The following is a 115,343-nucleotide window of genomic DNA, read 5'->3' as shown; positions in this document are numbered from 1 at the left end:
GTGTTCAAGCAGAATCAATTCCAATGCATTTAAACTGATCGCTGGGAGTTGTTCGCCTGTGGTTAAGAAATGATTAATTTCCTGGAAAATCCAAGGTCTTCCTTGCGCCGCGCGACCAATCAATAAGCCATCTGCGCCGGTGTGGTCCAAGACCTGTCGTGCTTTTAATGGGCTAGTAATATCGCCGTTAGCAAATACAGGAATGGACACCGCATTCTTTATCAGGGCAATAGTATCGTATTCAGCATCACCATTGTAGCGATCTGCACGAGTGCGGCCATGTACCGCAAGCGCATTGATACCCGCTTGTTCGGCAATTTTAGCAATGGTTACCCCATTTCTATTGGCTTGATCCCAGCCCGTACGAATTTTCAAGGTGACTGGCACATCAACTGCCGCACGTACCGCACGCAGAATCTCAGCGACCAGTTGTTCGTCTTTAAGGAGTGCCGAGCCCGCCGCTTTATTACAGACTTTTTTCGCTGGGCAGCCCATATTGATATCGATAATATGCGCACCCAAGGCCACACACTGCTGCGCTGCATGCGCCAGCATCTTAGGGTCTGCGCCGGCAATTTGTACTGAACGTGGTTCTGGATCGCTATCGGTTAGTAAACGTAAACTGGATTTACGACTGGACCACAAGCGCGTATCACTGGTCAGCATCTCTGACACAGTAAGACCGGCACCGAAGCGGGCACATAATTGACGTTGTGGACGATCAGTGACGCCAGCCATCGGCGCTAGAATCAGGTTGTTAGCTAATGTGTAGGAACCAATACGAACCATCGACATGGACTTTCCAGCCTGCGCGCTGCTTAAAGGGGATGAGATAAGGTTGAAGCGCCTATGATACCTGCTCTAGCGCGCTGGATAAAGCAACATGCAGTGTGGGGTGATAAATGGGCGACTAAGGCCATACAAGCAAATAGTGCGAAGGGATAGATTGCTTATGTTTCTAGCGGGTAGAGCGCCCCGATAACAGTCGTGAGGCGTGAGCGATTAACGTTTCACTTCTCCTCTAAACAGAAGTTATAGCTCATGGTTTGACTGGGGCTTTGTAAGTAGTCGCCCTGAATATAGTTCACTCGTGCTTGCCAGAGCGTGGGTAAAACGCTGGCGCTGTTGATGCCAGATACAATGCTTTGTTTGCCGTGTGTATGCAGAGTGATGAGTAGGTCTTTCAGTGTTTGTTGTGCAACTATGCTGTCGAGCTTAGCGCTGAACGAGTCGTCAATTTTGACATAATCAAGCGCTATATGTTTCAGGGTATTAAAGGGGTTGGGTGCACAGCCAAATTGCTCTAAAGCGACTTGGCAGTGCAGCTGATGTAAGCCGTTGGTGAAGTGTTTGGCTTGTTTTAAGTGGCTGATAACATCGGTTTCTCGTAGCTGCAAAATAACAGTATGGGCGGGTAGGCGTGAAGCCTTAAGCGCTGCGCGCAACCAAGGCAGTATGTTTCTATCTTCTAAGCTGGCACTGGATAATGGAATAAATAAGCGAGTGAGCAAGCCTTGCTTATGCTGTTCTGTCAGCCGCTTTATCGCGTTTAGCAGCAGCCAGCGATCGATTGTTCCTGCTACGCCTGCGGATGCTGCGGCATGTAAACATTCAGCGGCTGGAACCTGTTGGCCGTGTGGACTGAGCAGCTGCCATTGCGCTTCATAGAGCTCATCTTGCTTCGCGTGTAAGCCGACAATGGGCTGGAAGAGCAATGTTAGGCTGTTCTGTGCTAGTGCTTGATGCAGCATTGCCACAATATCACCACGCTTGGCGGCAGCAGCCAGATCATCCGCTGGGTTATGGATTTTTAAAGCATTGCCTTGCGTGAGTTGATCGGCGCAATTTTGTGCTCGTTTTAATACCACGGATGCGTTGGCGGTTTGTTCACTGAGGAGTGCCACGCCAATACTCAAAGTGGTTTGCGTGGTCCGGCCATGGATCTCAAACAGCTGTGCTTCAACTGCTTGCATTAAGTTGAGCAGCTCGGTTTGACACAACTCAGCTGTGATGTCAGGGATTATCACGCAAAAGGCATTATCAGCAAAGCGCGCGATGTGTGAGTGAGTGCTGAGTTGTTGACGCAACAGCATGGCTAGATCAATGAAGAGTAAGTCGATACCGGTAATGCCGAGATCAGCTTGCAAGCTCAGGTAGTGATCAACTTTAAGATAGGCAAGACAGGCGGGCTGAGCTAGATTGATTGCGCGTTCGGCCGCTGCATCTAAGTGCTGTAAAAAGTGCTGGCGATTATAAAGACCGGTGACAATATCTTGATTGCTGATGTCACGAAGCTTTGCTGCCATTTCAGTGCTAGCAATGACGCGCTGTCGAGTTTTTCGTAGCGCTGTTTCTGCTGCACGTCGCTGGCGACGCTCGGCAAGGTGGGACAGTTCACGTTGTGTGACGAAGAGTAAGCGCTGCTCATCATCGTGGCAGACCGCGTCTTGGACACCGTACTGCAACGCAGCCGCTAGAGAGGTGGCGGAGTTATCTGGCATCAGTTGAATACGTACGAGATTATCAGCGAGATGCTGAGTACTCTGCTGAATCATTGCTGGCGTTAGATTGTTGCTGCTGTGAGCGGTTATGCATACATCCCATGAGCATTGCAGGACTGCATTGAGTGTATCCAACGAGGTGATTTGCTGTGCCTGTACAGCATGACCGGCGGCACGGAATAGTTCAGCGATACGCTCAGTGTTATCGGCTGAGTCATCGATAAGAAGCAGGCGAATAGGTTCTTTATTAGCGATCATAGCGAATATAACAGTGCGTCCTGCTCATTATTTAAGCTGAAATCAATGAGTCAGAATCTACAACGACTTCCAGAGTGAGTCAAAGTTTTCACCGCTACTTTGGCTTTTTTGTGTCGAAGGTGTGTCGATGTTCACAGGTTGAGGGGCTGCCAAGAGACGGAATTCAAATTGACTGATACTGCCGGTGTACATTACGCGCTTAGTGAGTACGGCTTTTAACTCTTTGCCGTGCTGATTAATAATAACCTTGTTACCTTCTTGAAAAGGAATGCGGGGGACAATCACGCTGGTTGGACGAGAGAGTGCTGGGATTTCTGGAACCAGTAACGCGCGCAGGAAGTGACTGGGCAGATCACCGCTACGTAGCAACTGTAAGCCGCAGGGTTGCGCATTGGGTGTCATCAGTTCGATACCCATTTGCGTAGAGGCTGTTCCTGCTTGGCGAATCCAGCGCACCACGGCAGTGGTCCAAGACTTTGCCATGGCTTCGCGCAAGGCAATAATTTCACCTGCTTGCAGGTGTGACGGAACATCGTCATTCCACGCTAAACAGTAGCCGCCTGGGCTATGGTTGACGATAGTCAATGAGTAGGTCGGGTATAACGCTTCGGATGTATCTAAGTCCTCATAATTCATGACTGCCATTGACACGGGCGTCACTTCATACTCAATTAGATCGGTTTGTAAGGGGTCTTGTTCAACCACCAGCTTAGCATCTGAAGCTTGGTTCCAAATGTCTGGTGTTCGGTTATCGGTGTTGTATTCGACCATTGACGCGGTTTGCAACTTTAGGTTTTTCTCAAAAGACTCTTGTCCCGCTAAATAGTAATGAACGGCACTCATGCCTAAGCACAACTGCAAGGCCCCTTGACTCGTGGTGCGCTGAAAATCACGTTTGGCAATATTTCCCCAAGCACTGCACAGCTGAGCAATTAATGTGCTGGACATGTTTTTAGGGACACGAATAAGATTCTTGCCTGTGAGAGTGTCAGGCGCTTGCTGGTAAGCAATCAGAGCCTCAGCCAGAGCTTGTGTATTAAAGCCTAAGCGCGTTGGGCTGTGGTCTTCGGCAATCAGCTCTTTATAGCGAGGCGGCGCATCACTGTTGAGGTCGACCACAAATAGACTGCTGGGTAGCGCGGCATTTTGTAGTGCTGACAGGTGACACCAGCTGGGTAGCGCTTGCGCTAAAGTCGCAATATCACTTTGTCGCATTTGATTGCTGCGTGAACAACTGATCAGCAAAGCACAGCTGTAAGCTGCTTCAATGCTTTGTTCTGCAATATTGGTTAGTAATGTCTCGCGAATCGGTTGTGTGTGTAGGTTATTTTGACGCGCCAGCCAATACACTTGATGCAACTCTAACCAAAAGAGCGGCGGCGCAGGATGATACAGCTGGTAAGTGCGCACCAAAGAAACAAACATACTGTGCATTGTGCGCTGTAAGGCTAAAGCTAAAACGAGACTGCGCTGCTGCAGACTGTCAGCAATAACTAATTTATAACCAATGGTTAAATGGTTTTGCAACGCTTGGCATAAGTTGGCTACTTTTTTTGGTCGCTCATCCAATATGATTGAGTTATTTAAAAAGTGCTTTTCCAGTTGCGAATTGATAAATATGACTTCTGGGCGCAATAGATCAAGCAGTTGAACGCGGTTTTCAGCGGATGTTTTGAAATTGTTAAGCTCAGTCAGCGCTTGATACAACAGTCGTGCAGTTTCACCAATATTGGCTTTGGGTAAGTCTTGGATCCACAGCTTTAGATCACGTACGGTTGGCTTACAAAAGGCCACATAGGTGCCTTCTGGTGTCGGTACTCGTAAACGTAATGTGGGGCTGTGTGTATCCATTAAACTGTCCTACTCAAGTTGTTTTTATAACTTAAGTTGTGTCGATATCAAGTGATGGCGGAATGCCATTAACTGTTCATTGTACATTGCTAAGCTATACTTCTACAGCAAGACATTGACCTACTTTTACAGCACTGGCTGCCTGTAAGCTACTGTCCCACACCACGTGATTGGCTCCAAATAAAACGATTGCAGTAGAACCCAGTTTAAAACGACCCAGTTCAGCACCTTTTCTAAGGGTGATAGGCTGTCTAGCTGCTTGGCTGTAGTCGTAGCTGCGCATATTGCGTAGTGGTGGGGTGATTAAGCCGGCCCATACTGTTTCAATGCTGGCGACAATCATCGCCCCGACTAAGACGACTGCCATCGGACCCTGCTCGGTATCAAAGATACAAGCAACTCGCTCATTGCGTGCAAACAGCTCTGGGACATGCTCGGCAGTAGTGGTGTTAACTGAAAATAAACGTCCAGGAATGTAGACCATTTCACGTAAAATTCCGGTCAGTGGCATATGCACACGGTGGTAATCTTTCGGTGATAAATAGACGGTTGAGAAACTACCTCCCATAAAAGGTGCGGCACGATCAGCATCACCTCCCAGTAATTCTAATAAACTGAAACTGTGTCCTTTGGCTTGGAAAATACGGCCATGTTCAATCGTACCCAGCTGGCTAATAGCACCATCGGCTGGACTAACGACCACTTTTGCATTGTCATCAATAGGGCGCGCGTCTGCTTTAAGTGCGCGGGTAAAAAAGTCATTAAAGTGACGATAAGCGCTGGGGTCTTCAAGCTGTGCTTCGCTCATATCAACATGGTAACGTTTGATAAACCATGCAATCAGGCGGTTTTTAAACCAAGGTGTTTGGCATTCAGCGAGGCAGCCAATCAGTCGTGACAGCGTATGGTGAGGCAATACATATTGCATGAAAATAAATAGACGCTGTTTGATGTCCATGTAGCGGGCCCTTTAGCTTTTGTTGGCAGAATAGTGCGAGGTACGATAAGTGTAGCGAAGATTACACCATAACTGATACATACTAGTCAGTTATGCGGATGATTGCACGATACACATACGCTCAGCGGTTATTCGCGATGGTCGTGTCAATGTTTCGGCGCACTGAAAATTAGCAGGGCACGCTCAATGCATTCTAGCGTTTTTTTAAAACTCTGAATGGCCAATGGATGTAATTGCGTGGCAGATTGATCGGCAGCGATCAGCATCACTACTCTGTGGCTGTTCGACACAGAGGCAATAATCCACTCTGTGTTATGAAAGATTCGCGTCAGTTCGATAGGTAAGTGAGGTTTGATTCGCGTGGTATTGGCGTCGCTGAGAACCAGGTGTGTGGGCTGCTTCAGCAAATGCTCGATGATTGGATTAGCAGTGAGAGTAAAAGACTGCGGTAGGGCATCAGCTTGAATACCTTGGAGAAGACTCACTTGTGCATGTTCGGCCTGTTTATCGAGCATTATTAGACAGATTCTTTGCATGCCGCAGGCCTGTAAAGCAAGACTGATGCGTTGTGTGAGCTGCAGGGTGTTGCTAAAAGGCGAAGGTGAGCGCAGTAGTTCTGCGCAATGTAAACGCCATTGGCTTAGGTTGTCACTGTTTGGCGCAGGCGCACTAGATTTGATCTGAAGAGGGCGTAAACGCTGAGTTTCCCATGGCCAGAGTAAGGCTTGTGCAGGGTGCCATAGGTCACGTTGAGTCTGCAAATGAGCATGCTTAACTGCAAGTTGATGGATGTTTTGCTGTACCTCGCTCAGCTCTTGCTTTAAATACAGACTAATCAGACGTTGCCAGCGTAAACATTGCTCACTGCCCCATGAGTTATGCGCCGCCATGACTAAACCGCAAGTGAAAACGAGAGTGTTGGCCGGGCGGTTGAGCCAGTTACTGAGCATGGGCAGTTGATCGAGTTTTTGTTGCTGCAGCAAAGGCTGATCGGTTTGCCGTGCAATATATAGCGCTGAGACCAGCTGTTGAGGATTGTCATTGAGTAAGCGGTAGCCTTCAATAATCCACTGCGGCAGTTTCCAGTGCTCAGCTAAGCCGAGGCAAAGCGCCGTTAGAGGCATGCCGATCAGCTCGCGTTCAACGGCAGCGGCAGGTTCATTCTCACCTAAAACACGACGCTCCCACTCGGTAAAAAGCTCAGGGTAGCGGGTCAGTAAAGGCCAAGCCGGTGATAAAAATAACAGGCTGCCCCAATGTATTTCTTGCCATAAGCGCGCCATTCGCGTGCTAAATAAACCGGTGGCTTGAATATTTAAGTGTTGGCCAATCAGCCATATTTGTCGCAGCGCAAAAGGGATATCTATCTCTTGATCGTCAATCAAACTTTTGAGCAGTGTGCCGCAGCGTTGTAAACCTAGACGCGATAGTGCGTTTTCAAGTGTTTGTACGGGTTCAGCAATAGAGCTGTGTCCGCGATTGGCTTCGCGCAGAATAATAAATGCGATGGTGGGGGCTTGACTGATCACTTGGGCAATATCGCGCAACGAATGACTCGGGCTTTGCAATGCCTGCAAAGCCCGTTCGCGTTGTTCTCGATAGACCGGCAGCCGGGTGTTATCCAGTAGCTTGATCCATTCAGCTAATGTTTTACTTTGAGGTAGTATATTTGACATATATTCAGTCTCTAGACTGTGCCCCAGCAGCGATTGATGGCAACATAGTAACCAATATTTAGCAAGGCTGTTATCCTTTACGCGATTCGGAGTTGGTGCGACTTATTTTATGGTAAAGATCATTGGAATTATCGTCGTTTTGGCGAGTGTGCTAGGTGGGTTTCTCTTATCTGGCGGTAAAATAGCGGCCATTATTCAGCCTTTTGAATTATTAATTATTGGTGGTGCGGCATTGGGTGCTTTTTTACAAGCCAACCCAGGCAGCACATTTGTCCAAGTGTTGAAAAAATCACTGAGCATGTTCGGTACGCGCTTTACTAAGACGCTGTACCTTGATGTGTTGAAAATGTTGTATGAAGTGCTGAATAAAAGTCGACGTGAAGGGATGATGGCGATTGAAGCTGATATTGAAGACCCTGCGGCCAGTCCCATCTTCAGTAAATATCCGGCTTTATTAAAAGATGCACGTATGACCGAGTTTGTGTGCGACTACTTGCGCATTATGACCACCGGTAATATGGCCCCGCATGAGTTTGAGGGCCTGTTTGATATGGAACTGACCAGTTTAAAAGAAGACCTTGATCATCCAGGGCACGCCGTGACCAGTGTTGCAGACGGTTTGCCAGGTTTTGGTATTGTTGCTGCAGTACTGGGTATTGTAGTGACCATGGCGATGCTTGGTGAAGCTGAACAAGCAGCACTCGGTCAACACGTGGGAGCCGCTCTGGTAGGAACCTTCTTAGGTATTTTAGCGGCGTATGGTTTTTTTGGTCCGTTAGCCACGAGTTTGAGCCATGATGCTAAAGAAGAACTGAATTTGTATGAAGCGATCAAGGCGACTTTGGTGGCCTCTGCGTCGGGTATGCCGCCAAGTTTAGCGGTTGAATTTGGCCGTAAGGTTTTATATAGCGCGCATCGACCAACATTTGTTGAGTTGGAGCAAGCTGTGCGAGGCGGCTAACCCAGCATGGATACCAATCAGCCGATTATCGTTAAACGCGTTAAAAAAATTGCTGCGGGCCATCACGGTGGCGCGTGGAAAATTGCTTTTGCTGATTTTGCCGTGGCGATGATGGCGTTTTTCTTGGTGATGTGGCTGATGTCATCGACCACACCTGAGCAGAAAAAAGCTATTTCTGGTTATTTTCAAGATCCGATAGGCTTTTCGGAAAGTGCCAGTCCCTACGTGATTGATTTGGGCGGCACGCCAACACCCGCGCCAGATAAAACCTTGAATCCAGACATTGCTGAGCCAGCGCTGATTGAGCCGCAGGAGTTGAGCGAGCAGCAGGCTGAACAACTGTATGAGCAATTAGAGCGTGAGCGCTTAGATATTCTGTTGCTTGAGTTGCAGCGCAAAATTAATGAAAATATAGAGCTACAGCCTTATAAAGAGCAGATTTTAATGGATGTCTCACGGGATGGTTTGCGCATCCAAATTACTGATGCAGCGAATCGGCCGATGTTTGATTTAGGCAGCCCACGTTTGCAGCCTTATTTTGAAGATATCCTGTATTTAATGGCTGATACCATCCGTGCTGTGCCGAATAAAATCAGCATTGGCGGACATACTGATGCCAAACCTTATGCTGGTGATAGCGGTTTTGGCAACTGGGATCTGTCTGCCAGTCGCGCCAATGCTGCGCGCCGTGCGTTACGCTCAGGCGGGTTAGCCGATGATAAAGTGGCGCGGGTCGCAGGTTACGCCTCGTCGGCACTCTTCGATCGTGCTGATCCATACAGTCCCAGTAATCGCCGGATCGATATTTTAGTGCTGACTAAGCGCGCCCAGCAGGCCATTGCCGGTGAGAAAGATGAGGCGCCGTCAACGCCTGCTCAGCAGGGCTCTGCCAACCCAGAAACGCATCGCGCAGACAAGCCGCTGCGTGAGCAGATTAATGTGTTTGAAAAGGGTGTTCTACAGTTTGATGATGTCAAAAACTAATCTGTATGCGCTGCTCTGGTTCTGATTGTTGAGCAAGAGCAGCGTGTTTGTTAGTACTGCTCTGTACTGATTCCGCTAATAATATGTTTAAAACTGGCTAAACGTTGCTGGCTAATCTTACCGGCTTCAACTGCGGCTAATAACGCACAACCTGGTTCGTGTTCATGGCTACAGTTACGAAAGCGACACTGGCCCAAGTGTTCTTGAAACTCAATAAAACCTGCTTCGACATCGGTCACGCTAACATGGCCTAAGCCGAACTCACGAATACCGGGTGAGTCAATCAGTTCGCCGCCAGCGGGGAAGTGAAATAAGCGTGCCGTGGTTGTAGTGTGTGTCCCTTTACCGGTCAGTGCTGAGAGCGGACCTACGCGCGTGTCAGTATCAGGCAGTAAGCGGTTTACCAGTGATGATTTACCCACTCCTGATTGACCAACAAAGACGCTAACCTGATTATTTAGTTGTGCTTGTAACTGCTCTAAACCATCACCTGAATAGGCTGATACTTCAAGCAGTGGGTAGCCAAGAGTGTGATAGGTGCTAAGTAGACTGTGTGCTCTAGAGCTACCGCTGGGATCGAGTAAGTCTGACTTATTCAACAGCAGTAGCGGTTTAATCCCGGCATGTTCTGCGGCAATAATATAACGGTCAATTAAATTGGCATGCGGCTCTGGCAAGGGTGCGAAAACAATCACAATCAGGTCAACGTTGGCTGCCACCGGCTTGAGTTGCCCGCGTGAGTCAGGACGGCGTAATTCACTGTGGCGCGGCAATTGCGCAACAATTACGCCTAACCCTTGGTTGCCCGGACGCCACACGACGCGATCACCGGTCACTAGAGCGGGTAAGTTAGCACGCAGATAACAGCGGTAGGTTTGTCCGGCCAATTCGGCTGACTCGGCTTCCACTTCAACTTGCACGCCAAAGTGGGCAATCACTAGGCCGTGCTGCTCGGTACCTAAGTCGCCACCTTCCAGCTCCTCAAGGGTGCGCTCTTCACGCTTGGCAGCGCGGGCAAGGCGTTCGTCTTGAATCTTATTGATGCGCCAGCCTTGGCGGCGATTTAATGTACGTTTGGCCATATAGAACTCATTGTGTAAAGGCGCTTAATAAAGCGCACTGAATGCTCAGTAGCGCTCTGGATTTATTTTTCTAGAGGTGAACCACGCTGAATACGCCAAGCGCGTGCGGCAATCACAAACAACGTAATAGCGGTTAACGGTACCACATAGCCGATGATTGCATCGGCAAAAGTGTTGGCAAACGACTCGCCATTACTTTGCATAATGAGGTAGGCGGTATAGGCAATGTAATAGCCTAAAAATAACGCACCTTCCCAGCGGTTGATGCTATAGCCAGCAAAGAAAATGGGTAAACAGGCAATCAGTACAGCCATCATCACCGGAAAATCAAAGTGTATAGCGTTTTGGGCGACAGCAATATTTTCTGGTGAGACTAAGCCTGCCAAGCCCAATACTGCCAATAAATTAAATAAGTTACTGCCGATAATATTACCAACCGCAATATCACGCTCACCTTTCCATGCAGCAATCAGTGAGGTGGCCAATTCAGGTAGAGAGGTGCCGACTGCAATAATAGTCAGACCGATCACTAACTCGGATAAGCCGAGGGCTTGCGCTAAGCTGACGGCACCGCTGACCAGTAGGTTGGAGCCCACGACCAGCAGTACTAATCCAGCCAAGATATAGCCAGCATTAATCCATGGGGCTAAACGGTGCGGGTTAATCTCTGCGCTGTACTCATCATCTCCTGCAGTGACTTGACCGGGTTTCCAAGCTTTTAAGCTGCTGATAATTAAGTAACTGGTGTAGGCGATAATACAGGCAAATAAAATCAAACCATCGAGACGGCTGTAACTACCATCCATGGCTAAAAACCACGCTAAAAAACCCGCCGCAATCATTAATGGTACATCGAGGCGCACCAGTTGGCGCGACACCAGTAACGGTGTAATCAAGGCGGATAAACCTAAAATAAACAGCACATTAAAAATATTACTGCCGATGACATTACCGATCGCAATATCACCTTGACCTGCAAAGGCGGACTGAGTGCTGACCGCCATTTCTGGCGCGCTGGTACCGAAGGCAACAACGGTTAGGCCAATAATTAACGGTGAAATACCAAAGCGCGCGGCTAAACGTGCTGCGCCGCGCACCAGCACTTCTGCGCCGATGACCAGCAGAATAAAACCGCCAATAAGATAAATAAACATTTCGATCGACATTAGAATGGCTCCGGCTCTGTGCGTAATGCGCGCTAGATTAGCAGGTTGTGCTACGACGGTGATGCTCTTTTCAGGGAAATTATTAACGCAGTATTTGCAGGCGTACAGGGGCCACGCCACTGCTGATCATATCGATCTTTTGTGCGGCGGCGCGAGATAAGTCAATGCTACGACCTTTACTGTAAGGGCCGCGGTCATTGATGCGTACCGTGACACTTTTGTTGTTGAGGGTGTTGGTGACTTTGACTTGGGTGCCAAAGGCTAAGGTGCGGTGCGCGCCAGTCAATGCGTTCTGGTTAAAATACTCGCCACTGGCGGTTTTTTTGCCGTGGTGTTTTGCGCCATACCATGACGCTTTACCGCTGATCGCAGCATCTTGATGAGTGCCTTGTGATGAGCAAGCGCTTAATAATAGTAGCGCGGAAAATAGTAGATAGGCTCGCATAAATACACTCCTTGAACAGTGCACGGTGGGTGCAATCTACAGCTGGCGGTTGAAGGCCAGCTGTAATGCAGTCACAGGTTACTGATCAAGTTTTTGCTTGAGTAACTCGTTAACTTGTTGCGGGTTAGCTTTGCCTTTTGACGCGCGCATCGCTTGACCAACAAAGAAGCCAAACATTTTGCCACGCTTGTTTTCATCGCTGACGCGGTACTGTTCAACTTGCTCAGCGTTGGCTGCCAGTACTTCATCGAGCATCGCTTCAATCGCGCCGCTGTCTGTGACTTGCTTAAGGCCGCGTTGTTCAATAATTTGATCCGCATCGCCTTCGCCAGCTGCCATTGCTTCAAAGACCATCTTCGCGATTTTGCCGGAAATGGTGTTGTCTTTAATGCGCAGTAGCATGCCACCTAGGTGTTCAGCGCTAACTGGCGATTGGCTGATATCGAGATTTTCTTTATTAAGTAAGCTCGAGAGCTCGCCCATGACCCAGTTGGTCGCTAATTTAGCGTCCTGACAGATCTTCTCTACCACTTCAAAGTAGTCGGCCATTTCACGACTGGCGGATAACACGCTGGCATCGTAGGTCGACAAGCCAAAGGCTGCCTCAAAACGCTCACGCTTTTGCGTGGGCAGCTCAGGCAGCTGAGTGCGCAGGTTTTCCAGCATGTCGCGAGGGATATGCACGGGTAATAAATCTGGGCAAGGGAAGTAACGGTAATCGTTGGCTTCTTCTTTACTGCGCATCGAGCGCGTTTCGTCTTTGTTGGGATCGTAGAGACGGGTTTCTTGAGTGACTTTGCCGCCGTCTTCAATCAATTCAATTTGACGTTGAATTTCATGATTGATCGAACGCTCAATAAAGCGAAATGAGTTAACGTTTTTAATTTCAGTACGGGTGCCCAGTGTGGTTTGACCTTTAGGGCGTACCGACACGTTACAGTCGCAGCGGAATGAGCCTTCAGCCATGTTGCCGTCACAGATATTTAAGTAACGCACTAAGGTGTGAATGGCTTTAGCGTAAGCCACTGCTTCTTTAGCGTTGCTTAACTCTGGCTCAGAGACGATTTCCAGTAGCGGTGTGCCAGCACGGTTTAAGTCAATCCCAGTCATGCCGCTAAAGTCTTCGTGCAAGCTTTTTCCTGCATCTTCTTCAAGGTGCGCACGAGTAATGCCAACACGTTTGATGCTGCCATCTTCGAGCGCGATATCCAGGTGGCCAAGGCCAACAATTGGATCATCCATTTGGCTGGTTTGGTAGCCTTTTGGCAAGTCAGGGTAGAAGTAGTTTTTACGGGCGAAGATGTTGTGTTCAGCGATATGAGCATCGACCGCTAAACCAAACATGCAGGCCATGCGCACGGCTTCTTCGTTGAGCACTGGTAAAGTGCCAGGCATCGCCAAGTCAATTAAGCTGGCCTGAGTATTGGGTTCGGCACCGAAAGTGGTGGAGCTACCCGAGAAAATCTTAGTGTTAGTTGCGAGCTGTGCGTGGATTTCCAGCCCGATCACGGTTTCCCATTGCATGTGAGTCGTCCTCAGAATCCGGCTGGCGTACGAGCGTGCCAATCAGTATGTTGTTGAAATTGATGTGCAACTTGCAGTAAACGTGCTTCTTGGAAGTACGGAGCGAGCAGTTGTACGCCGACTGGTAGACCATCGATCATGCCCGCGGGCATTGATAGGCCAGGAATGCCAGCAAGGTTAGCTGGCACGGTATAAATATCTTCTAAATACGCCGCGACAGGGTCGTTGACCTTACTGCCCAGCTGCCAAGGCAGGTTGGGCGTGGTTGGGCCGAGAATCAGGTCGACATTTTTAAAGGCACTGTCAAAATCATTTTTGATTAAGCGACGAATTTTTTGTGCTTTTAAATAGTAAGCATCGTAGTAACCGGTCGATAGCGCATAGGTACCAATCATAATGCGACGCTTGACTTCTTCGCCAAAGGCTTCATTGCGCGAACGCAAGTACAGGTCTTCAAGATCCTTTGGATCTTCGCAGCGATAGCCGTAACGTACGCCATCAAAGCGCGCTAAGTTGGTCGAGGCTTCAGCTGAAGCAATGACATAGTAGGCCGGTACTGCATGTGGCAAGCTAGGGAGGCTGATATCAACAAAAGTGGCGCCGAGCTGCTTGAGCTGGTCGATCGCGGTGTGGACCACGTCACCAATGCGACTGTCGAGACGGCTGTCGAAATATTCTTGCGGGAGGCCGACGCGTAAGCCTTTAAGAGGTTGGCTTAAAGCTTCGACGTAATTGTCAACGGGCTGTTGTGCGCTGGTTGAGTCGCGCTCATCAAAGCCTGCGGTCGCTTGTAGCAACATCGCACAGTCTTCAGCGGTGTGCGCTAAAAACCCAGCTTGGTCAAAACTTGAGGCATAAGCGGTCATGCCCCAGCGTGAGATACGGCCGTAGGTTGGCTTAATTCCGGTCAGGCCAGTAAAGGCTGCTGGCTGACGAATCGAGCCGCCACTGTCACTGCCGGTGCTCGCCGGCACTAAACGTGCAGCCACAGCAACGGCGCTACCGCTGGACGAGCCGCCGGGCACACGTGAGGTGTCCCAAGGGTTCTTGCTGGCGCCATAGAAACTGGTTTCGCCAGATGAACCCATGGCAAACTCGTCCATATTGAGTTTACCTAAACTGATACAGCCCGCTTTGTTGAGATTATCAACCACTGCTGCAGTGTAAGGTGCAACAAAATTATCCAACATTTTTGAGGCGCAGCTGGTACGAACCCCTTCAGTACAAAATAAATCTTTGTGAGCGAGCGGCACACCGAGTAATGGCGCACTGATGCCGGTACTGCGTAATTCATCAGCCGCTTCAGCTTGCTGTAAAGCAGAGTCTTTGCTTAGAGTAATAAAACTATTGAGTTGCGGATCGAGTTGCTCGATGCGTGTCAATAAATGACTGGTCAGCTCGCGTACGGAAAACTGCTTAGCAGCCAGCGCTTTCGAGATATTAGCTAAGGTAAGTTGATGCATGACAAATGAGTCCTTAATCGATGACTTTGGGTACCAGGTATAAGCCGTTTTCTACCGCAGGAGCGAGGGCTTGGTAGTCATCGCGGTGATTGCTTTCAGTGACTGTGTCTGGACGTAAGCGTTGGCTGGCTTCGAGTGGATTGGCCAGTGGCGCAATGCCGTCAGTATTAACCGCTTGCATGGCATTGATCATGTCGAGGACGGCATTTAAGGATGCAGTGCTGCTGCCTATTTGTGCATCATTCAAGCCCAGTCGCGCCAGGTGAGCCAGTTTTTCCACGTCGCAGCGTTCAAGTGCCATGTGAGGATCTCCTACTTAAAAAAGTGTAACGGTCATTTATCCCGCAAAGATTGAACAATCAATTGATCGCGTAATCTATAGGTTTGTAAAAAAACATATTAAAGCTAAGAAAGTGCTAATCTATCACAGTGCGTACCTTGCTCAAAAGGACGATGGTTGTTAGAGTTTCCTAATATTTTTTAATCAGCGTTTCAAATGCGCGTTACCTAGGGTTATTCATCCCATGTTCAAGAAATTACGCGGCATGTTTTCCAGTGACTTATCCATCGACTTGGGGACTGCCAATACCCTTATTTATGTACGCGATCGCGGTATTGTATTAGATGAGCCATCAGTTGTTGCGATCCGTACACGAGGCAACCAAAAAAGTGTGGTTGCTGTTGGTACTGATGCGAAACGTATGCTTGGTCGTACGCCTGGGAATATTTGTGCAATTCGTCCGATGAAAGACGGCGTGATTGCCGACTTTAGTGTCTGTGAAAAAATGCTGCAGTACTTTATTAATAAAGTACATGAGAACAGTTTTTTGCAACCCAGCCCACGGGTACTTATTTGCGTACCATGTAAATCCACCCAGGTCGAGCGTCGTGCTATTCGAGAGTCGGCGTTGGGTGCTGGCGCCCGTGAAGTCTTTTTAATTGAAGAGCCAATGGCTGCTGCGATCGGTGCCGGTTTACCGGTTGATGAAGCACGTGGTTCAATGGTGGTCGATATTGGTGGTGGTACCACTGAAATTGCTTTGATCTCACTCAATGGAGTGGTCTACGCCGAGTCGGTTCGTGTGGGCGGTGACCGTTTTGATGAAGCGATTATTACCTATGTACGCCGCAACTATGGCAGCTTGATTGGTGAGTCAACGGCGGAACGCATTAAGCAAGAAATTGGTGCAGCCTTCCCAGGTGGCGAGCTGTTAGAGTTTGATGTGCGCGGTCGTAACTTAGCTGAAGGTATTCCACGCAGCTTTACCTTAAACTCTGATGAAGTGTTAGAGGCATTGCAGGAATCTTTAGCGGCGATTGTACAAGCGGTTAAAAGTGCGTTGGAGCAGTCTCCTCCTGAGTTGGCATCAGATATTGCTGAGCGCGGTTTAGTGTTAACCGGTGGTGGCGCTTTGCTGCGTGATATGGATAAATTGCTGGCGCAAGAAACGGGCTTGCCAGTGATTGTTGCTGAGAATCCAAAGAACTGTGTCGCGCTGGGTGGTGGTCGTGCTTTAGAAATGATGGATAGCAACTCAATGGATTTGCTGTCGACTGAATAAGCGCCAAAAATCCTCTAAGAATTTTGCTCTGTGCTTATCGTTCATCTTAACTGTGGATAGCTTTATACTGCTCCACAGTTAAGTCGCCGAGGATGCGTCATTAAGCCATTATTTGCTAAAAGTACTTTGCTAAGTACGCAATTTCTAATACTCACGTGTTTTTCTGTTGCCTTGATGCTAGTAGATGCGCGACTGGAGATGCTTAAACCTGTGCGCAGTAGTTTAGGTATGGTCCTTACCCCGCTGTACTGGTTAGGTGACATGCCGGTGCGTGCCTGGTCTGACACCCTGCAAATGTTTAGTAGTCGCACTGATCTGCTCGCTGAGAATGAAGAGCTGCGTGCAGATATTTTACTGATGCAGCGTCGTTTGCAAAAGCTCGCGACTTTAACCGAGCAAAATGTTCGTTTACGTGAACTGCTTAATTCCTCTGCATTGATTGATGACCGAGTTTTAGTGGCGGAGTTGATCGGTATTGATCCGAATCCGCACACGCACCGCGTGTTGATTAATAAAGGCAGCAGCAGTGGTGTCTTTTTAGGTCAGCCCGTTTTGGATGCGCGTGGGGTGATGGGGCAAGTGATTGAAGTGATGCCTTACAGTTCGCGGGTCTTATTAATTACCGACAGTAATCATAGTATTCCGGTGCAAGTGAATCGCAACGGCTTGCGGGCTATCGCCAGTGGTACCGGTGATCTTGATGCCATTGAGTTACGTTACGTCACCGATACCGCCGATATTCGCGAAGGTGACTTGCTGGTGACTTCGGGGATGGGGCAGCGTTTTCCTGTGGGTTATCCGGTTGCCGTGGTCAGTGACGTGCAGCGCAATACCGGACAGCCATTTAGCCAGATTCAAGCCTTACCGGCTGCTAACCTCAATCGCAGTCGTTACCTCTTGCTGGTATTCAGTGATAGCAAAGGCTCAACCCAAGCCTTGGATGAAGAAGTGCAAAATGCTTTAGAAGATGCCAAGCAGTTGCTCAAAGCCACTGAAAGCACTGCCGTGGAGGCACAATAAATGAGTGGCTCATGGGGTAAAATGACAGCAGTGATGTGGGCTACTTTAGTGATCGCTTTATTGCTATCAGTCGCGCCCATGCCAGAGCATTTAGAGATTGGTCGGCCTTTGTGGCTGGCGTTGGTATTGACGTTTTGGGCAATCAATTATCCGCATCAAGTCGGCTTGCTGACGGCTTGGGGCTTGGGCCTTGCCCAAGATATTCTATACGGCACATTATTTGGCCAGCATGCTCTAGCACTCGTGCTGGTGGTGTTTTTAGTGGTCACCTTGCAACAACGCCTGAAACTTTTCCCCTTATGGCAACAGTCGTGCGCACTGTTGGTTATTTATGGTTTAGCGCAACTGGTGCTGTTGTGGTTGAGCACCTTGTCGGGGATGCGCCCAGAAATTGGTTATTATGCAGTACCGGTCTTGGTCAGTTGTTTGCTCTGGCCTTGGCTGTATTTATTGCTGAGTAATGTGAAACGTTTGTGACACTTGCATGGAGCCGTGTTCTGTTAGAGCCGCTTGCGTGGTTTGACAACGGCAAGCTTGGTAGTGTGTGAGCTTATGTTGCAGTCGGCGTGAGCTTTGCTAGCTGTATTGTTTAGATCGATGTTACCTTCTTAAGTGTCGTATATTGGTTTGACCCAGTGACAGGCGATGCCTTCGCACTGTAGCGCTGAGTGTGATACTGCAATGTTGTGGGTTAGGGTGTTGTTGTAAGCATGATCAGCTTCTACAGAAGGGGTGATGTTGACAGATTGAATGTTGTGAAGATGCTTGGTGTTTTTGCACAGCCTACATCTTGTTGTTTGCATCGAGTTGGCCGTGCACATCTATGCCTTAGACTGAGAGCGCCATGAGTGAAGAAATTTTAATCAATATAACGCCAATGGAATCGCGCGTCGCCGTGGTTGAGAATGGTGTCTTGCAAGAAGTGCATGTTGAGCGCACTCAGCGTCGCGGTATTGTCGGTAATATTTACAAAGGCAAAGTGGTACGCGTGCTACCTGGGATGCAGGCTGCTTTTATTGATATTGGCTTATCGCGTGCCGCCTTTATTCATGCGGCAGATATCAGTGCTCGCGAAGGAAATAGTGCTGACAGTATCAGTGGCTTAGTCCATGAAGGACAGGCCATCGTCGTCCAAGTCACTAAAGATCCGATTGGCAGTAAAGGTGCGCGTCTGACCACTAACTTGTCGATCCCGTCACGCTATCTCGTGTATATGCCCAGCAGCAGCCATATTGGCGTATCGCTAAAGATTGAAGAAGAAGCTGAACGTGATCGTTTAAAGCAGGCGGTCACTGAGTGCTTAGCTGCCGAGGGGCTTGAGGAAAAGGGTGGCTTTATTATTCGCACAGCGACTGAAGGTGCGGATATTTCGGCAATTTTATTGGACATCCGCTATTTGCATCGACTGTGGGAGCAAGTGCGTGAGCAAATGAAAGTGTGTGGCGCGCCGACAGTTATCTATGAAGAACTCTCCTTGCCGCTACGTACTCTGCGCGACTTAGCCGCTGAGCATACAGAAAAAGTGCGGATTGATTCGCGCGAAACGCTGCAGAAAGCGCTGCAGTTTGTTGGTGAACTGATGCCGGAAATTGCTGATCGGGTTGAGCACTACCCAGGCGAGCGGCCAATCTTTGATCTGTATGGCATTGAGGATGAAATTCAGAAAGCCTTAGAGCGTAAAGTACCGCTTAAATCAGGTGGGCACTTGGTGATTGATCCGACTGAGGCGATGACCACTATTGATGTCAATACCGGTGCCTTTGTCGGACATCGCAACCTTGAAGAAACTGTCTTTAAAACCAATCTTGAGGCCGCTTTAACCATCGCCCGTCAACTGCGATTACGTAATGTTGGCGGCATTATCATTATTGACTTTATTGATATGGAAGATGAGGAGCATCGCCGTCAAGTGTTGCGCACCTTAGAGCGACAGTTGGAGCGCGATTATGCAAAAACCAATATTATCGGTATCACTGAGCTCGGCTTGGTACAAATGACCCGTAAGCGTACACGGGAGAGTTTGACTCAAGTGCTCTGTGAACCCTGTGCAACCTGTCAGGGTCGCGGACAGATGCGGACTGCAGAAACTATTTGTTATGAGATCTTTCGTGAGATTTTGCGCGAGGCACGAGCCTTTCAAGCGGACGGTTATATGGTGTTAGCGAGTCAGAGTGTGGTCGATCGATTGTTGGATGAAGAGTCAGGCAACGTGGCTGACTTAGAGTCGTTTATCGGTCATCCAGTACGCTTCCAAGTGGAGAGTATGTACTCGCAGGAGCAGTATGATGTGGTCCTACTCTGACTGGGTCACTGATTAGGATATCGGTATGAGTGTTGTTCTTCGGGTACTAAATAACCTGCTGCGTTTGGGTGTGTGGTCGCTGGCTGGATTGCTCATGATTGCGGCGCTGTATGTGAGCTTGGGTCGCCAGCTGGCGCCGCTGATGGCCGAGTACCGCGAAGATATTGAGCAGCAATTGCAGCAACGTTTGCAGCAGAAAATTCAGATTGAACAGCTAGAGGGGGGCTGGCGTGGTTTTTCACCGCTGTTAGCGGCGCGTTATGTGACTCTCGGTGAGGGTGATGATGCGGTGCAGGTTGAAGAGTTGCATATCCAGCCTGATGTTATTGCGAGTGTATTGGCCGGTGAGTTGCGCTTAGCTGCTGTGACCTTGCATGGCCTGCAAATACATCTGCAAGAAAACTCAGAAGGGCAATGGTCGCTGCAAGGCTTGCAGTTACAAGATACTGAACAAACGGCTTTTCAACTGAATGATTGGCTGCATAAGCTCGACCAAGTGGCTCGCCTTAGCGTGTTAAACAGCCGAATTATTATTCAAGCATTTGCTCATCAGCCGCTAGCGTTAACCTATGCCGGTTTTACTTTAAGCCATAGCGCTCAGCAGCATCGTTTAGATCTGCGGGCGTTACTTCCTGATGGCGAAACCTTAGAGTTGAGTGCACAAGGCCAGTTGGTTGAGGATGATTGGCGTAAGAGTGCATTAGCGGTGTACCTCAAAACACCCAGCAGTGATCTTGCTCAGTGGATCCCTAAAACCTATTTGCAAAACTGGCAGCTCGCAAAATTAGAATTCGGTGCTGAGCTTTGGTTGCACGCCGCGCAAGGACAAATGCGCAGTGCGGCGCTACGTCTCAATCAGTTGGATATAGAAGGGCAGGCTGCAGATGCAGAGCCGCTGCATCTGCAGAGTCAGAATGCCTTGGCTTTTTATCAGAATGTGGCTGGTGTACAGCGTGTTTGGTTTGAGCGTTTGGCGCTGCGAATTGATGACTTAGCGCCGCGCGATTTACGTATCCTGGCCAGTTATGAGAACCCTGATGCTGCACTTTGGCAGTTGGCAATACAGCAGCTTAATTTAACGGATGTGCAGCATCTGGTTACGCGCCTCGTGCCGTTGCCTGAAGTGGCTGCAGATGTTTTAAACAGCATGCAGCCTCACGGCGTATTACACAACTTGCAAGCACAATGGCGCCCCGATGCACCAATATCTGAGCGTTTAGCCTTTGTCAGCAACGTGCAGGATGTTGAGTTTTCTGCTTGGCATGACGTACCTGCCGCGAGTGGTATCAATGGCCAAATTTCTGGTAGCTTGCTGCAAGGTGAGTTGCGCTTGGCCAGTGATAACGGGTTTAGTCTGCACTTGGCTAAATTGTTTGCCAAACCATGGTTGTATCAGCGCGCCCATGCCCAGTTATTATGGCGTTTTGATGATGAGGGCTTTACTTTAGAAAGTCCGTATTTGCAGGTACAGGGTGAAGAAGGTGAGATTGCTGGCGATTTTTTAATTCGTTTGCTTAAAGATCCTGCTGCAGAAGATTATATGGATTTACGAGTGGGCCTGCGCGATGGTGATGCGCGCTTTACCAGTAAATATTTGCCGTCCCTCGTGCCAGGGTTCAGTGATGAGTTAGAGCACTGGCTGAGCACTGCCATTCAAGCCGGTCATATTGATCAAGGTTATTTTCAATACCAAGGCTCGTTAAATAAAGGCTCGACAGCCGAATCACGTTCGTTAAGTTTGTATTTTGCAGTGCGCGATGCGCAGCTTGAATATCAACCAGGTTGGCCGGCTTTAACTGAAGCAGTCGGTGAGGTGTTGATTGAAGACAGCGGCGTACGTATCAGTATTGATAAGGGCAAGATTTTAAATTCACCGGTAACCGGCGCTTATGGTGAAGTAGTGTATGGCGCGCATGGGCAAGTGCCGATTTTACAATTGCATACTGAGTTGCAAAGTAGCATTGCCGACGGGCTCTACTTTCTACAAAAAACACCTATAGCGCAGACCGCAGCAGAGTTTTCCAGCTGGCGAGGCAAAGGCAAGTTACCCATTGTTTTGGACCTGACAGTGCCTTTAGCAGCGCAGCAACCTGTACATATTCAATTGGCCTTAGATGCCCAGCGCGTAGAATTGGATATGCCTGATATCAATGTACAGTTACGTCAATTAAACGGGCAGTTTGAGTTTGATAATCAGCGTGGCTTAAGTGCTAAAAAAGTATCTGGAACGTTTTTAGGGCAACAATTTTCCGGAGATATTGAAGCAGGGGGACGTGATGGGCAGTTACGTACTCATATTGATGTGCAAGGGCTGATGCCGCTTGAGCAGTTAATTAAGTGGGGCGAGGTGACTCAACCGCTGCCGGTATCGGGTAACTTGCCCTACCGTTTACGGCTATTATTAGAAGGTGCTGACAGCCAATTAAGAATTGACTCCAGTTTGCTCGGCGTTAATGTGGACTTGCCTGCGCCTTTTGGTAAAACCGCCAGTCAGCAGAGTTATGCTGACTGGCGGATGACCTTAGCGGGCGCAGAGCGACGTTATTGGTTTGATTATGCCGATCAAATAAGTCTTAACTTAGCGGCGGCCGCAGATAATATTCTCGGTGGACGAGCCCAGTTGCAGGTTGGCGGAGGGCTGGCTCGACTGCCCACACAGGCCGGTCTGCAAGTGCGTGGGCGGATCAATGATTTTGATCTCGGCGCTTGGCAGCACATCATGCAGCGTTACACTCTGCCCGAGCAAGGAGGGCCGCAGTTGTTGACCAGTGCCACGCTCGATATCCGTCGTTTTACTGGCTTTGGTCTGCTGGCGGATAATGTCAGTGTTGATTTTCGGCCCCAAGCAAAGGGTTGGCAATTAGCACTGGATAGCGAGAACGTCAAAGGGCAAATTGTAGAGATAGATGCTGACCAACCTTTGCAAGTGCACTTTGCTCATTTGCAGTTACCTAAAGCTAAAGTTGTCGATTCCGAACAGCCAGAAGAGGATGTATTGGCTGACTTTGATATGCGCAGTATTCCAGCGCTTAATATAAAGATTGATGCGCTGTATCGGGGGGCTGATCATTTAGGAGCTTGGTCGTTAAATACGCGGCCACAGGCGCAAGGGGTGCTCTTTGATACGCTTAATCTAGACCTCAAAGGTCTTAATGTGACAGGGCAAGCCGGCTGGGAAAAAGTGAATGGACAGGTACGCAGTTGGTATAAAGGCCAGCTGGAAGGTAATAATCTCAGTGAGGTTTTGTTGGCCTGGGGTTTTGCGCCCACAGTGACCAGCAAGACCTTCCGTGTCGATGCTGATATGCGCTGGAGTGGTTCGCCTGCGGGCTTAAGTTTGGCTAAGCTCAGTGGCGACCTAGGGATTAAATTGAATCATGGGCAGTTAGTCACGGTCGATGGCAGTGCTCAAGCACTGCGTGTTTTTGGCTTGTTTAACTTTGATTCGATTGGTCGACGTTTACGTTTGGACTTTTCTGACTTGCTGGGTAAAGGCATGGCCTATGACCGCATTAAAGGTGAGATCAAAGTGACTAACGGCGTTTACCGTACGCAAACACCGTTAGTGCTTGAAGGTCCATCCAGTGACTTTGAGTTGCAAGGGCAGCTCGATTTAGCCAATGAGCAAATTAAAGCCACCTTATTGGTGACCTTGCCGCTGACCAATAATCTACCCCTCGCTGCCATTGTTGTCGGAGCGCCTGCGATAGGCGGTGCACTGTTTATCGTTGATCGTCTCATTGGCGATCGTCTCTCTCGGTTTGCTAGCGTGACCTACCATATCTCCGGTGACTGGCAGCAGCCGAATATCTCACTGATCAAGAAAGGTAAGCAGTAACCCTTGCGGTGCATGAGGTTAAGCGCGCTGCGCTATGGCGCTGGGTTGTGCATTATCGAGGATCTTACGCGCATGCAACAGAGACTCATGGGTGAGATCAATGCCGCCAAGCATACGTGCTACTTCCTCAATGCGTTGTTCGTGAGTCAGTAATTTAACCGCAGTATGGGTGGATTTTTGTTTGCGCTCTTTATACACAAATAAGTGCTGGTGGCCTTGCGCGGCAACTTGCGGTAAGTGAGTGACAGTCAGTACTTGACCTGTTTCACCGAGTTGACGCAGTAACTGACCAACGATCTCCGCGGTAGGGCCGCCAATGCCGACGTCTACTTCGTCAAACACCAAGGTTGGTACGCGTGAGGTTTGCGCAGTGATCACCTGAATAGCTAAGCTGATCCGTGATAACTCACCACCTGAAGCGACTTTGGCTAAGCCACGCAAAGGTTGGCCTGGGTTGGCGCTGACTAAAAACTCAATATGTTCTAAGCCGTGCGCTGAAGGTGTCGTGGCTTCTGACGTCTGCAACGTCACGCTAAACTGACCGTCAGGCATGCCCAGCATATGCAATTGTTGCATCACGGCGCTGGCTAGTTTTTTTGCTGCCTTATTGCGTAGCTTGCTGAGCGCTTGCGCTTTTTCTGTGTATTCATTAGCCAGTAGTGCCGCGGCCTGTTGTAAGTGCTCAAGGCTGGCGTCGCCTGCATCTAAGCCTTCGAGCTCTGTTTGTAACTGCGCTTGTAGTTCATGCAGTTGTTCAGGTAGCACGCGGTGCTTGCGTGCCAAGGTGTAAATGCTATCTAAGCGTTCTTCGATCCATTGCTGGCGTTGTGGATCAGCATCAAAATGATCGACAAAATCATTAAACTCACTCACCGCTTCTTCGATTTGAATCTGCGCGCTAGCGAGTAACTCAGTGGCTTGTCTAAACGCTTGCGGTGCTGCAGAGATGGCATTAGCGCGTTGCAGTAACGAGGCTAAAATCCCAAGAATATTACTGTTGTCATTGTCGCTGCAGGTATCAATAATCTGCCGACAGTTGTCCAATAAGGCTTCTGAGTTGCTTAAACTTTTATGCTCTTGCTCCAGTTGTTCAACTTCGTCTGAGTGAACGGCTAAGGTGTCGAGCTCTTCCAATTGATAGGTTAAAAGTTGACGACGAGCGCGTTGTTCTTCTTCGTTGGCGCTGAGTTGTTGCAACTGCTGTTGGGTGTTACGCCAGCGCTGAGCCAAGCTCTGTACTGCGCGAGCATGCTCAGTGGCTCCGGCAAACTCATCCAGTAGACGGCGATGAGTATCGGTTTTGAGCAGGGATTGGTGCTCATGCTGACTGTGGATATCAATCAATAGCTCGCCCAATGCTTTTAAATCAGCTAAGGGGCAGGGCGTGCCATTGATATAGGCACGGGAGCGGCCTTCGCGAGTAATGACGCGACGCAAAATGCACTGCTGCTCGTTGCTCAGGTCACGCTCTTTTAGCCAATGTTGTGCCTCAGGGATCAGGGCAACATCAAAACTGCTAAGAATATCGGCTTTATCGGCACCAGGGCGTACCACGCTGCTGTCAGTGCGCGCGCCTAGGGTCAGGCTTAAGGCGTCCAGCATAATGGACTTACCCGCACCCGTTTCTCCAGTGATGACGCTCATGCCTTCGTGTAGTTCAAGGTCAAGGTGATCAACGATGGCATAATTTTGTACTGAGATATGTAACAACATGGCAACGGCTCCCGTTCTTGTGCTGTTCATTTATACAGTGAAATAAACAGTGCTTTCAAGAGCGCGGAGCTATTTTTTTGCTTTATTGGCGGTAAAACCGACAGTCGGTCAGCGTGTTGGTTAAATTATAACCGCTATGCTCGCCGCTTAATCAGAAAAAACACTGAGCAAATTAATAAAATTCTGCTTTAACGCTTGAAGTTAAAGCAGTCAGCCCCATATAGCAGACATAGCGCAGGTAACTCGCCTGCATCATTTTGTTGAGGAGGGTGCCATGACTGACGAGCAAACCTTGGACGAGCAATCGTCTGACTTACACGCTGCAGAGCGTAACGCAGAAACTGGCTCAGCAGATACAGCCGAGCAGCGTATTGCTGAGTTGGAAGATCAGTTGGCGGGAGCGCAAGAGAATAGCTTGCGTGCAGCGGCTGAAGCACAAAATATTCGTCGTCGTGCCGAGCAAGATATTGAAAAAGCGCATAAGTTCGCCTTAGAAAAGTTTGCTACCGATTTGTTAGCTGTCGCCGACAGTCTTGAGCGTGGTCTTGAAGTGTCTGACCCTACGGATGAAAGCATTCGTCCGATGCGTGAAGGTATGGAACTGACTTATAAGCTTTTTTTAGACACCCTGAAGCGCTTTCAGGTAGAACGTGTTGATCCGCAAGGTGAGCCGTTTAATCCAGAACAACATCAAGCGATGGCGATGGAAGAGAGCACCCATGCTGAGCCTAACAGTGTTCTTAAGGTTTTTCAGTGTGGATACGTGATGAATGGCCGTTTACTGCGCCCAGCAATGGTAGTCGTCAGTAAAGCGCCGAGTGAGCCGCCAGTAAAAATTGATGAGCAGGCTTGAAATTTTTACTTGCAGCCCCATCTATTAGTTAAATAAGTTATTAAGTGTTTAGTCAGTCCAGCGTATTGCTGTGAATGATCCAGAATTTAGGAGATTTAAAATGGGTAGAATTATCGGCATTGACTTGGGTACCACCAACTCATGTGTATCTGTTATGGAAAACGGCGTTGCTAAGATCCTTGAGAACGCTGAAGGTGGACGTACCACGCCATCCATCATTGCTTACACCAATGATGGTGAAATTCTCGTCGGTCAAGCGGCTAAGCGTCAGGCTGTTACCAATCCGCATAACACGCTCTATGCAGTTAAGCGTCTGATTGGTCGTCGTTTTGATGAAGACGTTGTGCAAAAAGACATTCAGATGGTGCCTTATAAAATTGCCAAAGCAGACAATGGTGATGCTTGGGTTGAAGTCAAAGGCGAGAAAATGGCGCCACCGCAAATTTCTGCGGAAGTGTTGAAAAAAATGAAAAAGACGGCCGAAGATTACCTCGGTGAGCCCGTCACAGAAGCAGTCGTAACTGTTCCTGCGTACTTTAACGACAGTCAGCGTCAAGCCACTAAAGATGCGGGTCGTATTGCTGGTCTTGATGTTAAGCGCATCATTAACGAGCCAACTGCGGCAGCATTGGCCTACGGTATGGATAAAGCCAAAGGCGATCACACTGTTATCGTTTATGACTTGGGTGGCGGTACTTTTGACGTGTCAGTGATTGAAATTGCTGAAGTCGATGGCGAGCATCAGTTTGAAGTGTTGGCGACCAATGGTGATACCTTCCTCGGTGGTGAAGACTTCGATAACCTACTGATCAATGATTTAGTTGCGCAGTTCAAAAAAGACAGTGGTATGGATCTTAAAGGTGATCCATTGGCCATGCAGCGTCTAAAAGAAGCGGCTGAAAAAGCAAAAATTGAGTTATCTTCAGCGCAACAAACTGACGTTAACTTGCCGTACATCACGGCTGATGCGAGCGGTCCTAAGCACCTTAATATTGTAATTACTCGTGCCAAGCTTGAAGGTCTGGTGGGTGAGTTAGTTGAGCGTACCCTTGAGCCATGCCGTATTGCCTTGAAAGATGCGGGTATTGATGTCAGCGCAATCAATGATGTGATCTTGGTCGGTGGCCAGACGCGTATGCCATTGGTACAGAAAGCGGTCACTGAGTTCTTTAAGAAAGAGCCACGTAAAGACGTTAACCCTGATGAAGCAGTGGCCATGGGTGCTGCGATTCAAGGTGCGGTATTGTCAGGTGATGTCAAAGATGTTCTGCTGCTTGACGTGAGTCCGCTGACCCTTGGTATTGAAACCATGGGCGGTATTATGACGGCGCTGATTGAGAAAAACACCACGATTCCTACCAAGAAATCACAAGTGTTCTCAACCGCCGATGACAACCAGAATGCTGTGACCATTCACGTGCTGCAAGGTGAGCGTAAGCAAGCTGCGACGAATAAATCACTCGGTCGTTTTGACTTGTCCGACATTCCGCCAGCACAACGCGGTGTGCCACAAATTGAAGTGACCTTTGATATTGATGCCAATGGTATCCTTAACGTGTCGGCGAAAGATAAAGCCACAGGTAAAGAGCAGTCGATCGTTATTAAAGCCAACTCCGGTTTAAGTGATGAAGAAGTTGATCAAATGGTTCGTGACGCTGAAGCGCATGCTGATGAAGATCGTAAATTTGAAGAGCTGGCAACGGCGCGCAACCAAGGTGATCAGTTGGTGCACTCGACTCGCAAAATGATTGTTGAAGCGGGTGATAAAGTCACTGAAGAAGAAAAAACGGCTATTGAAGCGGCCTTAGCTGAGCTTGAAGTGGCGATTAAAGGTGACGATAAAGCTGAGATTGACGCGAAAGTTGAAGCGCTTTCACAGGCCAGCGCCCCCGTTGCACAGAAAATGTACGCTGAACAGGCCGAGCAGGCTCAGCCTTCTGCAGACGCAGGACAAGATAACGATGCTGACGATGTCGTTGATGCTGAGTTTGAAGAGGTTAAGGATACTGATAACAAGTAATCCTATAAATCTAAGCCCTGCAGATGACCCTCGGGTGATGCAGTAACGATTCGCCACGCGGGACTTGCTCCCGCGTTGGTGTGTCTGGCAGGTCAGAATCCGGAGTTAAAAGAGTTATGGCAAAGCGTGATTATTACGAAGTGCTTGGTGCTGAGCGCGATGCAAGTGCGGCAGAGCTGAAAAAAGCCTATCGTCGACTAGCGATGAAGTTTCACCCGGATCGTAATCCGGATGATAAAGATGCAGAAGATAAATTTAAAGAAGCCAACGAAGCCTACGAAATCTTATCTGATGAAGATAAGCGTGCAGCCTATGATCGTCATGGTCACGCTGGCGTTGACCCACAAATGGGTGGCGGTGGTTTCGGTGGTGGTGGCAATTTCTCCGATGTCTTCGGTGATGTATTCAGCGACTTCTTTGGCGGCGGTGGTGGTCGTGGCGGCCCGCAGCGTGGCAGTGACTTACGCTACACCATGGAGCTGGACTTAGAAGAAGCGGTACGTGGCACCACGGTCAGTATCCGTGTGCCAACCTTGGCGGATTGTAAAACCTGTAAAGGCTCTGGCGCGAAAAAAGGCACCAGTCCTGTCACCTGTACCACCTGTAATGGCGTGGGCCAAGTGCGCATGCAGCAAGGTTTCTTTGCCGTACAGCAAACCTGTCCGCGTTGCCATGGCTCAGGCAAAATGGTCACTGACCCCTGTGGTGATTGTCATGGGCAAGGCCGCGTTGAAGAAGAAAAAACCCTCTCCGTTAAAGTGCCCGCCGGTGTTGATACCGGAGACCGTATTCGTTTAACAGGCGAAGGTGAAGCTGGTGCTATGGGCGGTCCAGCCGGTGATTTGTATGTGGTGGTCAATGTCCGTCCGCATGCCATTTTCCAGCGTGATGGTCGCGATCTGTATTGTGAAGTACCGATAAGTTTTGCTGATGCGGCTTTAGGTGGTGAGTTGGAAGTGCCAACCTTAGGTGGGCGCGTTAAACTGAAGATTCCTGAAGGGACGCAAACCAATAAATTATTCCGTTTGCGTGGCAAGGGCGTAACCCCAGTGCGTGGCGGCGGTGTTGGTGATTTAATGTGCCGTGTCGCGGTAGAAACGCCAGTTAAACTCGATAAGCGTCAGCGCGAATTGTTGGAAGAGTTTCGCGTCAGTTTACAGGGCAACGATTCACATTCGCCAAAAAAAAGTAGTTGGTTCGAAGGCGTAAAACGTTTTTTTGGTGACCTGTAACTGTGCTGTAACTGTGCTGTAATAAGCGTGCAGAGCTGCGCTGCTGATCCAGCGCAGCATGATTCACTTTAACTAGCTTGGAAGAATGACGATGCTTCGAGTTGCAGTGGTAGGTGCCGCAGGGCGCATGGGTAAAACATTAATTGAAGCGGTGCGCATGGTGCCTGCCTTGCAGTTGACTGCAGCGATTGATCGTGCCGACAGCAGCTTGATTGGTGCCGATGTCGGTGAGTTAGCCGGATTGGGTCGAATCGGGGTGAACTTGGTCGGCGACTTATCCAGCGTGTTGGAGCAATTTGATGTACTGATTGACTTCACGCACCCGTCGGTGACTTTGCATAACCTGGATGTCTGCCGTAAAGCTGGCAAAGCCATGGTGATTGGTACCACAGGTTTTACTGAGGCTGAGCGTCAATTGTTGCAAGACGCTGGGCAAGAGATTGCTATTGTGTTTGCCGCTAACTTTAGTGTCGGAGTTAACCTGTGCTTAAAATTGCTGGATACCGCGGCGCGGGTGTTGGGCGATGATGCGGATATCGAGATTATTGAAGCCCATCACCGTCATAAAGTGGATGCGCCGTCAGGTACCGCGTTGCGCATGGGTGAGGTGGTTGCGTCTGCCTTAGGTCGTAATCTGGCTGATGTCGCCGTTTATGGTCGCGAAGGCCAAACTGGTGCACGTCAACGTGAAACCATTGGTTTTGCTACCGTGCGAGCCGGTGATGTGGTCGGTGATCATACGGTGTTGTTTGCTGCTGATGGTGAGCGGGTGGAAATCACTCATAAAGCCTCTAGCCGCATGACTTTTGCTAAGGGTGCAGTACGTTCTGTGCAGTGGCTGGAAGGTCGGTCAGTAGGCTTGTATGACATGCAAGATGTGCTCGACTTACATTGATCGGTTTGTTTGCTTTCGGTTTTTAAAAAAAACCAGTACAATCCTTCTCTAGTGTATCCACTCGAAGTGCGCCCAGATGAATTCATAAAAAGCGGAATGATGTCAACTCACGTCATTCCGCTTTTTTGCGAAAAAAATGTGTGCATACTAAGTCTTAATTACGGGAGGTCTTCTTGACTAAGCCAGCCATACTCGCCCTTGCTGACGGCAGCATTTTTCGCGGCGAAGCCATTGGAATTGACGGTCAAACCGTTGGTGAGGTGGTCTTTAACACTGCCATGACCGGCTATCAGGAAATTCTTACAGACCCATCCTATGCTCGTCAGTTGGTAGCGTTAACTTACCCACATATCGGTAATACCGGCACCACACCTGAAGATGCAGAATCGAACCGGGTCTGGGCAGCAGGATTAATTATTCGTGACCTGCCTTTGCTATCGAGCAGTTGGCGCGATAAGCAGCCTTTAGGTGAATACTTAAAGGACAATAAAATTGTCGCGATTGCCGGCATTGATACTCGACGCTTAACGCGTATTTTGCGTGAAACAGGTGCGCAAAGCGGTTGTGTTCTCGCCGGTGACGATGCGACTGAAGAGCGCGCGCTAGAATTGGCTCGCGGTTTTTCTGGCTTGCAAGGCTTAGATTTAGCCCAAGAAGTTAGCACTGAGAAAATGTACGAGTGGCGTTCAGCCCCTTGGCAGCTGATTACTGACAGTCATCCTGAGATTCAAGCCGGTCAATTGCCCTACCACGTGGTGGTGTATGACTACGGGGTGAAGCGTAATATTCTACAGGTCTTGGTTGCGCGCGGTTGCCGTTTAACCGTGGTGCCTGCGCAAACGCCTGCTAGCGAAGTGTTAGCGATGAATCCTGATGGTGTGTTCTTATCCAATGGCCCAGGCGATCCAGAGCCTTGTGATTATGCGATCAGCGCGATTAAAGAGATTCTACAAACAGACATTCCTGTCTTCGGTATCTGTTTAGGACATCAGTTGCTCGCTTTAGCTTCTGGCGCGCGCACGATGAAAATGGTTAACGGTCATCACGGTGCTAACCACCCGGTGCACGATCTAAAAACTGGTATGGTGATGATTACCAGTCAGAACCATGGCTTTGCGGTGGATAAAGACAGTTTGCCCGATAACTTAGTGGCAACTCATGTGTCATTATTTGACCAGACCTTACAAGGTATTGAGCGCACGGATAAAGAGGCCTTTGGTTTCCAAGGCCACCCCGAGGCGAGCCCTGGTCCCAATGATGTCAGCTCTTTGTTTGATCGCTTTGTTGCCAGTATGGCAGCGCGTAGTTAAGGGTCGTTTGCTATGTTGCCGAGCTTGGGAATCACTGATCTGTGGACTTATGTTCTAGGCACAGTGTTTATTGTGTTGTTGCCGGGGCCAAACTCTTTGTTTGTGCTGGCAACAGCCGCCCAGCGTGGCATTGCTGCAGGCTATCAAGCGGCCGGTGGTGTGTTCTTAGGTGATACGGTGTTGATGCTGTTATCGGCAATTGGCATTGCTTCACTGTTGCGGACTGAACCGATGTTCTTTATCGCGCTAAAGTACCTCGGCGCCGCTTACTTGTGCTGGTTGGGCGTTAATATGCTAGTTTCGGCATGGCGCTCAACACAGCGTACAGCGGCGACTGTTGAGGCCATACAGCAGATAAAACCAGCTCAGAACCCCCTGCGTAAAGCTTTTTTGCTGAGCATCACCAACCCGAAAGCGATTTTGTTTTTTGTCTCATTCTTTATCCAGTTCGTTGACCCAGGTTACGCCCATCCTGGTGTATCGTTTTTAGTACTGGGATTGATTCTGCAGTTGATTAGCGGAATTTATCTGAGTCTATTGATTTTTACCGGCGCTCGCTTAGCGCAATGGTTTCGCCAGCGACAACGCTTGGCAACCGGCGCATTAAGTGGAGTGGGCGCCATGTTTGTCGGCTTTGGCGTGAAGCTGGCCACCGCAACCTTGTCCTAATATTACGAGAATCCCATGCCAAAACGCACAGATATTAAAAGCATCCTTATCATCGGCGCCGGTCCCATTGTTATTGGTCAAGCGTGTGAGTTTGACTACTCTGGCGCGCAGGCGTGTAAGGCGTTGCGCGAAGAAGGTTACCGAGTCATTTTGGTTAACTCTAACCCAGCCACCATCATGACTGACCCTGCCATGGCCGATGCCACCTATATCGAACCGATTAAGTGGGAAACCGTCGCAAAAATTATTGAAAAAGAACGCCCAGATGCATTGCTGCCCACCATGGGCGGACAAACAGCACTGAACTGCGCATTAGATTTAGAGCGTGAAGGTGTTCTCGAGAAGTTTGGCGTAGAAATGATTGGCGCCAATGCAGACACCATTGATAAAGCCGAAGACCGTTCACGTTTTGACAAAGCCATGCGCTCGATTGGTTTGGCCTGTCCGCGTTCTGGTATCGCGCACAATATGGAAGAGGCGTACAAAGTTCAAAGCGACGTTGGCTTCCCCTGCATTATCCGTCCAAGTTTCACCATGGGCGGCACCGGTGGCGGTATTGCTTACAACCGTGAAGAGTTTGAAGAGATTTGTACCCGCGGTTTAGATTTGTCGCCGACTAAAGAGCTGTTGATTGATGAGTCACTCATCGGTTGGAAAGAGTTCGAAATGGAAGTGGTACGCGACAAAAATGACAACTGCATTATTGTCTGCTCCATTGAAAACTTTGACCCTATGGGCGTGCACACTGGTGACTCCATCACCGTAGCTCCAGCGCAAACCCTGACCGACAAAGAATACCAAATCATGCGCGACGCCTCTTTGGCGGTGATGCGTGAGATTGGCGTCGAGAGCGGTGGTTCCAACGTACAGTTTGGTATTGATCCAAAAGATGGTCGTATGGTGGTGATTGAGATGAACCCACGGGTCTCACGCTCATCCGCCTTAGCGTCGAAAGCGACTGGTTTCCCGATTGCTAAAATCGCAGCAAAATTAGCTGTAGGTTACACTCTGGATGAGTTGAAAAACGATATCACTGGTGGTCGTACCCCCGCATCGTTTGAGCCATCGATTGACTATGTGGTGACCAAGATTCCACGTTTTGCTTTTGAGAAATTCCCGAAAGCCGATGCACGTTTAACCACACAGATGAAATCTGTCGGTGAAGTGATGGCAATTGGTCGTACTTTCCAAGAGTCTCTGCAAAAAGCTTTGCGTGGTCTCGAAGTGGGCGTCAATGGCCTCGACCCTATTCTTGATTTGAATAACCCCGAAGCGGCCAGCATTTTACGTCGCGAGCTGACGGTGCCAGGTGCTGAGCGTATTTGGTATGTGGCTGATGCGATGCGTTTTGGTATGACTCGTGATGAAATCTATGAGTTGACCAAAATCGACCATTGGTTCCTCGTGCAAATGGAAGACTTAGTCCTCGAGGCTGAGCGTCTAAAAACCGTTGGTTTAGCTGAAATTGATGCAGTGCAGATGTACAAACTGAAGCGTAAAGGCTTCAGTGATGCGCGTTTAGCGACACTGCTAGGCGTATCTGAGAAGAATATTCGTAGCCGTCGTCATCAGTTGAATATCTTCCCGGTGTACAAGCGTGTCGATACCTGTGCTGGTGAGTTTGCGACTGATACGGCGTATATGTATTCCACCTACGAAGAAGAGTGTGAAGCCAGACCGAGCAGCCGCGATAAGATTATGATCTTAGGTGGTGGCCCGAACCGCATTGGTCAGGGTATTGAATTTGACTATTGCTGTGTACATGCGGCGTTGGCGTTGCGTGAGGATGGCTATGAAACCATCATGATCAACTGCAACCCAGAAACAGTATCAACTGACTACGACATCTCTGATCGTCTGTACTTTGAGCCAGTGACCTTAGAAGACGTATTAGAAATCGTACGTGTCGAAAAGCCCGTCGGCGTGATCGTGCAGTACGGTGGACAAACACCACTGAAAATCTGCCGTGCGTTAGAAGAAGCGGGCGTACCTATTATTGGTACCAGCCCAGATTCAATCGACCGTGCCGAAGACCGTGAGCGCTTCCAGCAGATGGTGCAGCGTTTAGGCTTACTGCAGCCTCAAAACGCTACTGCGCGCAGTGAAGAAGAAGCGCTTGCCGCTTCGAAAGACATTGGTTATCCGTTGGTGGTGCGTCCGTCCTATGTATTGGGTGGTCGTGCGATGGAAATCGTCTATGACGAAGAAGAATTGCGTCGTTATATGCGTGAAGCAGTACAAGTATCGAATGACAGTCCTGTGTTGCTTGATCACTTCCTCAACAGCGCGATTGAAGTTGATATTGATGCGGTCTGTGATGGCGAAATCGTCGTGATTGGCGCGATTATGCAGCACATTGAGCAAGCGGGCGTGCACTCTGGTGACTCAGCCTGTTCATTGCCGCCATATTCATTGCCTGCACACATCCAAGATAAGATTCGTGATCAAGTCAGTCGTATGGCGCTTGAGCTTGGCGTGTTAGGTTTGATGAACGTGCAAATGGCAGTACAGGGTGAAGATATTTACGTGATTGAAGTCAATCCACGTGCCTCACGTACCGTACCTTTTGTGTCAAAGTGCATTGGTCAGTCGTTAGCCAAAGTAGCAGCGCGAGTGATGGCGGGTAAAACATTAACCGAACTGAACTTCACCAAAGAGATCATTCCGCCATTCTTTAGTGTTAAAGAAGCGGTGTTCCCATTTGCTAAATTCCCTGGTGTTGATACGATCCTCGGCCCAGAGATGAAATCAACGGGTGAAGTGATGGGCGTCGGCGACAGTTTTGCTGAAGCCTTTGCTAAAGCACAAATGGGCGCAGGCGAAGTGTTACCGACTAGCGGCTGTGCATTTATCAGTGTGCGTGAAGACGATAAACCTTTTGCTGCCGATCTCGCACGCGATTTGATAGATTTAGGTTTCAGTGTCGTAGCGACTGCTGGTACTGCAAAAATCATTGAAGCGGCGGGCCTAGCGGTACGTCGTGTGAATAAAGTAACTGAAGGTCGTCCGCACATTGTTGATATGATCAAGAATGATGAAGTGACTTTAGTGATTAATACCACCGAGGGGCGTCAGTCTATTGCTGACTCATTCTCGATTCGTCGAAACGCTCTGCAACGCAAAATCTACTTCACCACCACCTTAGCGGGCGGTCAGGCAGTATGCGAGGCGCTTAAATTCGGTCCAGAAAAGACCGTGCGTCGTTTGCAGGACTTGCATTCAGGAATTAATGCGTGACTAAATATCCAATGACACTCCAAGGCGCTCGCGCTTTGGAGGAAGAACTCAAACATCTGAAAACCGTAATGCGTCCAAAAATTACTGCGGATATTGCCACCGCACGTGAATTGGGCGACTTAAAAGAAAACGCTGAATACCATGCGGCGCGTGAGCAGCAAGGTATGAGCGAGGCGCGTATTCGTGATATCGAAGGGCGTCTTTCTGGTGCGCAGATTATTGATGTGACTACTATTCCATACTCTGGAAAAGTCTTTTTTGGCACAACGGTTGATATCGTTAACGTTGAAACCGATGAGACGGTAACCTATCAAATTGTTGGCGAAGATGAAGCCGATCTAAAGCAGGGTAAAATCTCTGTGACTTCGCCGATTGCCCGTGGTTTAGTGGGCAAAGAAGAAGGTGATGTGGTTGTCGTGCATACGCCTGGCGGTTTGATCGAGTATGAAATCGTTGAGGTGCGCCATATCTAGTACAACGCCACTGCGTGCGGGTGCCGTGACTTGGCAACTGGCTCAAGTATTTTGGGTGGGTGGTATTTGGATGATGCACTTTGTTCTGCTGGCGGCATTAGAAAAGCTGGGGTTCTCAAGCTTACTGGTGCAGGAGGTCGCGGACTATCTGCGGCCTTTGCTGGTGGGCTTGGCTTTGGTGTGTGTGCTGTTGCAGCTGTTAGTGCTGAAGCAAACGATGCCTGTTAAACGATTAGTTAGGGATCTGCGTGGTCAGTTGCTGCTGACTGCAATAGCGCTGTCATGCAGTTTTTTTATCAGTCAAGCGCTCTGGCCGAGTGCCCAGTATTGGTTGATTTACAGTTATTTGGCGTTGGGTTTGTGCGGATTGTTATTGGTTGTGCAGCCGGCGCCTGTGAATCATCCAGTCATAAGCCTATAAACAGTGCTTATGGCTGGATAATTATTGCTTAAATTACACGTTGTAGCGTAATACGTTGGATAGGTTTTTGTTCGGTTGCGGATTTTTGCGGTAGATAAGCGCTACTTTGCCGATGCTTTGGACCAAAATGCTACTGCTTTTTTGGCATAACTCAGTAACGATCGCTATGCGGTCGTCGCGCTCAGCAAGACGCAATTGGATTTTAATAAGTTCGTGATCATTGAGTGCGCGGTCTAACTCGGCCAGTACGCCTTCGGTTAAACCGTTGTCAGCAATCGTAACAATCGGCTTTAAGTGATGGCCGATGGATTTAAACTGTTTCTTTTGCTCTTGTGTGAGCGACATAATCGACCTCTGAGTCGTAACATGAATGAAGGCGGGTAGTTTACCTGACCTGAAGCTTAAGAGGTATTCTGTGGCTCGATCTAAAAGCAGTTCGCGTTGGTTAAAAGAACATTTTGATGATCCATTTGTAAAAATGGCGCAAAAAGACGGCTACCGTTCGCGAGCCAGTTATAAATTATTAGAAGTTCAAGAAAAGGATCGCATTTTACGTCCGGGTATGACGGTGATTGACTTAGGCAGTGCGCCAGGCGGTTGGTCACAGGTGACCAGTCGCGTGATTGGCGACCAAGGCACCTTAATCGCCTCTGATATTTTGCCGATGTCAGCGATTGCCGATGTCACCTTTATTGAAGGCGATTTCACCGAGCAGCGGGTCTTTAATGAAATCATGGATGCAGTCGGAAATCGGCCGGTAGACCTTGTTATTTCCGATATGGCCCCCAATATGAGTGGGATACGTACTGCCGATCAAGCCGCGGCAATGTATTTATGTGAACTGGCTCTGGATCTGGCGTCTAAGGTCTTGCGTCCAGGTGGTGATTTTTTAATTAAAATATTCCACGGTGACGGCTTTGATGAGTATTTACGTGATGTGCGCAGTCGTTTTGAAAAAGTACAGATGCGCAAGCCAACTTCATCACGCGACCGTTCGCGTGAGCAGTATTTGTTAGCACGGGGTATGCATGCAATTGATGAAGATGCTTAACTGACGTGTTTAAATGTATTGTTACAGGACAAACATACGCAGAGCCTCAATGTGTAGTAAGTTTGTTGTATGTAATTACGTATTTGTTGCGTTTGCTGCAGCAGAGGGTATATAGAAGTGAATGATATGACTAAAAACCTACTTATGTGGTTAGTTATCGCTGCTGTCTTAGTGACAGTAATGAACAACTTTTCCTCGCAAGGTGAAACGGGCAAATTGAACTACAGCACCTTTATTGAAGAGGTGAAGACGGGTCGCGTACAACAAGTGACAGTCGATGGTTTTATTATCAGCGGTAAACGTGCTGATGGCAGTGTCTTTGAAACTGTACGTCCAGCGATTCAAGATAATGGCTTGATGGGCGATTTGATTGATAATAACGTGAGTATTGTTGGTAAGCAGCCTGAACGTCAAAGTATGTGGATGCAGCTATTAGTAGCAAGCTTCCCCATCTTGATTATTTTAGCGGTTGTGATGTTCTTTATGCGTCAAATGCAAGGCGGCGCGGGTGGCAAAGGCGGGCCGATGAGCTTTGGTAAAAGCAAAGCGCGCTTGATGGCTGAAGATCAGATCAAAACGACCTTAGCTGATGTGGCGGGTTGTGATGAAGCTAAAGAGGAAGTGGGTGAGATCGTTGAGTTCTTGCGCGATCCAAGCCGCTTTCAGCGTTTGGGCGGTAAGATTCCGCGTGGCGTATTAATGGTAGGACAGCCCGGTACGGGTAAAACGTTGCTCGCTAAAGCAATTGCTGGTGAAGCGAAAGTGCCGTTCTTTACTATTTCTGGTTCTGACTTTGTGGAAATGTTTGTTGGTGTCGGTGCCTCACGGGTGCGCGACATGTTTGAACAAGCTAAAAAACACGCACCGTGCATTATCTTTATTGATGAAATTGATGCGGTCGGTCGTCATCGTGGCGCCGGTATGGGTGGTGGTAATGATGAGCGTGAACAAACGCTGAACCAGTTGTTGGTTGAGATGGATGGTTTTGAAGACAATGACGGCGTTATCGTGATTGCTGCCACCAACCGTCCCGATGTATTGGACCCTGCTTTGTTGCGTCCGGGTCGTTTTGACCGCCAAGTTGTGGTGGGCTTGCCGGATATTCGTGGTCGTGAGCAGATTCTGCAAGTGCATATGCGCAAAGTGCCGTTGCATGATGATGTCGATGCAGCAGTGATTGCGCGTGGTACGCCGGGTTTCTCGGGTGCTGATTTGGCTAACTTGGTTAACGAGGCAGCGTTGTTTGCCGCGCGTTCCGATAGTCGCTTAGTCACTATGCGCGAGTTTGAGTTGGCTAAAGATAAAATCATGATGGGCGCTGAGCGCAAATCGATGGTGATGTCGGAAAAAGAAAAGCTCAATACTGCTTATCACGAAGCTGGTCATGCGATTGTCGGTCGCATGGTTCCTGAGCATGATCCAGTCTACAAAGTGTCGATTATTCCTCGTGGTCGTGCTTTAGGTGTGACCATGTTCTTGCCAGAAGAAGATCGTTATAGCTTATCTAAGCGTGGCTTGATCAGTCAGATTTGCTCGCTGTATGGTGGCCGTATCGCTGAAGAAATGACCTTGGGCTTTGATGGCGTGACCACAGGCGCTTCCAACGATATTATGCGGGCCACGCAATTGGCGCGGAATATGGTGACCAAGTGGGGCTTATCCGAGAAACTCGGGCCCTTGCTCTACGCTGAAGATGAAAACGAAAGCTACTTAGGTCGTTCTGGCGGGGGTGCTAGCCATGTCTCGGGTGAAACAGCGAAACTGATTGACCAAGAAATTCGCGACATCATTGATGAGTGCTATGGCACAGCGACAAAGATTTTGCATGATAATCGCGATAAGCTTGAAGCAATGGCGCTGGCTTTAATGAAGTACGAAACCATTGATAGCGATCAGATTGATGACATTATGTCCGGTCGTGAGCCGCGTGAACCGAAAGACTGGAGTGGTGGTGGGTCGACTGGTAAGCCTGTTGAACAAGCAGAGCAAAAGCCAGAACCAGAGTCGGACACTAAGAACAGGCCAGATGCACCTATTGGTGGACCGGCTGGCGAGCATTAATACTGTAACGGGCGCTTAATAGCGCCCTTTTTAATCGATCCAAAAGGCAGATTATGCGCGCTACTGCACATCCTGTTTTACGCTGCGGTAAACATACCCTCGATCTTTCTCGTCCTCATATTATGGGGATTCTGAATGTCACTCCAGACTCATTCTCTGATGGCGGTCGTTATAACAGCCTTGATGCTGCGTTGCGCCGTGCTGTCGATATGCAGGCGGCTGGCGCCAGTATTATTGATATTGGTGGTGAGTCGACGCGCCCCGGGGCTGCGCCTGTCAGTGTTCAGCAAGAACTTGATCGAGTTGCGCCTTTAGTGGAGCGTATCGCGCGTGAGAGCGACGTGATTATTTCGGTTGATACCTCAACACCCGCAGTGATTATTGAAGCGGCACACTTAGGCGCGGGGCTGATTAATGATGTGCGTGCTTTACAGCGCGAGGGTGCCTTAGAAGCTGCGGCGACGACGCATTTGCCGGTGTGTTTGATGCATATGCGTGGTGAGCCGCAGACGATGCAAGATGAGCCGTATTACGATGATGTGGCGGCTGAAGTGGTCGCCTTTCTGCAAGAACGGATGGCTGCTTGTGCAGCGCTGGGGATTAGCGCTGAGCGAATTGTGCTTGATCCAGGCTTTGGTTTTGCAAAAAATATCCAGCATAATTACGAGCTTTTTAAGCGTCTCCCTGAGCTGCATGTCTTGCAGTGCCCGTTATTGATTGGGGTGTCGCGTAAAAGCATGGTCGGAGCTGTGCTGCAGAAAACCGTTGATCAGCGTTTATATGGCAGTTTAGCTTTGGCAGTAATGGCGCTGGAGCGTGGAGCGAAAATTTTACGTGTGCATGATGTGGCAGAAACCATGGATGTGCTGAACATATTTAATGCGGTGCAGTCCGCGGCAAAGGAATAAAGCAATGACAAGAAAGTATTTTGGTACCGATGGTATTCGCGGCCGAGTTGGTACAGATCCTATTACGCCAGAGTTTATGCTTAAGCTGGGCTGGGCTGCTGGTATGGCATTTCGCAAGCAAGGCAAGTGCCGGATTTTAGTCGGTAAAGACACACGTATTTCTGGCTACATGTTTGAATCAGCATTGCAGGCAGGTCTCTCTGCGGCTGGCGCTGATGTGATGCTGTTAGGTCCGATGCCCACGCCTGCAGTGGCGTACTTGGCGCGTACTTTTCATGCTGAGGCGGGGATTGTAATCAGTGCTTCGCATAATCCGCATCACGATAACGGCATTAAGTTCTTCTCCGGGCGTGGTACCAAATTGCCGGACGAGCTCGAGATGATGATTGAAGAGCTGATTGATATGCCGATGACGGTGGTCGAGTCCGAGCAGCTCGGTAAGGCGTCGCGGGTCAATGATGCCGCGGGTCGTTATATTGAGTTCTGCAAAAGTAGCGTGCCCACCAGTACCGATTTTTCTGGACTGAAGATTGTTCTCGATTGCGCACATGGTGCCACCTACAAAGTGGCCCCGAGTGTGTTTAGTGAGTTGGGTGCCGAAGTCATTACCACCGCTGCGCAGCCGGATGGCTTGAATATCAATGCCGGTGTCGGATCAACGTGCCTTGGTCCGTTGCAAAAAGCGGTTGTTGAACATGCTGCGGATTTAGGCATTGCTTTTGATGGTGATGGCGATCGCGTACAGATGGTCGATCATACCGGTGCAATCGTCGATGGTGATGAGCTGTTGTATATCATTGCTACCGATATTCAAGAGCGTGATCGCTTGCCTGAAGGCACTGGCGTAGTCGGTACCTTGATGAGTAATCTGGGGCTTGAGCTGGCATTAAAAGAGCGCGGCATTCCTTTTGTGCGCGCCAAAGTTGGTGACCGTTATGTGATGGCTGAGATGCAAGAACGCAAGTGGGTACTGGGTGGAGAGAACTCAGGGCATCTACTCTGTGCGCAGCACGCCACCACTGGTGACGCGATTATTGCTGCGTTGCAGGTGTTATTAGCTTTACGTCGTCGTGGGCAGAGTCTGGCTAAAGAGCGTTTGGCGTGGAAGAAGTTTCCGCAGGCGTTGATTAATGTGCGCTGCAGTGGTGATGTTGATCCTGTCAGTGACTCGCAAGTGCAAACAGCTTGTGATGATGTCACGGCGGCAATGGCTGGGCGTGGACGCGTCTTGTTGCGCAAGTCAGGGACTGAGCCATTGGTGCGAGTGATGGTCGAGGGGGATGATGAAGCCGTTGTTTTACTGCATGCACAACGCTTAGCTAAGGTTGTAGAAGCGGTATGTGGTTGATTTACCTTGCATCTTTTTTTGCGCTTGAGTAATATCTGCGCCCACTTTGAGCGAAGAGGTTATCTATGCGTCGCCCATTGGTAGCTGGTAATTGGAAAATGCATGGTACCTGTGCCAGCATTAAACAGTTGTTAAATGAGTTAGCTGAGCAAGCATTGCCTGATGATGTTGATGTGGCAGTGTTTCCGGGTTTGATTCATTTGCAAGCTGTAGGTGCTCAGGTTGCTGAAAGTCATCTTGTCGTCGGTTCGCAAGATTGTGCTGTGCAGCTCGAAGAAGGCGCAATGACTGGGGAAACCTCGGCGTTGCAGCTTAAAGATATCGGATGTTCGATGGTTCTAGTCGGACATTCTGAAAGAAGACAGTTGCAAGATGAAACTGATAGTGTAATATGCCGCAAGTTTATTGCAGCGCAAGCGGCTGGATTGACACCTATATTATGTGTGGGTGAGTCGCTTGCAGAGCGCGAAGCTGGGCAGGCTCTGGTAACAGTGCAGCGCCAGATTGATGCGGTTCTTGTAGAGTTGGGTGTTGAAGTTTTCAATAATGCAGTGATTGCTTATGAGCCAATATGGGCGATAGGCAGTGGTTTGACGGCAACACCTGAGCAAGCGCAAGAAATACATGCACAAATACGCGCACATGTGGCAAAATACAGCGCAACTGTTGCGCAAGATTTAAAGATTTTATATGGCGGTAGTGTTAAAGCCGCCAATGCTGCTGAGTTATTTGCTCAAGTAGATATCGATGGGGGGTTGGTAGGCGGAGCCTCCCTCAATGCAAAAGAATTTAGCGCGATATGTCGCGCTGCGGGAAACTAAAATGCTGGAAACAGTTATAATTATTGTTCACTTAGTTGTCGCAATTGGTGTTGTGGGTTTTGTTCTGATTCAACAGGGCAAGGGTGCAGATGCTGGTGCCTCATTTGGTTCAGGCGCTTCAGGTACTGTATTTGGCTCGCAAGGCTCAAGTAACTTTTTGAGTCGTTTTACAGCAGTTCTTGCTGCTGTGTTTTTTGCGACAAGTTTAGGTCTGGCATTTTATGCAAAAGACCGTGCTAATACTATTACGCAGTTGGGTTTACCTGATCCGGCTGTGTTAGAAGTAAAGCCTCAGGAGCAAGAAGTGCTTAGAGACATTCCTCAAGTCGAAAGCCAAGCAAGTGAAGCAAGTGAAGCAACTGAAGCTGATGTACCTGTTGTTGATGTAGAGTAATTTTGCCGAGGTGGTGGAATTGGTAGACACGCTACCTTGAGGTGGTAGTGGCCATAGGCTGTAGGGGTTCGAGTCCCCTTCTCGGTACCATATATCAAGTGACCTGCTCTATAAGCGGGTCGTCTTGTTTGTGTTCACTTGACTGTAACTGATGGGCGATGTAAGATTCCTCATCGGATTTAGACTGCATGGTTGTTTAATATGCTTTTAAATGTCAAATGTTCATATTAAGAGCCCCTAGTAAGGGGCTTTTTATTAGGTCTAATAGATAGATTTTAAACTTTTTGATGGGCGTTATGCCCATTTTTCATTTCTACAGCATGCATTGGAGGTCGGATGACGAGCAAGCTGGAACAGTTGCAGGACATATTGACGCCAGTGATTGAAGCACTGGGTTATAAGTGCTGGGGCATTGAGTATATTTCTCAAGGTCGCCACTCAGTGCTGCGCGTTTATATCGATCATGACAATGGAATCTTAATTGAAGATTGTGAAACAGTCAGTCGTCAACTTAGCGCTGTAATGGATGTTGAAGATCCGATCAGTTCTGAATATACGCTGGAGGTTTCCTCCCCTGGAATGGATCGGCCGCTCTTTACCCTTGAGCAGTTTGCTGCTTTTGTGGGTGAGCAGGTAAAAATCAGGTTGCGTTCTCCAGTTGAAGAGCGCCGCAATTTTCAAGGGCTGATTCGATCAGTTGAAGATCAAGATGTGGTTGTGCAGATGGGTGAATTTGAGTACCTGCTGCCGATCGATCTGATTGAAAAAGCGAATATACTTCCGAACTTTGAATAAGAATACGGACTCCGCAACTCTTACGGTTTGCGAAAGGCGAGGCATGCGATGAGCAAAGAAATTTTACTGGTTGTTGAATCAGTCTCTAACGAAAAAGGCGTTCCGCCAGCGGTGATTTTCGAAGCGCTGGAGTTAGCATTAGCGACTGCAACAAAGAAAAACTACGAAGATGAAGTTGACTTGCGCGTGGCAATTGACACGCAGACAGGCGATTATGAAACCTTCCGTCGCTGGACGGTGATTGAAGAAGTTGATTTCGATGATCCAGCACACCAGCTGACGATTGATATGGCTGAAAAGCGTGTTGAAAATCCAGCTGTTGGTGATGTGATTGAAGAGAAAATCGAATCCATTGCGTTTGGTCGGATTGCTGCACAAACTGCTAAGCAGGTGATCGTACAGAAAGTACGTGAAGCTGAGCGCGCGCAAATTGTTGAAGCGTACCGCAGTAAGCTTGGTGAGATTATTTTCGGTACGGTTAAGAAAGTTACCCGTGACAACATTATTGTTGATCTGGGTAACAACGCTGAAGCTATTTTAGCTCGCGAAGACATTATTCCACGCGAGACCTTCCGTGTTGGTGCGCGCGTGCGTGCATTGTTACAGGATATCCGTTCAGAAAACCGTGGTCCGCAACTGATTCTGTCGCGTACCGCCCCAGAAATGATTATGGAATTATTCAATATTGAAGTTCCAGAAATTTCTGAAGGTTTGATCGAAATTATGGCGGCTGCCCGTGATCCTGGCTCACGTGCTAAAATAGCCGTTCGTTCTAAAGATAAACGTATTGATCCACAAGGTGCCTGTATTGGTATGCGCGGTTCGCGTGTTCAAGCCGTATCGAGTGAGTTAGGTGGCGAGCGCGTTGATATAGTGCTGTGGGATGATAATCCTGCACAGTTTGTAATCAGTGCCATGTCGCCGGCTGAAGTGGTTGCCATCATCGTTGATGAAGATTCACATACGATGGATATTGCCGTTGCCCAAGAAAATCTGGCGCAAGCTATTGGCCGTGGTGGTCAAAACGTTCGCCTCGCTTCGCAGCTGACGGGCTGGACGCTTAACGTGATGAGCCAAGAAGATATTCAGGCGCGTCAGCAAGAAGAAACGGGTGATTTATTGCAGCTCTTTGTTAGAGACCTTGAAGTGGATGAGGACTTAGCACAGATTCTAGTTGATGAAGGCTTCACCAGTTTAGATGAAGTGGCTTATGTACCTATGGAAGAGATGCTCAACATCGAAGGATTCGATGAAGATATCGTCAGTGAGTTGCGTACGCGTGCCAAAAACTGTTTATTAACGCGCGCAATTGCGACGGAAGAAAAGCTGGCTGATGTTCAACCAGCGCAAGATTTGCTCGACTTAACGGGCATGAGCAAAGAGCTGGCCGTTGAGCTAGCCGTCCGCGGAGTGCTCAGCCGCGAAGACCTAGCAGAGCAATCAATTGATGATTTGCTCGACATCGAAGGCATGACTGAAGATCGTGCCGGCAAGCTGATCATGGCCGCCCGCGCCCACTGGTTTGAATAAGCACATTGCGGCTTGAGGAGAGAAGTTCATGACGCAAGTCACGGTTAAAGAACTGGCTAAAGTAGTGAATACGCCAGTAGAAAGCCTATTGCAACAAATGCATGAGGCCGGTCTGGTACACACTAGTGCAGACCAAAAAGTCAGTGAAACTGAAAAACAAACACTGTTAACTTTCTTAGAGAAAGGCAGCGGTACAAAAGCTGAAGGTTCTAAGAAAATTACCTTACAACGTAAAACCACGACAACTTTACGCGCCCCAGGCAGTAAAACCATTAGTGTTGAAGTTCGTAAGAAGAAAACCTTTGTGCAGCGTAGTGCCGAAGAAATTGAAGCTGAAAAGCAACAAGATCTGGCTAAGCTAAAAGCTGCGCAAAAAGCCAAAGAAGCTGAGCAAGAAAAAGCGAAGCCAGCACCAGTTGTTGCGCCTGTCGCTGAAAAGCCAGCCGTCGCTGCAGTAGCACCTGCTGCGGTTGAGCCAAGCTTGCCACCGGCAGATATTACTTTGCCTGTTGTGGATGCGGTTGCGCCTGCACCTGATCGCAAAAAAGACGAAGTACGTCGCCCGGTTAAACGTGCTGACGAAGATGATCGTCGCGAGCGTAAAACAGCCGCACCACGTCCAGCCGCTAAAGGCAAAACGGGCCGTGATGATGATGATCAAGCGCGTCGCGGTGGTCGTAATCGTGGCAAGGGTAAGAAGCGTTCTAATCAGCATGGTTTTCATAGCCCAGCCGGCCCAGTGGTACGTGATGTACATATTGGTGAAACCATTAGCGTTGCTGAGCTCGCCGCACAAATGTCGGTTAAAGGCGTCGAAGTGGTTAAGTTTATGTTTAAACTTGGCTCACCGGTCACCATTAACCAAGTGCTTGACCAAGATACTGCAGTCTTAATTGCAGAAGAGTTGGGTCACCGCGTCAGTCGTGTCAGCGATAACGTATTGGAAGAGCGATTCGCTGAGTCATTGAAAATTGACGGCGAAACCTTCCATCGTGCGCCAGTTGTGACCGTTATGGGTCACGTTGACCACGGTAAAACCTCGCTGCTTGACTATATTCGTCGTGCCAAAGTGGCGACCGGTGAAGCCGGTGGTATCACTCAGCATATCGGTGCTTATCACGTTAAAACCGAAGGTGGCATGATCACTTTCCTTGATACCCCAGGCCACGCTGCGTTTACTGCAATGCGTGCTCGTGGTGCCAAGGCGACTGATATCGTGATCCTAGTGGTTGCAGCTGATGATGGCGTGATGCCGCAAACGATTGAAGGTATTCAGCATGCTAAAGCAGCTGGCGTACCATTGATCATTGCTGTGAACAAAATTGATAAGCCAGACGCTGATCCAGATCGCATTAAAAATGATCTAGCTGTGCATGGTGTGACGCCAGAAGAGTGGGGCGGTGATACGCAGTTTGTCCACGTGTCTGCGAAAGTCGGTACAGGTATTGATACCTTGCTGGAATCAGTCTTGCTGCAAGCTGAAGTTCTTGAACTCAGCGCGACACCTTCGGCCTCAGGTCGCGGTGTGGTAATTGAATCACGCCTTGATAAAGGCCGTGGTCCTGTGGCGTCAGTACTGGTACAAAACGGTACCTTGCGTCAAGGCGATATGGTCTTGGTGGGTGTTAACTTTGGCCGCGTTCGCGCCATGATGGATGAGAATGGTCTGCCGATTAAAGAAGCGGGTCCATCTATCCCTGTTGAGATTTTAGGTCTTGATGGCACACCAGAAGCCGGTGACGAAGTCACAGTAGTCGTCGATGAGCGCAAAGCGCGTGAAGTCGCTCTGTTCCGCCAAGGCAAGTTCCGCGAAGTTAAATTAGCGCGTGCACATGCTGGTAAACTCGAAAATATCTTCGAGAATATGGGCCAGGAAGAGAAGAAAGTACTCAATATCGTTATTAAAGCAGACGTGCGCGGTACGCTTGAAGCGTTACGCGGTTCATTATCTGACTTAGGTAACGATGAAGTTGAAGTATGCGTAGTGGCTGGTGGTGTCGGTGGTATTAACGAAAGTGATGCCAACCTTGCTTTAGCATCACATGCGGTGATCTTTGGTTTCAACGTACGTGCCGATGCTGGTGCGCGTAAAATCGTTGAGCAAGAAGGTCTCGACATGCGTTACTACAACATCATTTACGACATTATCGAAGACGTCAAAAAAGCGCTTTCTGGTATGTTGGGCAGTGATGTTCGTGAGAACATCTTAGGTATTGCTGAAGTACGTGAAGTCTTCCGCTCACCTAAGCTGGGTGCTGTTGCAGGTTGTATGGTGACTGAAGGTCACGTCCACCGTAACCGTCCGATCCGTGTCTTGCGTGATGACGTAGTGATCTTTGAAGGCGAGCTCGAATCTCTACGCCGCTTTAAAGATGACGTCAGCGAAGTGCGCGCCGGTATGGAATGTGGTATTGGTGTGAAGAGTTACAATGATGTGAAACCAGGTGACAAAATCGAAGTGTTCGAGAAAGTCCAGGTCGCACGTACTCTGTAATTCATAGTCGTATAGGCAACGGCAAGTGCAATTGGTCAGGACTTTAATCCGGCCAATTGAGCTTGCCGTTTGCTGCTTATATGGATCAGAATAAAAGCTGCTTAACGCAGCACAAGGTGAATACCATGGCGAAACAGTACAGTCGTACCCAACGCATTGGCGATCAGATTCAGCGTGAGCTGGCGATCTTGATCCCGCAAGAAGTAAGAGATCCACGTTTAGGTTTTGTCACCATTACCGGTGTTGATGTCAGCCGTGATGTGGGTCATGCCAAAGTTTTTATCACCATCATGGGTGAAAACTCTGCTGAAGTGATTAAAGAAAACCTCGATGTGTTGAATGACACTGCTGGTTATCTAAGAATGCTATTGGGTAAAGCAATGAAGCTACGTAGCGTACCAGCATTGCACTTCCATTATGATGCCAGCATTACCCGTGGCGCGTTGTTGTCAGCCTTGATCGAACAAGCCGTGACTGAAGATCAGCGCAACATTGATCCGAGCGGAGAGTAACAGCGTGGTGCAGCAGGTTAAACGTAAGCGTCGCAGTGTTAGCGGCATTATTATTTTTGATAAGCCTTATGGTTTTAGCTCCAATGGTGCTTTGCAAAAAGTGCGCTGGCTGTTGAATGCCGATAAGGGTGGCCACACCGGCAGTCTTGATCCGTTAGCCACTGGCGTGTTGCCATTGTGTTTTGGTGAAGCGACGAAGTTTTCGCGTTATCTTTTAGACGCCGATAAAGTCTATGAGGCAACCATGCAGTTGGGTGTTACCACCAATACTGCGGATGCTGAAGGCGAAGTGCTGGAAACCAAAGAGGTGAATGTCAGCGCTGCAGATATTGAAGCGCTGTTGCCGCAGTTTCGTGGCGTGATTGAGCAAGTGCCGCCCATGTTTTCAGCGCTGAAAAAAGATGGTCAGCCACTGTATAAACTGGCCCGTGCCGGTATTACGGTAGATCGTCCGGCGCGCACGGTGACGATCAGTCGTTTAGAGTTGTTGTCCTGTGAAGGGACGCAAGCACGTATTTTAGTGGCCTGCAGTAAAGGCACCTATATTCGCAGCTTGGTTGAAGATATTGGTGCGGTGCTTGGCTGTGGCGCGCATGTGGCGCAGTTGCGGCGTACTGAAGCCGGTCCCTTTGATTTAACTCATGCGGTGACCTTAGAAGAACTTGAGCGCGTGCATGAAGAAGGCGGCGCTGAAGCTCTTGATGCCTATATGATCGCTGTCGACAGTGGTTTGCAGGATTGGCCGATTGTTTATTTGACCGAGAACAGCAGTTTCTTCTGGTTAAATGGCCAGCCGGTCCGCGCACAAAAAGCACCTTTAGAGGGTCTAGTGCGAGTTTACAACCATAATGATGAATTTATTGGTGTAGGCGAGATAGATGATGATGGAATGGTTGCACCCAAGCGCCTAATTCGGTCACAATAAGCAAGTTATTTTAGCTGCATTAATGTATGCGTCTAAAAAACATCAAGGTAGGCTGTTGGCAGGCACGGTCATACCTCTTTTTTTGCACGGGATTATCCCGGCCTGTTCACTTTAGGAGCCCAACATGGCACTTAGCATCGACGACAAAGCCCAGATTATTAATGACTACAAGCAAGCTGAAAGTGATACAGGTTCACCAGAAGTGCAAGTTGCACTCTTGACCTTTAACATTAACAAGCTGCAAGGTCACTTCAAAGCCAACAAAAAAGATCACCACTCACGTCGCGGTTTAATCCGTATGGTTAACCAGCGTCGTAAGTTGCTTGATTACCTCAAAGGTAAAGATCTTGGCCGTTACACGACTTTGATTGGTCGTCTGGGTCTACGTCGTTAAGACGTAAGCTGTAACGTGAAGCTGGGAGTCTGGGGCGCTGTGCGTAAATTTATTTACGCCGTGCTTTGGGCTTCCAGCTTTTCGCATTTCAGGAGTATGTTGGGCCGATACCCAAACTCTTGCTAGTTTCCCCAAGGTCACATTAGAGAAGGAAGATACCGTGAATCCGGTTATTAAAACGTTTCAATTTGGTGAATCCACCATTACTTTAGAAACAGGTCGCGTTGCTCGTCAAGCATGCGGTGCTGTATTAGTCAGCGTTAACAATGATGTCACTGTACTGTGTACAGTCGTCGGCGCTAAAAAAGCTGATCCAAGCAAAGACTTTTTCCCTTTGTCTGTGCATTACCAAGAAAAAACCTACGCAGCAGGTAAAATTCCAGGTGGTTTCTTCAAGCGTGAAGCACGCCCATCTGAGAAAGAAACCCTGACTTCGCGTCTGATCGACCGTCCGATCCGCCCACTGTTTCCAGCAGGTTTCAGCAACGAAGTACAAGTGATTTGTACCGTTGTTTCAACCAGCAAGAAAACTGATCCAGACATCGCGGCAATGATCGGTACTTCAGCTGCATTAGCTATTTCAGGTATTCCATTCAACGGCCCAATCGGTTGCGCACGTGTGGGTTATCACCCAGAAACGGGCTACTTGATTAACCCAACCTATGAGCAGCAAGCAGTCTCTTGCTTAGACATGGTGGTTGCCGGTACCAAAGACGCCGTGTTAATGGTTGAGTCCGAAGCACAAGAGCTGAGCGAAGACCAAATGTTGGGCGCGGTATTATTTGCCCACGAAGAGTTCCAGGTGGTTATTCAAGCGATTAAAGAGCTCGCTGCAGAAGCAGGTAAGCCGCGCTGGGATTGGCAGCCAAAAGCAGAAAACACTGAGTTGTTAGCGGCTGTGCGCAATCAGTTTGGCGCTGCTATTTCAGACGCTTACACCATCACCGTTAAACAAGACCGCTATGCGAGTCTGGGTGCAATCCGCGAGCAAGCCATTGCTGCTTTAGTCAGTGAAGTAGAAGGCGAAGGCCCAACGGCTGCTGCTGTTAAAGAAGCGTTCGGTGAAATCGAATACCGCACAGTACGTGAGAATATCGTTAACGGTAAGCCACGTATTGATGGTCGTGATACCAGCACTGTTCGTCCTTTGGCGATCGAAGTTGGCGTTCTGGACAAAACTCACGGTTCTGCCTTGTTCACCCGTGGTGAAACACAGGCGTTAGTGGTTGCAACTCTTGGTACCGCACGTGATGCGCAGTTCTTGGATACCCTAGAAGGCGAGAAACGCGATCCATTTATGCTGCACTACAACTTCCCTCCTTACTCTGTAGGTGAGTGCGGTCGTATGGGCGCAACCGGTCGTCGTGAAATCGGTCACGGTCGTTTAGCGCGTCGCAGTATTGCTGCAATGTTGCCAAGTGCTGATGATTTCCCGTACACCATCCGTGTTGTGTCTGAGATCACTGAATCGAACGGTTCAAGCTCAATGGCTTCAGTCTGTGGTGCTTCGTTAGCCCTGATGGACGCTGGTGTACCGATGAAAGCACCGGTGGCCGGTATTGCGATGGGTATGGTTAAAGAAGGCGATAAATTTGCCGTTCTAACCGATATCCTCGGTGATGAAGACCACCTTGGTGACATGGACTTTAAAGTAGCAGGTACTGCCAATGGCGTCACTGCACTGCAAATGGACATTAAAATCGAAGGTGTGACTGAAGAAATTATGGAATTGGCTTTAAGCCAAGCCCATGCTGCACGTATCACTATTCTTGAGCAGATGAATCAGGTTCTAGCTACTTCACGCACTGAACTGTCAGCCAATGCGCCGACCATGATTGCGATGAAGATTGATTCAGACAAGATCCGTGATGTGATTGGTAAAGGTGGTGCCACCATCCGCGCCATCTGTGAAGAAACAGAAGCGTCAATTGATATCGAAGATGACGGCTCAATCAAAATCTTTGGTTCAACCAAAGAAGCTGCAGAAGCTGCACGTCAGCGTGTCCTGAGCATCACTGCAGAAGCTGAAATCGGTAAAATTTACAACGGTAAAGTTGAGCGTATTGTTGATTTCGGTGCGTTCGTTAACATTCTGCCAGGTAAAGACGGCTTAGTGCACATCTCTATGTTGAGCGATGCTCGCGTTGAGAAAGTCACTGACATCTTAACTGAAGGCGAAATGGTTGACGTGCTGGTACTGGACGTGGATAGCCGTGGTCGCATCAAACTGTCGATTAAAGACGTTGCTGCTGCCAAAGCTGAGCAAGCATCACAAGCGTAAGCCTGTTGTGTTGAAAAAAGCCGCCTAGTGCGGCTTTTTTTATGCCGCTGATTCAGGCAAGTGATTCGCAGCTGTACACAGCTACTGTCGTATTGATAAGTTTTTTTGGTCGGTGAAAATCATCGTAAGATGCTCTAGCTCTACTTGGCGTCTAGAGACTGTGGATCAAATAAGGCTGCACATTAACCACCGGTAGCGTTCATAAAACGCACAATTTGTACATCGCCATCACTGCTAAAATGATGCTTTTCCGGCTTGTTGTTGAGTGCACGATGAATATTGGCCAGTACCGGCTCATCACTGAGTGGATAGCGGCGTAGCAGAGCGAGTAAATCTAGAGAGTCCTCATTACCTAGACAGAGTAAAAGTTTACCTTCCACGGTGATACGAACACGGTTACAGGTGCTGCAAAAGTTATTTGAGTGCGGTGAGATAAAGCCAATTCGTGTTGCGCTATGGTCTTTTAAACGCATATAGCGAGCGGGACCACCGCTGTTTTCGGTGCTGTCGAGTAAGGTATAACGTTCAGCGATATTGTCACGGACTTGATCACTGCTAAATAATGACGTATCGCGTGAACGACCCACATGACCCAGTGGCATTTCTTCAATAAAAGTGATGTCCAGTTGGTTCTCGATGGCGTAATCCGTCAGCGCAAGAATCTCATCATCATTGTGACCTTGAATGATCACACTGTTGATTTTTAAGCGCTTAAAGCCAGCTTGGCGCGCGGCTTGAATACCGTTAAGCACCTGCTGTAGATCACCCACACGGGTCATCGCTTTAAATTTTTCAGGGCACAGAGAATCTAAACTGATATTCAAACGTTTAACCCCAGCATCAGCAAGAGGCTGTGCATACTTGGTCAGTTGTGAGCCATTGGTGGTCATGACCAATTCGTTTAAACCAGGGATAGCGCTGATATTCTCACAGAGACCAACAATACCTTTGCGGGTTAAAGGCTCACCACCCGTCAGACGGATTTTACGCACACCATTGGCGACAAATAATTCAGCGCAGCGATGAATTTCTTCAAGGGTTAAGATGCGCTGGCGTGGCAGAAACGTCATGTCCTCAGCCATGCAATAGATGCAACGAAAATCGCACCTGTCAGTCACCGATAAGCGTAGGTAATCTATTTTTCGACCAAAGCCATCAATCAATGCTGAAGACATGAGCTTACTCCGCGTATTAATTATTATAGAAGTTGCGAGGCGGCGTGCTGCACTGTAACGACCTCGATTCTAGCTTCCCCAGTCACTATTTGCCGGTGTTGGCTGGCTTTTTAGCAAACCCTTTCGCTCAGTTCTGCGGTCAGACGTTCTCTAACTTTATGTAAAAGGAGAGTCAGTAGCTACTAAAATCGCAATATTACAAATTATATAGCGCTAAGCATTGTCTCTGCTGCAATAAGTTTGGTCAAATCTGCAAATAGAGCTGTGAATTTCTATACCTTTCAGTGAGACCTGCTTTCAGGTACAGCGGATAGCTAGCGCGTGCGAGGTGGTGACAGTGCAGCGCTAGCCTTGCTCTGAGTTTAGCGCCGCATTGTGTGTCAGTCAGTTTTGCTTAGTTCAAAAGGCTTGAGTACGCTATAAAAGCCACGCAGTCCCCTGTTTTAATCGTCTGCTGCGGCTTAATCTCAACCAAACCATCCGCCCAGCTGGCCGCACTGAGCATGGCTGAACTTTGTTTGGGGTGAATGTCGACGTGCAGTTGGCCATTCTCTTGCAAAACCAAACGCGCATGGAGGTATTGCTGGCGTGGACGGGCTTTTTTCCAGTCAAAAAGAGCCGGGATAGATAAGCATTGTGGGCTGGCCTCTGTGACACCTTGAGCCGCTAATAATGCTGGGCGAGCAATGATTAACGAAGTGATCAGAGCGGCTGAAGGGTTGCCCGGTAAACCAATCCAGGGGGTGTTGCCGATGCAACCAAATGCCAAGGGTTTACCGGGTTGGATAGCCACGCGCCATAGGTTGAGTTGTCCTAAGGAGCTGACGGCATTTTTAATATGGTCTTCTTCACCGACTGAGACGCCACCGCTGCTAATTAATAGATCTTGCTCGCCACTCGCCTTGGCTAAGCAATCACGGGTCTGCGGTAGATCATCAGGCATTCTGGGGTAATGAGTGACTGTAAAGCCTAAGCCTTGCCAGAGGGCTGCCAAGCTGTAACTGTTGATGTCGTAGATTTGTCCAGGCTGTAGGGGTTGACCCAGCTCACACAGCTCATTACCACTGCTGATCAAACCAATGCGCAGTGGTCTGTAAACCTCAATCTCGGCATAGCCTTGGCTGGCGAGTAAGCCGATTTCTTGTGCTCGCAGTCGCGTGCCTGCTGGCAGAAGAAGCTGCCCTTGTTGGATTTCTTCAGCACGACGGCGAATATTGTCACCGGCTTTGCAGTGCTTAAACTGGACATGCCCAGCACTGACGACGCACTCTTCTTGGGCAACCACACTATCGGCGCCAGAGGGGACCGGCGCGCCCGTTAAAATATGCATACACTGGCCAGCTGGCAAGCGTTGATCGGGCAGGTCGCCGGCAGCAATACGACCGGCTAAAGGCAAACTGCTGTGTGCCTGGATAAGATCGTTAGCGCGTAAGGCATAGCCATCCATCGCGCTATTATCCCATTGCGGAACATCAATTTGGGCAAAGACAGGTCGTGCCAAAACACGCTGATGAGCGGCTTGTAGCGCGAGTGTTTGCGTTGCGGTTTGTACCTTGAGCGTGTCCTTTAAAGCATTAATCGCCTGCTCAATACTGTGCATGATGCCTTGCTCGCAAACTGACATTAGACAGTATCCTTTTCTGGTGTATTCCAGCGGGCGGCTGCCTGTTGGTCACTATCACGGCCTTCGACCCAATGTGAGCCGCTGCTCGTTTGTTCTTTTTTCCAAAACGGTGCACGGGTTTTTAGGTAGTCCATAATAAACTCACAGGCGGCAAAGGCCGCCTCACGGTGCATGCTGGACGTGGCGACAAATACAATGGGTTCAGCCAATGAGAGCGGGCCGACACGATGTAAAATATGTGCATCGATAAGTGGCCAACGCTGCATGGCTTCAGCGCGGATTTTAGTGAGGGCTTTTTCAGTCACCCCTGGATAGTGTTCAAGAAAGAGTTGTTCGATGCTCGCATCTTGATTGATGTCACGCACATAACCGACAAAACTGACCACCGCGCCCACGCCTAGATCACCCGCGTGCACCGCATTGAGTTCAGCGCCTGGATCAAACGGCGCGCTTTGCACACGAATGCTCATGCTCATTAACCTCCTGTAACCATAGGAAAAAATGCCAGTTCATCACCGGCTTGCAGCGGCTCTTGTAACGAGCAGACGTCTTGGTTGCGCGCGCACATGATGCGAGGATCACTTAACACCGACCATACGCCGCCACGGGCAATTAAAAACTGACGGACATGGTCAATGTTGTGCCATTCGTTTTGCCACGCGAGTTGTTCTGACTCGCAGCCCAATTCTTCACGATAACGGGCCAGAAATTGCACGGTCAGCATCATAGGTCTCCATTGCTCAGGTTGTCTTTTTGGTAATGGCCAGATTTGCCGCCTCGTTTTTCTAAAAGCTGCACACGCTCAATCGTCATACCACGATCAACCGCTTTGCACATATCGTAGATAGTTAAAGCGGCAAGGCTCGCCGCGGTTAAAGCTTCCATCTCAACACCGGTTTGCCCTGCCAGTTTACAGGTTGCGGTGATATGCACTTGATCGGGCTCATGAGCGGTTAAATGTACTTTAATACTGGTCAGCAGTAGCGGGTGGCACAAGGGGATCAGCTCATGGGTACGCTTGGCGGCTTGAATACCAGCAATCCGTGCGACCGCAAAGACATCGCCTTTAGGGTGCTGACCGTCGGCAATCATCGCCAAAGTACTGGGCAGCATACGCACCCAAGCTTCTGCGGTGGCTTCGCGCTGGGTATTGGCTTTATCGGTGACGTCGACCATATTGGCGCGCCCCTGCTCATCAAGGTGAGTCAGCATAGTGTTTCCTTTATTAAGAGCGGTTGTTGCAAGACGCTGGGGTCATTGAAATTAGCCAAGCGTTGCTCATGATCAGGGCAGTCAATGACCACAGGGTTTAATTTTAACAAAGCGTGTTTAGGGCTACGCTCACCAGCATCCCACAAATCTTGCAAATTCTTCAGCTGTGCACAGGGAATAAGACTGAAGAGTGGCTGCCAATGGCCTTTATGTTGCAACAGTACTGGGTATTCGCCAGCGTGCTGATAGAGCTGAGTTAATAGCGCTTGATCAATACGTGGCGCATCACAAGGGAGTACCAGCAAGTAGGGATGACGTGCGACCTCTAGGGCGCTGAGGATACCGGCTAAAGGTCCGGCAAAATCAAGATTAGTATCGCTGACGATTTGGTCGGCCAAACGCTGGTAGCGCTGATGGTTACGATTGCAGGAGATAATTAAATCATCGGTCAGGGGCCGCACAACATGCTGCATGTGTTCAATCAATGCCTGACCCTGCCAATTCACCCAGCCTTTATCTTGACCGCCCATACGTTGCCCACGACCACCGGCCAGCAAGACAATTGAACAGTTGGACAATAAGGGGTATTTAGCCATACAAAACTCATTTGCTTGCGTATTTTGTGGTATATCTTGGCATAAATTTACCAACATAGGACATCGTATGAGCCACGTTAGCAGTCAATTTGTTCCTTTAAATGTCGCTGTATTAACTGTCAGTGACACACGTACAGCTGAAACCGACACGTCCGGACAATACTTATTTGATCAATTGATCAGTGCCGGTCATAGCGTTGTTGAACGTTTGATTCTCAAGGATAACCTATATCAAATCCGTGCGCAGGTGGCGAACTGGATTGCCAGTGATACTATTCAGGTTGTTTTGATTACCGGTGGCACAGGCTTTACCGAGCGCGATAGTACCCCCGAAGCTGTCAGTTGCTTGTTTGATCGGACTGTTGAAGGCTTTGGCGAGTTATTTCGACAGATTTCATACACCGAAATAGGTTCTTCGACAATTCAGTCTAGAGCCTTAGCAGGTTTATCCAATAACACCCTGATTTGCTGTATGCCGGGATCGACCAATGCCTGTCGTACGGCGTGGCAAGGCATTTTGTCAGACCAGTTGGATGCGACCCATAAGCCTTGTAACTTTGTAGCGCACTTGGGACAGAAAACGGCTTGCACAGGACGCAGTTAAATGAGCTTATTGAATGTCGATGCTGCGCTGCAGATCCTGCTGGAGCAGGCGCAGTCGGCAGCGTGCCTAGACAGCGAAGATGTGACGTTAGATGTTGCCCATAATCGCGTCTTAGCTGAGCCGTTACAGGCTCAGTTTGCGATGCCGCCATGGCCCAACAGCTCGATGGATGGTTATGCGCTACGCAGTGCTGAGGTAGAGGCGGGGCAGGTGTTGCCGGTCAGTCAGAAAATCTTTGCCGGTCATACGCCACAGCCGCTGGCGCTCGGAACCTGTGCACGTATTTTTACCGGAGCACCACTCCCTGAAGGCGCGGATGCGGTAGAAATGCAAGAAAACACGCAAGTGCTAGAGAATGGTTCTGTGCGCTTCTTGCAAGCGGTGCCTAGTGCTAAGTTTGTCCGACCTAAAGGTCAAGAAGCACTGCCTGGCGATGAAATGTTGCCAGTCGGTATTCGCTTAGGGCCGATCGAGTTAGCGATGGCGGCGTCCTTGGGTTGTGCGAAAGTGAAAGTGCGTCGACGACTGCGAGTTGCGGTGCTTTCTACCGGTGATGAACTGATTGAGCCGGGTCAGCCGCTGGCGTTGGGGCAGATTTATAACAGTAATCGCACCATGCTCTCACAGTGTTTGCAACGCTTGGGCTGCACCGTGGTGGATATGGGTATTTTGCCTGATGACGCAGAGCAAACGCGTCAGCGCTTAGAACAATTACACGACGTAGATTTATTGATCAGCAGCGGCGGTGTGTCAGTCGGCGAAGCAGACTATCTTGGCCAAATTCTTCGTGAAGAGGGCCAGCTTGAGTTTTGGAAATTGGCGCTTAAACCTGGTAAACCACTGACGTTTGGTCGTTACAAAGACACGCCTGTGATTGGCTTGCCGGGTAATCCAACCTCAAGTTTAGTGACTTTCGTGATGCTGGCGCGCCCTTATATTTTAAAGCGGATGGGCGTTGTTGATACAGCGGTGCAGAGTTTTAATGTGCCGGTTAATTTTGCCATGCCAGTCGCCGGTGTACGGCGTGAGTTTGTGCGCGTCTGGTTGGTGGATGGCCGGGCTGAAAAATATGACAATCAATGCTCAGGTATATTACGCAGCGCCGCACAAGCACATGGCTTATTAGAAATCCCTGAAAATACCACTTGCGTCGAGGGGCAATACTTACGTTACTGGCCTTTTTCGAGCCTGCTTAATTAGCATCCTCATCGCGAGTCGGGGGTTGCTGCAGACTTAAGGTTTAGCTATTAAAATCAGTTATAAAGCGCTATAGTTTTCTGTATATAACGCTATTAACTGTATAGGGTGCATTATGTTGAAAATGGCTTTGAAGAACCTAGTGACTGTGGCAGTACTTACGACCTCAATCAGCGTCTTTTCGGCTGAGGTGACCGTGTCGGCTGCCGCCAGCTTGACCAATGCTTTTAAGGATATAGCGCTAAACTTTGAGGCTGAATATCCTGAGCATAAAGTACTGCTTAACTTTGCCGGCTCGGGTGAGTTGCTCCAGCAAATTGCCAAGGGTGCTCCAGTTGATGTGTTTGCTTCAGCAGACCAAGAAACCATGGATAAAGCGCAGACTCAAGGTCTGCTCAATGAGGCCAGTCGCAAAGATTTTGTGCGTAACACTTTAGTGGTGATTACCCCAGTCGACAGTACGCTAGAGTTAAAAGCAGTAGAGGACTTACAGCAAACAGCCTTGCAGCGTCTGGCGATCAGTAATCCGGAAAGCGTGCCGGTCGGGCGATACAGCAAGCAAGCGTTGCTAGATAGCAATTTATGGGCTGTGCTGGCTGATAAAATGATTAACACGCAAAACGTCCGTCAATCATTAGATTATGTCGCGCGTGATGAGGTCGATGCCGGCTTTGTTTACGCCACTGATGCTGCGATTATGGCGGATAAAGTCAAAGTGCAGTTTACTGTTCCGTTAAACATTGTCGTCAGTTATCCGATTGCGGTCACTGCCGAAGGCAGCGCAAAAGCGGTCAGCCAACAATTTATTGATTTTGTTCTTAATCAGCAAAGCCAAGCGGTGCTTAAGGGCTATGGTTTTAGTCAGCCTTAAGAGGCACTGCCGATAATGGATGCGGTTTGGATTGCCTTGAGCCTGTCACTTAAAGTGGCAGGTTGGGCGACGGTTTTGAATATTGTGCTGGGCATTAGCGTCGGCTATTTTTTAGCGCGTACACGTTTCTTTGGTCGTGACTTACTGGATACCTTACTGACTTTGCCGATGGTGATGCCGCCAACGGTATTGGGTTACTACTTACTGGTCTTAGTCGGACGTAGAAGCGCCTTTGGTTCATGGTTGTACGAGAGCTTTGGCATCAATCTGATTTTTACCTGGCAGGGGGCCGTCATTGCCGCAACAGTTGTCGCTTTTCCATTGGTGTTTAAGCCGGCGCGTGCTGCTTTTGAATCGGTCGATGCCGAGTTAGAGCAAGCTGCACGTGTGCTGGGAGTGTCGGAGATTAGTATTTTCTTTCGAGTCACTTTACCACTGGCTTGGCGCGGTATTTTGGCAGGTGTTTTGCTGGCTTTTGCGCGAGCTCTGGGTGAGTTCGGGGCAACTTTAATGGTGGCTGGCAGTATTCCAGGGAAAACCCAAACGCTATCGATTGCGGTGTATGAAGCAGTGCAGGCCGGTAAGGATGACACCGCCAATATGTTGGTGCTGATCACCTCAGTGGTCTGTGTTGTGGTGTTATTAACGGCCAGCCGCTTAGCCCCAGGGCGCGTGGCTGAGCGGAGAAGGTAAGCGCATGTTATTGGATTTAGATATCAGCAAAACCATGCGTTCAGGTCAGCGTGAGTTTCACCTGCAGCTAAATTATGTTTCACACGGCAATCGTCTAGTGATTCTTGGGCCCTCTGGGTCTGGTAAGAGTTTGCTGCTGCAGATGATCGCTGGCTTGCTGACGCCCGACAGTGGCTATTTAAAACTGGCAGGACGCACCTTGTTTGATCAGCAGCAAGGGATCAACTTAACGGCGCAGCAACGCCAAGTGGCTTTTTTATTTCAAAACTATGCTTTGTTTCCGCATCTGAACGTACGCCAGAATATTGCCTTTGGCTTACGCCGTGGCCTGTTTAATCCGCGCCCGCAAATGGCCAGTGAGACTGTCGATTATTGGTTGGAAAATTTTGGCTTAGAATCGGTGCAAGAGCAAAAGCCGCATGAGCTTTCTGGTGGGCAACGTCAGCGCACTGCTTTAGCTCGCGCTTTGGTGACTCAGCCGCGAGCCTTATTGTTGGATGAGCCTTTTTCTGCATTGGATCCTGATTTGCGTATTCATATGCGTAAAGAACTGCGTGAATTACAAGAGCGTTTGGCCGTGCCACTGATTTTAATTACTCACGATGTGGATGATGTAAAGGCTTTTTCCGATGAGACCCTGTGCTTAAAAGACGGACATATTGACTGCGCTCGACAGCAGATTATTCAGTCATCACTCGCGCCTCTGCCATAATCAGCTTTAACACGTTAAACTGCGCCTTTTTATTTTATAACTAAGTGAAGCCGCTGCATAACCTTGCTGTTTAAAGGCAAATATTGTGCGGTATGGCGCATACTGAGGGCGGTTTTTATGGGTGTATCAACACCAACACTGGTGACATTTGCAGTCTACATCGCAGTAATGTTGGGCATTGGCCTCTGGGCTTGGCGTTCCACTAAGAACTTTTCTGACTATATTTTAGGTGGCCGCAGTCTGGGTAGCTTTGTTACCGCAATGTCAGCGGGTGCGTCAGATATGAGTGGCTGGTTGTTGATGGGGTTACCCGGTGCGATTTTTGTTGCCGGTCTATCCGAGAGCTGGATTGCCATTGGTTTGGTCATTGGTGCGTGGATTAACTGGTTATTTGTCGCCGGTCGTCTGCGCGTACACACTGAATACAATAATAATGCCTTAACCTTGCCGGATTACTTTACCCATCGCTTTGAAGATAACAGCCGTCTTTTGCGGATTATTTCAGCCGCGATTATTTTGCTGTTCTTCACCCTGTATTGCGCCTCAGGTGTGGTCGCTGCAGCACGCTTATTTGAAAGCACCTTTGCTTTGGATTATGACGTTGCGCTATGGGTTGGTGCGGCGGCAACCGTTTTGTATGTGTTTATTGGTGGCTTCTTGGCGGTGAGTTGGACCGATACCGTGCAGGCGACCTTGATGATTTTTGCACTGCTGATTACGCCGATCTTTGTGATTCTGGCGCTGGGTGATATGGGTGCGGCACTGGAGACGATTGAGCGGGTTAATCCGGCTGCCTTTAATATGTTCCATGGCTTATCGTTTATGGCAATTATCTCGTTACTGGGTTGGGGCTTAGGTTACTTTGGTCAGCCGCATATCCTCGTGCGCTTTATGGCAGCAAAATCATCGGCGAGTATTCCGAATGCACGCCGGATCAGTATCGCGTGGATGATTCTCACCTTAGGCGGTGCGGTGGCAGTGGGTTTCTTTGGTATAGCCTATTTTGCTCAGCATCCAGAGCTGGCCAGTGCGGTGGAGGGTAATAGCGAGCGAGTGTTTATGGAGTTGGCTAAGTTATTGTTTAATCCATGGGTCGCTGGGGTTATTTTGGCCGGTGTCTTGGCTGCAGTGATGAGTACCTTAAGCTGTCAGTTGTTGGTGAGTTCCAGTGCCATTACTGAAGATTTTTATAAAGGTTTTCTGCGTAAAAATGCTTCGCAGCAAGAGTTGGTTTGGGTGGGGCGCTCAATGGTATTGTTGATCGCGTTATTGGCGATTTATTTAGCTTCAGATCAGAACAGTAAAGTATTGGATCTGGTGTCCTATGCATGGGCAGGCTTTGGCGCTGCGTTTGGGCCTGTGGTCTTGCTTTCGGTAACGTGGCGCGGAATGACACGCAATGGTGCGCTGGCTGGTATGTTGGTCGGTGCCTTTACTGTGGTGCTGTGGAAGCAATACAGTGGCATTGATTTGTATGAAATCATTCCCGGCTTCGTTTTTGCCACGCTAGCGATTTATTGGGTCAGTATCTTGGGTAAGGGCCCCAGTACAGCGATGATCACACGTTTTGCTGAGGCCGATAAGGCTTTTCACAACGATAAACACTAAGGCGCCTGCTGAAGAGTTGATGGTGTAGGTGATAGCGAGGAGTGGTTGATGGAGGCGGTGCTCGAGTGGTTTGTGCCGGCTGGGCTGCCCGTTTGGGCGGTACTGGTGTTGATTGCCATGGCCGCTCTGACGTCGGCGATGACTGCGGCACTGGGGATTGGCGGTGGTGTGTTGCTGCTGGCAATTCTCAGTATGCTGCTGCCTGCCGCGGCAGTGATTCCGTTACATGGCTTGGTGCAGCTGGGCTCGAATGCGAACCGTGCGGTTTTTACTGCGCCGCATATCCGTTGGTCTTCTTTGTATTGGTTTGCCCCAGGTGTCTTGGTTGGCGCGCTATTAGCCAGTGTTTTGCTGATAGAGCTGCCGTCTTGGTTGCTGCAGTTGAGTATTGCTGGATTTATTCTCTTGCTGTGCTGGGGGCCGCCGGTGCCGCAAGTCGCCACGCGCGCGTTAGGTACTTTTGTGGCGGCGATAATCACCACCTTATTAAGTCATTTTGTGGGTGCCACTGGGCCGTTGGTGGCTGCGTTTATTAAACGGCAACAGCAGGGCGATCGACAAGCGACAGTAGCAACCTTTGCCGCAGCGATGACGCTGCAGCATGCACCGAAAGCCTTGGTGTATAGCGCCGCAGGTTTTGTCTTTCATGAATGGCTCGGACTGGCTTTAGCGATGGTACTGGCGGGTGTAGTCGGGACTAAGCTGGGCCTTAAGGTACTGCTGAAAACGTCAGATCAGCGTTTTGCGCAGATATTTAATATTTTGTTGACGCTCTTGGCACTGCGTTTAATCTGGCAGGCATTGAACTCATGGTCTGCGTTATAGCATAGCTGATACGCCAGTGATTAACGGATAGAGCATGTGTTTCATAAGTATGCCCGTTATACTGCGCAGCGGTTTGTCTTAACGGCTCTAAAGGACCGCACGGATGATTTTGTGCTGAACTTTGGCGTGTCAGCGCCAACCATTTATTTCTTAAAGGATGCAACTCTTGGCCATTTCTCTTGAATCACTGCTGTGGAGCTGTGCAACACTGGTTTATATTTTTCTCGCCGGTGCTTTACTCTTAACCCTGTTTGCCAACAAGCCTGATAGGCGCATTGCTCGTCCTTGGCTGAGCATGCTGCAAGTAACAGGTATTTCTGGCATCGTCTTTCTGCTAGCGTCGGTACCCAGTTATGTGGCCCGCGTGGTTAACCCAGACATATTGCCCTTTATTATGCCGTACGTGGCTGCGCTGTTTGCTGTGAGCTTTATTGTCTTTATTTTGCAGCTTGAGTCCAAACGCAGCGGTTGGTATCAGGCCGCGGTGTCGCTGTGGTTGGCAGCGTTGATCAGCGCTGCATTTATTGTTGCGCAGCTGATCGTGCGGGCTGTGTTTGCGAATTGATGGCAGCTGCGCAGACACTTGACTGTAGCGAATAACATCTGGCTACGCTGCTGTGGTAGTTCGGCTACGCCATACAGTAAGGTTTGTCACGGTTGAGCATGCTCTTGGCCGGCGTTACGTCCGTGCTCGGGTTGCGGTAGTCTTTTAGCAAATATCCCTTCTGTCATACTGTGTTTTTATTGATACCTTTAAGGCATAGCTATGCCTGCGGGATCAGTGTGTCGGGCTTTTGTCGTTGAGTTAGCATCATCGTCTTATGCGGCCTGTGGCTATCTTTTTTATTGCCTTCGTTTTACTATGTATAATTATATGTACAGTATTTTGCACAGGTTTATGTATAGCTAAAGCGGGCTGTATTCTCAAAACTGTGCTGCGAGGTGTTATGTTCAATCAAGCGATTAAGCAAGTATTAGCCAGTTGCCAAAACAAACTGCGTCAATATGAAGAAAAATATAGTGCTATTGATAAAGCTGCCGCGCTTATCGAGTTCAAGCCGGATGGCACAATTTTGTTTGCTAATGCTAATTTTCTAGCAGTAACAGGCTATCGTTTGGCGGAAATTACCGAGAAAAATCATCGCATGTTTTGCCAGCCCAGTGATCTTGCCAGTCACGCGTATAAAAGTTTTTGGGCGCGTTTGGCTGCAGGTGAATGTATTCAAGGTCGGTTTTTACGCCTCGATAAAAACCAACAAGAGATTTGGCTCGAAGCCAGTTACAACCCCATTCGAGATGAGCAGGGTAATGTCACCAGTGTGCTCAAGCTCGCAACCAATGTGACCCAGCAGGTGCGTTCAGAGTTGGCTGAGCGCAGCATTATTGCAGCACTTAATCGCTCTATGGCGGTCATTGAGTTTACGCTTGCGGGTGAGATCATCAGCGCCAACGATAATTTTTTAAACACCATGGGCTATCGTCTTGATGAGATTAAAGGCAAGCATCATCGTATGCTTTGCCGTACACAATATACGCAGTCAAATGATTACCAGCAGTTTTGGCAGCGTCTCAATAAAGGTGAGTTCTTCACTGGACGTTATATTCGTTTGCACAGATCGGGACGCATAATGTGGCTGCATGCCACATATAACCCTGTTTTTGACGAGCAAGGTCGACTGGTTAAAATTATTAAGTTTGCTAGCGATATCACCGCTCAAGTTGAACAGCAGCAGGCTGAGTTGCAAGCTGCGTTACTGGCGTATGATATCTCGGAAAAAACCAATACTGATGCACAGAACGGTGCGCAAATCGTCCATAGTACTGCTGAAGTTGTGCAGGGTATTGCAGGTGAGTTGAGTGAGGCGGCGCAGAGTATTGTAGCGGTCAGTCAGCAGTCGGAACATATCAGAAAGATTGTGCAAACCATTAAGGCGATTGCCGATCAAACCAATCTACTGGCCTTAAATGCTGCTATCGAAGCGGCGCGTGCTGGAGAGCAAGGCCGCGGCTTTGCCGTGGTTGCCGATGAGGTTCGCAATCTGGCTGGGCGTACCGCGCAAGCCACTCTGGAAATTGTTGATGTGGTACAGAGAAATCACGAGTTGGCACAAGCGGCGGTGACGAATATGCAGGCCAGCCGCGTCAAGGTAGAGCAAGGTGTGCAGTTGGCCAATCAAGCGGGCGAAGCCATTGCTGAAATACGTGAGGGTGCGATGCAAGTTGTCGCAGCAGTGCGCGGGTTGCGTAATACACTTGGTCAGTGAGTAGGCATTAAAAAACCCGCCTAAGCGGGTTTTAAAGTCAGCAAACAATCAATTATTTACTGCTATATAAATGGTGCCCAGAAGAAGACTCGAACTTCCACGCCCTTGCGAGCACTAGCACCTGAAGCTAGCGTGTCTACCAATTCCACCACCTGGGCACTGAAAACACCACAACATCTTTGTTTTCATGGTACAACGTGCATAACGCAACGTTGTGGTCGCGAACTATACGGCCGATAAAAGATCTTGTAAACCCCTTTACACTAAAAAATCTGGTAAATTAGTGGGTGTGTACGGTGACCTGAACAATTATTCTCGGCACCATCTATTTTTATAAGTAAGGTGAATTCAATTTGACAGCCGATTGGCAATCCCTCGATCCAGAGGCCGCTCGCGAAGCGGAAAAATACGACAATCCAATTCCTAGCCGAGAGCTGATTTTACATCACTTGGCTGAGCGCGGTGCGCCTGCAGCCCGTGAGCAACTCGCGGCGGAATTTGGTCTAACGACAGAAGAAGATATTGAAGCGTTACGTCGCCGTTTGCGTGCGATGGAGCGTGATGCGCAAGTAGTGTATACCCGTCGTGGTGCCTATGCGCCGGTGGATAAGCTGGACTTAGTGGTGGGCCGCGTCAGTGGTCACCGCGATGGTTTTGGTTTTTTAATCCCGGATGATGGCGGCGATGATTTGTTTTTAAGCCCGACGCAGATGCGTTTGGTGTTTGATGGTGATCGTGCCTTAGCCCGCGTGGTGGGTTTTGATAAGCGTGGTCGCCGTGAAGGTTCGATTGCGGAAGTGGTCGTGCGTGCCCATGAGTCGATTGTCGGCCGCTATAACGAAGAAAATGGTATTGGTTTTGTCCTGCCTGACAACAAGAAAATGCAGCAGGAAGTGCTGATCAGTCCCGGTCGTGCCAATGGTGCGCAGATTGGTCAGTTGGTGGAAGTGGCAATTACCCACTGGCCCACCGCGCGTTTTCAGGCGCAAGGCAATATCGTAGAAGTGCTGGGTGAATATATGGCACCAGGTATGGAAATTGAGGTGGCACTGCGTAATTACGATATTCCGCATGTCTGGCCCGATGCAGTCCTTAAAGAAGCGAAGCGTTTTAAAGCTGAAGTCGAAGAAAAAGACAAAGAGAAGCGGGTTGATCTCCGTCATTTGCCTTTTGTCACCATTGACGGTGCTGATGCGCGTGACTTTGATGATGCGGTCTATTGTGAACCACGCAGTGCCGCTGCCAATCAAACGGTTGCCGGTGGCTGGCGTTTGCTTGTGGCGATCGCTGACGTTTCCCACTATGTCAAAGTTGATTCTGCATTAGATGCTGAAGCGATGTTGCGTGGTAACTCAGTGTACTTCCCGGAGCGGGTGATTCCGATGCTGCCGGAGGAGTTATCCAATGGTTTGTGCTCGCTAAATCCGCATGTTGATCGTTTAGCGATGGTCTGCGAGATTTCCTTAGCGCGCTCTGGAAAAATCAGTGGTTATCAGTTTTACGAAGCAGTGATTCAGTCACATGCGCGTTTAACTTACGATACCGTCAGTGCCATGCTAGAGCGTCCACGCAGTGCTGAGGGTAAGCAGTTTTTAACGGAGTACGCAGACGTTGCGCCGCACGTTAAAGAATTGTATGCCGTTTATAAAGCTCTGCAAAAGCAGCGCCAAACACGCGGTGCGATTGATTTTGAAACCCGTGAAACGCATATTGTTTTTGGCGAAGATCGTAAAATTGCTGAGATTCTGCCGACTGAGCGCAATGATGCACACAAGTTGATTGAAGAATGCATGCTGTGTGCCAACGTGGCGATGGCGAGCTTTCTGCAAGATCACGATATGCCCGGTTTGTACCGTGTGCATGATGGTCCGCCGGCAGAAAAATTAGAAAAACTGCGTGGTTTTTTAACCGAACTGGGTTTGACCTTGAATCGCGGCAAAGGCGATCCGACCCCTAAAGACTACTTGGCTTTACTGGAAACAGTGCGTGAGCGGGCTGACTTTCAGTTGATCCAGACCGTGATGCTGCGTTCTTTAAGTCAAGCAGTGTATAGCCCTGATAATAACGGCCACTTTGGTCTCAATTACGAAGCCTATACCCACTTTACTTCGCCGATTCGTCGTTATGCTGACTTACTCAATCACCGCGCGGTGCGCAGTGTGATCCGTTCGCGTAAAGAAACCGAGCACGTACAGCGTGTCGGTGCCACCAGCATGCCGAAGGCGCGTATTTATCCCTATGATTTGCCACGTTTAGAGCAGATCGGCGTGGAAGTCTCGTTAACAGAGCGTCGTGCGGATGAAGCCACGCGTGATGTGGTGACTTGGCTCAAATGTGAGTTTATGTTGGATCGGGTTGGCGATACCTTTGCTGGTGTAGTGACTGCGGTGACCGGTTTTGGTTTGTTTGTTGAGCTGACAGATATCTATGTTGAAGGCTTAGTGCACGTGACTGCCTTGCCCGGCGATTACTATCATTTTGATCCATTGCATCACCGTTTAAGTGGTGAGCGCAGCGGTCGTAGCTTCCGCCTTGGCGATAGCGTTGAAGTGATAGTGGCACGGGTTGATTTGGATGAGCGCAAAATTGACTTTGAAATGAGTCAGATTGGCGCAAACACCGATAAGCGCCCCGTATCTGCACCGAGAGCGAAAGGTGGTAAAAGCGCTGCTAAGCCAGTAGCGGGCGGCAAAAAACCTGCAGCCACTGCTAAGCCAGCTGCTAAAGGTAAAAGCGCCGATGCAGCAGAAAAAAGCAAAGCTAAAAGTAAAAGCCGCAAGCGTAAAGTAGTCAGTAAGTCGACCAAGGCAGGGCATTATGAGTGATTTAGAAAACGTTTATGGTGTCCATGCGGTTGAAGCATTACTGCGTTATCACCCTAAGCGTGTTAAACAATTGATTTTGGCCGATGGTCGCAGCGATGATCCGCGCGTTCAAGTCTTGCGAGACCTCGCGGATGAGGCGCGCGTGCAAAGTAATACCATCACGCGCCGTGAGATGGATGAGCAGGTTGATGGCGTCCACCAAGGTGTGTTGGCCAAAGTCAGCCCCAGCCAAATCTGGGGCGAGCAGATGCTCGATGAGCTATTGGATCGCTTGGACGTTCCGCCGTTGCTCTTGGTCTTGGATGGCGTGACTGACCCGCATAACCTCGGTGCATGCCTGCGTACTGCCGATGCTGCCGGAGTGCATGCGGTGATTATCCCTAAAGATAAATCAGCCACGCTTAACTCGACAGTGCGTAAAGTGGCGTGTGGGGCTGCTGAAGTGGTGCCGTTGGTTGCCGTCACTAACCTGGCGCGAGCGCTCGAGAAGTTGCGTCAAAAAGGTTTGTGGGTGGTTGGTACTGATGGTGACGCAGAGAAAACCTTGTATCAGCAAGATATGACCGGCCCGCTAATCGTGGTGATGGGCGCTGAAGGGAAGGGTATGCGCCGTCTGACGCGCGAGCATTGTGACTTTTTAGTGAACTTACCGATGCAAGGCAGCGTCAGCAGCCTCAACGTTTCAGTGGCCACGGGTGTGTGTTTGTTTGAAGCACAGCGTCAGCGTTTAGCTGCGAAATAAGTATGATTTAAGCTAAATGAGCCTTTTCTCAGACTTACCTTGCTTAGCAGGGCGCGCTTCTTTAGAATACGCGCCTTGTATTGCGTGTACTACCCATGTAGTTAGTCAGTACAAATTTTATCAACTCCTTGTCTGACCGCATGGTGCGGCAGGCTACAACCCGTAAGGAGCATCTATGCGTCATTACGAAATAGTGTTCTTGGTCCACCCGGACCAAAGCGAACAAGTCGGCGGTATGGTTGAGCGTTATACCAAACTGATCGAAGAAGATGGTGGTCAAGTTCATCGTCAAGAAGACTGGGGCCGTCGTCAATTAGCCTACGCAATTGATGATATCCATAAAGCTCACTACATTTTGCTCAACGTTGAGTGCAGCAGCAAAGCTTTAGCAGAACTGGAAGACAGTTTCCGCTATAACGATGCGGTATTGCGCAACTTGATCATCCGTCGCGATGAAGCGGTTACTGAACAGTCTGAGATGTTGAAGGCTGAAGAGAACCGTAACGAGCGTCGTGAGCGTCGTGAACGTCCTGAAACTGCCGAAGGCGCCGATGAAGATGGCGACGACGACAGCGACAACGATGTTGATGAGTAATCCTAGAGCTAATTGAGGAGCCACTGTCATGGCACGTTTTTTCCGCCGTCGTAAGTTCTGCCGTTTCACCGCTGAAGATGTAAAAGAAATCGATTACAAAGATTTAAATACATTGAAAGCATACGTATCAGAAACTGGCAAGATTGTACCGAGCCGTATTACTGGCACTAAAGCTAAGTATCAGCGCCAATTGTCAACCGCAATCAAACGCGCGCGCTTTTTAGCTCTGCTGCCATACACCGACAGTCATAACAATTGATTTTTGGCTGTACCAGATAAATGGATAGGTTAGCGCATGCGTAAACTCGCTGAATTTATTATGCGTGGACGTATGCAAGCCATTGTAGTGGTGGCTTTAGCATCTGCTGTGCCAATGATGTTTTGGTTGAGCGCTGCTGCAGTAAGTTTAGTGTTATTAAGACGCGGCCTAACCGATGCACTGAGTGTAATCGTTTGGGCATTGTTACCCGCTATTGTATGGGCCTTTTTTGATGATCCACGCCCCCTTTTAGGGTTGCTTGGTACATTAGGTATGGCACAGCTGTTACGAGTGACGGGGTCTTGGTCAAAAACCTTGCTAGCAAGTGTTTTGATCGCAGTATTTTTTGCATGGGTGTTGGGTGTGGCATTTGCACAACCCCTCGCGGATTTAGCGTTAGAGCTGAATTCGATAATGCCGAAAATGCTGGCTGAGCTTTACGAACAGCTCTCTGCTGAAGATCGGTTGTTATTACAAAGCTTGATAGTTCCGGTGTTAACCGGCTTGATGGCCGCAGTATTGCAGATTTTATGCGTACTCAGTGTGATTCTTGCGCGGTATTGGCAAGCAGCTTTATATAACCCTGGTGGGTTTGCGCAAGAGTTTCAAGCATTGCGTATACCGCCAGTGATAGTGTTCCCCCTAGTGTTTGGTATGTTGTTTGCGTCAAGCCTCGGGATACAAGCTGTTATGTTGACACCATTGTGCAGTGTACCGCTGTTGTTCGCAGGCTTAGCTGTTGTACACGGATTGATCGCTAAATACCGTTCAGGTAATTTTTGGTTGATCGGTTTGTATATCGGTATGGTGCTGTTTACGCAGTTGATTTATCCGTTTTTAGTGGTACTGGCTATCATTGATAGTATTTTTGATTTTCGTGGCTTACGGTCTCAAAAAAATGATTCCGATGCTGCGAACGGTGAACGTTGAAATTCAAGAGGTGAGACTCAAATGGAAGTCATCCTGCTAGAAAAAGTCGCAAACCTGGGCGACCTGGGCGACAAAGTAAATGTTAAGTCCGGTTACGGTCGTAACTTTTTACTACCGCAAGGTAAAGCAACAGCTGCAACTGCAGCTAATATTGCAACCTTTGAAGCGCGTCGTGCAGAACTTGAAAAAGTTGCTGCTGAAAAGCGTTCAGATGCAGAAGCACGTGCTGTTCAATTGTCTGAGTTAGAAGTGACTATCACTGCTAACACTGGCGAAGAAGGCAAACTGTTCGGTTCTATCGGTACCCACGATATTGCTGACGCACTGACTGCTTCAGGTGTTGCGATTAACAAAAGCGAAATCCGCTTGCCATACGGCACTATTCGTCAAACTGGCGAATACGATGTTACTGTGCATTTGCACTCTGACGTCGAAGCTACAGTCAAATTGATTGTGGTTGCAGGCTAAGCGTCTATCGGTTAACTGTCGTTAACTGATGGTACAAAAGGCACGTTATCTGTATAGATGCGTGCCTTTTGTTGTTTAATAGCCTGATCGATAGTCAGTCTTGGCAACAAATTGGTGTATTGCATGAGCGAGTTAGACGTCCCCCAACAGTATGATTTAGAAACCAGCGCGTTAAAGTTACCACCGCATTCGGTGGAAGCTGAGCAGTCCGTGCTGGGCGGCTTGATGCTGGATAATAATGCCTGGGAGCGAGTGCTTGATCAGGTCTCTGATGGCGATTTTTATCGACACGATCACCGCTTAATTTTCCGCGCGATTGCCCGCTTAGCCGAGCGCAATGCGCCCTTTGATGTGGTGACCTTATCTGAGCAGCTTGATCAAGAAGGGCAGCTCAGCCAAGTAGGAGGCTTGGCTTACCTCGGTGAGCTGGCAAAAAACACCCCGTCAGTCGCTAATATTAAAGCGTACGCGCAGATCATCCGTGAGCGTGCGACGTTACGCCAGCTGATCAGTATCAGTAATGATATTGCCGATAGCGCTTATGCGCCACAAGGCAAAACCGGCAGTGAGATTCTTGACGAAGCTGAGCGTAAGATTTTCCAAATCGCCGAAGCGCGTCCCAAAAGCGGTGGTCCGGTTGGTCTAAATGACTTGCTGGCCAATGTGATTGATACCATTGATACCCTGTTTAATAGTGATAATGCCATCACTGGTATTTCCACCGGCTTTACCGATCTGGATGAAAAAACCAGCGGTTTACAACCGTCCGATTTAATTATCGTGGCCGGGCGTCCATCGATGGGTAAAACCACCTTTGCGATGAACTTAGTTGAAAACGCCTTGATGCGCTCCGATAAAGCGATTTTAGTCTATTCGCTAGAGATGCCGGCCGAATCCCTAGTGATGCGGATGCTGTCCTCGTTGGGTCGGATTGACCAAACTAAAGTACGTTCGGGTCGTCTCGATGAAGATGATTGGCCGCGCCTAACCTCTGCCGTTAATTTGCTGCAAGAGCGTAAACTGTTTATTGACGACTCGGCCGGTATCAGCCCCTCCGATATGCGCGCGCGCACCCGTCGTTTAGCCCGTGAGCACGGTGAAATTGGCTTAATTATGGTCGACTACTTGCAGCTGATGCAGATTGGCGGCAGTGCGGGTGAAAACCGTACCAATGAGATTTCTGAGATTTCCCGCTCGCTAAAGGCCTTGGCTAAAGAATTTAACTGTCCAGTGGTCGCGCTATCGCAGCTCAACCGCTCGCTGGAGCAACGTCCAAACAAACGCCCGATTAACTCTGACTTGCGTGAGTCAGGTGCTATTGAGCAAGATGCTGACGTGATTATGTTTGTCTACCGTGATGAGGTCTATCATCCCGAAACGGAATACAAGGGTGTTGCCGAAGTGATTATTGGTAAGCAGCGTAACGGCCCGATTGGTACCGTGCGTTTAGCGTTCCAAGGTAAGTACACGCGCTTTGATAATCTGGCGCCAGGCAGCTACCAGTTTGATGATGACTGATAAATAAGCCACGAACGGATAACGCCAATCCTAACCTGTGTTGCTCGGCTTGGCGTTTTTTTTGGCAGGTGATAAAACCGTATAATTAACGTAGCGCGGCAGCTTGATTAAGACGCTCAATAAATTCCGGCGCAGTAATCTCACCCACCACGCGCAGCTGCTCTAATTCAGCACCATCTTCGGTGAAAAACTGAATCACTGGCGGGCCAAACAATTTAAATTGATTGAGCAGCGCGCGATGCTCTGGGGTGTTTTCGGTAATATCTAAACGCAGTAAACGGTAGTTGCCTTGCGCAAATAACTCGCGCACTTGTGGCTGCTCTAAGACATTGCGCTCAATAATTTTGCAGCTGATACACCAATCGGCATACCAATCCAAGATCAGCGGCTGGCCTGCTTGCTTGGCCTCTTCTTGTTGACTGCGCAACGCTGCAACTGCGCTGACGGTGATCCAAGCTGAAGATGCGCTGGTTGGGTTGTTAGCGACAGCGCTGGGGCTATTGCTGGGTGCCATGCTACTGAGGTTATAGCCCTGTGCTAGCGGCTGTAGGGGATTGCTTTGCCCCTGTAATGCACCAACCCATGCCGATAAGGCGTAGACCAATAAAGCCAAGCCTACTAATTGCCCCATTTTTTGCGCGGTTGACTTAGCGCTAAACTCTAAAGTGCCTAATTGAATGGCAACGCCAGCCGCCAGTGCGCCCCACAGCATTAAAGTGATAGCGGCGGGCAGTACGCGATCGAGTAACCACAGCGCCACAGCCAAGAGCAGCACACCAAAAGCATTGCGCACAGTGACCATCCATGCGCCTGATTTAGGCAGAATAGAACCACCGCCCGTGGCAAAGAGCACCAGCGGAGCGCCCATACCTAGGCCAAGAGCTAAGAGCTTTAAACCACCGCCCCAAGCATCGCCACTGGCACTGATATAGAGCAACGCTGCTGCCAAAGGCGCTGATACACAGGGTGACACCAAGAGACTGGAAAACACGCCTAGCAACGCCGCACCCAGCAGCGAACCACCGCTGGTTTTACCTGATAATTTATTTAGTGGGCCACTGATAAACTGCGGTAAGCGCATTTCAAATAAGCCAAACATCGCTAAAGAAAAGAAGGCAAAAAACGCAGCAAAAGGTATCAGCACCCAAGGCGACTGTAAGCGTGCTTGAATATTCAGTTCAGCACCAAACACACCCATTAATGCGCCCAGCACGGCAAAGCACAGTGCCATCGATAGCACGTAGACGCTAGATAAGGCAAAGCCGCGCGTACCACCAATCTTTCCGCGCAGTACCACGCCGGTTAAAATGGGCAGCATCGGCAGTACGCAAGGGGTAAAGGTTAAGCCTAGACCGGCCAGAAAAAATAATGCCACTTCTTGCCACGTCCAGCTTGAAGTGCTGGCTGCGACGGCGCTATTGAGGTCGAAAGAGTGTGTTTCCGGTGGGTAACAGAGGCCTTGATCGGCACAGCCTTGATAGCCAACATCTAAGGTGTAAGGCAAATTATCGGGGTTGTTGACCGGCAAAGTAACATCGAGGCTGCCGTAGTAGGCTTCAATCTCGCCAAAAAACTCATCACTGCGTTCTTCACCTTTGGGCAGTTGGGCTTCGCCAAAGGTCACGCCGGGAGACTCAGTGCTAAAACTTAAACGGTGACGGTATAAATAGTAACCGTCGGCATTACTAAAGCGAATCGCCACAGTGTTATCGGCATTTTCAATGGCTTGTACCTGGAATGCTTGTTCAACCGGCAAAAAATCAGCGCTATTATTAAAGATTGCTGCGCCAGTCGTGCTGCTTGACTGACTAAAGAGGTTGGCATAGGCCGGGGTGTGCAGAAAAAATAACAAGGCAATAAGCAAAATGCGCATAACGGACTCACTGTATTTAATGGGCACTATCATAATCGAGATTGCGCACAGGCTAAAATCTATAGCTGTGCGGTGGTGTCTTTAACTGCATCAAGCGCTTGTTGAGGGCGGCTCATCGCAGTTGACTGCATGTACAGATTAACTGCGGCGAATCACCCAGATTCCGCTGAGAATTAGCAGTAGCCCCGCAATTTTTCCGAGGTTAATCGGAATTTCTTTGTAACCCACCCAGCCTTGGTGATCGAGAAACACGGCGCTGCTGAGTTGGCCCAACAGAACCAGGGCCATAAACAATAACGCGCCAATCCGCGGGGCGACAAAAGCGGCGGTAAAAACAAAAAAAGCACCGAGCAAGCCGCCCGCCCAATGCCACCAATGCAAACCTTTAAGGGTTTCAAAGCTAACACTGTCGCGCTGAAATAAAGCTAACGCTAACAAAGCGAATGTACCGACTAAAAACGATATCGTCGCGGCATTCAATACGCTGGAGACTTCTTTAGCTAGTAGGCCATTAATACCGGCTTGCAATGGCATCAGCGCACCCGAAACAAAAGCCATAGCCAGCAATGACCAATAAATTTGTGGCGACATAAGTAACCCTAAAACACAGTTATTAAGCGTTATCTTGCCACAAAAGCAGCCTGTCGATGCTTAATTTGTCGCAAGTACACGGCTCAGTTCGGTGGAAAGTAGTGCAAAATATGCTCGACTTGTTGCTGCAATTTACGCGTGCGGGCTTCTGGACTGATACGTTGTTGAGGCAGAACCCAGCTATCGCTACCGCGCCAGATCAGCTGTTGGTTACTGCTATCTAAAATATCAATTTGTAATTTTTGTAGATCAATAGTGATTTCATAGGTTTCGGCGCGCAGGCTAGGGCCCCACATAGGTCCCCAATAATCACTTTGCAATACTTCGGTACGTTGTTGCTGGCGATCAGTAATCAGCCAGGCACGGACCTGTAAGGGCGCGTTTTTGCTCTCAGTAAAACCTTGCTGCAACATTTGCTGACTAATTGCTTGGCGTAGGCGCTGGCTATCAAGATCGTTTTTTTGTTCGGCAGCATCAGGTACAAACTGCACAGCAGGCTCAGCCCATTGCCAGGTTGTTAGGCCTTGATAGTCACGTCCTGGCTGATAATCAAGTTCGGCCAACTGATTGGATTGGCATGCACTTAAAGTCAGCATACTGACCAGTAATAGATAGCGGATCATCATAAAACTCTCCAGATAGAGGCATGCTCAGTGGTTTTTTAGTTCGGGTTTTCTTAGTGGCTCTGTTAGGATACGGCACTGATATTGACTCTTATACTACCGCATCGTGCGGTTTTTTATTTGCCACTGGAGGCATGCATGTCTGATTTAGATCTGAGCACTGATGAAGCACGAGTAAGTTATGGTATTGGTCGTCAAATGGGTGACCAACTGCGTCAGAACCCACCACCAGGTATCAACATTGACGCCGTGCTTGCTGGTTTACGTGCAGCGTTCAATGGCGAGCCAATGCTTGTTTCTGGCGAAGAGTTGAATGCCAGCTTTACCGTGATTCGTGAGCGTATGGAAGCTGAAGCGGCGGTTAAAGCTCAAGCAGCAGCGTCTGAAGGTATTGAGTTCTTAAAAGAAAACGCGAAGAAAGAAGGCGTTATCACGCTAGAGTCAGGTCTGCAGTACGAAGTACTGAACAGCGGTGACGGCGCACAGCCAACCCGCGATAGCACTGTACGTACGCACTACCACGGCACTTTAATTGATGGTTCAGTGTTTGATAGCTCCTATCAGCGCGGCGAGCCAGCAGAGTTTCCAGTATCGGGCGTTATTGCCGGTTGGACTGAAGCATTGCAACTGATGAACTGTGGCAGCAAATGGCGTTTATATGTGCCAAGTGAATTGGCCTATGCTGATCAAGCGGTTGGCACTATTCCTGCGCACAGCACATTAGTCTTTGATGTTGAATTGCTGGACGTTGTTGCTTAAGCGTTTCATGTTTGTGTTGTGCCCGTGCGAGCGGCTTGGGCATAACACATTAAAAATAAATGCCGTACTTGCTCTTTGATCAGCAAAGGTTCTGGACTGTTTAAATCATGGATATCCAGCGCACCTTGTTCACGTAACGCCTCCAACTCCTCCCCATCAATTTGCACACAGACATTGCCTGTTAAGCGATTAATAATGCGCAGGTAAGGTTGTGGACGGTCGAGCCAAGCATCAATAAAATACGTCATAGTGTCTTCCTTGGGTGGTCTAGCAAGTGTTTAAATGAGAATACTTCTCATTTCGTCTTTGTGCAAGTTTTTTGTAATTGAAAGGTCTTGACTCCAATCAAGTGTGATTTCGTGCGCGCGCTGTATTGTTTTTAAAACACAATAACGAGGACTTAGCGATGACCACTTCAGTACACCCATTGATTAAAGAAACGCCTCAGCTTGCCCAGGATTTGCAGGACCTCTGTGATGATGATCCTAAATATGCTCGCCAAGTGGAGGAGTATCAGCAGCTGGCTGCGCGTTTAGCGGCTGTGCAAGCGGGAACAATAGCTTTGGATGCCGAAGGTATCGAGTTGCTTGAGCAGCAATGCAATGCGCAACAGGCTATTTTATTGCGCAAACTGACCCACCCAGCCGGCGGTTGCTGTGGCGGATGTGGCGGTTAATGTAATAACGGGTTATGCCCGTCATTGCAGTCTTGCAGCCCACGCTGATGTCGCAAACATGGCCGCTTTTCTAAGAGCGGACCATGCTGGTGATCGCGGCTGTGCATCCTATATCCATCTCGCAAATATGCCGCTTTTGTAGAAGCAGGCCCTGCCTGCGACTGCGGTCTAGCATCCCCTACATATTCTGCAAACCCCCTCTAAGCCCAGGTTTTATTGGTTGCTTGATAACGCTGTATGGCCTGAAAAGCCAATGTCGCAGGCATGGCCAGCTCCGACGGAGGGCGTTATGTCTGGCGGGAATGTAGTTTGCATTGCTAATCATGCACTGTATACAATGCCAGTATATTAAGACCCTTTTGGGTTATGACGCTAGCAAACAGGGGGGCGCAGTATGGCCAAGGCCAAACGCATGTATGGCTGTACAGAGTGTGGGGCCACGTATCCAAAGTGGGCAGGGCAGTGTGGTGCTTGCGGTACGTGGAATACGCTGGTTGAAACCCTGATTGAGGCTGAAGCGCCGCCGGCAAAAAATGCACGTGCCGGTTGGGCTGGCGATCAAACTGAGCTCAAAACCTTAGCGCAAGTCAGTGTTGAAGAAATCCCACGTTTTTCGACCCAATCGACAGAGTTAGATCGCGTTCTCGGCGGTGGCTTAGTCGATGGTTCAGTGGTGTTGATTGGCGGTGATCCAGGGATTGGTAAATCCACTATCCTCTTGCAAACCCTATGCAATATGGCGCAAACCATTCCTGCTTTATATGTCACCGGTGAAGAGTCACAGCAGCAAGTGGCAATGCGCGCACGGCGTCTCGATTTGCCGCAAGATAAACTCAAAGTCATGACTGAAACCTGTATCGAAACCATTTTAACCGTCGCCCGCCGTGAAAAGCCGCGGGTGATGGTGATTGACTCGATTCAAACCATCTTTACCGATCAATTGCAGTCAGCGCCCGGCGGCGTCTCGCAGGTGCGCGAAAGTGCCGCCTTGTTAGTGCGCTATGCCAAGCAAAGCGGCACGGCGATTTTCTTAGTCGGGCATGTCACCAAAGATGGCGCGCTGGCAGGACCACGCGTGCTGGAACACATGGTTGATACCGTGCTGTATTTTGAAGGCGAGTCCGATGGTCGCTTGCGCATGCTGCGCGCGGTGAAAAACCGCTTTGGTGCGGTGAATGAATTGGGTGTGTTCGGGATGACCGATCGCGGCCTTAAAGAAGTCTCCAATCCCTCGGCTATTTTTCTCAATCGTGCCCAAGAAGCCGTGTCCGGCAGTGTGGTGATGGCCACTTGGGAAGGTTCGCGGCCGATGCTGATTGAAGTGCAAGCCTTGGTCGATACCAGTCATTTAGGTAATCCGCGCCGCGTCACCGTGGGGTTGGATCAAAACCGTTTAGCAATGTTGCTTGCTGTGCTGCACCGCCATGGTGGTATTCCGACCCATGACCAAGATGTCTTTCTGAACGTGGTCGGTGGCGTGAAAGTGTTGGAAACTGCCTCGGATTTAGCCTTGATGGCGGCGATTATTTCCAGTTTACGCAACCGGCCGCTGGAACACGGCCTCTTAGTCTTTGGCGAAATTGGTTTGTCAGGCGAGATTCGTCCGGTGCCCAGCGGTCAAGAGCGTCTCAAAGAAGCGGCTAAACATGGTTTTAAACGCGCTATTGTGCCCAAAGCGAATGCTCCACGAGAAACCCTGCCAGGCTTGCAAGTGGTAGCGGTGACGCGCCTCGAAGAAGCCTTAGATGCGCTATTTGAGTAAGAATATAGCCAGACCGTCACTAACATAATGTTGGTTTGCCTGTTCGAGGCAGAGACGAAGGGTTACAATGCGCCACTTATAAAAGCCTAGGAGTTATTCTGGTGTCTGTCGTCTTTGTCGCTGCCTCCAAATTACCGACCCCATTTGCCGAATTTACCATGCACGGTTTCCTTGATGAGGAGACTGGTAAAGAGCATGTGGCCTTAACCTTAGGGGATATTGCGGATGGTCAACCTGTGCTGGGCCGTTTGCATTCTGAGTGCCTGACCGGCGATGCGCTGTTCAGCTTACGCTGTGATTGCGGCGCTCAGCTCGAGGCTGCCATGCGCGCCATTGCTACAGAAGGCCGTGGGATTTTGCTGTATTTACGCCAAGAAGGTCGCGGTATTGGCCTGCTCAATAAAATCCGTGCCTATAGCTTGCAAGATGGCGGTGCCGACACTGTTGAAGCCAATGAGCAACTTGGTTTTGCTGCAGACTTACGTGATTACTCCATTTGCCGGCCGATGCTAGATCACTTAGGTGTGCACTCGCTCAAACTGATGACCAATAACCCGCGCAAAGTGAATGCTATGCAAGGCTTTGGTGTCGAGATTGACCGTCGTGTGCCATTGCAAGTAGGCCAGAATCCTTACAATAAGCTGTATTTAGCGACTAAAGCGGGCAAATTAGGCCATTTATTAGGCCGTGAGCATCAGGCTGAGCACGACGCGTGAGACCTGTAGAAGCGCGTCGCACCTTACGTATGTTGTGGTGGTTGCAGCTGGCTGTCGCTTTGCTGCCCGCATGGTTGTTTCCCAGTGCTATTTATAATTTAGCTGAGCGTACCGAGCTGGTCTCGATCCTGTTCTTTGTTGCGGCCTTGTTCTTGTTGTTTTTAAATAGCCGACCTTTTCAGCGCTTTAAGCATGCGGTGATTGCGGTCGGTCAAGCGCGCGATAGCGAGCAAGAACAGGATGCCTGGCAGCACTTGATGCATGTCCGTTTGCAGGCCTTATGGTATGCCTGCATCCCAGCATGGGCGGCGGCACTCGCAAAACTGATTGGTTTAGAAATGCCTGTGGTTATCTTGTTGGCTGTGGCAACCCCAGTGTTGTTTTGGCTGTATCGGACCCCTAAACAGTTGTCATGATTGCTCTACGGTATCTAGTGCTAAGCTGTGCCTGCTGCTTGGCTACAATTTTATTGCCTCTGCAGGCGGCCGAGCGGGTGATCAGCTTAGCGCCTTCGCTGACCGAAATGATGTTGGATTTGCAATCAGAGCAGACGCTGGTGGGTATCTTAGATGGCGGTCCACGCCCAGCAGCGCTCGCGCATGTCGCTTCAGTTGGACAGTTTGCGCAGTTTGAACTGGAAACCATGCTCAGTTTACAACCTGATTTAGTCTTGTATTGGCCCTCTAGTATTAGCAAGACGCAACTGGCGCAGTTGCGCACGTTAGGCTTGCCAGTGTTTAGCGCGCATGCGCAGAGCATGGATGAGCTTGCCGAGCAGTTTGCCCAACTTGGCCCGCAGGTTGGCGCCCAACAGCGTGGTGCTGAATTAACCGCGCAGTTACAACAGCGTTTAGCGCAAATGCGCGCGCGCTATCAGCGTGCTGTGCCGCTTCGGGTCTTCTACCAAGTGTGGGATTCGCCGATGTACACCTTAGGCGGCAAGCAAATTATCAGCGATGCCTTACGCGTCTGCGGTGCTGAAAATATTTATGCGGATCTAAGCCTATCGGCACCGCAAGTCAGTATTGAGTCGGTGATTGCCCGTGATCCTGATGTGATCTTACTCGGCAGTGATCGTTTAGCGCAGATGTGGCAGGCGTGGCCAGTGCTTCGAGCGGTTAAACGGGGACAGGTATTAGAAGTGCCTGACCATGGTTTGGAGCGTCCTAGTTTGCAAATGTTTGCAGCGCTTGAGCAGTTATGTGAGCATCTTGCTGATTTTGAGTAAATCTGCGACTTAGCACATCATTTTTAATAGTGGACAGTATGGCTTTGACTTATAGCGCGCGCAGTCGCGCGATTGAACCCTTTCATGTGATGGCGTTATTACAGCGGGCTAATGAATTGCAAGCCGCTGGCCATGATGTCATTCACTTAGAAATTGGCGAGCCAGATTTCGATACTGCCGAGCCGATTATTCAAGCCGGGCAAGCAGCGTTAGCTGCCGGCCATACCCGTTATACGGCGGCGCGCGGCTTACCGGCGTTACGTGAGGCGATTGCTGGCTTTTATGCCAGCCGTTACGCTTTAGATATTAATCCAGAGCGGATTATGATCACCCCTGGTGGCTCGGGTGCATTGCTGTTGACCAGTGCGTTATTGGTTGATCCGGGTAAACATTGGTTGCTGGCCGACCCTGGTTATCCCTGTAATCGACATTTTTTGCGCTTAGTGGAAGGCAATGCGCAATTGGTGCCAGTCGGGCCTGACGTGAACTATCAACTTACTGCTGATTTAGTCGCGCGTTATTGGGATCAGGACAGTGTCGGTGCTTTAGTCGCCTCGCCCGCCAACCCGACCGGTACCGTGCTTAGTCGGGAAGAATTAGCCGCGTTATCGACGGCGCTACGTGAGCGTGGCGGGCATTTAGTCGTCGATGAGATTTACCATGGCCTGACCTACGGTATGGATGCGCCCAGTGTTTTAGAAGTGGATAACGATGCCTTTGTCCTCAATAGCTTCTCTAAATACTTTGGCATGACCGGCTGGCGCTTAGGTTGGATGGTGGCGCCTGAAGCAGCGATACCGGAGCTGGAAAAGCTGGCGCAAAATATTTATATTAGCGCGCCAACCTTATCTCAGCATGCGGCCTTGGCGTGTTTCCAGCCGGAGACCTTGGCGATTTTAGAACAACGCAGGGCTGAGTTTGCTGCACGCCGCGATTACTTATTACCCGCGCTGCGCGAGCTGGGTTTTAAGATTGAAGTGGAACCGCAGGGTGCGTTTTATCTGTATGCCGATATTTCTGATTTTGGCGGTGATGCCTTTGAATTCTGCCGGCATTTTTTAGAAACTGAGCACGTAGCGATTACTCCAGGGGTCGATTTTGGCCGTTCGCGGGCGCATCAACATGTGCGTTTTGCTTATACACAAAGCGTACCGCGTCTAGAGCAAGCGGTTGAGCGCATTACCCGTGGTTTAGTAACATGGCAGGCGCAGCATGCAGTTTGATCCGCCGTTAGAAGAAGGGCGCTTAATCAAGCGTTACAAGCGTTTTTTCGCTGATATTGAATGTGCTGATGGCAGCGTGGTTACCGCGCATTGCGCCAATACCGGCTCGATGAAAAACTGCATGGCTGAAGGTGCACGGGTCTGGTTCAGCCGCAATGATGATCCCAAGCGTAAGCTCAAAGCCACCTGGGAATTGGTCGAAACCCCGCACGGACGTTTGGCCTGCATCAATACCGGTCGCGCCAATCGCTTAGTGGAAGAAGCGTTAATGGCTGGGGTGATCACTGAGCTGGCCGGCTTTACTCAGTTGCGCCGTGAAGTGAAATACGGAGCAGAAAATAGCCGTGCGGATTTTTGTTTGCTGTTTGATGAGCAGTCGGTGTTTGTCGAAGTGAAAAGCGTCACTTTAGGTTTTGCAGAGAACGATAGCGCCGCCTTTCCCGACGCGGTTACCACTCGCGGCGCTAAACATTTACGTGAGCTAACCGCGCTGGCCGCCAGCGGACAGCGCGCCGTGTTGATTTATTGCGTCAATTTAAGCGGCATCACTGCCGTGCGCGCCGCCGAAGAAATTGATCCTGAGTACGCTGCAGCGCTGGCTGAGGCCAAAGCAGCTGGGGTTGAAGTATTGGCTTACGGCACCCGTATCAGCCCCGCAGGTATCCAAATCACCCATCCGCTCGTGTAAGAGCGGGCCATGCCTGCGACTGCTGCCTCGCAGCCACTCTGAGAGTCAGCAGATAAATAGCTCTCGTGTAAGAGCTGGCCATGCCTGCGACTGCTACCTCGCAGCCCCGCAACACCATGCAAACCCTCACACAGCACATCGCCTCGCTGGGTACCTACACCCCAATAAACCCACACAGCTCATAATGTTAAGCGCCCTTGTGTAGTACAGTAACTAATGTCATTGTCTTGTAAGTATTAGCAGTCGATGATGGATGGCGCTAGAGGTTCTACAACCTTGAGCCCGAGCGCTAAAACTTTCGTCCAGTTCGGACGAGCACATAAAAGAGGGATGAATTATGACTATGCCAAAGCAAATGCAGGCGATTGTGTACGGTGGTCCAGGAGTTAAGTCGTTAGACACAGTACCGACCCCGAAAATTCTACAGCCGACCGATGCGATTGTGAAAATTGTTAAAACCACAATCTGCGGCACCGACCTGCATATTCTCAAAGGCGATGTACCAGCGGTGACTCAAGGACGGATCCTTGGTCACGAAGGTGTGGGCATCGTAGAAGAAGTCGGTAGCGGTGTGACCCGCTTTAAAAAAGGTGATCGTGTGCTGATCTCTTGCGTCAGCGCCTGCGGTAAATGTGATTACTGCAAAAAACAACTGTATTCCCATTGTGAAGATGGCGGCTGGATTCTCGGTCACTTAATTGATGGCACCCAAGCTGAGTACGTGCGTACGCCACATGCCGACAACAGTTTGTACCATGTGCCAGAAGGCTCTGATGAAGAAGCACTGGTGATGCTCAGTGATATTCTGCCGACCGGTTTTGAGATTGGTGTGCTCTACGGTGCCGTGCAACCGGGCGATACCGTGGCAATTATTGGTGCCGGCCCGATTGGGATGGCGGCGCTGTTAACCGCACAGTTTTTCTCACCGGCACGCTTGATCATGGTTGATATCGATGATTCGCGTTTAGCCATGGCGAAAACCTTTGGCGCGACCGATGTAATCAATAGCGCCACCAGCGATGCCGCCGCCGAACTGCTGGCGATGACTAAAGATGGCGTTGATGTGGTGATTGAGGCGGTGGGTATCGCGGCCACCTTCGATATTTGCCAAGCCGTGGTGCGCCCCGGCGGGCATATTGCTAACGTCGGTGTGCATGGCACCAGTGTTGATTTACAGCTGCAAGACTTGTGGATCAAAAATATCACCCTGACCACCGGTCTAGTCAATACCAATACCACCAGCATGCTGATGAAAAACGTGCAGTCAGGCAAACTCAAACCCGCTGAGCTGATCACCCACCGCTTCGCCTTTGCTGATTTTATGCAAGCCTATGAAGTGTTTGGTAATGCCGGCAAAGAAAAAGCGTTGAAAGTGATGATCGATAACAGCTAAACCGCAGTTTTGCTTGTTTTGTAGACGCCTTGCGCTTAGAAATGAGCGCGAAGGCGTTTTATTTTGTCAGTAACGCGTGTTGTGCTTGCTAAAAGCAGTTCTGATGTCTAATATACGCACCACTTCGAGAGACAAGGGTGATTAGCTCAGCTGGGAGAGCATCTGCCTTACAAGCAGAGGGTCGGCGGTTCGATCCCGTCATCACCCACCACTTGTCCTTAAAGTATGCGCAGTGGTAGTTCAGTTGGTTAGAATACCGGCCTGTCACGCCGGGGGTCGCGGGTTCGAGTCCCGTCCACTGCGCCATATTACGAAAACCCGTTAAGCCTTTAAACGCTTAACGGGTTTTTTCGTTTCTGCTTGGCGAAAACCCTGTCTTTTCCCTAAATTATCTATGTGTATTTTGGCTGTGACCATTTGTGAGTCGTCCTTGATTGCTTTCAACTCGTTGAGCTTATGCTTGAAATGCCTTAACGCTGGGTAGTCAGTCACAGCAAGCCGGTAGTCGATTTATTCACTACATATATCACTTCTTATCATAATCAGAATATGCAGCTATAGGGAAAACCTGTTTGAACTCCTCAGGCTTCGGGTTCTTTGTGTTGTGATCTTTTTTGTAAGAATGTTTCCATTACCGGAATGTAATATCAGTGTCATCATATAGACAGTATCCGGTGCTTATAATTGACTGACAATTATCGGAGAGCATCATGAATATAATTAAAGTGGCATTAACAGTGGCTTTATTAAGTTCAACCCAGTTGGCTTTTTCTAAGTCATCAGTCGAGCAGGTTAGTCAAAAACATCAAGAGCAGACTATTGATGTTACGCGAAAATATGCTCTTGATAATAATAAAAAAGAACCAGTTATTGTGGATTATAAATACGGCATGAAAATAGATGTTGCCAAACTTATACATCAAACGAAGGACGTTGAAGTGTGTGGTAATTACAAAAAAATAATGAGCTACGAAGACGCTCAAGGAGAGTTGCATTCCGTTCGATATACGCTGCTTGGTGACTGCCGTAGCTCGCGGGGTTAAAGTGTTATTTAGTGTGGTGTATATAATAACCAACATGTCAGCTTCTTACATGGCTTAGTGACAGGGTTAATCTATAGCTGCTCAGACCTTAGCCGTCTTATCACTTCGCTATAGAAAGAGTCGTTGCTCTATCCAACTTCAGTTGGAATTCAGGTTGGGGTGTTGTAATAAAGATCAAGATATATCTAAAGATAGATACTGTACAAATAGGCTGAGAGGTGTAAAACCATGGTCAAAGCCCATAAAGTAACAAGCCAGTCACAATTTCTTCTTCGACGTAAGCTGGCAGTCGAGGGTTTAACTGATATTCAGTGGGAGAACTTTATCCAAGAACTGAATAATCACCCTTGTGTTGATTTCGCTGAAGGCAAGCCGGAAGGTCAATTGATTGTCACGTTCGATGGCACACATTGGTCCACTGACGAACTGATAGACCTTATTGAGGCGCGTGGCAGCCGTTTAAAAGCTGGTTGGTGGCAGCGTCAAAGGCTCGCGTGGTACAGGTTCACTGACGAAAATGTTCGTGCGAATGCCAAGCATGTGCCTAGCTGCTGCTCAAAACCCCCTTCTATTATGAAAAAGTAATAGGAGGGCAAATCAGCGGGTAACAAGGCACCGCCACTTGCTACTAGAGATGGCCATGCTTGGCACTATTATAGATATTTAACATGCAAATTTGAGGATAACTCCATGATTGAAGGACATATGTTTGGCAACACAATGTGGGCTGGACACTGGCTATGGATGCTGGTCATGGCCATTTTAGTGGTTGTGCCGGCTTGGCGAATTTGCCAGCGTATCGGTTACTCGGGTTGGATGGGAATCCTGATTCTTATTCCAATGCTGAACCTGGTTTTCCTATACTTTATTGCGTTTGCGGACTGGCCGGCGGACAAAGCAGAGGAGCGGAATGAGTGAGAAGTACGGCTGCTTGAAATAATCACCGGGTACGCCCATCAGTTCCTTGCTCTGCTTACTGCGCTTAAGGGTTGAAGACATGCAGTTGCATCAAGTCTGCATACCCACGCAATCGCTATCACGTAAAAAACGTTTATCTAAATTCTGAAACTACTAATTATTCCGCCGGTGACGATGGGTAAGTACCAGGCATCAGCGGTGGAGTACAAACGGAGAAAAAGAACGTCAGGTGCATAAGGCACGACGTATCAGTACTCGTAATGTTCACACTTTCGGTTTGTCCGTCAGCAGCGGAAGCAAGTACGTCATAACTGTCCTGCTGACCACTTTCCATGCTGGGCATTTACGGAACGGATATGCCGATGATCACGTCAAAACTATTGCTTCCAGAATGCTCTATCCACTCTAGTACAGCACGAGCAGCTGAGGCTCCTGTAAACATTCGTGGTTGCTAGGCTTTGCTCGGTGTTGTTGTCGAGGACTTCGAAGCTTGTAGCTTGAAACTTACTGAGACGGTACCGACTGCGAGAGCCACTAAGTTGATGATCATTAGTTTTCTCATGATGAATAGCGTTAATTAAGCAACAATATATATATCCGATTGTCTAACTATTATGCTTCGACGGTAGAGCTGCGAAAGGATCAGGATAAAAAGTTAGGCGGGGTGTCAGGGCGTTGGGATTTTAAAGTGGTTGCAGCTTTTACAGGGTGAATTGGGTCAAATATGATTCACTCAGTGTTCACGTTGATTTCAACTTCATTGGCATCTGACCGCGAGATTCCAGCCAGTCACGCAGAAACCAAACACAGATTAAAGGTAAAGCCACATGGAAATTAAAACGTTTAGAGAACTCATAGAGTGGACAGCTGATCTGCATGGGCAATTGGCACGCTGTCTTTCCCATTGCACGACATTAAATAAGGATGAGCGAGCTCGGATGCTTCTGGGTTACTTGGCACGCCACGAGACTGATATTGAACATATGGTCAATGAGTTTGTGCGCCAAGCAGGCACTAATATTTTGGAAACACGGGTATATGATTACCTGCCGCACGAATCGATGAAATTTCACCGCCCCTGTGATGAGCACTATGCATCACTTGATTTCAACGGTATCCGCAGCGAGGTATACGACTATCATGATCAAATTATTAAACTCTATCAAACACTGCTTGGGAAAATTAATATTCCTAAAATTAAAGAGTTGATGGAAGATCTATTAACCATGGAACAAAATGAATTTAAACGCTTAGTTCATCAGATTAGCCGGATGGACGATCTCTAAGAACCGTGGTCGTCAGTGCAGGATGAGAGGTAAACAATCACACCTGAAATACGGGTGCGAAGCCACCGCCAGGCGTGTGGAAATTGGTGGCTTGACCTTGGTATACACGTGCAGCGGCGAGCAAACAGTTCCCAGCGTAGGTGTAAAGGCGAATATCGACCTTCCTTGTGGTTACGATGCCGTCAACTCGCATGGTTCGTTCCCCCGCAGGAACGAACTTCTGTGCGATATAACCGCCTTTCAGAATGTTTTCGAAAACGCGTCGAGTTAGTTTGCTGCCGCGGTAAACGCCTTTGCTGCCATGGCCAGCAACCGGCTTAAAGAACAGTTCATTCCGAGCACTCCACAGTTCTGTCGAGTCGTCTGCTGAAACCAAACGGGTTTTGGGTACGGCGCACTCGAGGTGTTTTACTTCATCCTCACTGAGTCCCCAGTCGCGCAAAGTCTCAGGGTCGGACAGCAACGTCAGGTTTCGTTTATTGGCCATAAGTGCATGCACACGTGGGTTGGGTGTTACCACCACCGCACCGTCGAGATATGCCCGCCTTAACGCCTCGTGAGTGGGGGCGTCCAGTGCGAAGTCGACCAGTCGGTTGTACACCATATCGATGGGCTTACCTTGTGTGGTTAGAGCACCATCGACATATTCAAGCTCCGATGGATCGAGTATCAGGGTATCAATGCCTCTGGCCTGGAGCAGCTGTTGAGCCAGCTGAAATTCGGGCAACATAAATTGGGTTTGCGGTGAGTCATCCACGATGGCCAAGCGGCGGGGCACTGAGTTAGCACGTTGTCTTTGCCACTCCTGTTCGAACATAGCAAATACCGCGTCCTCAAATCCATCCAGCGCCTGCTTGGATTCTGCAGTCTGTTGAGATGGGTCACAGCACTTATGTTGCGCACGAGCCAGCAACGTATTCAGAAACGCGCCGCCGGCATTGGTATTGATCTCAATAAGCTGAGGGCCGTCTTGACCCAAGTGAAAGTCATACCCCATGAAAACCCCTACAGGGCCGGGATTGAAGTGTGCAATCTCCGCTGCCCAAGATAGAACCTGTTCTTGGTAGGACGAAAGTTTGACAACCGACTCGATCGTCTGAACGATGCGCTCCATCGACTCGATATCGGCACGGGGGACGAAAATCGGTGTGTTTGAAAAAAAATGCTGGAGTTCGGGAATTGCTGACAGATCGTTTCCAGTATCTATAAATTGATTTCGGAGGCTCTCGTCGAGGACTTTTCGGTCAAGAGTGATGCAGTAGCACTGTTGGTTGAGCTGGTCTGTGAGAGCACTGTTCATTTGGTCGCTTTCCTAGATCACGTCTTGCATTTGGAGCCCGCAGTTAAGATAAATCAACCTGCAGATCTCAGGTTTACTCAATAAGATGGACTGTAGATTCGGTCCTGATTCTGGTCAAGTAATTGTTTATTCAGACAAGTTTCAAAGTTTTTACCAAGATCAATTTGCACCCACTCAAATGCTTAAGTTTAAAAATAGTATAATTGGTTCAGTCAGCGTTTTCCTCCTGGTGACAGCCGCAGTCTGACTCGCAATAAGAAAAAAGAGCTCGCTGAATCTCAGTCGTATCAGCGGGAAAAGGTGCTGATCATCTGGTACATCAGAAAAAAGCCCCTTTTGTTGTAATGAACCAAAGGGGCTAACTGTTAAGATTTCAGTATTCAATACTTTAAATGTAAGATCTCACAATCTTCATTGTTTACATGTTTTGTGTTTACGCAGCCAGATCAGTTTATAGGCTGCAGGGATAACAAACATAGAAAGCAATGGAGCAGTTATCATCCCTCCGATCATTGGTGCTGCAATACGGCTCATCACTTCAGAGCCAGCTCCTGTTCCCCATAAAATAGGCAACAGTCCAGCAATAATTACCGCTACCGTCATCGCTTTTGGGCGCACGCGTAACACTGCTCCATGATAAAGGGCATCATCCAATCTCTTTTCAGTAAATGTGTTTGAATGCAATAAGTTCGCATCTTTTTCAATGGCTTGGCGCAAGTACATCAGCATGACTACACCAAACTCTGCTGCCAATCCGGCTAAGGCAATAAACCCTGTCCCTGTCGCGACAGATAGGTTAAACCCTTGCCAGTAAAGAAACCAGATGCCACCAATCAAGGCAAATGGGATACTGGAAATAATCAATAGCGCTTCACTTACTCGGCGAAATGCCAAATAGAGCAAAATAAAGATAATCATTAATGTCGTAGGCACCATTAACTTTAACTTCTGATTCGCACGCTCTAACAGCTCAAACTGTCCCGTGAACGAAATACTCGTGCCTGATTTTAACTGTACCTTTTGATCTATGATGGCTTTTAAATCGTTTACGACTGACACCATGTCGCGGTCGCGAGTATCAATAAATACCCAGCTGGTTAAGCGTGCATTTTCTGTTTTTAACATTGGAGGACCAGACACGATCTTGATATCGGCAACATCTCCAAGCGTGATTTGCTGTTTTTGTGGTGTTAAAATAGGCAGCTGACGCAACGTTTCAGGACTTTCACGGTAGCTCTGTGGGTATCGGATGTTGATAGGATAGCGGGCAATCCCTTCAACGGTTTCTCCGACCATTGCTCCACCAATAGCCGATGAGACGAACAGTTGAATGTCCTCAATTGTCATCCCATAGCGAGCAGCCTGTTCGCGTTTAATATCGATATCAATATAACGACCTCCGACGAGTCTTTCTGCTAACGCTGAAACCACTCCTGGCACCTCCTTGGCTGCCACTTCAATCTCTTGAGCTGCCGCATCAATATCAGCCAGTATTGTCCCTGATACTTTAATACCAATCGGGCTTTTTACGCCGGTGGATAGCATGTCAATACGGTTACGAATTGGAGGAATCCATAGGTTTGCCAGTCCAGGTAAACGTACAGTTTCATCAAGTTCATCGATAATTTTGTCCATTGTCATTCCTGGACGCCACTGATCCTGGGGTTTCAGTTGAATCGTGGTTTCAATCATCTCCATTGGTGCTGAGTCTGTAGCCGTTTCTGCTCTGCCTGCTTTACCAAATACCGTTGCCACTTCGGGAATGGTTTTGATCAATTTATCAGTCGTCTGCAATAATACTGCGGCCTGCGCTGCTGATACCCCTGGCAATGTGGATGGCATGTACAGCAGATCACCTTCATTGATTTCTGGTAAGAACTCACCGCCTATCTTGCTGAGTGGCCAGATAACGGTAAATAGAGAAAGCAAAGCAACCAATAATGTCATTTTAGGCCAATGTAGAACTTTGATCAGTAGAGGGTGATAGATTTTGATCAAAAAGCGGTTTATTGGATTACTTGCTTCAGAAGGGATTTTGCCTCGTATCAAGTACCCCATCAGAATTGGAATAACAATGATAGCTAATCCTGCAGCGCCCGCCATCGCGTAAGTCTTCGTGAAAGCCAGCGGACCAAATAGTCGCCCCTCTTGTCCTTCTAGAGTAAAGATCGGAATAAATGAAAGCGTAATAATCAGTAGACTAATAAACAGGGCAGGACCGACTTCAACAGACGCATCGGTAATGACGTCCCAACGAGTTGAGTTATCCAGTGGCTTTCCAGGATACTGATGCTGCCATTCTTCGATTTTTTTATGTGCATTTTCTATCATTACAATAGCTGCATCCACCATTGCACCAACGGCAATAGCGATCCCCCCTAGAGACATAATATTTGCATTCAGCCCTTGGTAATCCATGACAATGAAAGCAATAAATAGCCCCATAGGCAGGGAAATAATTGCAACTAACGCAGAGCGGACATGCCATAGAAAAAGAGCGCACACGACGGCCACAACGATAAATTCTTCTAGAAGCTTAAAGCTCAAGTTGTCGATAGCGCGGTCAATAAGCTGGCTTCGATCATACGTTGTGACAACTTCAACACCTTCAGGAAGACTGGCTTTAAGCGTATCTAGCTTGGCTTTAACAGCCGAAATAACCTCTCTTGCGTTTTTACCTGAACGAAGGATAATCACGCCGCCAGCAACTTCTCCTTCTCCGTTAAGCTCTGATACCCCGCGCCGCATTTCAGGCCCGATTTGCACTCGTGCGATATCACGTAAATATACAGGCACACCGTGTTCATTGGTTTTTAGGACAATATGGTTGAAGTCTTCGAGCGTTTGGAGGTACCCGCTGGCACGAACCATATACTCTGCTTCGGCCATCTCAATGGCGGAGCCACCCGTTTCCTGATTGGATGCGTTAATCGCCCGCTTAACATCAGCAAGACCAATGCCATATTGAGTTAGCTTAAGTGGATTAACAACAATCTGATATTGTTTAATAACCCCACCCACCGAAGCAACTTCAGCAACGTTAGGAATGGTTTTGAGCTCAAACTTTAAAAACCAGTCTTGTAGAGAGCGTAATTCAGCCAGGTCATGTTTTCCGCTTCGATCAACCAGCGCATACTCAAATATCCAGCCAACTCCTGTCGCATCGGGACCTAATTCTGAGGTAACACCCGTAGGCAGCTTTCCTTGAATCTGGTTAAGGTATTCAAGCACTCGTGATCTTGCCCAGTATAAGTCAGTGCCATCTTCGAAAATGACATAGACATAGGAGTTTCCAAATGAGGAAAATCCACGAACAATTTTTGCTCCTGGTACTGACAGCATAGTGGTGGTTAAAGGGTAGGTTACCTGGTTCTCTACGATTTGAGGTGCTTGACCAGGGTAGCTGGTTTTAATTATAACCTGCACGTCTGATAGATCTGGGAGAGCATCCACTGGCGTGTGAATAATCGTCCAAGCGCCCCAGATACTAAGGAATAAAGCGCCCATTATCACCAAGAAGCGATTAGCGACAGATCCTCTGATAATCCACTCAATCATCTTATTCTCCTTAATGGTCTGAGCTTGAATGTGCTGAGTGATCAGTCATGCCAGGAACGGTGAGCGACGGTGCTTCGTACTCCCGCATTCTTTCTAATGCGCCAGAGATATTCGCTTCGGAGTCGATTAGGAACAATCCATTAACAACAACAGATTCGCCATCAGACAGACCTGAGACAATCCCAGTTTTTTGTTGTGATTCATGAAAAACCTTGATGGTTTTAGGTATAAAGCGTCCTTCACTATTTAAAGTGATGACTCTTTGCTCCGTCCCTGTATCAATGACTGCCTGAGACGGGATCAAGAGCATCTCTTCACTTTCTGTATTGAGTGTGAGGTTGGCATACATACCCGGTTTTAAAAATTCGTCTTGATTTTCAACCTGCAAACGAAGCTGTAATGTCCGCGTTGACGCATCCACGCTGGGTAAAATGTTCCATTTCTGAATTTTAAAGTCACGGCCAGGATAAGCGGGAACAGAAATAGTGAGCTGAGAGGGATCATTGATCAGGTAAGCCATTGACTCAGGAACTGCAGCACTTAGCCAGATAGGATCGATTCCTTGGATTTTGGCGACGATGTTATCTTTGGAAATATTCATTCCGGTTCTGAGATCGAATGCTGTAATCACCCCGTCAATTGGGGCTTTGATTGTGAAATGAGTCTGTATATTTTTTGACTTTATTAAACGCTGGATATCCGTTTCCGGCATGCCAGAAAGACGAAGTCGTTCTAACGCACCTCGTAATTGGGCGTTAGTTGCCTCAGTGCTTGCTAATAATAAATATTCACTTTGAGCCTCGACCCATTCTGGGATGGTTAGCTCAATAAGGGGTGATTGTTTTTTTATTTTATCGCCAACGGTTAAAGGATAAACTTTTTCAATAAAACCATCGGATCGTGACTGCACGATAGCATATTGATACTCATTGAAATTTACATTGGCAGGAATTGTCTGTGAATAAGTCAGCTTGCCATAATGAGATTGTTCTGTACGAACTCCTAGATTTTGAGTTTGAGTTGGATCAACTCGCACACCCATTTTTGCTTCTGCGGTAGCACCATCTTCGTCTGCATATTTAGGGACAAGATCCATATCCATGAAAGGGGATTTGCCGGGCTTATCAAATTTGGTATTGGGTTTCATAGGGTCATACCAAAACAAAATTTTACGCTCAACCGTTTCTACATTATTTTTAGGGGAAGATAAATAATGGTAAGCGCTAGTGGAAATAAGCCCACCCATCAATAAACTTACTAGAATTATTACAGTATTTTTAAGTTTTACAGAGGCCATTTTAATTTCCACTAAATAATTAAGAAATTAATTAAGATGTTTGATTTCATTACCATAGAGTAGACAGTGATAAATAAATTAAACCCAAGATTATGAGGGCGTTATTTACTATCACTTCACTTTTATTTGCTTGAGTAATGATGTGTTTCCTTGCTGAACGAAACTAAAGCTCACCTCATTCCCGATTTTTATTTTATCCAGTATTTCTGGTGCTGAGAAAGTAAAACGCATAGTCATTGCAGGCCAGCTGACTGAAGGAATTTCTTCATGGGCAATGGTTATTTTTTTGTTAGCAAAATCAATATCATTAACAATTCCTTTGCTACTAATAAAATCTTCTTGAACTTTTGTCTCTGCTGTTATTAAAGTGCTGTCTAGATTTTTTTCTACGGCCTGTGTATTAAGAGACAGAATTGAAATAAAGCTAATTGCAGTAATAGTTAATAGTTTGCGCATGATAATGACTCCAGTTTATATATATTTAATTAATTTTTAATGCTATTCAATTAACCCACCGCCTAACGCAGCAAATAAGTTAATTTCATTTACCTGCTGTGAATATAGCAGGTCAGTTATTAACTGCTGGGTTGAGAGTAAAGAACGCTCAGCGTCAAGAACCTCGATATAACCCAGAGCACCATTGTTAAATAGTGCGCTTGCTCTTATAGAAGTAATTTGCAACGACTTCAAATAACGTTTCTGAGCCTCAATTTGTTCTTGAATACTGTTTTTTAAAGACAATGAGTCAGCGATTTCTTTAAAAGCATTTTGTATTCGCTTCTCATATATAGCGATAGATTGATTTTGGCGTATCTCAGCTAATGATAAATTAGCTTTGTTTTTCCCGTAGTTAAAGATAGGAATTTCTATTTTAGGAACAAAGCTCCACACACCATTGGAAGTATTAAACAGGCTGGATAGATCAGTGCTGCTATTTGTCAAATTACCTGTTAATGATATTGACGGAAAAAATGCCGCTCTTGCTGCGCCAATATTCGCATTCGCGGCCAAAAGGGTGTGCTCGATCTCTAAAATATCAGGCCTTTGCAATAAGATTTCAGATGACAAGTTAGAGGGCAATTTCACTGTATTGAGATGATTTGAGAGTTGTACGCTGTTATCCGGCAACTTCGTATATTTCCCAAGGAGTAGTTGTAAGGCATGGTTTGCTTGGGCCAACTCCCATTCTCGTTTGGCGACCTCACTTTTGGTTGTCTCAACTAAACCTCGAGCCTGCTCTAGAGCTAATAATGTAGTACGTCCTGTTTGAGTTTTCTGTTCAATCAAAGAAAAAGAGCGCTGATAGTTTTTTAGCGTTTTTTTAACAATCATTAACTGTTGATAAGCTCGCTTTTGATTAAAGTAACTTTGAGAAACATTAGAGACCAGCAGAATATGTACGGCGCGTTGCGCTTGTTGACTAGAGAAGTAATTTTGACGATCAGCTTCACTCATGTTTTTTAAGCGGCCAAATAAGTCCAGATCAAAATTTAGCTCTACCCCAGCACTGTATTGATTAGTGGTCTCTAAGCCACTGTTTAATCCACCGCGATATGTGACATCAGAGATACCATCTAACTGCGGGTAACGACTGGCATTCGTCACATTATATTGGGCTCTGGCTTCAGCAACTTTCAGAGTGGCCAGCTGTAAATCGCGGTTGTATTGCAATGACTCATTGATAAAAGACTTTAGCTGAGGGTCAGAGAAAAATGCTCGCCAACCGGTATTTTGCAATCCTGCTGTTGGAGGCTGTTTATTGTCTTTGGTGTCATTTACTGAAAAGTGTTGTGGCACGGGTAACTTTGGGCGCTGATAATCTGGAGCCAACGATGTGCATCCCGCAAGAGCAAGCAGTAAACTGAGTATCAGTATCTTAATTTTAAACATGTTATTTTCCGTCCAGAAAAGCCACATCAAAATGAATTAAAGCGATGTCTGATTAGCTGTTATGAAACATACCTTATCGATATAAGTCTGTTTAACGAGTGACGGAAGAATGACAATGTTGTCATTCTTGTGATAATCCATTGATATCAGCTATGGCCTCACTACAATGATATGACTACATCAATGTGTTGGAGGATGCGTGAAAATATTAGTCGTTGAGGATGAGGTGAAAACTGGGGAGTACCTCTGCAAAGGGCTTACTGAGGCTGGCTTTGTTGTCGATCTAGCAGGCAGTGGCATGACGGGCTATCACCTGGCAATGACGGCTGATTATGATTTGATGATTCTTGACATCATGCTTCCTGATATCAACGGATGGGATGTTGTAAAACTGTTGAGGACAGCGGGGAAAGGTATGCCGATCCTGCTGCTGACAGCTCTTGGAACAATTGAACACCGAGTAAAAGGGCTTGAGCTGGGTGCTGACGACTACTTGGTCAAACCTTTCGCATTTGCTGAGCTTTTAGCTCGAGTAAGAACGTTATTGCGTCGTGGCACTGCTGTCATTGTAGAAAGTCAGTTTCAGGTCGCAGACCTGACCTTAGATTTAGTCTCTCGGAGAGTCACGCGTAGCGGAGTCAAAATCATACTGACAAGTAAAGAATTTAGTTTGCTAGAGTTTTTTATCCGGCATAAAGGTGAGGTCTTGCCTCGTTCTCTGATTGCTTCTCAAGTTTGGGATATGAACTTTGATAGTGATACAAATGTGATTGACGTTGCTGTAAAACGTTTGCGGGCTAAGATTGATAGTGATTTTGAGCTAAAACTTATTCAGACAGTGCGTGGAGTTGGCTACGTACTTGACGTATCTGATATGAATTAATTGTAAAAAATAGGCTGTAATAAAATTACAACCTATTTTTTTATTAATTATAAAGATCACTTAATATTTTATCGAAACGGATAACATTAATTGAAAATTAGATATTTAATCCTGCTCTGATAGCAATATCATCATCCTTCACTTTGGCGACAACTACCCAGTACCGTATAGCGAACGGCGTGTAAATCACCTTGAGAATCTTCGAAGCTCATTATTTTCTTGTAATTTCCACAAGTTTTAATTTCTTTCGTTGCGTGTATAAGTTTTTTTACATCAATCGGCATTCCATATTTATAATCTACAATTTCCGGTACTGCTTTATTATTACTCGCAGCATACTTTTGTGTGATTTCAATATTTTTTTGTTGATTTTTTTGAGTAAGATTATCAATGGATGAGCTTGCAAAAGCCAATTGCGTTGAGCTTAGAAAAATAATTGCTACTAACAGTTTTCTTGTATTCATAACGACCTCCAGTAATTGTGAGTTAATTATAAGTTATGAATACTGTCTCGCTCATGACTCTAACATTACATTGCGGTCATAAGAGTATAGCTACAACAGTAAATTTATATTAATTTTTAACGAGAAGTGTCGAGTTATAAACAGGTAATAGTAGTGATCAGTAACGGGTTGCAGTTTTACAAATGAGTAATGACTGCAACTCGCTACTTAATAAAATTACACTATTTTGATTTTCGTAATCTTAGCGCGTTAAATACTACTGAAGCAGAGCTTAGACTCATTGCGAGCGCGGCGAACATTGGCGAAAGTAATAAACCCATAAACGGATACAAAACCCCTGCAGCCAGTGGGACGCCAAGAGCGTTGTAAATGAACGCAAAACCCAAGTTCTGTTTCATGTTGGCTACGGTCAAGTCTGAAAGATGACGGGCTGTGGATATACCACGTAAATCACCTTTGACTAGCGTGATCTGGGCACTGTTCATCGCGACGTCCGTACCCGTCCCCATTGCAATGCCAACATCAGCTTTTGCCAGTGCAGGGGCATCGTTAATACCATCACCTGCCATGGCGACAATTCGGCCTTCAGATTGCAGCTTGCTGACAAGATCGAGCTTATCAGCGGGCTTAACATCGCCGTGCACCTCGTCAATCCCAAGCTGTTTAGCGACGGCATTAGCGGTAGCGATACCGTCGCCAGTTGCCATGATGACGCGAATTCCTGCCGCTTTAAGATCGTTGACTGCTTCCGGAGTACTCTGTTTAATTGGATCGGATACCGCCAGCAAACCAAGTAACTGGCCATCGCTAGCTAAATACATAACGCTAGCACCCTCCATACGTAGAGCATCTGCAGTAACCGACAGAGCATCGATGCTGATATTTTCCTGCTGCATTAAGGCCGTATTGCCTAAGATCAGCTTGGTTGTATCGACTATACCGCGTACACCTATACCGCTGCCGGACTCAAATTCGTTAACAGCGCTTAGTGTTATACCGCGTTCACGAGCGGCGTTAACAATGGCTTCGGCCAGAGGGTGTTCACTGCCTTGATCAAGACTTGCGGCAAGACGTAAGACTTCCTCAGCACTAGTACCTTCTACAGGCACTGCTTTATTAAAGGTGGGTCGACCTTCTGTCAGTGTTCCAGTTTTATCAACGATTAAAGTGTCCACCTTGCGCAGATTTTCAATCGCTGCGGCGTCACGGAATAAGATACCCTGGGTCGCACCACGTCCTGTTGCCACCATAATGGACATCGGCGTAGCTAAGCCCAATGCGCAAGGGCAAGCGATGATCAATACGGCAACGGCATTAATCAATCCGTACACCCAGCTTGGTTGAGGGCCCCAGAAGCCCCAAACAAAAAATGTCAGTAACGCAATGAACACTACGGACATAACAAAATAGCCCGCGACTAGATCGGCCATGCGTTGCATTGGAGCACGTGAACGCTGTGCCTGAGCGACAAGTTGCACGATTTGCGCCAATACCGTTGCCGAGCCAACTTTCTCAGCACGTATCACCAGTGCACCGGAGGTATTCATGGTTGCACCAATGACTTTATCGCCTGGCCGCTTACTCACGGGAAGAGGTTCACCGGTCAACATCGACTCATCCAGTGAGCTGGAGCCTTCTTCAACTATTCCATCAACAGGTACTTTTTCGCCAGGGCGTACCCGTAAGAGATCGCCTTCATGGACGTGTGTTAGAGGCACATCCTCTTCAGTGCCATCGGTGTTAATGCGGCGAGCTGTCTTCGGAGCAAGACCTAACAGCGATTTTATTGCCGCAGAGGTCTGTGAGCGAGCTCGCAGTTCGAGCATTTGACCAAATAGTGTCAGAGAAATAATCACTACAGCTGCTTCAAAATAGACGGCGATTCTTCCCATCGACATAAATGTTTCAGGAAATACTCCTGGGGCAATGGTCGCAACCGTGCTGTATATAAACGCAGCTCCAGTTCCTAGGCCAATGAGCGTCCACATATTGGGGCTGCGATTGATAACTGATTGCCAGCCACGCACGAAAAAGGGTTGTCCAGCCCACAGCACTACAGGTATCGAAAGCACTAGCTCAATCCACGTTTGCGTTGCCATAGTGAACCACCCAAGCTGGTGGCCGAACATAGCGAGCACTGTGACAACAACTGTTAAGGGCAGTGTCGACCAAAAGCGCCGCGAGAAGTCTTTGAACTCAGGGTTATCGTCATCATCCAAGCTTGGCATCATAGGTTCAAGTGCCATGCCACATTTAGGACAACTGCCCGGATGATCCTGTTGGATTTCGGGGTGCATCGGACATGTGTAGGTCGAGCCAGGTACAGACGTATCCGCTGAGGTTTCAGAGTTCTTGCTTGGATTAATATACTTTTCTGGCTGTTGATTAAATTTGCTGAGGCATTTAGTGCTGCAAAAATAATAAGCATGACCTGAATATTCAATGTGGTGCGGCGAACTTTTCGTTACTGTCATTCCGCAAACAAGGTCATTTAATTCAGTCGTTGCTGCAAGAGAGGGAACATCTTCATTGTGGTGATGGCTATGAGGATTTTCGTTGTGTTTAGTCATGTTATTTAAGTCCTACTTTGGCTGCAAATAGAAGAGCATGGTTCAAAGCACCTTACTTTTTCTGCTGAGAGATTTCCTTCTGTCTGGCTAACGCATGCTGTGGCCAAGAGCTCTTTATATATGCGAGCACCGCTAGGATATTATGCTCGCTCAATAACGTCTTGTAAGCCGGCATATCACTCGTGTAGCCCTCTGGCGCTGTAACACCAGGCACTAGACCGTTTTTTGTAATATCAATTAATAGTGCATCAGGATGATGCCAAGTGTGCCCAGTTTCATCATGCGGCGGCGCGGGCAAACGGCCATTGGCTTGACGTGTTCGCCAATCAGGCTGGCCCTCTAACTTTGCACCGTGACAGGATGCGCAATTTTTAGCATAGATTTGTTTGCCGTCGGCCACGAGCTGTTTATCGGACGGGTCAATATAAGCTGACTTGTTACCCAGCGATGATCCGAACATAAAAACACTGGCGGCAAGCATAAAAATACTAATTACACAGATAATTATGGTTTTTTTTACTGTTAGAGCCATCTTAATTACTCTTACTAATTGAGCGTCCCAAGTGCAGTTATCTTTGGAGATAGGAGGCCAGTTGTTGTTTCTCTTGAATGGGATCTACAGGCTGATTATTAACCCGTAGCTCATAATGCAAATGATTGCCTGTGGCTATTCCAGTTGATCCAACGTAACCAATGATTTGTCCTTTTTCTATGTGGGTTCCTTTTTTTAATCCATTTTCAAAACGGCTTTGATGTGCATATACCGTAGAGTAATCATTGTCGTGGCTGATGAAGATAACTTTTCCGTACCCGTTTTGCGCGCCAATAAAAGTTATCTTGCCTTGGGCCGTGGCGCGAATAGGCGTGCCTTTTGGTGCGGGGTAATCAATACCCTGATGGCCTTTCCACTGCCCTGATACAGGGTGAACTCGGTAGCCAAAAACTGAGTTAGTTTGCGATCGCTCACTCAATGGCGTCTTAAGAAACATATTTTCTAAGCCCTCGAATCGATCCGCTGATTGATGTGAGTGCTTGACCAAAATAGAGTGCTGTACCCTGGGGTTTGAGACTTGTCCGCGCTCCGAGGCGATAGCGGTGTTGGCGACAAGAATACTTAATATTAGGAATAGATATTTCAATCGTGTATGCATGCCATCAACTAAATATTTACACCGTTTTAGAGCCTATTTAGTGCTTTGTTCGTGTCGACTCTATTGGGTGTGTAGTAACGATAGAGTGGCAGCATTGCATAGGCAGTGATACCACTCTAGGGGCCGCAAAAATGCGATAATTAGGCGATCAGACGCTGTGCTAAATACTGGTTATTTAACTTGTATCTTGCCTACCATGCCGGCTTCCGTATGCCCAGGAATCAAGCAGGCAAAATCCACCGTAGTTGCCTTATCAAACTGCCAGACCAATCCACCGCGCTGCCCTGGATTTAGAGTGATCATACTCGGGTCTGTGTGCTGCATGTCTGGCATTGCAAGCATCTCAGCGGCATGGGCTTTTAGCTCGCCAAGTGAGCCAATAACCATTTCGTGAGGGATTTTCCCCGAGTTTTTAATGAAAAACCGTACGGTTTCCCCTTGTTTAACATCTATTTGACTCGGCGTAAAACGCATGCTGTCATCCATTGTCACTTCGATTGTACGGCTCACTTTGCTCGAATCGCCTGGTTGCCCGTAGATCGGTGTCGCTTGCGACATCGTTGACATGTCATGGCCTTCCATACCGTGCGCAGGCATGTTGTGCCCTCCCATGTGTTCACCAGCGGCAAACACAAGGGCTGGTAAGGTGCTTAAAGCAAGGATTGATAGTGTTTTTTTGATCATGATTTTCTCTGCATTAATCAGTGGTTAAGTACCGCGTTTCTGGCGCGGGCTCAAGGAAATAACGTTAAAAGCGAAAACTGATACCCGCGACAAAGCGCGTCTCGTGCTTGGACTCGTCCTCCTCTTGTGCATAATCGGCTGTCTGTCCAAACTTGCTGGACCACTCCACGCCAATGTAAGGAACAAACTGGCGCGTCACTTCATACTTCAGTCGCAGGCCCGCCTTAGCATCCGAGAGGCCTCTACCAATCTCACGAGCTTTGTCGTTTTTGCCGTAGAAGTTGGCCTCGACGCTAGGCTGCAGGTAGAGCTTCTGCGTCAGTAATAGGTCGTATTCTGCGTTGAGTCTCAGCGCCGTGCGGCCGCTGGGACCAGCATAAGCTGTAGCATCGACCTCGAACCAATAGGGCGTCAGACCTTGCACGCCAAGCGCGAGCCATTCTCGGTTGGGCGTACCTTGCCCGTGGTCGAAGCGAACCCCTAGTTGAGTATCCCAAAACGTCGAAACAGCATGTCCCCACAGCAGCTCAGTTCGAGACTCCTGCAGCTTACCCTGTGCGACTTCACCTTCTGCCTTAAGTACCGCTCGGTTGTAGGTGCCGCCAAACCAAGCTTGCCCTTCATAGGCGGTCCATTCATCACCGCCACGGGCTCTAACATACTCAAGCTTGTCGATACCCACAGAGGCGAAATTGTGCGCGTCAGACATGCGCAAACGGTGTTCAGCCCCTAAGGAATACTGACCAGCATTGCGCGTGTAACCACCCGAGTAAGCATCGGGATCACGCGCATCTGTTGGCGCTGACCCACCCTGCATTTGCATGGAGCCATGGTCCATAGCACCCATATCATGAGCAGGGGAAGCGCTATCTGGATCGGTTTGCGCAGGAGGCGAGTTCATAGACATCGCCCCGTGATCCATACCCGGCATCTGCATTGTGCTGTGATCCATTACGGGCACGGCGGTTTGATCGGCAAGTGATGCGTTGTCGGGTGAGGCGTTATGGCCGCTATGTTGGTGATCTGCTTGGGCATAAGCAAAAAATGGTGCAGTACCTATTGATGCTAGAGTGATAGCAAGAATTCTTTTCTTTATAGGGGTATTCACAGTTAGGATTCCCTTTTTCTGATTGACTGATGTCATGCGACCACCACTTCGCGGAACATTCCGGCATCCATATGCAGCATCAAGTGGCAATGCCACGCCCAGCGTCCCAATGCATCGGCGGTTACCAGAAAGCTAATGCGTTGGGCGGGTTGTACGGGAATGGTATGGCGACGAACCTGAAAACTACCGTCGGGCGCTTCCAGCTCGCTCCACATACCGTGTAAGTGCATGGGGTGCGTCATCATGGTGTCGTTGTGCAAAATAACCCTGACGCGCTCGCCGTAACGAAAATGTATAGGTGTAGATTTACCGTACTCCACGCCGTCAAAGGACCACGCGTAACGCTCCATATTACCGGTGAGATGGAGTTCGATCTCGCGCTCGGCGCCACGCGGATCCATGGGGCCTCCCAGTGTGCGCAGGTCTGCTAGGGTGAGTACCCGGCGGCCGTTGTTACGCAATCCGATTCCGGGGTCATCGAGGTTGGTGCGCGGCGTGTCAACGCGCATATCAATGCTTGCGCCGTATTCTGTTTGAGCGTGCTTGACAGTGCTGCTGGCTTTATTTAAATCCATACCCGCCATGGCACTGTGGTCCATGCCTGCCATGCCGCCCCCAGCCATACCGGTCATCGCGCTGTGGTCCATGCCTGCCATGCTGCCCCCTGCCATACCGGCCATCGCGCTGTGGTCCATACCTGTCATGCTGCCGCCGGCCATACCGGCCATCGCACCATGGTCCATACCAGCCATGTCGCCGCTACCCATAGCGCCCATCATATCCGCCATATCGAGCCACTCTGGCTTATCAACGTCTGGAACAGCAGCCGTAAGCCCGGCGCGCGTGGCTAACGTGCCGCGCGCGTATCCACTACGATCCATTGCTTGAGCAAAAACGGTATAGGTCTCGTCCTTGGGCTCGACCAGAACGTCATAGGTTTCCCCAGGGCCGAAGCGGAACTCGTCTACTGTAACTGGCTCTAGATTGACGCCATCTGCCTGAACCACCGTTAATTTAAGGCCAGGGATGCGCACGTCGTAAAAGGTATTTGCGGCACCATTGATAAAGCGTAGGCGGACACGTTCGCCTGGACGGAACAGCCCTGTCCAGTTACCGGCCGGTGTTGTGCCGTTCATTAAGTAGGTGAGAACATTTGCCGATAAGTCCGCTAAATCGGTCGGACTCATGCGCATTTCGTTCCACATTTTACGTTTTTCGAGTGCGCCTTTCAGGCTGTCAGCTGAAACGTCTTGGAGGAAATCAACGACTGTCGGCTGATTGTAATTGTAATAGTCGCCTTGCATTTTTAGCTTAGCGAGTACCCGCATAGGGTCTTCATCGGTCCAGTCGGAGAGTTGAATCACATGGTCGCGATCACTGCGTACGGGGTCAGATTGTGCCGGTTCAATGACAATCGCTCCATATACGCCTGTCGCTTCTTGCATACCTGAGTGTGAGTGATACCAGTAGGTGCCGTTTTGCTCGAGTTTAAATTGGTAGGTAAAGGTTTCTCCGGGGGCTATCCCAGCAAAGCTGATACCGGGCACACCGTCCATTTCAAAAGGTAAAATAATGCCGTGCCAATGGATGGAAGTGGCTTCTTTTAAGTGATTCTTAACGTGAATGGTGATGGTATCGCCTTCACGCCAATGCAAGGTAGGGGCAGGCAGTGAGCCATTCACCGTTGTAGCCATGCGTGGGCTGCCGGTGAAGTTGACAGGTGATTCACCAATCTCCAAGTTGAACACAGTACCGCTGAGCACCTTTGGCGCACCGGTTTGTGTTGCGCGTGGCTGTGCTAGAACTGTGTTTAGCAGGGGCGATAAACCCAGTAAAACACCACCGCCAGCAAGCCCTTGAACAAAGCGGCGACGTGGTAAAGAAGCAATTGCAGGTGCAGCAGGCGGTTGACGATTCATGTGCGCGTATCCCGAACTGAAGAAATTGAAAAGTCGATTTGGAGACCTGACAGATAGTCGACTGATTTGATTAAAGTCACTTTAGCGAAGTGTTGCTGTCGGGCGAGTGACGCGCACATTACATTTCTGTAATGTGCGCTAAATCTTGTTTAAGAGATGCTTTATGCTCACAGTATTAAAGTGGAATGGCTGAATCGAGTCGATTGATGAGGATCGGTGCTTAATATTTAACCTCCGTTAAGTCTCAACAGCGGCATCAAAGAGTGGCTAAGTGATAGTTTTATCTGCTTGTTTCTCTTCTGTTTTTTGTTCCTTGTTGCAAGATTGCATGCTCTTCATCATGAAGAGCATGATCAATGGACAAAGCAGGAAGAATAAAAATGGCGAGCTAGTGATAATCCATACTCGGACTGAAGGGAACGTTACATATGTAGCAACGATGACGACACCTAAAGAAAGAGTTGCCTTGATCATCATTTTCATATCACATTTCATGTTAATTCCTTTTGAGAACTGAGTTGCAAGATAAGGCACTGCGTAAAGTTAATGCTTACAACTTAGCAAGGTGTTGCGCTCAATTTGATTACCTAGTTATTACATCTCTGTCATGTGAAATTAAATTACGGTGTTCTCGATAAGAAGCTCTCATCAAGATTTTTCTGAAAGGAAGTGATTGGGTTTTACGGGTTGAGCATGAATTGTGTTCGCTGTGCAGTAATCACACAATAAACCCTCTCTATTTTTATTTAGGCTCGGCAGCATTTTATAGGGATTTTTCTGATGAATAGGCTGATGAAATATGCATTACAAATTTGTAATGTGCGGGCCATGGTCATGTCATCTTGAGATGATTAAAGTAGTGCTGATACGCAACGTATATAGCTCGTAAGTGTTTTTTTACGGGCGAAAAAACGAACCAATTCGGGATGTGAGTGCATGAGACTGCTGGTGGTTGAAGATGAAATAGAAGCAGGCGAATATATTAGTCAGTGTCTGACAGAGCTAGGTTTTATTGTTGATATAGCTCGCACAGGGTTAGACGGGCACCACCTTGCGCTCACAGAGTATTATGATCTGATTATATTGAATGTGATGCTGCCAGATGTTGATGGTTGGCGGATGATTCATGCGTTGCGCGAAGCCAAGTTGACTACACCAGTGCTGTACTTGCTTGCATGTAATAACGTGGAGAAAGGAGGTGAAAATCTGGAGCTGAGTGCTGATGATTATTTGATCAAGCCCTTTTCTTTTTCGGAGTTATTAGCACGAGTGCGCACATTATTACGTCGAGGTGCAACGCCTGCTTTTAATGAAAACATATGGGCGGCTGACCTTGTATTAGACCTTTCACGACGACGGGCGCAGCGACATGAGGTACGTATTAACCTGACAAATAAAGAATTTTCCCTATTAGAACTGTTAATGCGCCGCCAAGGTGAAGTGTTGCCTCGGTCTTTTATTGCATCGCAAGTATGGGGTATGAATTTTGAGAGTGATACTAATGTCATCGATGTTGCAATTAGGCGGCTGCGTGCCAAAATCGACGATGATTTCGAGCCTAAACTTATTTATACGGTACGCGGCATAGGTTATATGCTTGACGTCAGTAGTGAGGTCTAATTCGTGACACGTCGCCCTGCATCCTTAGTTCTACGCCTTACCGTATCTATCGGTGTTGTCATAACAGCTGTGCTTCTCGCATTTGGCTGGATAGTTGAACGTTCTATTGATACTCACTTTGAGCAACAGGATATTGATGAGCTTAATGCGGTCGTGCAGATAGTTTCTCAATCACTGTCCGGTCCATTGTTAGATGCAACAACTGAGAGCCTTGAGCGTCGATTAGCAAGGGCGGTCTCAGGCCATCACAATGCTCAGTTTCGGATAACTGACTCTAGCGGTAAAGTAATTTACGCCACGCCTAGCTCAGATTTTGGCGGTTTTGCAGGAATGGTCCCTTCTGCAGATGTAGTCAGTATTAAGTCGGTGAAAGTCTGGCGAGATAAAGAAAAGACCTATAGGGGAGCCGTTGTGCAGCTTACGCAAACACAGGCTTTAGACGGCCAACCCTTAACGTTAGCAGTAGCAACAGGCATTGATTTCCATTTGCACTATCTTGATAGTTTTCATATGTATTTGAAGCTGATTACTTTTGCAGCATGCATGGTTGCTATTTTTGCTACATGGATTGCAGTCTACCAAGGTCATGCACCTCTGCGGCGCATCAGTGCAGAAATTCGTCGAATCAAGTCTGATCATCTGTCTATTCGGCTTGCTCCCAATACTGTTCCAGTCGAGTTAACCGAGCTCGCAGTCTCATTCAACGACATGCTCGATCGGATCGAAGAGAGCTTTGCGCGTCTCTCAAACTTTTCCGCGGATATCGCCCATGAGTTGCGTACACCTATCACTAACTTGAAAACGCAAACGGAAGTCGCGCTTTCGCAAGCCCGTGACATCGAGCAGTATCAAGAGATTTTGTATTCAAGTTTGGAAGAGTATGAGCGTATGGCCAAAATGGTCGGCGATATGCTGTTTTTGGCTCAAGCTGACAACCAGCAGCTGCAAGGGGAGCGGGTTAAGCTCAACTTAGTCACCGAAGTGCAGATGTTATTTGAGTACTTTGAGGCGTGGGCTGATGAGCGCGGTGTTTCATTAGTATGCATAGGGCCTGTCGTTTGGGTGGAGGCTGACAGGCTAATGATTCGCCGCGCGCTGAGTAATCTTCTATCCAATGCCATACGTTATACCGCAGAGGGGCAGGCGGTGACAGTGACTCTTGTGGCGCATAGTAACGACAGGGTGATGATTCGTGTGGAAAACCCAGGCTTAACCATCGATCCTGAGCATCTACCAAAACTCTTTGATCGGTTTTATCGGGCTGACCCTTCACGTCAACGCAAAGGCGACGGAGCAGGTTTAGGTTTGGCCATTGTGAAGTCAATTATTGAAGCGCACGGTGGCAGTATTACGGCACGAGGTGATGGTGAACAGATGATTTTTGAGATCCAGCTTCCCTGCGTGTCTGCCGAGTAAGTCACAAGGAAGTGGGAACATTGTTCCCATTGAAAACAGAGGTTTCACCGTCTGTGACCAGCTCACTTGTACTAATTGGCATAGATTGATGTTGAAGCTGTTCAGCTCCTATTTATTTGTATATCAATTAGTTACAGTTAATGTGCAATGTATGTTGATTAAGGGCCTCTGGCTCGAACGGCCTGTCACGCCGGGGTCGCGGGTTCGAGTCCCGTCCACTGCGCCATCTTACGAAAGTTCTGACTTCAATCTGTTAATACGATTGCTCAACCTATCCGCTATCTTGTTCGATACTGAGCCTGCTGCTTGCGTCGAGTCATCCATGCTTGCCTTTAATGTGGTGTTTAATAACTGTGATGACAATAAAAGCGTGAGAGCCGATTTTATACAATACGTGTAGCTTTTCTACGCAACCCTAACGCAGTACTTGGTAGGCGATATCAACGCCGTTAAACACGAGGGCGTTATGTAGCTGGACCAGATCGGCACCGGCATTCAGCCGGTCTTGATAGTGCTGTGCTTGGCTGACGCCGCCAATAGCAATTAAAGCTGTCTGCGCAGGGATAGTTTTTCGACAAAACTCTAGCTGACGGCAGGCATGTGCTTGTGCGGCAGGATTTTGCCAAAATGAAAAAGCATGTTGGGTGACGGGTTTACCTAAATCAAAGGAAACGGCAATTCCTTCGACTGGAAACGCTTGCAGCCGCGGCATGATCGAAGACAGGTAGTCTGAGTGCGCACTGCTATGCAGTTTTAAAACAATCGGGACATGTTTCGCATCATGTTGTGCCGGGTTTAATTGCTGGGTTTTGACCTGTATTACCCGCTGAAGAATCGTCTGTAAAGTGTCTTGGCTATAGCTTTCGTAAACATTAATGCTGAGGTAATCAGCAATTGTTGCGAGCTGTGCTAAGTGCGTAGTAAGTGTGGTCTTAAACTCTGTTGGGCTAAGGTCATGGATCTGCAGGTTAACCCCAATCCGTGCAGCAGTGACGCCTGCCGGCGGCTCTTGAATCAGTGCTGATGTGCAGTGCGCCAGTGTCCAGCTACCGAGTTCGATATGACCAAAGCCCAGTGCTGCGGCGGCTTTACCGAGCTGTCCGTGTTTATCGAAACCGGCGGCGATCCCCAAGCGATTGGCAAAGTTAAGGCCCAGCACGCGTGCCGCTTTATTATCGAAAGCCAGTGCTGCTTGGGCGGCTAGCGGTGCGGCGCGTGCGTGTTGGCAGGCGGTGCGGAACGCCACCTCTCTATCGTTAACGGCTGTGAGTGGCACGAAAGTACTCCATAAAGTGCATCAGCGCATCGATGGCTTCAGTGGTTTGCGCGTTGTAGAGACTGGCGCGGATGCCGCCCAAGTGTTTATGACCTTGCAGATTCAGCAAGCCGTGTTGTTCAGCGGCGCTTAGAAACTGCTGTTCAAGGGCGGTGCTCGCTAGGTTAAAGCACACATTCATCATCGAACGGCAGCACTTATCGACAGGGCAGCTATAAAAATCATCAGCATCCAGCAGAGCGTAGAGAGTGTCTGCGCGTTGTCGGTTTCTGTGAGATAAGGCCAGCACACCGCCTTGTTCGATAATCCAATCGCAGGCTAAATCGGTGAGATAGATACTGTAGGTGAGCGGCGTATTAAGACGGTTGTTATTAACAATGTGTTCTTGATAGCTGAAGATGTTCGGTAGCTCTGGGCGTGCTTTTTTGATCAGATCATCGCGGATGATTAAGATAACCAAGCCGGTGGGGCCGATATTTTTTTGGCAGCCGGCATAGATCACTCCGTAGTTTTCGATACAGATAGGACGCGACATAAAGTCGGAGGTCATATCGGCAATCAGTGTCATGGAGCCGAGTTTGGGGTCGCTGTGAAAAGCCAGGCCAGTCGTGGTTTCATTGCTGGTGATATGGCAATACGCTGATTGCGGAGGCACAACCCAATCGGCTGACGCTGGAATGCGTAACGGTGTTGCGTGATTGACGCTGGCGCCCAGATGAATGGTACCGTGCTGTTTGGCTTCGTTTGCCGCTTTCATCGACCAGTAGCCGCTGTCGATATAAGTGGCGTGGCCGCCATGCGGTAGCAGGTTCATGGGAATTAAAGCAAACTGAGTCGAGGCACCGCCCTGCATAAATAGGATTTGATAGTTGCTCGGCACTGCTAAAATATCGCGTATTTTTTGCTTAGCAGCAGTCATGATGTCGATAAAGTGCGGGCTGGTGAAGGGCATTTCTAGCACTGACATACCGCTGTTGTGCCAATTAAGCAGTTCACTCTGCGCGCGCAGTAACAGTGACTCTGGCATCACGGCGGGGCCACCAGAGAAGTTGAAGGTTTGTGCTCGAGTGCGCATTAGAACAGCACCAAGCCATGGCTGCCTGCGACCATAAAAAACAGTAGCGGCATGGATAAAATAGTATTGCTGCGTGAGGAGAGAAAGGTGATGCGAGAGCAGCGAATGCGTTCCTGTAGCGGCGCGGCGACAAAGCCCAAGACTTTTTTCTGATGCGGCCAAAGCACAAACCACAGGTTGCAGACCATGATAATACCCAGCCACGCGCCGATGCCAATCACGGCGTGATGGCCTTCTAGACTTAAGGCTGAGACCAACGTGCCGCGATAGCCGAGCATCGCTAAGCCTGAGAACAGCACCAGCAGTGACGCATAGCGAAAGGCGCCATGCTCGCGTTGCATTCTGCGAGTTAAAGCTAAATCGCGATCTTCTGCTGAGGCTTCACTGTGCAACGCTTTGAATCTTGGATTTTGCACAACGTTGGCATAGTTATGGCCAATCCAGACTAAAGCAAACAGGATATGCAGGTAGCGCAAGAACATATCGAAGACTGCAAACATCATCTTATACCCCGCTGATCAGTGCTGCTGCGAACAGATATAAAACTGCGGTTAACACCACGCCAGCACTGAGGGTGCCGAGCAAAGAGTCATGCGGGAGTTTCATGGCTCTAACTCCAAGTTAACCCAGCCGGCTTCGCGAGCAATCAGCGTGGTGTTGCTGGTGTTATTGGCGTGCTGTACGGCGTCGATAATTAACGAGTGATGCTCTGACTTACTGCAAGCAGGGTCGGTATTAGCGGCATCGCCGGTGAGTAAAAAGGCTTGGCAACGGCAGCCGCCAAAATCGGTGGTTTTTTCGGAGCAGCTGCGGCACGGTTCTTTCATCCAGCTGTCACCGCGGTACAGATTAAACTCGTTTGACTGGTGCCAAATCCAAGACAAATCCTGCTTGCGTACATTAGGGAAATTAAGATGTTTCATGCTGCGGGCTTGTGAGCAAGGTAAAACTGTTCCATCCGGTGCCACGGTTAAATGAATACTGCCCCAGCCATTCATACAGGCTTTAGGACGGCCTTCAAAATAGTCTGGAATCACAAAAAACAAGGTCATTTTGTCGCCCAAGCGCAGGCGTGCAGCGTTGACCTGTGCTTCGGCTGTAATCAACTCCTCTTGGGTGGGCATCAGTTGATCGCGATTGATTAACGCCCAGTTATAGTATTGAACATTGGCCAGCTCTAAGTACTCCACACCAATCTCTGCGGCGAGGTCAATAATCTCTGGGACTAGATGTATATTGATTTTTGAAATTGGGACATTGAGTACCATGGGAAAGCCCAAGCGTTTTATTTCTTTGGCGATCTTTATTTTTTTATCAAAGCAATCAACCCCAGAAATCCAGTGGGTTGTGGTCGGCTCGCTGGACTGCATGCCCAGTTGGATGTGCCTTAAGCCTGCTTCTTTTAAACGTTGTAAACGTTTAGTGGTTAAACCAATCCCTGAGGTAATCAGGTTGGTGTAATAGCCTAATTGATTGGCTTCGGCGACCAGCTCTTCGAGGTCTTTACGCAGTGTCGGCTCACCGCCAGAAAAGCCAATTTGCAATGCTCCCATCGCTTTGGCGTCATGGATAACTTTTTTCCACTGCTCAGTGCTCAGCTCATCGCTTAAGTCATCCAACTCTGTTGGGTTACTGCAAAAGGCGCACTTGAGGGGGCATTTATACGTCAGCTCGAGAAGCAACCAGATCGGCGCACCATTCCCATCAAGACGTAATTGTGATCCAACCTTTGCCATGACTGACCTCCAGAAAATCATTCACTTGCGCCAAAATAAAGTCTTCACTTGCAGTAAACTTTTTGGCAAGAAGAGCCGCGATGTCAGTGACTGAATGTTTGCCATCGCAATAACTTAATATTTCACCGGCGGTTTGGTTAAGTTTAACAATGCCTTCTGGATACATAATCACGAATGCATCTTGGGAAGGCTCCCAGCGGAACATAAATGACTCATTAATATTAAAAAAACACGCCGCTGATATAGAGCTTTTATTGTGCATAGAGTGAGCTCCTTTTGTATGAAGGAGCACTGGAAATAGAGTCTCCAGTGCTCTATTATTAGCGAACGTAAACGTAGGCTGTTACTTCGAAGCCGAGTCTTAGATCGCTGTACGCTGGATTAATCCACTGCATAATTACCTCCACTATTTTTATTTGATTTAGAACGATAGGTATCGCTCTGGTTTGAGTATATGACCTTGAAAAGCAGTAGAGACACAGTGCTTTAGAAGTAATAGCTGTGCCATTTAGTGTTGTTTTCTCGTTTATCTATTGATATTGTTTTTAAAATAAGCTTATTGATATTTATCATTTTATTAGTGTTGTTTTTATTGTAAGCCCGACATAATTAATCGATCGAACGTAATAAAATTGATAATTGACTGCAGGTTGTAGCCTGCAGTGAGCATTTTTAAAAACGGCGCAGCTCGCGTCTAACAAGGAGTAAGAATGAACGTAGTAAAAGGTTGGGCGCGCTGGACGGTGTTGGTGGCAATGGCAGCCGGATTGGCGGCCTGTGGCGGTGCGCCCTCAGAAGCAGAGGTGCGTCAGGTGCTGCAGGAGCAAATCAAGCACGATTTAGATAAGGTCACCGGCATGATTGATGCTGAGGATAGTGATCTCAATACGATGTTAGCGAGCATGATGCCCAAGATTGAAAACATTGCTCTGCAAGGCTGTGAGTCCGAGGCTGATAGTGTTTATCTGTGCAGCGTTGAAGCGACAGTGACAATGCTGGGGCAGGAAAAAACTAATATTGAAGCGGTGCGTTTTAAGAAGAACAAGCAGGGCGAGTGGACGATGGTGCGCTGAGTATTAATTCATATTTTCGGCAATTTTTACTTGGCTTATAAAACGCGCAGTAGAGTGACTCTATGCGCGTTTTATAATGCGTTCATCTGTGCTTAAACGCTAAGTTGAATAAAGGTAAAACTTACTTTTTCCAATAATTATTGGCGGCAGCAACCGTTTGAAAATTGGTCGCGACGGTTTGTGATACAGCGATTAGGTTATCAGCATTAGTTTCATATTCGGCGCGAACTTGTGTGCGCTTTTCTGCTGAGGGTTGAGTCAGTTTGACCGCAATACGTGAGAGTTTGACCGCCAGTTCGTAGCCTTCTTGAGGCGTGGCAGTCTCGAGGGTCGTAAGCCATTGCTCAGCGAAGGCAGCAGGGCTGAGTAGGGCGGTGAGGCAGAACGCGGTGATGAGCTTTTTCATAGTTTTCTCACTTTTTTTATTTATGTATGAAATGCACTTCACTCAATGAAGAGCAACCTTAGTCTGTATAGCATTGCCGTGCGGGTTAAATACGACCTTGGTGGTTTTAACATATATTTAGCCTTGCGACCAAAGTGCCAAGTCACATAGCGCCGAGTAGCGCCGAGTAGCGCTCTGTACGTCAGCGTTATTGCTAGTTAAAACACCAGTCTGGGTTATCCCGTCACTGCCAATCCAGTGGCCGCAACATTTACAGGTACAGCGCTAGGCTGAAACTGGTTCTAAAGTACTGTTGCGTTATCGCGCTGAGCTCTTGATCGTGTCGGTACTTGGCTAAGAGGTATTTATGCAGCAGACATATTCAGAGCATCATTCGCTGTGGCAGACCATGCTGGCAGAGGGCTGCGAACTCCAGGTCTTACCGGCAGGTGATTCAGCGCAGGCCGCCTTGGCCTTAAGTTTTGCAGCGGGCAGTCATGCGGAGCCGGCGGACTACCTGGGCATGGCGCATTTTTTAGAGCACCTGGTGTTTCGTGGCAGTCGCAATTTTGCCTTGGATGATGGCTTGATGGCCTTTATTCAGCGCAAGGGTGGCCATGTCAATGCGCAAACCCAAGCCGAGCACACGCTCTTTCATTTCCAAGTAGAAGCGCCGCTGTTTCTCGAAGCTTTGGCGCGTTTGGTGGATATGCTGGTGGCCCCACGTTTAGAGCCGGCGATGCTGAGCTCTGAGCGTGAAGTGATCCATGAAGAGTTTAAGTTGTACTGCCAAGCGCCGCAGATTTTACTGGATGCGGCGCTGGCTCCGTGTTTAGTTGCACGCCATCCTTTGCAGCGCTTTTATGCTGGCAATCGCGACACCTTGCGCATTGAAGACGCGGCGTTTGCCCCAGCGCTAGCAGCCTTTCATCAGGCGGCTTATCTGCGCAGCAGGTTAAAAATCGTCTTGCTGTTACCGCAGGCGTGGCCGAGTTGGCAAGCGCAGGTGCTGAGTGCGTTACAGCCATTAACGGTGCTGCCGCGTGAGCAAACCGTTAGCCGAGCGCCTGCTATACAGGTGCCGAGCGGCTCTGTGGTTAAGCTCAGGGTGCCGGGTAATCAAACTTATCTGGTAGTGCATATCCCGATTAATCAGCACGGGCAGGGCTTAGCTGAACTGGTGGAAAAAATGCAGCATGCTTTAGCGCTACGCATCGGCCAGACCTTCTTAGCCTATGCCGAGCAGCAGGGCTGGTGTTCGGCCATCAATGTCCGAGCCGCTTATCAGGCTGAGGCGCAAGGCGTGTTAACCGTGCAATTTAGCAACCCAACCACTGCGCATACGCTGTTGCTTGAGGCCTTTAGGCAATGGCTCGGTCAATGGCAGACGCAATTGCGCAGTGCCGAACAGCAGGCCTACGAGCAGCAAGCACAGGCCAATCGCTGGCTCGTTGCTGAGCCATTGCGCAAAGCTCAGCAGCTGCTGGCCAGCCGTTGGCCTATCTCTGATGGCGTATCTGTCGAGTGTTTAGCGGCTATGGAGGCTGTGCTGGCGGCGGTTGCCGAGCAGGCTTTTGTGCAAGTGATGGCTGGCGCTGACGAAGTTGCAGGCCGCTATGATCAGGGGCTGCCATTGCAGATAGAGGCTGTTGCGCCGCCGCAACACCTCAGCACAGTAACGCTGAGGGTGCCGCAGTTTAGCTTTGCCAGTGATTTTGCCCATGGCCAATCCAGCGCAATGCAATCAGTAGCAATAGAGCACAGCCATTTAAGTCACTGCCCATCAGTATCTTTTCCCAAGGGTATAGCCGTTTGCTACTGGGGCTGGTCGCTGGCGAATCCGCAACATGCGGCGCAATGGCTGCCGGCGCGACTGGCCGCTGTGTCTGAGTTACTGAGCTATAACGCCGTGGATTGGCAAGTCGAGTGTACGCAGAGTCATTTATTTATCCGCATCAGTGGGCCAGCAGAGTATTTGCCTATCGCTGTTAACCAGCTCTTAAGCGCGCTGGAAGAGCCTTTAACAGACGCACCGTTGCCAGTCAGCGGTCATTTTGCCTTGCGTCGCTTGCTGCAACGTTTGCCGCGGGCGTTAGCAGGCGTCGCACTCGCAGCGCCCGCGCCCGCACAAATCAGCTTAGCAGCCCAGCCGCAAGTCGCACTATGGCTCGGCGCGGCTGATCACGCAGGCTTGTTGGAAGCGTGTTATCTGCAAGGTTTACAATCCTTGAGTGGCGTCAGTCCTCCGCTCGCCGCAGCGAGTGGCTGGCAGCACGTGGATGATAGCGGCACTGAAGATGCTTTGCTGATTGTCCATATTCCGTTGCCTGCTCGCGCCATTGTCGAAAAAGATCGTCTGCGTCTGCTTAATCGTGTCTTTGCTCAGCATTTACAAACGGCTTTGCAGCGCTATTTACGCGAGCAGCGCGGGCTCTGTTATGCGGTGTTTGTCTTGCCTTATGCGCAAGGCGAGCATGAAGGGTTGTCTTGTGCTGTGCAGTCGAGCAAGGTCA

Annotated in this window: 106 protein-coding genes and 4 tRNA genes (2 of these 110 running past the window's edge); 66 read left to right on the top strand and 44 right to left on the bottom strand. The window is 48.6% G+C overall.

Annotated features, from left to right (window positions below):
• From dusB to JYJ62_RS04600, 5 genes are all read right to left on the bottom strand, one after another.
• Nucleotides 1-795: the 5' portion of a tRNA dihydrouridine synthase DusB gene (dusB, locus tag JYJ62_RS04620; RefSeq protein ID WP_205341030.1), read on the bottom strand. It extends 204 nt beyond the left edge of the window; the window shows 795 of its 999 coding nt (coding positions 1-795); it begins with the start codon at nt 793-795; its stop codon lies off the left edge, out of view.
• 215 nt (nt 796-1,010) lie between these two features.
• On the bottom strand, nt 1,011-2,759 hold the full coding sequence (locus JYJ62_RS04615) for an EAL domain-containing protein (protein ID WP_205341029.1): 1,749 nt from the start codon (nt 2,757-2,759) through the stop codon (nt 1,011-1,013).
• A 57-nt stretch (nt 2,760-2,816) separates the two neighbouring features.
• On the bottom strand, nt 2,817-4,610 hold the full coding sequence (locus JYJ62_RS04610) for a molecular chaperone (protein WP_205341028.1): 1,794 nt from the start codon (nt 4,608-4,610) through the stop codon (nt 2,817-2,819).
• Between the two features lie 94 nt (nt 4,611-4,704).
• The gene (gene asd, locus JYJ62_RS04605; RefSeq protein ID WP_205341316.1) at nt 4,705-5,562 is read right to left on the bottom strand and encodes an archaetidylserine decarboxylase; all 858 of its coding nucleotides are present in this window, start codon (nt 5,560-5,562) and stop codon (nt 4,705-4,707) included.
• Nucleotides 5,563-5,714: 152 nt separating this feature from the next.
• Nucleotides 5,715-7,244, bottom strand: coding sequence for an HDOD domain-containing protein (locus tag JYJ62_RS04600; RefSeq protein WP_205341027.1), 1,530 nt, complete (start codon nt 7,242-7,244; stop codon nt 5,715-5,717).
• Nucleotides 7,245-7,353: 109 nt separating this feature from the next.
• Here JYJ62_RS04600 and motA point away from each other — a divergent pair, with 109 nt between their 5' ends.
• Both motA and motB read left to right on the top strand, forming a co-directional pair.
• A complete protein-coding gene (gene motA / locus JYJ62_RS04595; protein WP_205341026.1) occupies nt 7,354-8,205 on the top strand; it encodes a flagellar motor stator protein MotA in 852 nt (283 codons plus the stop codon).
• A 6-nt stretch (nt 8,206-8,211) separates the two neighbouring features.
• A complete protein-coding gene (motB, locus tag JYJ62_RS04590) occupies nt 8,212-9,189 on the top strand; it encodes a flagellar motor protein MotB (RefSeq protein WP_205341025.1) in 978 nt (325 codons plus the stop codon).
• Between the two features lie 50 nt (nt 9,190-9,239).
• On the opposite strand, the gene rsgA is transcribed toward motB, so the two are convergent.
• The 6 genes from rsgA to gatC form a co-directional block, all read right to left on the bottom strand.
• Complete coding sequence (gene rsgA, locus JYJ62_RS04585; RefSeq protein ID WP_205341024.1) at nt 9,240-10,271, bottom strand: small ribosomal subunit biogenesis GTPase RsgA; 1,032 nt, start codon at nt 10,269-10,271, stop codon at nt 9,240-9,242.
• A 62-nt stretch (nt 10,272-10,333) separates the two neighbouring features.
• Entirely contained in the window at nt 10,334-11,437 is a 1,104-nt protein-coding gene (locus JYJ62_RS04580; protein ID WP_205341023.1) for a calcium/sodium antiporter, read from the bottom strand.
• Nucleotides 11,438-11,519: 82 nt separating this feature from the next.
• Nucleotides 11,520-11,882 (bottom strand): septal ring lytic transglycosylase RlpA family protein, encoded by a 363-nt coding sequence (locus JYJ62_RS04575; protein ID WP_205341022.1) that lies wholly within the window; start codon nt 11,880-11,882, stop codon nt 11,520-11,522.
• Between the two features lie 78 nt (nt 11,883-11,960).
• Nucleotides 11,961-13,406: an Asp-tRNA(Asn)/Glu-tRNA(Gln) amidotransferase subunit GatB gene (gene gatB / locus JYJ62_RS04570; RefSeq protein WP_205341021.1), complete on the bottom strand. Its 1,446-nt coding sequence runs from the start codon at nt 13,404-13,406 to the stop codon at nt 11,961-11,963.
• Nucleotides 13,407-13,417: 11 nt separating this feature from the next.
• Nucleotides 13,418-14,869 carry an Asp-tRNA(Asn)/Glu-tRNA(Gln) amidotransferase subunit GatA gene (gene gatA, locus JYJ62_RS04565; RefSeq protein WP_205341020.1) on the bottom strand — a complete coding sequence of 484 codons (1,452 nt, stop codon included), beginning with the start codon at nt 14,867-14,869 and terminating at the stop codon, nt 13,418-13,420.
• A gap of 13 nt (nt 14,870-14,882) precedes the next feature.
• Nucleotides 14,883-15,170 carry an Asp-tRNA(Asn)/Glu-tRNA(Gln) amidotransferase subunit GatC gene (gene gatC, locus JYJ62_RS04560; RefSeq protein WP_205341019.1) on the bottom strand — a complete coding sequence of 96 codons (288 nt, stop codon included), beginning with the start codon at nt 15,168-15,170 and terminating at the stop codon, nt 14,883-14,885.
• 223 nt (nt 15,171-15,393) lie between these two features.
• Here gatC and JYJ62_RS04555 point away from each other — a divergent pair, with 223 nt between their 5' ends.
• From JYJ62_RS04555 to JYJ62_RS04535, 5 genes are all read left to right on the top strand, one after another.
• Nucleotides 15,394-16,431, top strand: a complete 1,038-nt coding sequence (locus JYJ62_RS04555) for a rod shape-determining protein (RefSeq protein WP_205341018.1) — start codon at nt 15,394-15,396, stop codon at nt 16,429-16,431.
• 126 nt (nt 16,432-16,557) lie between these two features.
• Nucleotides 16,558-17,451, top strand: a complete 894-nt coding sequence (mreC, locus tag JYJ62_RS04550) for a rod shape-determining protein MreC (RefSeq protein WP_232365714.1) — start codon at nt 16,558-16,560, stop codon at nt 17,449-17,451.
• Complete coding sequence (gene mreD, locus JYJ62_RS04545) at nt 17,452-17,928, top strand: rod shape-determining protein MreD (RefSeq protein WP_205341017.1); 477 nt, start codon at nt 17,452-17,454, stop codon at nt 17,926-17,928. It abuts the gene before it with no gap.
• A 367-nt stretch (nt 17,929-18,295) separates the two neighbouring features.
• Nucleotides 18,296-19,753, top strand: coding sequence for a ribonuclease G (gene rng, locus JYJ62_RS04540; protein WP_205341016.1), 1,458 nt, complete (start codon nt 18,296-18,298; stop codon nt 19,751-19,753).
• A 25-nt stretch (nt 19,754-19,778) separates the two neighbouring features.
• Complete coding sequence (locus JYJ62_RS04535; protein WP_205341015.1) at nt 19,779-23,591, top strand: YhdP family protein; 3,813 nt, start codon at nt 19,779-19,781, stop codon at nt 23,589-23,591.
• A gap of 18 nt (nt 23,592-23,609) precedes the next feature.
• Here the strand turns inward: JYJ62_RS04535 and recN are convergent, their stop codons facing one another.
• Nucleotides 23,610-25,304 carry a DNA repair protein RecN gene (gene recN, locus JYJ62_RS04530; RefSeq protein ID WP_205341014.1) on the bottom strand — a complete coding sequence of 565 codons (1,695 nt, stop codon included), beginning with the start codon at nt 25,302-25,304 and terminating at the stop codon, nt 23,610-23,612.
• Nucleotides 25,305-25,578: 274 nt separating this feature from the next.
• On the opposite strand from recN, the gene grpE reads away from it, so the two are divergent.
• The 9 genes from grpE to JYJ62_RS04485 all read left to right on the top strand — a co-directional run bounded on the left by grpE (nt 25,579) and on the right by JYJ62_RS04485 (nt 36,414).
• A complete protein-coding gene (gene grpE, locus JYJ62_RS04525; protein ID WP_205341013.1) occupies nt 25,579-26,157 on the top strand; it encodes a nucleotide exchange factor GrpE in 579 nt (192 codons plus the stop codon).
• Between the two features lie 100 nt (nt 26,158-26,257).
• Nucleotides 26,258-28,177 (top strand): molecular chaperone DnaK, encoded by a 1,920-nt coding sequence (dnaK, locus tag JYJ62_RS04520; protein WP_205341012.1) that lies wholly within the window; start codon nt 26,258-26,260, stop codon nt 28,175-28,177.
• Between the two features lie 116 nt (nt 28,178-28,293).
• On the top strand, nt 28,294-29,409 hold the full coding sequence (dnaJ, locus tag JYJ62_RS04515; RefSeq protein ID WP_205341011.1) for a molecular chaperone DnaJ: 1,116 nt from the start codon (nt 28,294-28,296) through the stop codon (nt 29,407-29,409).
• Nucleotides 29,410-29,500: 91 nt separating this feature from the next.
• Complete coding sequence (gene dapB / locus JYJ62_RS04510; RefSeq protein ID WP_205341010.1) at nt 29,501-30,304, top strand: 4-hydroxy-tetrahydrodipicolinate reductase; 804 nt, start codon at nt 29,501-29,503, stop codon at nt 30,302-30,304.
• A 173-nt stretch (nt 30,305-30,477) separates the two neighbouring features.
• Nucleotides 30,478-31,614, top strand: a complete 1,137-nt coding sequence (gene carA / locus JYJ62_RS04505) for a glutamine-hydrolyzing carbamoyl-phosphate synthase small subunit (RefSeq protein WP_205341009.1) — start codon at nt 30,478-30,480, stop codon at nt 31,612-31,614.
• A 15-nt stretch (nt 31,615-31,629) separates the two neighbouring features.
• The gene (gene leuE / locus JYJ62_RS04500) at nt 31,630-32,283 is read left to right on the top strand and encodes a leucine efflux protein LeuE (RefSeq protein ID WP_232365727.1); all 654 of its coding nucleotides are present in this window, start codon (nt 31,630-31,632) and stop codon (nt 32,281-32,283) included.
• Between the two features lie 15 nt (nt 32,284-32,298).
• Nucleotides 32,299-35,520 carry a carbamoyl-phosphate synthase large subunit gene (gene carB, locus JYJ62_RS04495; protein ID WP_205341007.1) on the top strand — a complete coding sequence of 1,074 codons (3,222 nt, stop codon included), beginning with the start codon at nt 32,299-32,301 and terminating at the stop codon, nt 35,518-35,520.
• Nucleotides 35,517-35,993 carry a transcription elongation factor GreA gene (greA, locus tag JYJ62_RS04490; protein ID WP_205341006.1) on the top strand — a complete coding sequence of 159 codons (477 nt, stop codon included), beginning with the start codon at nt 35,517-35,519 and terminating at the stop codon, nt 35,991-35,993. The genes carB and greA overlap by 4 nt, the downstream gene beginning before the upstream one ends.
• Nucleotides 35,965-36,414 (top strand): DUF4149 domain-containing protein, encoded by a 450-nt coding sequence (locus tag JYJ62_RS04485; RefSeq protein WP_205341005.1) that lies wholly within the window; start codon nt 35,965-35,967, stop codon nt 36,412-36,414. The genes greA and JYJ62_RS04485 overlap by 29 nt, the downstream gene beginning before the upstream one ends.
• Nucleotides 36,415-36,447: 33 nt before the next feature.
• On the opposite strand, the gene yhbY is transcribed toward JYJ62_RS04485, so the two are convergent.
• A complete protein-coding gene (gene yhbY, locus JYJ62_RS04480; RefSeq protein ID WP_205341004.1) occupies nt 36,448-36,759 on the bottom strand; it encodes a ribosome assembly RNA-binding protein YhbY in 312 nt (103 codons plus the stop codon).
• 70 nt (nt 36,760-36,829) lie between these two features.
• On the opposite strand from yhbY, the gene rlmE reads away from it, so the two are divergent.
• The 14 genes from rlmE to pnp all read left to right on the top strand — a co-directional run bounded on the left by rlmE (nt 36,830) and on the right by pnp (nt 51,928).
• Complete coding sequence (gene rlmE / locus JYJ62_RS04475; protein WP_205341003.1) at nt 36,830-37,465, top strand: 23S rRNA (uridine(2552)-2'-O)-methyltransferase RlmE; 636 nt, start codon at nt 36,830-36,832, stop codon at nt 37,463-37,465.
• Between the two features lie 126 nt (nt 37,466-37,591).
• Entirely contained in the window at nt 37,592-39,526 is a 1,935-nt protein-coding gene (gene ftsH / locus JYJ62_RS04470; protein WP_205341002.1) for an ATP-dependent zinc metalloprotease FtsH, read from the top strand.
• A gap of 53 nt (nt 39,527-39,579) precedes the next feature.
• A complete protein-coding gene (folP, locus tag JYJ62_RS04465) occupies nt 39,580-40,434 on the top strand; it encodes a dihydropteroate synthase (RefSeq protein ID WP_205341001.1) in 855 nt (284 codons plus the stop codon).
• 4 nt (nt 40,435-40,438) lie between these two features.
• Entirely contained in the window at nt 40,439-41,782 is a 1,344-nt protein-coding gene (glmM, locus tag JYJ62_RS04460; protein ID WP_205341000.1) for a phosphoglucosamine mutase, read from the top strand.
• A gap of 65 nt (nt 41,783-41,847) precedes the next feature.
• Nucleotides 41,848-42,603 (top strand): triose-phosphate isomerase, encoded by a 756-nt coding sequence (gene tpiA / locus JYJ62_RS04455; protein WP_205340999.1) that lies wholly within the window; start codon nt 41,848-41,850, stop codon nt 42,601-42,603.
• Nucleotide 42,604: 1 nt separating this feature from the next.
• Entirely contained in the window at nt 42,605-42,997 is a 393-nt protein-coding gene (secG, locus tag JYJ62_RS04450; protein WP_205341314.1) for a preprotein translocase subunit SecG, read from the top strand.
• Between the two features lie 4 nt (nt 42,998-43,001).
• Nucleotides 43,002-43,087, top strand: a tRNA-Leu gene (locus JYJ62_RS04445).
• A 246-nt stretch (nt 43,088-43,333) separates the two neighbouring features.
• Nucleotides 43,334-43,792 carry a ribosome maturation factor RimP gene (gene rimP, locus JYJ62_RS04440; protein WP_205340998.1) on the top strand — a complete coding sequence of 153 codons (459 nt, stop codon included), beginning with the start codon at nt 43,334-43,336 and terminating at the stop codon, nt 43,790-43,792.
• A gap of 48 nt (nt 43,793-43,840) precedes the next feature.
• Nucleotides 43,841-45,322, top strand: coding sequence for a transcription termination factor NusA (gene nusA, locus JYJ62_RS04435; RefSeq protein ID WP_205340997.1), 1,482 nt, complete (start codon nt 43,841-43,843; stop codon nt 45,320-45,322).
• A gap of 28 nt (nt 45,323-45,350) precedes the next feature.
• Nucleotides 45,351-47,816 carry a translation initiation factor IF-2 gene (infB, locus tag JYJ62_RS04430; protein WP_205340996.1) on the top strand — a complete coding sequence of 822 codons (2,466 nt, stop codon included), beginning with the start codon at nt 45,351-45,353 and terminating at the stop codon, nt 47,814-47,816.
• A gap of 125 nt (nt 47,817-47,941) precedes the next feature.
• Nucleotides 47,942-48,328 carry a 30S ribosome-binding factor RbfA gene (gene rbfA, locus JYJ62_RS04425; RefSeq protein ID WP_205340995.1) on the top strand — a complete coding sequence of 129 codons (387 nt, stop codon included), beginning with the start codon at nt 47,942-47,944 and terminating at the stop codon, nt 48,326-48,328.
• 7 nt (nt 48,329-48,335) lie between these two features.
• Nucleotides 48,336-49,253, top strand: coding sequence for a tRNA pseudouridine(55) synthase TruB (gene truB / locus JYJ62_RS04420; RefSeq protein WP_205340994.1), 918 nt, complete (start codon nt 48,336-48,338; stop codon nt 49,251-49,253).
• 124 nt (nt 49,254-49,377) lie between these two features.
• Nucleotides 49,378-49,647: a 30S ribosomal protein S15 gene (gene rpsO / locus JYJ62_RS04415; RefSeq protein ID WP_205340993.1), complete on the top strand. Its 270-nt coding sequence runs from the start codon at nt 49,378-49,380 to the stop codon at nt 49,645-49,647.
• 160 nt (nt 49,648-49,807) lie between these two features.
• Nucleotides 49,808-51,928 carry a polyribonucleotide nucleotidyltransferase gene (gene pnp, locus JYJ62_RS04410; protein WP_205340992.1) on the top strand — a complete coding sequence of 707 codons (2,121 nt, stop codon included), beginning with the start codon at nt 49,808-49,810 and terminating at the stop codon, nt 51,926-51,928.
• 182 nt (nt 51,929-52,110) lie between these two features.
• Here the strand turns inward: pnp and moaA are convergent, their stop codons facing one another.
• From moaA to mobA, 6 genes are all read right to left on the bottom strand, one after another.
• Nucleotides 52,111-53,103: a GTP 3',8-cyclase MoaA gene (gene moaA, locus JYJ62_RS04405; protein WP_205340991.1), complete on the bottom strand. Its 993-nt coding sequence runs from the start codon at nt 53,101-53,103 to the stop codon at nt 52,111-52,113.
• 394 nt (nt 53,104-53,497) lie between these two features.
• Entirely contained in the window at nt 53,498-54,727 is a 1,230-nt protein-coding gene (gene glp, locus JYJ62_RS04400) for a gephyrin-like molybdotransferase Glp (RefSeq protein ID WP_205340990.1), read from the bottom strand.
• Nucleotides 54,727-55,197 (bottom strand): molybdenum cofactor biosynthesis protein MoaE, encoded by a 471-nt coding sequence (locus JYJ62_RS04395; protein WP_205340989.1) that lies wholly within the window; start codon nt 55,195-55,197, stop codon nt 54,727-54,729. The genes glp (JYJ62_RS04400) and JYJ62_RS04395 overlap by 1 nt, the downstream gene beginning before the upstream one ends.
• 5 nt (nt 55,198-55,202) lie before the next feature.
• On the bottom strand, nt 55,203-55,454 hold the full coding sequence (locus tag JYJ62_RS04390) for a MoaD/ThiS family protein (RefSeq protein WP_420042817.1): 252 nt from the start codon (nt 55,452-55,454) through the stop codon (nt 55,203-55,205).
• Nucleotides 55,451-55,939, bottom strand: coding sequence for a cyclic pyranopterin monophosphate synthase MoaC (gene moaC, locus JYJ62_RS04385; RefSeq protein WP_205340988.1), 489 nt, complete (start codon nt 55,937-55,939; stop codon nt 55,451-55,453). Before moaC ends, JYJ62_RS04390 begins: the two co-directional genes overlap by 4 nt.
• Nucleotides 55,933-56,535 carry a molybdenum cofactor guanylyltransferase MobA gene (gene mobA / locus JYJ62_RS04380; protein WP_205340987.1) on the bottom strand — a complete coding sequence of 201 codons (603 nt, stop codon included), beginning with the start codon at nt 56,533-56,535 and terminating at the stop codon, nt 55,933-55,935. Before mobA ends, moaC begins: the two co-directional genes overlap by 7 nt.
• Nucleotides 56,536-56,602: 67 nt before the next feature.
• On the opposite strand from mobA, the gene moaB reads away from it, so the two are divergent.
• From moaB to JYJ62_RS04335, 9 genes are all read left to right on the top strand, one after another.
• Complete coding sequence (moaB, locus tag JYJ62_RS04375) at nt 56,603-57,139, top strand: molybdenum cofactor biosynthesis protein B (RefSeq protein WP_205340986.1); 537 nt, start codon at nt 56,603-56,605, stop codon at nt 57,137-57,139.
• Nucleotides 57,140-58,339, top strand: coding sequence for a gephyrin-like molybdotransferase Glp (glp, locus tag JYJ62_RS04370; protein WP_205340985.1), 1,200 nt, complete (start codon nt 57,140-57,142; stop codon nt 58,337-58,339).
• A 112-nt stretch (nt 58,340-58,451) separates the two neighbouring features.
• Complete coding sequence (gene modA / locus JYJ62_RS04365; protein ID WP_232365713.1) at nt 58,452-59,207, top strand: molybdate ABC transporter substrate-binding protein; 756 nt, start codon at nt 58,452-58,454, stop codon at nt 59,205-59,207.
• 15 nt (nt 59,208-59,222) lie between these two features.
• A complete protein-coding gene (modB, locus tag JYJ62_RS04360) occupies nt 59,223-59,900 on the top strand; it encodes a molybdate ABC transporter permease subunit (protein WP_205340984.1) in 678 nt (225 codons plus the stop codon).
• Between the two features lie 4 nt (nt 59,901-59,904).
• A complete protein-coding gene (locus tag JYJ62_RS04355; RefSeq protein WP_205340983.1) occupies nt 59,905-60,612 on the top strand; it encodes a sulfate/molybdate ABC transporter ATP-binding protein in 708 nt (235 codons plus the stop codon).
• Between the two features lie 117 nt (nt 60,613-60,729).
• A complete protein-coding gene (gene putP / locus JYJ62_RS04350; RefSeq protein WP_205340982.1) occupies nt 60,730-62,220 on the top strand; it encodes a sodium/proline symporter PutP in 1,491 nt (496 codons plus the stop codon).
• Between the two features lie 48 nt (nt 62,221-62,268).
• Complete coding sequence (locus JYJ62_RS04345) at nt 62,269-63,045, top strand: sulfite exporter TauE/SafE family protein (RefSeq protein ID WP_205340981.1); 777 nt, start codon at nt 62,269-62,271, stop codon at nt 63,043-63,045.
• A gap of 166 nt (nt 63,046-63,211) precedes the next feature.
• Nucleotides 63,212-63,610 (top strand): hypothetical protein, encoded by a 399-nt coding sequence (locus tag JYJ62_RS04340; RefSeq protein ID WP_205340980.1) that lies wholly within the window; start codon nt 63,212-63,214, stop codon nt 63,608-63,610.
• Between the two features lie 382 nt (nt 63,611-63,992).
• Nucleotides 63,993-65,309, top strand: coding sequence for a methyl-accepting chemotaxis protein (locus JYJ62_RS04335; RefSeq protein WP_205340979.1), 1,317 nt, complete (start codon nt 63,993-63,995; stop codon nt 65,307-65,309).
• 71 nt (nt 65,310-65,380) lie between these two features.
• On the opposite strand, the gene JYJ62_RS04330 is transcribed toward JYJ62_RS04335, so the two are convergent.
• Nucleotides 65,381-65,467: transfer RNA gene (locus JYJ62_RS04330), tRNA-Leu, on the bottom strand.
• 195 nt (nt 65,468-65,662) lie between these two features.
• Here JYJ62_RS04330 and rnr point away from each other — a divergent pair.
• The 7 genes from rnr (at nt 65,663) to dnaB (ending at nt 72,646) form a co-directional block, all read left to right on the top strand.
• Nucleotides 65,663-68,134, top strand: a complete 2,472-nt coding sequence (gene rnr / locus JYJ62_RS04325; RefSeq protein ID WP_205340978.1) for a ribonuclease R — start codon at nt 65,663-65,665, stop codon at nt 68,132-68,134.
• Nucleotides 68,127-68,876: a 23S rRNA (guanosine(2251)-2'-O)-methyltransferase RlmB gene (gene rlmB, locus JYJ62_RS04320; protein WP_205340977.1), complete on the top strand. Its 750-nt coding sequence runs from the start codon at nt 68,127-68,129 to the stop codon at nt 68,874-68,876. Before rnr ends, rlmB begins: the two co-directional genes overlap by 8 nt.
• Before the next feature lie 175 nt (nt 68,877-69,051).
• A complete protein-coding gene (rpsF, locus tag JYJ62_RS04315; protein WP_205340976.1) occupies nt 69,052-69,471 on the top strand; it encodes a 30S ribosomal protein S6 in 420 nt (139 codons plus the stop codon).
• Nucleotides 69,472-69,499: 28 nt separating this feature from the next.
• Nucleotides 69,500-69,730, top strand: a complete 231-nt coding sequence (gene rpsR, locus JYJ62_RS04310) for a 30S ribosomal protein S18 (RefSeq protein ID WP_022965127.1) — start codon at nt 69,500-69,502, stop codon at nt 69,728-69,730.
• 36 nt (nt 69,731-69,766) lie between these two features.
• Entirely contained in the window at nt 69,767-70,660 is an 894-nt protein-coding gene (locus JYJ62_RS04305) for a hypothetical protein (protein WP_205340975.1), read from the top strand.
• A 21-nt stretch (nt 70,661-70,681) separates the two neighbouring features.
• Nucleotides 70,682-71,128, top strand: coding sequence for a 50S ribosomal protein L9 (gene rplI / locus JYJ62_RS04300; RefSeq protein WP_205340974.1), 447 nt, complete (start codon nt 70,682-70,684; stop codon nt 71,126-71,128).
• A gap of 123 nt (nt 71,129-71,251) precedes the next feature.
• Complete coding sequence (dnaB, locus tag JYJ62_RS04295; RefSeq protein ID WP_205340973.1) at nt 71,252-72,646, top strand: replicative DNA helicase; 1,395 nt, start codon at nt 71,252-71,254, stop codon at nt 72,644-72,646.
• 85 nt (nt 72,647-72,731) lie between these two features.
• Here the strand turns inward: dnaB and dsbD are convergent, their stop codons facing one another.
• The 3 genes from dsbD to JYJ62_RS04280 all read right to left on the bottom strand — a co-directional run bounded on the left by dsbD (nt 72,732) and on the right by JYJ62_RS04280 (nt 75,736).
• Nucleotides 72,732-74,519, bottom strand: coding sequence for a protein-disulfide reductase DsbD (gene dsbD / locus JYJ62_RS04290; RefSeq protein ID WP_205340972.1), 1,788 nt, complete (start codon nt 74,517-74,519; stop codon nt 72,732-72,734).
• A gap of 138 nt (nt 74,520-74,657) precedes the next feature.
• Nucleotides 74,658-75,110 (bottom strand): DMT family transporter, encoded by a 453-nt coding sequence (locus tag JYJ62_RS04285; RefSeq protein WP_205340971.1) that lies wholly within the window; start codon nt 75,108-75,110, stop codon nt 74,658-74,660.
• Between the two features lie 83 nt (nt 75,111-75,193).
• Nucleotides 75,194-75,736 (bottom strand): DUF4136 domain-containing protein, encoded by a 543-nt coding sequence (locus JYJ62_RS04280; protein WP_205340970.1) that lies wholly within the window; start codon nt 75,734-75,736, stop codon nt 75,194-75,196.
• Between the two features lie 135 nt (nt 75,737-75,871).
• On the opposite strand from JYJ62_RS04280, the gene JYJ62_RS04275 reads away from it, so the two are divergent.
• The gene (locus tag JYJ62_RS04275) at nt 75,872-76,492 is read left to right on the top strand and encodes an FKBP-type peptidyl-prolyl cis-trans isomerase (RefSeq protein ID WP_205340969.1); all 621 of its coding nucleotides are present in this window, start codon (nt 75,872-75,874) and stop codon (nt 76,490-76,492) included.
• 5 nt (nt 76,493-76,497) lie between these two features.
• Here JYJ62_RS04275 and JYJ62_RS04270 read toward each other — a convergent pair whose 3' ends face one another.
• Nucleotides 76,498-76,740 (bottom strand): hypothetical protein, encoded by a 243-nt coding sequence (locus JYJ62_RS04270; RefSeq protein WP_205340968.1) that lies wholly within the window; start codon nt 76,738-76,740, stop codon nt 76,498-76,500.
• A gap of 158 nt (nt 76,741-76,898) precedes the next feature.
• Between JYJ62_RS04270 and JYJ62_RS04265 the strand changes: the two genes are divergently transcribed.
• From JYJ62_RS04265 to JYJ62_RS04200, 14 genes are all read left to right on the top strand, one after another.
• Nucleotides 76,899-77,168: a hypothetical protein gene (locus JYJ62_RS04265; RefSeq protein ID WP_205340967.1), complete on the top strand. Its 270-nt coding sequence runs from the start codon at nt 76,899-76,901 to the stop codon at nt 77,166-77,168.
• Nucleotides 77,169-77,562: 394 nt separating this feature from the next.
• The gene (gene radA / locus JYJ62_RS04260) at nt 77,563-78,930 is read left to right on the top strand and encodes a DNA repair protein RadA (protein WP_205340966.1); all 1,368 of its coding nucleotides are present in this window, start codon (nt 77,563-77,565) and stop codon (nt 78,928-78,930) included.
• Nucleotides 78,931-79,031: 101 nt separating this feature from the next.
• Nucleotides 79,032-79,646, top strand: coding sequence for a GTP cyclohydrolase II (ribA, locus tag JYJ62_RS04255; RefSeq protein WP_205340965.1), 615 nt, complete (start codon nt 79,032-79,034; stop codon nt 79,644-79,646).
• On the top strand, nt 79,643-80,062 hold the full coding sequence (locus JYJ62_RS04250) for an MFS transporter (protein ID WP_205340964.1): 420 nt from the start codon (nt 79,643-79,645) through the stop codon (nt 80,060-80,062). Before ribA ends, JYJ62_RS04250 begins: the two co-directional genes overlap by 4 nt.
• Nucleotides 80,059-80,874 carry a cobalamin-binding protein gene (locus tag JYJ62_RS04245; protein WP_205340963.1) on the top strand — a complete coding sequence of 272 codons (816 nt, stop codon included), beginning with the start codon at nt 80,059-80,061 and terminating at the stop codon, nt 80,872-80,874. The genes JYJ62_RS04250 and JYJ62_RS04245 overlap by 4 nt, the downstream gene beginning before the upstream one ends.
• Before the next feature lie 38 nt (nt 80,875-80,912).
• On the top strand, nt 80,913-82,097 hold the full coding sequence (locus JYJ62_RS04240) for a pyridoxal phosphate-dependent aminotransferase (RefSeq protein WP_205340962.1): 1,185 nt from the start codon (nt 80,913-80,915) through the stop codon (nt 82,095-82,097).
• A complete protein-coding gene (gene sfsA, locus JYJ62_RS04235; RefSeq protein WP_205340961.1) occupies nt 82,087-82,785 on the top strand; it encodes a DNA/RNA nuclease SfsA in 699 nt (232 codons plus the stop codon). The genes JYJ62_RS04240 and sfsA overlap by 11 nt, the downstream gene beginning before the upstream one ends.
• Nucleotides 82,786-83,140: 355 nt before the next feature.
• Nucleotides 83,141-84,178 (top strand): zinc-dependent alcohol dehydrogenase family protein, encoded by a 1,038-nt coding sequence (locus JYJ62_RS04230; RefSeq protein ID WP_205341311.1) that lies wholly within the window; start codon nt 83,141-83,143, stop codon nt 84,176-84,178.
• Between the two features lie 135 nt (nt 84,179-84,313).
• Nucleotides 84,314-84,389, top strand: a tRNA-Val gene (locus JYJ62_RS04225).
• A gap of 18 nt (nt 84,390-84,407) precedes the next feature.
• Nucleotides 84,408-84,484, top strand: a tRNA-Asp gene (locus JYJ62_RS04220).
• A 404-nt stretch (nt 84,485-84,888) separates the two neighbouring features.
• Nucleotides 84,889-85,221 (top strand): DUF2790 domain-containing protein, encoded by a 333-nt coding sequence (locus JYJ62_RS04215; RefSeq protein ID WP_205340960.1) that lies wholly within the window; start codon nt 84,889-84,891, stop codon nt 85,219-85,221.
• 228 nt (nt 85,222-85,449) lie between these two features.
• Nucleotides 85,450-85,806, top strand: coding sequence for a hypothetical protein (locus JYJ62_RS04210; protein WP_022967221.1), 357 nt, complete (start codon nt 85,450-85,452; stop codon nt 85,804-85,806).
• A 105-nt stretch (nt 85,807-85,911) separates the two neighbouring features.
• Nucleotides 85,912-86,139 (top strand): hypothetical protein, encoded by a 228-nt coding sequence (locus tag JYJ62_RS04205; RefSeq protein ID WP_205340959.1) that lies wholly within the window; start codon nt 85,912-85,914, stop codon nt 86,137-86,139.
• A gap of 827 nt (nt 86,140-86,966) precedes the next feature.
• Entirely contained in the window at nt 86,967-87,425 is a 459-nt protein-coding gene (locus JYJ62_RS04200; protein WP_205340958.1) for an ATPase, read from the top strand.
• 37 nt (nt 87,426-87,462) lie between these two features.
• On the opposite strand, the gene JYJ62_RS04195 is transcribed toward JYJ62_RS04200, so the two are convergent.
• The 5 genes from JYJ62_RS04195 to JYJ62_RS04175 form a co-directional block, all read right to left on the bottom strand.
• Nucleotides 87,463-88,725, bottom strand: a complete 1,263-nt coding sequence (locus JYJ62_RS04195; RefSeq protein WP_205340957.1) for a hypothetical protein — start codon at nt 88,723-88,725, stop codon at nt 87,463-87,465.
• Nucleotides 88,726-89,136: 411 nt separating this feature from the next.
• Nucleotides 89,137-92,283 (bottom strand): CusA/CzcA family heavy metal efflux RND transporter, encoded by a 3,147-nt coding sequence (locus JYJ62_RS04190; RefSeq protein WP_205340956.1) that lies wholly within the window; start codon nt 92,281-92,283, stop codon nt 89,137-89,139.
• Between the two features lie 10 nt (nt 92,284-92,293).
• The gene (locus JYJ62_RS04185; RefSeq protein ID WP_205340955.1) at nt 92,294-93,580 is read right to left on the bottom strand and encodes an efflux RND transporter periplasmic adaptor subunit; all 1,287 of its coding nucleotides are present in this window, start codon (nt 93,578-93,580) and stop codon (nt 92,294-92,296) included.
• 111 nt (nt 93,581-93,691) lie between these two features.
• Nucleotides 93,692-94,036, bottom strand: a complete 345-nt coding sequence (locus JYJ62_RS15915) for a copper-binding protein (RefSeq protein ID WP_205340954.1) — start codon at nt 94,034-94,036, stop codon at nt 93,692-93,694.
• Nucleotides 94,037-94,078: 42 nt separating this feature from the next.
• Nucleotides 94,079-95,470 carry a Cu(I)/Ag(I) efflux RND transporter outer membrane protein gene (locus JYJ62_RS04175; RefSeq protein ID WP_022965922.1) on the bottom strand — a complete coding sequence of 464 codons (1,392 nt, stop codon included), beginning with the start codon at nt 95,468-95,470 and terminating at the stop codon, nt 94,079-94,081.
• Between the two features lie 199 nt (nt 95,471-95,669).
• Between JYJ62_RS04175 and JYJ62_RS04170 the strand changes: the two genes are divergently transcribed.
• Entirely contained in the window at nt 95,670-96,353 is a 684-nt protein-coding gene (locus tag JYJ62_RS04170; protein ID WP_205340953.1) for a copper/silver response regulator transcription factor, read from the top strand.
• A gap of 131 nt (nt 96,354-96,484) precedes the next feature.
• Here the strand turns inward: JYJ62_RS04170 and JYJ62_RS04165 are convergent, their stop codons facing one another.
• From JYJ62_RS04165 to JYJ62_RS04130, 8 genes are all read right to left on the bottom strand, one after another.
• Nucleotides 96,485-96,817 carry a DUF2790 domain-containing protein gene (locus JYJ62_RS04165; protein ID WP_022965920.1) on the bottom strand — a complete coding sequence of 111 codons (333 nt, stop codon included), beginning with the start codon at nt 96,815-96,817 and terminating at the stop codon, nt 96,485-96,487.
• 221 nt (nt 96,818-97,038) lie between these two features.
• On the bottom strand, nt 97,039-99,387 hold the full coding sequence (locus JYJ62_RS04160) for a heavy metal translocating P-type ATPase (protein ID WP_269751392.1): 2,349 nt from the start codon (nt 99,385-99,387) through the stop codon (nt 97,039-97,041).
• A 52-nt stretch (nt 99,388-99,439) separates the two neighbouring features.
• On the bottom strand, nt 99,440-99,919 hold the full coding sequence (locus JYJ62_RS04155; RefSeq protein WP_205340952.1) for a c-type cytochrome: 480 nt from the start codon (nt 99,917-99,919) through the stop codon (nt 99,440-99,442).
• Between the two features lie 37 nt (nt 99,920-99,956).
• Nucleotides 99,957-100,538: a M23 family metallopeptidase gene (locus JYJ62_RS04150; protein WP_205340951.1), complete on the bottom strand. Its 582-nt coding sequence runs from the start codon at nt 100,536-100,538 to the stop codon at nt 99,957-99,959.
• A 171-nt stretch (nt 100,539-100,709) separates the two neighbouring features.
• Nucleotides 100,710-101,222 (bottom strand): cupredoxin domain-containing protein, encoded by a 513-nt coding sequence (locus JYJ62_RS04145; protein ID WP_022965916.1) that lies wholly within the window; start codon nt 101,220-101,222, stop codon nt 100,710-100,712.
• Nucleotides 101,223-101,286: 64 nt separating this feature from the next.
• Complete coding sequence (locus tag JYJ62_RS04140) at nt 101,287-102,330, bottom strand: copper resistance protein B (RefSeq protein WP_028244199.1); 1,044 nt, start codon at nt 102,328-102,330, stop codon at nt 101,287-101,289.
• 32 nt (nt 102,331-102,362) lie between these two features.
• Nucleotides 102,363-104,249: a copper resistance system multicopper oxidase gene (locus JYJ62_RS04135; protein WP_205340950.1), complete on the bottom strand. Its 1,887-nt coding sequence runs from the start codon at nt 104,247-104,249 to the stop codon at nt 102,363-102,365.
• A gap of 267 nt (nt 104,250-104,516) precedes the next feature.
• Nucleotides 104,517-104,744, bottom strand: coding sequence for a DUF2933 domain-containing protein (locus JYJ62_RS04130; RefSeq protein WP_022965913.1), 228 nt, complete (start codon nt 104,742-104,744; stop codon nt 104,517-104,519).
• 441 nt (nt 104,745-105,185) lie between these two features.
• Here JYJ62_RS04130 and JYJ62_RS04125 point away from each other — a divergent pair, with 441 nt between their 5' ends.
• Nucleotides 105,186-105,869, top strand: coding sequence for a heavy metal response regulator transcription factor (locus JYJ62_RS04125; RefSeq protein ID WP_205340949.1), 684 nt, complete (start codon nt 105,186-105,188; stop codon nt 105,867-105,869).
• A 3-nt stretch (nt 105,870-105,872) separates the two neighbouring features.
• Nucleotides 105,873-107,285, top strand: coding sequence for a Cu(+)/Ag(+) sensor histidine kinase (locus JYJ62_RS04120; RefSeq protein WP_205340948.1), 1,413 nt, complete (start codon nt 105,873-105,875; stop codon nt 107,283-107,285).
• Nucleotides 107,286-107,700: 415 nt separating this feature from the next.
• Here JYJ62_RS04120 and JYJ62_RS04115 read toward each other — a convergent pair whose 3' ends face one another.
• From JYJ62_RS04115 to pqqA, 6 genes are all read right to left on the bottom strand, one after another.
• Entirely contained in the window at nt 107,701-108,561 is an 861-nt protein-coding gene (locus JYJ62_RS04115; protein ID WP_205340947.1) for a hypothetical protein, read from the bottom strand.
• A complete protein-coding gene (gene serC / locus JYJ62_RS04110) occupies nt 108,542-109,636 on the bottom strand; it encodes a 3-phosphoserine/phosphohydroxythreonine transaminase (RefSeq protein ID WP_205340946.1) in 1,095 nt (364 codons plus the stop codon). Before serC ends, JYJ62_RS04115 begins: the two co-directional genes overlap by 20 nt.
• A complete protein-coding gene (locus JYJ62_RS04105; protein WP_205340945.1) occupies nt 109,636-110,139 on the bottom strand; it encodes a urate hydroxylase PuuD in 504 nt (167 codons plus the stop codon). Before JYJ62_RS04105 ends, serC begins: the two co-directional genes overlap by 1 nt.
• Nucleotides 110,140-110,238: 99 nt before the next feature.
• On the bottom strand, nt 110,239-111,372 hold the full coding sequence (pqqE, locus tag JYJ62_RS04100; RefSeq protein ID WP_205340944.1) for a pyrroloquinoline quinone biosynthesis protein PqqE: 1,134 nt from the start codon (nt 111,370-111,372) through the stop codon (nt 110,239-110,241).
• Complete coding sequence (pqqD, locus tag JYJ62_RS04095) at nt 111,341-111,634, bottom strand: pyrroloquinoline quinone biosynthesis peptide chaperone PqqD (RefSeq protein ID WP_205340943.1); 294 nt, start codon at nt 111,632-111,634, stop codon at nt 111,341-111,343. Before pqqD ends, pqqE begins: the two co-directional genes overlap by 32 nt.
• A 58-nt stretch (nt 111,635-111,692) precedes the next feature.
• Nucleotides 111,693-111,767 (bottom strand): pyrroloquinoline quinone precursor peptide PqqA, encoded by a 75-nt coding sequence (pqqA, locus tag JYJ62_RS15940; RefSeq protein WP_205341308.1) that lies wholly within the window; start codon nt 111,765-111,767, stop codon nt 111,693-111,695.
• 315 nt (nt 111,768-112,082) lie between these two features.
• Between pqqA and JYJ62_RS04085 the strand changes: the two genes are divergently transcribed.
• The gene (locus JYJ62_RS04085; protein WP_205340942.1) at nt 112,083-112,445 is read left to right on the top strand and encodes a hypothetical protein; all 363 of its coding nucleotides are present in this window, start codon (nt 112,083-112,085) and stop codon (nt 112,443-112,445) included.
• Nucleotides 112,446-112,566: 121 nt separating this feature from the next.
• Here the strand turns inward: JYJ62_RS04085 and JYJ62_RS04080 are convergent, their stop codons facing one another.
• The gene (locus JYJ62_RS04080; RefSeq protein WP_205340941.1) at nt 112,567-112,851 is read right to left on the bottom strand and encodes a hexameric tyrosine-coordinated heme protein; all 285 of its coding nucleotides are present in this window, start codon (nt 112,849-112,851) and stop codon (nt 112,567-112,569) included.
• A 346-nt stretch (nt 112,852-113,197) separates the two neighbouring features.
• On the opposite strand from JYJ62_RS04080, the gene JYJ62_RS04075 reads away from it, so the two are divergent.
• Nucleotides 113,198-115,343, top strand: partial view of an insulinase family protein gene (locus tag JYJ62_RS04075; protein ID WP_205340940.1) — the 5' portion only. 311 nt of this gene lie beyond the right edge of the window; the window shows 2,146 of its 2,457 coding nt (coding positions 1-2,146); its start codon is at nt 113,198-113,200; its stop codon lies beyond the right edge, outside the window.

The sequence above is a fragment of the Denitrificimonas caeni genome (assembly GCF_905120345.1).
Lineage (GTDB): Bacteria > Pseudomonadota > Gammaproteobacteria > Pseudomonadales > Pseudomonadaceae > Denitrificimonas > Denitrificimonas caeni_A.
Note: the sequence above shows the minus strand (reverse complement) of the source record. Positions and strands in the feature narration are given on the sequence as shown.

What these genes read in the sequence shown, in the direction of transcription:
- JYJ62_RS04615 (WP_205341029.1), bottom strand. Translation starts at nt 2,759, where the DNA reads ATGATCGCTAATAAAGAACCTATTCGCCTGCTTCTTATCGATGACTCA.
- JYJ62_RS04610 (WP_205341028.1), bottom strand. Translation starts at nt 4,610, where the DNA reads ATGGATACACACAGCCCCACATTACGTTTACGAGTACCGACACCAGAA.
- JYJ62_RS04600 (WP_205341027.1), bottom strand. Translation starts at nt 7,244, where the DNA reads ATGTCAAATATACTACCTCAAAGTAAAACATTAGCTGAATGGATCAAG.
- motA (WP_205341026.1), top strand. Translation starts at nt 7,354, where the DNA reads ATGGTAAAGATCATTGGAATTATCGTCGTTTTGGCGAGTGTGCTAGGT.
- motB (WP_205341025.1), top strand. Translation starts at nt 8,212, where the DNA reads ATGGATACCAATCAGCCGATTATCGTTAAACGCGTTAAAAAAATTGCT.
- rsgA (WP_205341024.1), bottom strand. Translation starts at nt 10,271, where the DNA reads ATGGCCAAACGTACATTAAATCGCCGCCAAGGCTGGCGCATCAATAAG.
- JYJ62_RS04580 (WP_205341023.1), bottom strand. Translation starts at nt 11,437, where the DNA reads ATGTCGATCGAAATGTTTATTTATCTTATTGGCGGTTTTATTCTGCTG.
- JYJ62_RS04575 (WP_205341022.1), bottom strand. Translation starts at nt 11,882, where the DNA reads ATGCGAGCCTATCTACTATTTTCCGCGCTACTATTATTAAGCGCTTGC.
- gatB (WP_205341021.1), bottom strand. Translation starts at nt 13,406, where the DNA reads ATGCAATGGGAAACCGTGATCGGGCTGGAAATCCACGCACAGCTCGCA.
- gatA (WP_205341020.1), bottom strand. Translation starts at nt 14,869, where the DNA reads ATGCATCAACTTACCTTAGCTAATATCTCGAAAGCGCTGGCTGCTAAG.
- gatC (WP_205341019.1), bottom strand. Translation starts at nt 15,170, where the DNA reads ATGGCACTTGAACGCTGCGACGTGGAAAAACTGGCTCACCTGGCGCGA.
- JYJ62_RS04555 (WP_205341018.1), top strand. Translation starts at nt 15,394, where the DNA reads ATGTTCAAGAAATTACGCGGCATGTTTTCCAGTGACTTATCCATCGAC.
- mreD (WP_205341017.1), top strand. Translation starts at nt 17,452, where the DNA reads ATGAGTGGCTCATGGGGTAAAATGACAGCAGTGATGTGGGCTACTTTA.
- rng (WP_205341016.1), top strand. Translation starts at nt 18,296, where the DNA reads ATGAGTGAAGAAATTTTAATCAATATAACGCCAATGGAATCGCGCGTC.
- JYJ62_RS04535 (WP_205341015.1), top strand. Translation starts at nt 19,779, where the DNA reads ATGAGTGTTGTTCTTCGGGTACTAAATAACCTGCTGCGTTTGGGTGTG.
- recN (WP_205341014.1), bottom strand. Translation starts at nt 25,304, where the DNA reads ATGTTGTTACATATCTCAGTACAAAATTATGCCATCGTTGATCACCTT.
- grpE (WP_205341013.1), top strand. Translation starts at nt 25,579, where the DNA reads ATGACTGACGAGCAAACCTTGGACGAGCAATCGTCTGACTTACACGCT.
- dnaK (WP_205341012.1), top strand. Translation starts at nt 26,258, where the DNA reads ATGGGTAGAATTATCGGCATTGACTTGGGTACCACCAACTCATGTGTA.
- dnaJ (WP_205341011.1), top strand. Translation starts at nt 28,294, where the DNA reads ATGGCAAAGCGTGATTATTACGAAGTGCTTGGTGCTGAGCGCGATGCA.
- dapB (WP_205341010.1), top strand. Translation starts at nt 29,501, where the DNA reads ATGCTTCGAGTTGCAGTGGTAGGTGCCGCAGGGCGCATGGGTAAAACA.
- carB (WP_205341007.1), top strand. Translation starts at nt 32,299, where the DNA reads ATGCCAAAACGCACAGATATTAAAAGCATCCTTATCATCGGCGCCGGT.
- JYJ62_RS04485 (WP_205341005.1), top strand. Translation starts at nt 35,965, where the DNA reads ATGAAATCGTTGAGGTGCGCCATATCTAGTACAACGCCACTGCGTGCG.
- yhbY (WP_205341004.1), bottom strand. Translation starts at nt 36,759, where the DNA reads ATGTCGCTCACACAAGAGCAAAAGAAACAGTTTAAATCCATCGGCCAT.
- ftsH (WP_205341002.1), top strand. Translation starts at nt 37,592, where the DNA reads ATGACTAAAAACCTACTTATGTGGTTAGTTATCGCTGCTGTCTTAGTG.
- folP (WP_205341001.1), top strand. Translation starts at nt 39,580, where the DNA reads ATGCGCGCTACTGCACATCCTGTTTTACGCTGCGGTAAACATACCCTC.
- glmM (WP_205341000.1), top strand. Translation starts at nt 40,439, where the DNA reads ATGACAAGAAAGTATTTTGGTACCGATGGTATTCGCGGCCGAGTTGGT.
- tpiA (WP_205340999.1), top strand. Translation starts at nt 41,848, where the DNA reads ATGCGTCGCCCATTGGTAGCTGGTAATTGGAAAATGCATGGTACCTGT.
- secG (WP_205341314.1), top strand. Translation starts at nt 42,605, where the DNA reads ATGCTGGAAACAGTTATAATTATTGTTCACTTAGTTGTCGCAATTGGT.
- rimP (WP_205340998.1), top strand. Translation starts at nt 43,334, where the DNA reads ATGACGAGCAAGCTGGAACAGTTGCAGGACATATTGACGCCAGTGATT.
- nusA (WP_205340997.1), top strand. Translation starts at nt 43,841, where the DNA reads ATGAGCAAAGAAATTTTACTGGTTGTTGAATCAGTCTCTAACGAAAAA.
- infB (WP_205340996.1), top strand. Translation starts at nt 45,351, where the DNA reads ATGACGCAAGTCACGGTTAAAGAACTGGCTAAAGTAGTGAATACGCCA.
- rbfA (WP_205340995.1), top strand. Translation starts at nt 47,942, where the DNA reads ATGGCGAAACAGTACAGTCGTACCCAACGCATTGGCGATCAGATTCAG.
- rpsO (WP_205340993.1), top strand. Translation starts at nt 49,378, where the DNA reads ATGGCACTTAGCATCGACGACAAAGCCCAGATTATTAATGACTACAAG.
- moaA (WP_205340991.1), bottom strand. Translation starts at nt 53,103, where the DNA reads ATGTCTTCAGCATTGATTGATGGCTTTGGTCGAAAAATAGATTACCTA.
- glp (WP_205340990.1), bottom strand. Translation starts at nt 54,727, where the DNA reads ATGTCAGTTTGCGAGCAAGGCATCATGCACAGTATTGAGCAGGCGATT.
- JYJ62_RS04395 (WP_205340989.1), bottom strand. Translation starts at nt 55,197, where the DNA reads ATGAGCATTCGTGTGCAAAGCGCGCCGTTTGATCCAGGCGCTGAACTC.
- JYJ62_RS04390 (WP_420042817.1), bottom strand. Translation starts at nt 55,454, where the DNA reads ATGATGCTGACCGTGCAATTTCTGGCCCGTTATCGTGAAGAATTGGGC.
- moaC (WP_205340988.1), bottom strand. Translation starts at nt 55,939, where the DNA reads ATGCTGACTCACCTTGATGAGCAGGGGCGCGCCAATATGGTCGACGTC.
- mobA (WP_205340987.1), bottom strand. Translation starts at nt 56,535, where the DNA reads ATGGCTAAATACCCCTTATTGTCCAACTGTTCAATTGTCTTGCTGGCC.
- moaB (WP_205340986.1), top strand. Translation starts at nt 56,603, where the DNA reads ATGAGCCACGTTAGCAGTCAATTTGTTCCTTTAAATGTCGCTGTATTA.
- glp (WP_205340985.1), top strand. Translation starts at nt 57,140, where the DNA reads ATGAGCTTATTGAATGTCGATGCTGCGCTGCAGATCCTGCTGGAGCAG.
- modA (WP_232365713.1), top strand. Translation starts at nt 58,452, where the DNA reads ATGTTGAAAATGGCTTTGAAGAACCTAGTGACTGTGGCAGTACTTACG.
- modB (WP_205340984.1), top strand. Translation starts at nt 59,223, where the DNA reads ATGGATGCGGTTTGGATTGCCTTGAGCCTGTCACTTAAAGTGGCAGGT.
- JYJ62_RS04355 (WP_205340983.1), top strand. Translation starts at nt 59,905, where the DNA reads ATGTTATTGGATTTAGATATCAGCAAAACCATGCGTTCAGGTCAGCGT.
- putP (WP_205340982.1), top strand. Translation starts at nt 60,730, where the DNA reads ATGGGTGTATCAACACCAACACTGGTGACATTTGCAGTCTACATCGCA.
- JYJ62_RS04345 (WP_205340981.1), top strand. Translation starts at nt 62,269, where the DNA reads ATGGAGGCGGTGCTCGAGTGGTTTGTGCCGGCTGGGCTGCCCGTTTGG.
- JYJ62_RS04335 (WP_205340979.1), top strand. Translation starts at nt 63,993, where the DNA reads ATGTTCAATCAAGCGATTAAGCAAGTATTAGCCAGTTGCCAAAACAAA.
- rlmB (WP_205340977.1), top strand. Translation starts at nt 68,127, where the DNA reads ATGAGTGATTTAGAAAACGTTTATGGTGTCCATGCGGTTGAAGCATTA.
- rpsF (WP_205340976.1), top strand. Translation starts at nt 69,052, where the DNA reads ATGCGTCATTACGAAATAGTGTTCTTGGTCCACCCGGACCAAAGCGAA.
- rpsR (WP_022965127.1), top strand. Translation starts at nt 69,500, where the DNA reads ATGGCACGTTTTTTCCGCCGTCGTAAGTTCTGCCGTTTCACCGCTGAA.
- JYJ62_RS04305 (WP_205340975.1), top strand. Translation starts at nt 69,767, where the DNA reads ATGCGTAAACTCGCTGAATTTATTATGCGTGGACGTATGCAAGCCATT.
- rplI (WP_205340974.1), top strand. Translation starts at nt 70,682, where the DNA reads ATGGAAGTCATCCTGCTAGAAAAAGTCGCAAACCTGGGCGACCTGGGC.
- dnaB (WP_205340973.1), top strand. Translation starts at nt 71,252, where the DNA reads ATGAGCGAGTTAGACGTCCCCCAACAGTATGATTTAGAAACCAGCGCG.
- dsbD (WP_205340972.1), bottom strand. Translation starts at nt 74,519, where the DNA reads ATGCGCATTTTGCTTATTGCCTTGTTATTTTTTCTGCACACCCCGGCC.
- JYJ62_RS04285 (WP_205340971.1), bottom strand. Translation starts at nt 75,110, where the DNA reads ATGTCGCCACAAATTTATTGGTCATTGCTGGCTATGGCTTTTGTTTCG.
- JYJ62_RS04280 (WP_205340970.1), bottom strand. Translation starts at nt 75,736, where the DNA reads ATGATGATCCGCTATCTATTACTGGTCAGTATGCTGACTTTAAGTGCA.
- JYJ62_RS04275 (WP_205340969.1), top strand. Translation starts at nt 75,872, where the DNA reads ATGTCTGATTTAGATCTGAGCACTGATGAAGCACGAGTAAGTTATGGT.
- JYJ62_RS04270 (WP_205340968.1), bottom strand. Translation starts at nt 76,740, where the DNA reads ATGACGTATTTTATTGATGCTTGGCTCGACCGTCCACAACCTTACCTG.
- JYJ62_RS04265 (WP_205340967.1), top strand. Translation starts at nt 76,899, where the DNA reads ATGACCACTTCAGTACACCCATTGATTAAAGAAACGCCTCAGCTTGCC.
- radA (WP_205340966.1), top strand. Translation starts at nt 77,563, where the DNA reads ATGGCCAAGGCCAAACGCATGTATGGCTGTACAGAGTGTGGGGCCACG.
- JYJ62_RS04245 (WP_205340963.1), top strand. Translation starts at nt 80,059, where the DNA reads ATGATTGCTCTACGGTATCTAGTGCTAAGCTGTGCCTGCTGCTTGGCT.
- JYJ62_RS04240 (WP_205340962.1), top strand. Translation starts at nt 80,913, where the DNA reads ATGGCTTTGACTTATAGCGCGCGCAGTCGCGCGATTGAACCCTTTCAT.
- sfsA (WP_205340961.1), top strand. Translation starts at nt 82,087, where the DNA reads ATGCAGTTTGATCCGCCGTTAGAAGAAGGGCGCTTAATCAAGCGTTAC.
- JYJ62_RS04230 (WP_205341311.1), top strand. Translation starts at nt 83,141, where the DNA reads ATGCAGGCGATTGTGTACGGTGGTCCAGGAGTTAAGTCGTTAGACACA.
- JYJ62_RS04215 (WP_205340960.1), top strand. Translation starts at nt 84,889, where the DNA reads ATGAATATAATTAAAGTGGCATTAACAGTGGCTTTATTAAGTTCAACC.
- JYJ62_RS04210 (WP_022967221.1), top strand. Translation starts at nt 85,450, where the DNA reads ATGGTCAAAGCCCATAAAGTAACAAGCCAGTCACAATTTCTTCTTCGA.
- JYJ62_RS04205 (WP_205340959.1), top strand. Translation starts at nt 85,912, where the DNA reads ATGATTGAAGGACATATGTTTGGCAACACAATGTGGGCTGGACACTGG.
- JYJ62_RS04200 (WP_205340958.1), top strand. Translation starts at nt 86,967, where the DNA reads ATGGAAATTAAAACGTTTAGAGAACTCATAGAGTGGACAGCTGATCTG.
- JYJ62_RS04195 (WP_205340957.1), bottom strand. Translation starts at nt 88,725, where the DNA reads ATGAACAGTGCTCTCACAGACCAGCTCAACCAACAGTGCTACTGCATC.
- JYJ62_RS04190 (WP_205340956.1), bottom strand. Translation starts at nt 92,283, where the DNA reads ATGATTGAGTGGATTATCAGAGGATCTGTCGCTAATCGCTTCTTGGTG.
- JYJ62_RS04185 (WP_205340955.1), bottom strand. Translation starts at nt 93,580, where the DNA reads ATGGCCTCTGTAAAACTTAAAAATACTGTAATAATTCTAGTAAGTTTA.
- JYJ62_RS15915 (WP_205340954.1), bottom strand. Translation starts at nt 94,036, where the DNA reads ATGCGCAAACTATTAACTATTACTGCAATTAGCTTTATTTCAATTCTG.
- JYJ62_RS04175 (WP_022965922.1), bottom strand. Translation starts at nt 95,470, where the DNA reads ATGTTTAAAATTAAGATACTGATACTCAGTTTACTGCTTGCTCTTGCG.
- JYJ62_RS04165 (WP_022965920.1), bottom strand. Translation starts at nt 96,817, where the DNA reads ATGAATACAAGAAAACTGTTAGTAGCAATTATTTTTCTAAGCTCAACG.
- JYJ62_RS04160 (WP_269751392.1), bottom strand. Translation starts at nt 99,387, where the DNA reads ATGACTAAACACAACGAAAATCCTCATAGCCATCACCACAATGAAGAT.
- JYJ62_RS04155 (WP_205340952.1), bottom strand. Translation starts at nt 99,919, where the DNA reads ATGGCTCTAACAGTAAAAAAAACCATAATTATCTGTGTAATTAGTATT.
- JYJ62_RS04150 (WP_205340951.1), bottom strand. Translation starts at nt 100,538, where the DNA reads ATGCATACACGATTGAAATATCTATTCCTAATATTAAGTATTCTTGTC.
- JYJ62_RS04145 (WP_022965916.1), bottom strand. Translation starts at nt 101,222, where the DNA reads ATGATCAAAAAAACACTATCAATCCTTGCTTTAAGCACCTTACCAGCC.
- JYJ62_RS04135 (WP_205340950.1), bottom strand. Translation starts at nt 104,249, where the DNA reads ATGAATCGTCAACCGCCTGCTGCACCTGCAATTGCTTCTTTACCACGT.
- JYJ62_RS04130 (WP_022965913.1), bottom strand. Translation starts at nt 104,744, where the DNA reads ATGAAATGTGATATGAAAATGATGATCAAGGCAACTCTTTCTTTAGGT.
- JYJ62_RS04125 (WP_205340949.1), top strand. Translation starts at nt 105,186, where the DNA reads ATGAGACTGCTGGTGGTTGAAGATGAAATAGAAGCAGGCGAATATATT.
- serC (WP_205340946.1), bottom strand. Translation starts at nt 109,636, where the DNA reads ATGCGCACTCGAGCACAAACCTTCAACTTCTCTGGTGGCCCCGCCGTG.
- JYJ62_RS04105 (WP_205340945.1), bottom strand. Translation starts at nt 110,139, where the DNA reads ATGATGTTTGCAGTCTTCGATATGTTCTTGCGCTACCTGCATATCCTG.
- pqqE (WP_205340944.1), bottom strand. Translation starts at nt 111,372, where the DNA reads ATGGCAAAGGTTGGATCACAATTACGTCTTGATGGGAATGGTGCGCCG.
- pqqD (WP_205340943.1), bottom strand. Translation starts at nt 111,634, where the DNA reads ATGCACAATAAAAGCTCTATATCAGCGGCGTGTTTTTTTAATATTAAT.
- JYJ62_RS04085 (WP_205340942.1), top strand. Translation starts at nt 112,083, where the DNA reads ATGAACGTAGTAAAAGGTTGGGCGCGCTGGACGGTGTTGGTGGCAATG.
- JYJ62_RS04080 (WP_205340941.1), bottom strand. Translation starts at nt 112,851, where the DNA reads ATGAAAAAGCTCATCACCGCGTTCTGCCTCACCGCCCTACTCAGCCCT.